General features: G+C 62.7%; 99 protein-coding genes and 3 tRNA genes (1 of these 102 running past the window's edge). 42 read left to right on the forward strand and 60 right to left on the reverse strand.

Annotated elements, in window-relative coordinates:
• Positions 1-129: 129 nt before the first annotated feature.
• The 3 genes from ABH939_RS24455 to lepA all read right to left on the reverse strand — a co-directional run bounded on the left by ABH939_RS24455 (position 130) and on the right by lepA (position 4,019).
• Positions 130-1,110, reverse strand: a complete 981-nt coding sequence (locus ABH939_RS24455) for an ABC transporter substrate-binding protein (RefSeq protein WP_207624322.1) — start codon at positions 1,108-1,110, stop codon at positions 130-132.
• Positions 1,111-1,190: 80 nt separating this feature from the next.
• Complete coding sequence (locus ABH939_RS24460; protein ID WP_030536619.1) at positions 1,191-2,120, reverse strand: nitronate monooxygenase family protein; 930 nt, start codon at positions 2,118-2,120, stop codon at positions 1,191-1,193.
• A gap of 6 nt (positions 2,121-2,126) precedes the next feature.
• Complete coding sequence (lepA, locus tag ABH939_RS24465; protein WP_003944564.1) at positions 2,127-4,019, reverse strand: translation elongation factor 4; 1,893 nt, start codon at positions 4,017-4,019, stop codon at positions 2,127-2,129.
• Positions 4,020-4,091: 72 nt separating this feature from the next.
• On the opposite strand from lepA, the gene ABH939_RS24470 reads away from it, so the two are divergent.
• Entirely contained in the window at positions 4,092-4,625 is a 534-nt protein-coding gene (locus tag ABH939_RS24470) for a type II toxin-antitoxin system PemK/MazF family toxin (RefSeq protein WP_064689233.1), read from the forward strand.
• A 30-nt stretch (positions 4,626-4,655) separates the two neighbouring features.
• Here the strand turns inward: ABH939_RS24470 and ABH939_RS24475 are convergent, their stop codons facing one another.
• Genes ABH939_RS24475 through ABH939_RS24490 form a run of 4 tightly spaced genes read right to left on the reverse strand, consistent with a single transcriptional unit; the run spans position 4,656 to position 8,981 of the window.
• Complete coding sequence (locus tag ABH939_RS24475) at positions 4,656-5,429, reverse strand: aquaporin (RefSeq protein WP_003944482.1); 774 nt, start codon at positions 5,427-5,429, stop codon at positions 4,656-4,658.
• A 59-nt stretch (positions 5,430-5,488) separates the two neighbouring features.
• Positions 5,489-6,319: a transglutaminase family protein gene (locus ABH939_RS24480; protein WP_007731033.1), complete on the reverse strand. Its 831-nt coding sequence runs from the start codon at positions 6,317-6,319 to the stop codon at positions 5,489-5,491.
• Positions 6,320-6,327: 8 nt separating this feature from the next.
• Positions 6,328-7,299, reverse strand: coding sequence for an alpha-E domain-containing protein (locus ABH939_RS24485; protein WP_003944483.1), 972 nt, complete (start codon positions 7,297-7,299; stop codon positions 6,328-6,330).
• A 56-nt stretch (positions 7,300-7,355) separates the two neighbouring features.
• Complete coding sequence (locus ABH939_RS24490; RefSeq protein WP_003944471.1) at positions 7,356-8,981, reverse strand: circularly permuted type 2 ATP-grasp protein; 1,626 nt, start codon at positions 8,979-8,981, stop codon at positions 7,356-7,358.
• A gap of 197 nt (positions 8,982-9,178) precedes the next feature.
• On the opposite strand from ABH939_RS24490, the gene rpsT reads away from it, so the two are divergent.
• Both rpsT and ABH939_RS24500 read left to right on the forward strand, forming a co-directional pair.
• Positions 9,179-9,439, forward strand: a complete 261-nt coding sequence (gene rpsT / locus ABH939_RS24495; RefSeq protein ID WP_003944567.1) for a 30S ribosomal protein S20 — start codon at positions 9,179-9,181, stop codon at positions 9,437-9,439.
• Between the two features lie 158 nt (positions 9,440-9,597).
• Complete coding sequence (locus tag ABH939_RS24500; RefSeq protein WP_341514422.1) at positions 9,598-10,023, forward strand: hypothetical protein; 426 nt, start codon at positions 9,598-9,600, stop codon at positions 10,021-10,023.
• An 87-nt stretch (positions 10,024-10,110) separates the two neighbouring features.
• On the opposite strand, the gene holA is transcribed toward ABH939_RS24500, so the two are convergent.
• The 11 genes from holA to ABH939_RS24555 form a co-directional block, all read right to left on the reverse strand.
• The gene (gene holA, locus ABH939_RS24505; RefSeq protein ID WP_003944476.1) at positions 10,111-11,088 is read right to left on the reverse strand and encodes a DNA polymerase III subunit delta; all 978 of its coding nucleotides are present in this window, start codon (positions 11,086-11,088) and stop codon (positions 10,111-10,113) included.
• Positions 11,085-13,445 (reverse strand): ComEC/Rec2 family competence protein, encoded by a 2,361-nt coding sequence (locus ABH939_RS24510; protein WP_064689235.1) that lies wholly within the window; start codon positions 13,443-13,445, stop codon positions 11,085-11,087. The genes holA and ABH939_RS24510 overlap by 4 nt, the downstream gene beginning before the upstream one ends.
• On the reverse strand, positions 13,442-14,320 hold the full coding sequence (locus tag ABH939_RS24515) for a ComEA family DNA-binding protein (RefSeq protein ID WP_341514423.1): 879 nt from the start codon (positions 14,318-14,320) through the stop codon (positions 13,442-13,444). Before ABH939_RS24515 ends, ABH939_RS24510 begins: the two co-directional genes overlap by 4 nt.
• 81 nt (positions 14,321-14,401) lie before the next feature.
• Positions 14,402-15,244 (reverse strand): DegV family protein, encoded by an 843-nt coding sequence (locus ABH939_RS24520; protein WP_209447729.1) that lies wholly within the window; start codon positions 15,242-15,244, stop codon positions 14,402-14,404.
• Between the two features lie 4 nt (positions 15,245-15,248).
• Complete coding sequence (gene octT / locus ABH939_RS24525; RefSeq protein WP_124569244.1) at positions 15,249-16,046, reverse strand: diglucosylglycerate octanoyltransferase; 798 nt, start codon at positions 16,044-16,046, stop codon at positions 15,249-15,251.
• A complete protein-coding gene (locus ABH939_RS24530; RefSeq protein ID WP_058039398.1) occupies positions 16,033-16,707 on the reverse strand; it encodes a histidine phosphatase family protein in 675 nt (224 codons plus the stop codon). Before ABH939_RS24530 ends, octT begins: the two co-directional genes overlap by 14 nt.
• Positions 16,704-17,150 (reverse strand): ribosome silencing factor, encoded by a 447-nt coding sequence (gene rsfS, locus ABH939_RS24535; protein WP_003944502.1) that lies wholly within the window; start codon positions 17,148-17,150, stop codon positions 16,704-16,706. Before rsfS ends, ABH939_RS24530 begins: the two co-directional genes overlap by 4 nt.
• A gap of 46 nt (positions 17,151-17,196) precedes the next feature.
• Positions 17,197-17,913: a nicotinate-nucleotide adenylyltransferase gene (gene nadD / locus ABH939_RS24540; RefSeq protein WP_003944462.1), complete on the reverse strand. Its 717-nt coding sequence runs from the start codon at positions 17,911-17,913 to the stop codon at positions 17,197-17,199.
• An 18-nt stretch (positions 17,914-17,931) separates the two neighbouring features.
• Positions 17,932-19,395: a VWA domain-containing protein gene (locus ABH939_RS24545; RefSeq protein WP_007731020.1), complete on the reverse strand. Its 1,464-nt coding sequence runs from the start codon at positions 19,393-19,395 to the stop codon at positions 17,932-17,934.
• Positions 19,396-19,403: 8 nt separating this feature from the next.
• Positions 19,404-20,315, reverse strand: a complete 912-nt coding sequence (locus tag ABH939_RS24550) for a MoxR family ATPase (protein ID WP_003944506.1) — start codon at positions 20,313-20,315, stop codon at positions 19,404-19,406.
• Between the two features lie 40 nt (positions 20,316-20,355).
• A complete protein-coding gene (locus ABH939_RS24555) occupies positions 20,356-21,642 on the reverse strand; it encodes a glutamate-5-semialdehyde dehydrogenase (protein WP_054826981.1) in 1,287 nt (428 codons plus the stop codon).
• 218 nt (positions 21,643-21,860) lie between these two features.
• On the opposite strand from ABH939_RS24555, the gene ABH939_RS24560 reads away from it, so the two are divergent.
• The 9 genes from ABH939_RS24560 to ABH939_RS24600 all read left to right on the forward strand — a co-directional run bounded on the left by ABH939_RS24560 (position 21,861) and on the right by ABH939_RS24600 (position 31,885).
• The gene (locus tag ABH939_RS24560; RefSeq protein ID WP_054826982.1) at positions 21,861-22,964 is read left to right on the forward strand and encodes an NADH:flavin oxidoreductase/NADH oxidase; all 1,104 of its coding nucleotides are present in this window, start codon (positions 21,861-21,863) and stop codon (positions 22,962-22,964) included.
• A gap of 243 nt (positions 22,965-23,207) precedes the next feature.
• On the forward strand, positions 23,208-24,650 hold the full coding sequence (locus ABH939_RS24565; RefSeq protein ID WP_003944479.1) for an MFS transporter: 1,443 nt from the start codon (positions 23,208-23,210) through the stop codon (positions 24,648-24,650).
• Positions 24,647-25,528, forward strand: coding sequence for a ribokinase (locus tag ABH939_RS24570; RefSeq protein ID WP_054826983.1), 882 nt, complete (start codon positions 24,647-24,649; stop codon positions 25,526-25,528). Before ABH939_RS24565 ends, ABH939_RS24570 begins: the two co-directional genes overlap by 4 nt.
• 53 nt (positions 25,529-25,581) lie before the next feature.
• Positions 25,582-26,403, forward strand: a complete 822-nt coding sequence (locus tag ABH939_RS24575) for a MerR family transcriptional regulator (RefSeq protein WP_404650274.1) — start codon at positions 25,582-25,584, stop codon at positions 26,401-26,403.
• A gap of 39 nt (positions 26,404-26,442) precedes the next feature.
• Positions 26,443-28,542 (forward strand): RecQ family ATP-dependent DNA helicase, encoded by a 2,100-nt coding sequence (locus tag ABH939_RS24580; protein WP_404650275.1) that lies wholly within the window; start codon positions 26,443-26,445, stop codon positions 28,540-28,542.
• 160 nt (positions 28,543-28,702) lie between these two features.
• Positions 28,703-29,218: a diaminobutyrate acetyltransferase gene (gene ectA, locus ABH939_RS24585; RefSeq protein ID WP_003944572.1), complete on the forward strand. Its 516-nt coding sequence runs from the start codon at positions 28,703-28,705 to the stop codon at positions 29,216-29,218.
• Positions 29,219-29,266: 48 nt separating this feature from the next.
• The gene (ectB, locus tag ABH939_RS24590) at positions 29,267-30,529 is read left to right on the forward strand and encodes a diaminobutyrate--2-oxoglutarate transaminase (RefSeq protein ID WP_007731008.1); all 1,263 of its coding nucleotides are present in this window, start codon (positions 29,267-29,269) and stop codon (positions 30,527-30,529) included.
• Between the two features lie 15 nt (positions 30,530-30,544).
• Positions 30,545-30,943, forward strand: a complete 399-nt coding sequence (locus tag ABH939_RS24595) for an ectoine synthase (RefSeq protein WP_003944463.1) — start codon at positions 30,545-30,547, stop codon at positions 30,941-30,943.
• A 9-nt stretch (positions 30,944-30,952) separates the two neighbouring features.
• Positions 30,953-31,885, forward strand: a complete 933-nt coding sequence (locus tag ABH939_RS24600; protein WP_064113177.1) for a D-isomer specific 2-hydroxyacid dehydrogenase family protein — start codon at positions 30,953-30,955, stop codon at positions 31,883-31,885.
• A 44-nt stretch (positions 31,886-31,929) separates the two neighbouring features.
• Here the strand turns inward: ABH939_RS24600 and ABH939_RS24605 are convergent, their stop codons facing one another.
• Positions 31,930-32,451 (reverse strand): VOC family protein, encoded by a 522-nt coding sequence (locus ABH939_RS24605; RefSeq protein ID WP_082900893.1) that lies wholly within the window; start codon positions 32,449-32,451, stop codon positions 31,930-31,932.
• Positions 32,452-32,501: 50 nt separating this feature from the next.
• On the opposite strand from ABH939_RS24605, the gene ABH939_RS24610 reads away from it, so the two are divergent.
• The gene (locus tag ABH939_RS24610) at positions 32,502-33,359 is read left to right on the forward strand and encodes an NAD-dependent protein deacetylase (protein ID WP_042450219.1); all 858 of its coding nucleotides are present in this window, start codon (positions 32,502-32,504) and stop codon (positions 33,357-33,359) included.
• Here ABH939_RS24610 and proB read toward each other — a convergent pair.
• The 9 genes from proB to ABH939_RS24655 all read right to left on the reverse strand — a co-directional run bounded on the left by proB (position 33,332) and on the right by ABH939_RS24655 (position 45,780).
• Entirely contained in the window at positions 33,332-34,435 is a 1,104-nt protein-coding gene (gene proB / locus ABH939_RS24615; RefSeq protein WP_003944552.1) for a glutamate 5-kinase, read from the reverse strand. The genes ABH939_RS24610 and proB overlap by 28 nt on opposite strands.
• A gap of 44 nt (positions 34,436-34,479) precedes the next feature.
• The gene (gene obgE / locus ABH939_RS24620; RefSeq protein ID WP_003944579.1) at positions 34,480-35,931 is read right to left on the reverse strand and encodes a GTPase ObgE; all 1,452 of its coding nucleotides are present in this window, start codon (positions 35,929-35,931) and stop codon (positions 34,480-34,482) included.
• 231 nt (positions 35,932-36,162) lie between these two features.
• Positions 36,163-36,432 (reverse strand): 50S ribosomal protein L27, encoded by a 270-nt coding sequence (rpmA, locus tag ABH939_RS24625; RefSeq protein WP_003944532.1) that lies wholly within the window; start codon positions 36,430-36,432, stop codon positions 36,163-36,165.
• Positions 36,433-36,474: 42 nt separating this feature from the next.
• Complete coding sequence (gene rplU, locus ABH939_RS24630; protein ID WP_003944533.1) at positions 36,475-36,786, reverse strand: 50S ribosomal protein L21; 312 nt, start codon at positions 36,784-36,786, stop codon at positions 36,475-36,477.
• A 319-nt stretch (positions 36,787-37,105) separates the two neighbouring features.
• Positions 37,106-40,339, reverse strand: a complete 3,234-nt coding sequence (locus tag ABH939_RS24635) for a translation initiation factor IF-2 N-terminal domain-containing protein (protein WP_404650276.1) — start codon at positions 40,337-40,339, stop codon at positions 37,106-37,108.
• A gap of 448 nt (positions 40,340-40,787) precedes the next feature.
• On the reverse strand, positions 40,788-41,207 hold the full coding sequence (ndk, locus tag ABH939_RS24640; RefSeq protein WP_003944527.1) for a nucleoside-diphosphate kinase: 420 nt from the start codon (positions 41,205-41,207) through the stop codon (positions 40,788-40,790).
• Between the two features lie 18 nt (positions 41,208-41,225).
• A complete protein-coding gene (locus tag ABH939_RS24645; RefSeq protein WP_003944448.1) occupies positions 41,226-41,666 on the reverse strand; it encodes a DUF4233 domain-containing protein in 441 nt (146 codons plus the stop codon).
• Positions 41,663-43,102: a folylpolyglutamate synthase/dihydrofolate synthase family protein gene (locus ABH939_RS24650; protein WP_007730993.1), complete on the reverse strand. Its 1,440-nt coding sequence runs from the start codon at positions 43,100-43,102 to the stop codon at positions 41,663-41,665. Before ABH939_RS24650 ends, ABH939_RS24645 begins: the two co-directional genes overlap by 4 nt.
• Positions 43,099-45,780, reverse strand: a complete 2,682-nt coding sequence (locus ABH939_RS24655; protein WP_039973213.1) for a valine--tRNA ligase — start codon at positions 45,778-45,780, stop codon at positions 43,099-43,101. The genes ABH939_RS24650 and ABH939_RS24655 overlap by 4 nt, the downstream gene beginning before the upstream one ends.
• A 172-nt stretch (positions 45,781-45,952) precedes the next feature.
• Between ABH939_RS24655 and ABH939_RS24660 the strand changes: the two genes are divergently transcribed.
• Positions 45,953-46,654, forward strand: a complete 702-nt coding sequence (locus ABH939_RS24660) for a hypothetical protein (RefSeq protein ID WP_019749074.1) — start codon at positions 45,953-45,955, stop codon at positions 46,652-46,654.
• A gap of 71 nt (positions 46,655-46,725) precedes the next feature.
• Here the strand turns inward: ABH939_RS24660 and ABH939_RS24665 are convergent, their stop codons facing one another.
• The 3 genes from ABH939_RS24665 to ABH939_RS24675 form a co-directional block, all read right to left on the reverse strand.
• A complete protein-coding gene (locus tag ABH939_RS24665) occupies positions 46,726-48,759 on the reverse strand; it encodes a prolyl oligopeptidase family serine peptidase (protein WP_404650277.1) in 2,034 nt (677 codons plus the stop codon).
• 12 nt (positions 48,760-48,771) lie between these two features.
• Positions 48,772-49,386, reverse strand: coding sequence for a GNAT family N-acetyltransferase (locus tag ABH939_RS24670; RefSeq protein WP_042450225.1), 615 nt, complete (start codon positions 49,384-49,386; stop codon positions 48,772-48,774).
• Positions 49,387-49,449: 63 nt separating this feature from the next.
• On the reverse strand, positions 49,450-50,457 hold the full coding sequence (locus ABH939_RS24675) for an iron-siderophore ABC transporter substrate-binding protein (RefSeq protein ID WP_030536639.1): 1,008 nt from the start codon (positions 50,455-50,457) through the stop codon (positions 49,450-49,452).
• Between the two features lie 121 nt (positions 50,458-50,578).
• Here ABH939_RS24675 and ABH939_RS24680 point away from each other — a divergent pair, with 121 nt between their 5' ends.
• Both ABH939_RS24680 and fdhD read left to right on the forward strand, forming a co-directional pair.
• A complete protein-coding gene (locus ABH939_RS24680) occupies positions 50,579-52,888 on the forward strand; it encodes an FdhF/YdeP family oxidoreductase (protein WP_404650278.1) in 2,310 nt (769 codons plus the stop codon).
• Between the two features lies 1 nt (position 52,889).
• On the forward strand, positions 52,890-53,759 hold the full coding sequence (fdhD, locus tag ABH939_RS24685; protein WP_064113167.1) for a formate dehydrogenase accessory sulfurtransferase FdhD: 870 nt from the start codon (positions 52,890-52,892) through the stop codon (positions 53,757-53,759).
• On the opposite strand, the gene ABH939_RS24690 is transcribed toward fdhD, so the two are convergent.
• Genes ABH939_RS24690 through aroQ form a run of 3 tightly spaced genes read right to left on the reverse strand, consistent with a single transcriptional unit; the run spans position 53,710 to position 56,947 of the window.
• A complete protein-coding gene (locus tag ABH939_RS24690; protein ID WP_030536642.1) occupies positions 53,710-55,623 on the reverse strand; it encodes a sugar phosphate isomerase/epimerase and 4-hydroxyphenylpyruvate domain-containing protein in 1,914 nt (637 codons plus the stop codon). The genes fdhD and ABH939_RS24690 overlap by 50 nt on opposite strands.
• Positions 55,620-56,498 (reverse strand): shikimate dehydrogenase, encoded by an 879-nt coding sequence (locus ABH939_RS24695; protein ID WP_054187687.1) that lies wholly within the window; start codon positions 56,496-56,498, stop codon positions 55,620-55,622. The genes ABH939_RS24690 and ABH939_RS24695 overlap by 4 nt, the downstream gene beginning before the upstream one ends.
• The gene (gene aroQ, locus ABH939_RS24700; RefSeq protein WP_404650279.1) at positions 56,498-56,947 is read right to left on the reverse strand and encodes a type II 3-dehydroquinate dehydratase; all 450 of its coding nucleotides are present in this window, start codon (positions 56,945-56,947) and stop codon (positions 56,498-56,500) included. Before aroQ ends, ABH939_RS24695 begins: the two co-directional genes overlap by 1 nt.
• Positions 56,948-57,074: 127 nt before the next feature.
• Between aroQ and ABH939_RS24705 the strand changes: the two genes are divergently transcribed.
• The 3 genes from ABH939_RS24705 to ABH939_RS24715 all read left to right on the forward strand — a co-directional run bounded on the left by ABH939_RS24705 (position 57,075) and on the right by ABH939_RS24715 (position 61,571).
• On the forward strand, positions 57,075-57,749 hold the full coding sequence (locus tag ABH939_RS24705) for a TetR family transcriptional regulator (RefSeq protein WP_007730968.1): 675 nt from the start codon (positions 57,075-57,077) through the stop codon (positions 57,747-57,749).
• A gap of 71 nt (positions 57,750-57,820) precedes the next feature.
• Positions 57,821-60,043: a glycoside hydrolase family 3 C-terminal domain-containing protein gene (locus ABH939_RS24710; RefSeq protein ID WP_404650280.1), complete on the forward strand. Its 2,223-nt coding sequence runs from the start codon at positions 57,821-57,823 to the stop codon at positions 60,041-60,043.
• Positions 60,044-60,233: 190 nt separating this feature from the next.
• Positions 60,234-61,571: an MFS transporter gene (locus tag ABH939_RS24715; protein ID WP_042450291.1), complete on the forward strand. Its 1,338-nt coding sequence runs from the start codon at positions 60,234-60,236 to the stop codon at positions 61,569-61,571.
• A 100-nt stretch (positions 61,572-61,671) separates the two neighbouring features.
• Here the strand turns inward: ABH939_RS24715 and clpX are convergent, their stop codons facing one another.
• The 5 genes from clpX to ABH939_RS24740 all read right to left on the reverse strand — a co-directional run bounded on the left by clpX (position 61,672) and on the right by ABH939_RS24740 (position 66,362).
• Positions 61,672-62,952: an ATP-dependent Clp protease ATP-binding subunit ClpX gene (gene clpX / locus ABH939_RS24720; protein WP_003944582.1), complete on the reverse strand. Its 1,281-nt coding sequence runs from the start codon at positions 62,950-62,952 to the stop codon at positions 61,672-61,674.
• A 332-nt stretch (positions 62,953-63,284) separates the two neighbouring features.
• Positions 63,285-63,947, reverse strand: coding sequence for an ATP-dependent Clp protease proteolytic subunit (locus tag ABH939_RS24725; protein WP_003944539.1), 663 nt, complete (start codon positions 63,945-63,947; stop codon positions 63,285-63,287).
• A 48-nt stretch (positions 63,948-63,995) separates the two neighbouring features.
• Entirely contained in the window at positions 63,996-64,583 is a 588-nt protein-coding gene (locus tag ABH939_RS24730) for an ATP-dependent Clp protease proteolytic subunit (RefSeq protein ID WP_007730960.1), read from the reverse strand.
• 216 nt (positions 64,584-64,799) lie between these two features.
• Positions 64,800-66,173, reverse strand: a complete 1,374-nt coding sequence (tig, locus tag ABH939_RS24735; RefSeq protein ID WP_007730958.1) for a trigger factor — start codon at positions 66,171-66,173, stop codon at positions 64,800-64,802.
• 115 nt (positions 66,174-66,288) lie between these two features.
• Positions 66,289-66,362, reverse strand: a tRNA-Pro gene (locus ABH939_RS24740).
• Positions 66,363-66,770: 408 nt separating this feature from the next.
• On the opposite strand from ABH939_RS24740, the gene ABH939_RS24745 reads away from it, so the two are divergent.
• Both ABH939_RS24745 and ABH939_RS24750 read left to right on the forward strand, forming a co-directional pair.
• Positions 66,771-66,844 (forward strand) — tRNA-Gly (locus tag ABH939_RS24745).
• A gap of 194 nt (positions 66,845-67,038) precedes the next feature.
• Positions 67,039-67,815, forward strand: a complete 777-nt coding sequence (locus ABH939_RS24750) for a DUF1542 domain-containing protein (RefSeq protein ID WP_404650314.1) — start codon at positions 67,039-67,041, stop codon at positions 67,813-67,815.
• Here the strand turns inward: ABH939_RS24750 and ABH939_RS24755 are convergent.
• Both ABH939_RS24755 and ABH939_RS24760 read right to left on the reverse strand, forming a co-directional pair.
• Positions 67,812-68,609, reverse strand: a complete 798-nt coding sequence (locus tag ABH939_RS24755; RefSeq protein WP_058039389.1) for an Fpg/Nei family DNA glycosylase — start codon at positions 68,607-68,609, stop codon at positions 67,812-67,814. The two genes, ABH939_RS24750 and ABH939_RS24755, sit on opposite strands and share 4 nt — an antisense overlap.
• 15 nt (positions 68,610-68,624) lie before the next feature.
• Complete coding sequence (locus tag ABH939_RS24760) at positions 68,625-69,098, reverse strand: ribose-5-phosphate isomerase (RefSeq protein ID WP_003944571.1); 474 nt, start codon at positions 69,096-69,098, stop codon at positions 68,625-68,627.
• Positions 69,099-69,240: 142 nt separating this feature from the next.
• Between ABH939_RS24760 and ABH939_RS24765 the strand changes: the two genes are divergently transcribed.
• Entirely contained in the window at positions 69,241-70,077 is an 837-nt protein-coding gene (locus ABH939_RS24765) for a M48 family metallopeptidase (protein WP_404650315.1), read from the forward strand.
• Here ABH939_RS24765 and ABH939_RS24770 read toward each other — a convergent pair.
• Positions 70,065-70,688, reverse strand: coding sequence for a DsbA family protein (locus ABH939_RS24770; RefSeq protein ID WP_003944541.1), 624 nt, complete (start codon positions 70,686-70,688; stop codon positions 70,065-70,067). The genes ABH939_RS24765 and ABH939_RS24770 overlap by 13 nt on opposite strands.
• A gap of 166 nt (positions 70,689-70,854) precedes the next feature.
• On the opposite strand from ABH939_RS24770, the gene ABH939_RS24775 reads away from it, so the two are divergent.
• Together ABH939_RS24775 and pepN are read left to right on the forward strand one after the other, a co-directional pair.
• Positions 70,855-72,090: an NAD(P)/FAD-dependent oxidoreductase gene (locus ABH939_RS24775; protein WP_058039388.1), complete on the forward strand. Its 1,236-nt coding sequence runs from the start codon at positions 70,855-70,857 to the stop codon at positions 72,088-72,090.
• A 65-nt stretch (positions 72,091-72,155) separates the two neighbouring features.
• The gene (gene pepN / locus ABH939_RS24780) at positions 72,156-74,735 is read left to right on the forward strand and encodes an aminopeptidase N (protein ID WP_042450233.1); all 2,580 of its coding nucleotides are present in this window, start codon (positions 72,156-72,158) and stop codon (positions 74,733-74,735) included.
• 71 nt (positions 74,736-74,806) lie between these two features.
• On the opposite strand, the gene ABH939_RS24785 is transcribed toward pepN, so the two are convergent.
• The 3 genes from ABH939_RS24785 to ABH939_RS24795 form a co-directional block, all read right to left on the reverse strand.
• A complete protein-coding gene (locus tag ABH939_RS24785) occupies positions 74,807-75,286 on the reverse strand; it encodes a DUF5130 domain-containing protein (protein ID WP_003944512.1) in 480 nt (159 codons plus the stop codon).
• Positions 75,273-75,536, reverse strand: a complete 264-nt coding sequence (locus ABH939_RS24790; RefSeq protein ID WP_007730943.1) for a hypothetical protein — start codon at positions 75,534-75,536, stop codon at positions 75,273-75,275. The genes ABH939_RS24785 and ABH939_RS24790 overlap by 14 nt, the downstream gene beginning before the upstream one ends.
• 146 nt (positions 75,537-75,682) lie before the next feature.
• Positions 75,683-76,381 (reverse strand): HNH endonuclease, encoded by a 699-nt coding sequence (locus ABH939_RS24795; RefSeq protein ID WP_172403517.1) that lies wholly within the window; start codon positions 76,379-76,381, stop codon positions 75,683-75,685.
• A 182-nt stretch (positions 76,382-76,563) separates the two neighbouring features.
• Between ABH939_RS24795 and ABH939_RS24800 the strand changes: the two genes are divergently transcribed.
• Positions 76,564-76,971 (forward strand): globin, encoded by a 408-nt coding sequence (locus ABH939_RS24800; protein ID WP_003944464.1) that lies wholly within the window; start codon positions 76,564-76,566, stop codon positions 76,969-76,971.
• Positions 76,972-76,975: 4 nt separating this feature from the next.
• Here ABH939_RS24800 and ABH939_RS24805 read toward each other — a convergent pair whose 3' ends face one another.
• Positions 76,976-77,404 (reverse strand): cupin domain-containing protein, encoded by a 429-nt coding sequence (locus tag ABH939_RS24805; protein WP_404650283.1) that lies wholly within the window; start codon positions 77,402-77,404, stop codon positions 76,976-76,978.
• A 170-nt stretch (positions 77,405-77,574) separates the two neighbouring features.
• Between ABH939_RS24805 and ABH939_RS24810 the strand changes: the two genes are divergently transcribed.
• Positions 77,575-79,173 (forward strand): glycoside hydrolase family 13 protein, encoded by a 1,599-nt coding sequence (locus ABH939_RS24810; RefSeq protein WP_404650285.1) that lies wholly within the window; start codon positions 77,575-77,577, stop codon positions 79,171-79,173.
• Positions 79,174-79,201: 28 nt separating this feature from the next.
• Here the strand turns inward: ABH939_RS24810 and ABH939_RS24815 are convergent, their stop codons facing one another.
• The 7 genes from ABH939_RS24815 to ABH939_RS24845 all read right to left on the reverse strand — a co-directional run bounded on the left by ABH939_RS24815 (position 79,202) and on the right by ABH939_RS24845 (position 90,604).
• Positions 79,202-79,888: a hypothetical protein gene (locus tag ABH939_RS24815; protein ID WP_003944553.1), complete on the reverse strand. Its 687-nt coding sequence runs from the start codon at positions 79,886-79,888 to the stop codon at positions 79,202-79,204.
• On the reverse strand, positions 79,881-80,300 hold the full coding sequence (locus tag ABH939_RS24820) for a thioesterase family protein (protein ID WP_003944573.1): 420 nt from the start codon (positions 80,298-80,300) through the stop codon (positions 79,881-79,883). Before ABH939_RS24820 ends, ABH939_RS24815 begins: the two co-directional genes overlap by 8 nt.
• Positions 80,297-85,144, reverse strand: a complete 4,848-nt coding sequence (locus ABH939_RS24825; RefSeq protein ID WP_285183132.1) for an NAD-glutamate dehydrogenase — start codon at positions 85,142-85,144, stop codon at positions 80,297-80,299. Before ABH939_RS24825 ends, ABH939_RS24820 begins: the two co-directional genes overlap by 4 nt.
• A 99-nt stretch (positions 85,145-85,243) precedes the next feature.
• Entirely contained in the window at positions 85,244-85,663 is a 420-nt protein-coding gene (locus tag ABH939_RS24830; protein ID WP_003944475.1) for a thioesterase family protein, read from the reverse strand.
• Positions 85,664-85,667: 4 nt separating this feature from the next.
• On the reverse strand, positions 85,668-87,347 hold the full coding sequence (ettA, locus tag ABH939_RS24835) for an energy-dependent translational throttle protein EttA (RefSeq protein ID WP_007730925.1): 1,680 nt from the start codon (positions 87,345-87,347) through the stop codon (positions 85,668-85,670).
• Positions 87,348-87,513: 166 nt separating this feature from the next.
• On the reverse strand, positions 87,514-88,692 hold the full coding sequence (locus ABH939_RS24840) for an acyl-CoA dehydrogenase family protein (RefSeq protein WP_404650288.1): 1,179 nt from the start codon (positions 88,690-88,692) through the stop codon (positions 87,514-87,516).
• A 94-nt stretch (positions 88,693-88,786) separates the two neighbouring features.
• Positions 88,787-90,604, reverse strand: coding sequence for an ABC transporter ATP-binding protein (locus ABH939_RS24845; RefSeq protein ID WP_054801009.1), 1,818 nt, complete (start codon positions 90,602-90,604; stop codon positions 88,787-88,789).
• 106 nt (positions 90,605-90,710) lie between these two features.
• Between ABH939_RS24845 and ABH939_RS24850 the strand changes: the two genes are divergently transcribed.
• On the forward strand, positions 90,711-91,169 hold the full coding sequence (locus ABH939_RS24850; RefSeq protein WP_054781492.1) for a MarR family winged helix-turn-helix transcriptional regulator: 459 nt from the start codon (positions 90,711-90,713) through the stop codon (positions 91,167-91,169).
• A gap of 4 nt (positions 91,170-91,173) precedes the next feature.
• Here the strand turns inward: ABH939_RS24850 and ssb are convergent, their stop codons facing one another.
• Entirely contained in the window at positions 91,174-91,587 is a 414-nt protein-coding gene (gene ssb, locus ABH939_RS24855; RefSeq protein WP_007733347.1) for a single-stranded DNA-binding protein, read from the reverse strand.
• A gap of 182 nt (positions 91,588-91,769) precedes the next feature.
• Positions 91,770-93,905: a cytochrome c oxidase assembly protein gene (locus tag ABH939_RS24860; RefSeq protein ID WP_404650290.1), complete on the reverse strand. Its 2,136-nt coding sequence runs from the start codon at positions 93,903-93,905 to the stop codon at positions 91,770-91,772.
• 97 nt (positions 93,906-94,002) lie between these two features.
• Here ABH939_RS24860 and ABH939_RS24865 point away from each other — a divergent pair.
• The 7 genes from ABH939_RS24865 to ABH939_RS24895 all read left to right on the forward strand — a co-directional run bounded on the left by ABH939_RS24865 (position 94,003) and on the right by ABH939_RS24895 (position 102,023).
• A tRNA-Arg gene (locus tag ABH939_RS24865) sits at positions 94,003-94,078 on the forward strand.
• Between the two features lie 118 nt (positions 94,079-94,196).
• The gene (locus tag ABH939_RS24870; RefSeq protein WP_003945304.1) at positions 94,197-94,355 is read left to right on the forward strand and encodes a hypothetical protein; all 159 of its coding nucleotides are present in this window, start codon (positions 94,197-94,199) and stop codon (positions 94,353-94,355) included.
• A 458-nt stretch (positions 94,356-94,813) separates the two neighbouring features.
• Positions 94,814-94,957 carry a hypothetical protein gene (locus ABH939_RS24875; RefSeq protein WP_341514429.1) on the forward strand — a complete coding sequence of 48 codons (144 nt, stop codon included), beginning with the start codon at positions 94,814-94,816 and terminating at the stop codon, positions 94,955-94,957.
• 1,131 nt (positions 94,958-96,088) lie between these two features.
• Positions 96,089-100,717: a DUF5979 domain-containing protein gene (locus ABH939_RS24880; protein WP_404650316.1), complete on the forward strand. Its 4,629-nt coding sequence runs from the start codon at positions 96,089-96,091 to the stop codon at positions 100,715-100,717.
• A gap of 127 nt (positions 100,718-100,844) precedes the next feature.
• The gene (locus ABH939_RS24885) at positions 100,845-100,988 is read left to right on the forward strand and encodes a hypothetical protein (RefSeq protein ID WP_007733341.1); all 144 of its coding nucleotides are present in this window, start codon (positions 100,845-100,847) and stop codon (positions 100,986-100,988) included.
• 66 nt (positions 100,989-101,054) lie between these two features.
• A complete protein-coding gene (locus ABH939_RS24890) occupies positions 101,055-101,870 on the forward strand; it encodes a class E sortase (protein ID WP_404650293.1) in 816 nt (271 codons plus the stop codon).
• Positions 101,871-102,023 carry a hypothetical protein gene (locus tag ABH939_RS24895; RefSeq protein WP_234551414.1) on the forward strand — a complete coding sequence of 51 codons (153 nt, stop codon included), beginning with the start codon at positions 101,871-101,873 and terminating at the stop codon, positions 102,021-102,023.
• Between the two features lie 211 nt (positions 102,024-102,234).
• Here the strand turns inward: ABH939_RS24895 and ABH939_RS24900 are convergent, their stop codons facing one another.
• Positions 102,235-102,504 (reverse strand): putative quinol monooxygenase, encoded by a 270-nt coding sequence (locus ABH939_RS24900; protein WP_404650295.1) that lies wholly within the window; start codon positions 102,502-102,504, stop codon positions 102,235-102,237.
• A 225-nt stretch (positions 102,505-102,729) separates the two neighbouring features.
• Between ABH939_RS24900 and ABH939_RS24905 the strand changes: the two genes are divergently transcribed.
• Positions 102,730-104,907 carry a glutamine synthetase III gene (locus ABH939_RS24905; protein WP_003945365.1) on the forward strand — a complete coding sequence of 726 codons (2,178 nt, stop codon included), beginning with the start codon at positions 102,730-102,732 and terminating at the stop codon, positions 104,905-104,907.
• Positions 104,908-104,990: 83 nt separating this feature from the next.
• Here ABH939_RS24905 and ABH939_RS24910 read toward each other — a convergent pair whose 3' ends face one another.
• Positions 104,991-106,325 carry a DUF4185 domain-containing protein gene (locus tag ABH939_RS24910; RefSeq protein ID WP_007733338.1) on the reverse strand — a complete coding sequence of 445 codons (1,335 nt, stop codon included), beginning with the start codon at positions 106,323-106,325 and terminating at the stop codon, positions 104,991-104,993.
• Positions 106,326-106,593: 268 nt separating this feature from the next.
• Here ABH939_RS24910 and gdhA point away from each other — a divergent pair, with 268 nt between their 5' ends.
• The 4 genes from gdhA to ABH939_RS24930 all read left to right on the forward strand — a co-directional run bounded on the left by gdhA (position 106,594) and on the right by ABH939_RS24930 (position 110,600).
• Positions 106,594-107,937 (forward strand): NADP-specific glutamate dehydrogenase, encoded by a 1,344-nt coding sequence (gene gdhA, locus ABH939_RS24915; RefSeq protein ID WP_003945368.1) that lies wholly within the window; start codon positions 106,594-106,596, stop codon positions 107,935-107,937.
• 485 nt (positions 107,938-108,422) lie between these two features.
• Complete coding sequence (locus ABH939_RS24920; RefSeq protein WP_003945374.1) at positions 108,423-109,682, forward strand: CdaR family transcriptional regulator; 1,260 nt, start codon at positions 108,423-108,425, stop codon at positions 109,680-109,682.
• Between the two features lie 363 nt (positions 109,683-110,045).
• Complete coding sequence (locus ABH939_RS24925; protein WP_003945326.1) at positions 110,046-110,189, forward strand: hypothetical protein; 144 nt, start codon at positions 110,046-110,048, stop codon at positions 110,187-110,189.
• A gap of 243 nt (positions 110,190-110,432) precedes the next feature.
• On the forward strand, positions 110,433-110,600 hold the full coding sequence (locus ABH939_RS24930; RefSeq protein WP_003945367.1) for a hypothetical protein: 168 nt from the start codon (positions 110,433-110,435) through the stop codon (positions 110,598-110,600).
• Positions 110,601-110,754: 154 nt separating this feature from the next.
• Here ABH939_RS24930 and ABH939_RS24935 read toward each other — a convergent pair whose 3' ends face one another.
• Genes ABH939_RS24935 through ABH939_RS24945 form a run of 3 tightly spaced genes read right to left on the reverse strand, consistent with a single transcriptional unit; the run spans position 110,755 to position 113,355 of the window.
• Positions 110,755-111,000 carry a hypothetical protein gene (locus ABH939_RS24935; protein ID WP_003945295.1) on the reverse strand — a complete coding sequence of 82 codons (246 nt, stop codon included), beginning with the start codon at positions 110,998-111,000 and terminating at the stop codon, positions 110,755-110,757.
• 13 nt (positions 111,001-111,013) lie between these two features.
• Complete coding sequence (locus ABH939_RS24940; protein ID WP_058227155.1) at positions 111,014-112,186, reverse strand: acyl-CoA desaturase; 1,173 nt, start codon at positions 112,184-112,186, stop codon at positions 111,014-111,016.
• 35 nt (positions 112,187-112,221) lie between these two features.
• Positions 112,222-113,355, reverse strand: coding sequence for a ferredoxin reductase (locus ABH939_RS24945; protein WP_050656813.1), 1,134 nt, complete (start codon positions 113,353-113,355; stop codon positions 112,222-112,224).
• Positions 113,356-113,523: 168 nt separating this feature from the next.
• Between ABH939_RS24945 and ABH939_RS24950 the strand changes: the two genes are divergently transcribed.
• From ABH939_RS24950 to ABH939_RS24960, 3 genes are all read left to right on the forward strand, one after another.
• The gene (locus tag ABH939_RS24950; RefSeq protein WP_003945327.1) at positions 113,524-114,219 is read left to right on the forward strand and encodes a TetR family transcriptional regulator; all 696 of its coding nucleotides are present in this window, start codon (positions 113,524-113,526) and stop codon (positions 114,217-114,219) included.
• Positions 114,220-114,254: 35 nt separating this feature from the next.
• Positions 114,255-115,094, forward strand: a complete 840-nt coding sequence (locus tag ABH939_RS24955; protein WP_404650298.1) for an alpha/beta fold hydrolase — start codon at positions 114,255-114,257, stop codon at positions 115,092-115,094.
• A gap of 75 nt (positions 115,095-115,169) precedes the next feature.
• On the forward strand, positions 115,170-115,343 hold the start of the coding sequence (locus tag ABH939_RS24960; RefSeq protein ID WP_404650300.1) for an acyl-CoA thioesterase. It continues 648 nt past the right edge of the window; only the first 174 of its 822 coding nucleotides appear in the window; its start codon is at positions 115,170-115,172; the stop codon falls past the right edge of the window.

Here is a 115,343-nt window from a genome sequence, read left to right on the forward strand (position 1 = left end):
GGGGCCCACGGCACCCGCGCCGCGTACGCCCCCGCCGCGGCCGCGGCCCACCCCGCCCACCCCGCCACCGCGCCCCCCTGCTGTGCGCCTTTATTAACCGCCCGGGTTTAATAACGGCGCACAGCAGGTCTAGCCGGCCACCGCTTCGAGCTGCGGCGTGATCGATTCGAGCGAGTACTTCAGCGACAGCGACGACGGAGTGTTCAGGCCGGCAACAGTCGGATAGTCGACGATGGCCAATCCGCCACCCTTGACTGCAGGCAGGTCGGCAAACCCCGGCAGCTTCATCATGTCGTCGAGCGACCCGCCGTTGGGCAGCAGCACCACGACGTCGGCGCTGAGAGCGTCGACCCGTTCCGGGCTGAGTATCAGCCGGCCACCGGTCACACCGGCCTCGTCGACCAGCTTGGGCGGCAACGACATTCCCAGACGCGTGAACAGTCCCGAAGCACCGTCCTTGGGATCAGCGACGATCACCAACTGCGACGTCGGGAAGACGTACTGCGACAAAAGAGCGGTCTTACCCTTCAGCCCCGGCAACCGCTGTGCGAGCGCATCGATCTGCCCGTTTGTCGCCTCGACGATCTCGTCGGCTCGCGACTCCTTGTCGAGAACCCGGCCGAGAATCTCCACCTGGTCCTGCCACGGATCGACCTGGACGTCGGACAGACCGGCAATTGTCGGAGCGATCTTGCTCAACTGGTCGAAATCGTCCTGATCGGCGACGGAGAACCCGCCGAGAATCAGATCGGGATCCAAGGCTGCAATTTCTTCAGCTTTGAGCGGGACACCGAACTGCTGGATCGCCGAGCGATCGAGTTCCTTCGCCGACGCGTCCACGCCACTCTCCCACGGGAACAGACCACGCTCGTCGCCCATCGGGCCGGCAGCCAGGTACCCCACCGGCTGGATTCCGAGTTCGAGCAGAGCGTCGAGCCACTGGGTGTCGGCCGCGACGATGCGCGTCGGCGTCCCGGTGATCGTGGTGGCGCCGAACTTGTGGTCGATCGTGGTGACCCGACCGCCCGCGATCTCGTCGGCGTCCGAGGACGAACATCCGCTGATACCTACGACCAGCGCTCCCAAGAGAGCCACCGCCGAAAACTTCATCGCACGCACGAAAATACTCCTCCACTAGTTAGCAGAGGCTTACCTTCTCATATGGGACCCGGTTGTGTCCGACCTTGCTTTCAGGCGAAACGAGAGAGCAGACGCTCCGCATCGGCGCCGATGCGTCGAACCACGTCGCCGGCCGGATGGGTTCCGTGTACGAGTCCGACAGCTTCTCCGGCGTAGACGACTCCGCTGTGGGGATCCGACGGGTCGTACGCCTTCGCCAGCATTTCCTCATCGGCGTCGACTCCGTGCCAGGCGGCAGTGAACTCGTTGGCCACCGCGCGGCCACCCCACCGCTGCGGCCACGGTTGACTGCGCGCTCGGTCGAACACCGAGGTGTAAATCGTGTCGGCACTTCCGGCTTCGACGACGCGGTCGCGGGCATAGTCCGGCCCGACCGTCTCCGGGCTGGCGAGCAGCGCCGTTCCGATCATCACGCCTTCCCCGCCGGCTGCCAGGACTGCGGCCAAACCGCGGCCGGTCCCGATTCCGCCGGCCGCCAGTACTGGAAGTGATGTCGTTTCGAGGATCTCCTGCAGCAGCGGCAAGGTTCCGATTCGGCCCGTGTGACCGCCTGCCTCACCGCCTTGCGCGATCACGCCGTCGACACCCGCGGCCTCGACAATGCGAAGGTCTTCGAGCGTATTGATCTGTGACACAACGGGAATGCCCGCATCGTGGATTCGTCCGACATACGAGGCGGGATCACCGAACGACAAGGTGATCATGGTCGGCTCGACGGCAATCGCGGCGTCGAGCATCAACTCGTTCTCGGGCAGCGACCACGTCATCAGGCCGACGCCGAACTTTCCGCCGATCGAGCGGGCCACTTCGGCTTCGGCCTCGATCCACTCCGGTGTGTTGTACCGAGCCGCGCCGAGCAGCCCCAACCCGCCGGCCGCCGATACAGCTCCGGCGAGCGCGCCGCCCGCGCGACCACCCATGGGCGCCCCGAGAACCGGGATTTCGATTCCGAACTCTCGGGACAACCAGGTGGTGACCATGCGCTCCTACTTCTTGGGCTTCTCGCCGACCGATTCCGACGTCAAGGCCGCCACGAATGCTTCCTGCGGCACCTCGACGCGACCGATGGTCTTCATGCGCTTCTTGCCTTCCTTCTGCTTCTCGAGCAGCTTGCGCTTACGGCTGATGTCGCCGCCGTAGCACTTGGCGAGAACGTCCTTGCGGATTGCGCGAATGTTCTCGCGCGAGATGATCTTCGCGCCGATCGCGGCCTGGATCGGAACCTCGAACTGCTGGCGAGGAATCAGCTCACGCAGCTTCGACGTCATGCGTCCGCCGTAAGCGCCGGCGTTGGAACGGTGCACGATCGAGGAGAACGCGTCGACGGCCTCGCCCTGCAGCAGGATGTCGACCTTCACCAGGTCGGCCTGCTGCTCACCGGCCTCCTCGTAATCGAGGCTGGCATAACCCTTGGTGCGGGACTTGAGGGCGTCGAAGAAGTCGAACATGATCTCGCCCATGGGCAGTTCGTAGCGCAGTTCGACGCGAGTCTCGGAGAGGTAGTCCATGCCGCCGAGCTCACCGCGACGGGACTGGCACAGCTCCATGATGGCGCCGACGTACTCACTCGGGGCGATGACGGTGCATTTGGCGACGGGCTCGTAGACCTCGCGAACCTTGCCTTCCGGCCAGTACGACGGGTTGGTGACGATGACCTCGGCCCCGTCCTCCATCACGACGCGGTAGACGACGTTGGGCGCGGTGGAAATCAGTTCGAGGCCGAACTCACGCTCGAGGCGGTCGCGGGTGATCTCCATGTGGAGCAGGCCGAGGAAGCCGCAGCGGAAGCCGAATCCGAGGGCAACCGACGTCTCGGGTTCATACGCCAGGGCCGCGTCGTTGAGACGGAGCTTGTCGAGGGCATCGCGCAGCACGGGGTAGTCCGAGCCGTCCATCGGGTAGAGGCCCGAGTAGACCATCGGCTTGGGATCGCGGTAGCCGACCAGCGGTTCGGTCGCGCCGTTGCGGGTGGTGGTGACGGTGTCACCGACGCGCGACTGGCGGACATCCTTCACGCCGGTGATGAGGTAGCCCACCTCGCCGACGCCCAGACCGATACTGGCCTTCGGCTCGGGGGAAATGATGCCGACCTCGAGCAGTTCGTGTGTAGTGCCCGTGGACATCATCGTGATCTTCTCGCGGGGACGGATCCGACCGTCGACCACACGCACGTAAGTGACCACGCCACGGTAGGCGTCGTAGACGGAGTCGAAGATCATCGCGCGGGCGGGACCGTCAGCATCGCCGACAGGCGCAGGTACCTGCTTGATCACCTCGTCGAGCAGTTCCTTGACGCCCATACCGGTCTTACCCGAGACGCGCAGGACATCACCGGGCTCGCAGCCCGTGATGTGCGCGATCTCTTCGGCATAGCGGTCGGGATCCGCGGCCGGGAGGTCGATCTTGTTGAGGACGGGAATGATCTTGAGATCCTTCTCCATCGCCAGGTAGAGGTTCGCCAGCGTCTGAGCTTCGATGCCCTGAGCAGCGTCGACCAGCAGAATTGCGCCCTCGCATGCTTCGAGCGCACGGGAGACCTCGTACGTGAAGTCGACGTGGCCGGGAGTGTCGATGAGGTGGAGGACGAACTCTTCGCCGTCGACGGTCCAGGGCAGACGAACGTTCTGAGCCTTGATGGTGATGCCGCGTTCACGCTCGATGTCCATGCGGTCCAGGTACTGCGCACGCATCGCCCGCTCTTCGACCACACCGGTGAGCTGAAGCATGCGATCTGCCAGCGTCGACTTACCGTGGTCGATGTGCGCGATGATGCAGAAGTTCCGGATCTGCGCAGGATCCGTGAACGTCTTGTCGGCGAAGCTGCTGATGGGAGACCCCTTAGTCGGACCGGCACCGGCCCGGATCCGGGCCACTGTCAACCCTCAGGATATCCAAGTCTCGGCGCCGCCGTACCAGGGGTTCCCACGGGTGGGTGATTATGCTCGAACGCTATGGCAAGCATGTGGAAGCAGATCGGCAGAACCCTCGGCGCCCTCGCGGTGGAGAAGGGCCCTGCGTTGCTGCGCCAGCTGCAGTCGTCCACGTCCCAGTCGTCTGCCTCGAAGCCGGGTCCGACCGGCCGCCCGATCGCCGCGCGAACGTCTCCGACCGCACATCGCGCCCGCAAGGTCGAGTACTCCCCCGACCTCGACGGCAAGGCCGATCCGGGCGAGATCGTCTGGACCTGGGTTGCCTACGAGGAGGATCCGACCCAGGGCAAAGACCGCCCGGTGCTGGTTGTCGGCCGCGACGGCGACACGCTGCTCGGCCTGATGTTGTCTTCGCAGAGTAAACGCCAGGGTGAGCGCGATTGGCTCGCAATCGGTTCGGGTCCATGGGACGGCGAGGGAAGGCCCAGCTGGGTCCGGCTCGACCGGGTGCTCGACGTTCCCGAGAGCGGGATCCGGCGCGAGGGCGCCGTCATGGATCACAAGAAGTTCGACGCGGTCGCGGCAAAACTTCGGGCCGACTTCAGCTGGAGCTGAAGCCGACCCGGACGATGGAAACAGTGTCGATCAGCTGTCCATACGGTTGAACCGTCCGAAGAGTGCTCGATAGATGAGTGCACCGAGCGCACCGCCGATGAGCGGGAACACGATGAACAACCACACCTGACCGAGTGCACCGTCCTGGAACGGTGCGACAGCGAGGCTTCGAGCGGGGTTGACGGAGGTGTTGTCGATCGGGATCGAGATCAGGTGAATGACGGCCAGGGTGAAGCCGATGGACACCCCGGCGAGCGGCACGTCGGAGATCTGGTCGGTCGACGCGAGAACGACGAATACCAGCAGTGCTGTCAGCAGGATCTCGATGATCATGGCGGCACCGATGCCGTAGCCGTCGGAAACCACGTTTCCGAGAAGATTCTTCTCGGCAGACGGACTGTGTGCGCCCCAACCGTTTGCACCCAAACCGTCAGCAGCACGGTTGTACGCCGGGAGACTGTTGGCCACCGTGTAGATCACGACGCCTGCGACCAAGCCGCCGATCACTTGCGCGACAACGTAAATCGCCGCATTGACGGCTGAGATTCGCCCGATCACGAATTGGCCGAGAGTCACTGCTGGGTTGACGTGGCAACCGGAAATCGGTCCGATCGCATATACGAGGAACAGCAGGGTCAGGCCGAATGCGAAGGCAACTCCGAGATTGCCGACTTTCGCACCTGCAAAGACGGCAGTTCCGACTGCGGAGAACACGAGCACAAATGTTCCCACCGCTTCGGCCGCATACTTCTTCACATCCGAGATCGGTTCGATCTCAGTCAATTCCTGTGCAGTTGGAGACATATTCCCACCTTCTTCTCATCGAACGGTAGTAATGCTCACGCGCCTAGATTTGCCGGACTTTACGCAAGCCTGGTGATCTCCACAACAACTTCGAGATCTGTGGAGCGTCCACCGGAAAAGATTCCCTTCAAAGGCGGCACATCCGAATAGTCCCTTCCTATTCCGACCGAGACATGCTGTTCATTCACAGCTATCGCATTGGTCGGGTCGTATCCCCACCACGCGCCGGTCCACGCTTCGATCCACGCGTGCGATTCGCCGACCACCGTGTCCCCGACTGCCGCATCACGTTTGGGGTGGAGATAGCCGGAAACGTATCGACACGGTATCCCCATCGTTCGAAGCAATACCAAGGTCAGATGCGCATAGTCCTGGCAGACGCCTTTCCGTGCCGACCACGCCTCGACCGCCGACGTATGCACTCCGGTCGTACCCGGAACATATGACATTTCGCCGTAAACCCATTGCGACGCAGCCACTACTGCATCTTCAGGTGATTTATCTTTGCGCAATTCCTTGGCAATTGTCGCCAGCTTACGATCACGCGGAACATATCTCGTGAAACTCAGTTGTTCGTTGAATCGATCTTTAATCGCGTTTCCCGACAATTCATCCCAGTCGACGGTTTCCTCGGGCTGAACGAACGGTTCCGTCTCCACCACCGACAGTCCGGTCACTTCGAGTTCCGTGTGCGGGGCGTGCAAGTCGAAGGCGGTCACCGCGGTGCCCCAGTAATCGGTGTATCGGTAGGAACGTGTGGCCGGCTGGGTTTCGACGCGCGTGAGTATCACCGTCTGCCTGGTGTCGCCGCGAGGTGTCAATCGCGCTTCGTTGTACGACGACGTCACCGGGGCGTCGTACGCATATCCCGTGGTGTGCACGACCCTCATTCGCCAGCTCACAGCTCTCCCTCCACCGTCGACTCCGCATACGCGGCGCCGGCATCCGTCCACGCGACCCACGGCGCAGCGTGGAAGTACTGCAATGCAATTGCCTCACCCAGTTCGCGGCAGGTCTCCTGCCAACCGAGCAACCGTCCCTGCAGATCCTCGAGCAACACGCCCTGCGGCAGGAACTCGAGTTCGCTGCGTGCGCGGCCCAGAAGCCGCGGCGCCTCCGCCCGGATTCCGACGCGACTGCCCGGCTGCGGGTCGAGCTCCTGCAGGCACTTCTCGGCCTGCCTGATCGAATGGAACACCGAGCGCGGAAAGAGTCTGTCCAACAAGATGAACTCGACGACGCGATTGGCGTCGAGTGCTCCGCGATACGTACGCAGATACGTGTCATGTGCGCCCGCCGAGCGAAGAACGCTGACCCATGCCGGCGACGACGGGCGGTCACCGGCGCGCGCCAGAAGCATCCGCACGATCATGTCGACACGTTCGATCGACCTGCCCAGCAGAAGGAACCGATAGCCGTCGTCGCGACTGAGCGTGGAATCCGCCAGGCCCGCGAACATCGCTGCGCGTTCCTCCACATAGCGGAAGAACTCGTGTGGCCCCAGCCTGCGTGAGGCACGTTCACGCTCGGCCAGTCCGTTGTACGTGGTGTTCAGGCACTCCCACATCTCACTCGACGTGACCTCACGCGCCCCGCGAGCATTCTCACGAGCACTTGCAAGCGAGTCCACGATCGAACCAACCTGGTTGCGGCTGAACGCAACCAGATCGGTGAGCGAGCGCACGTCGAGCTTGCCCTCCGGCGCCTCGATGCCGAGGACACGCAGGAGCAGACGCGACGTGCGGTCCGGGTCGACGGTGGCGTCGTCGAGCAATTGATGGACGGCGACGTCGAGGATCCGAGCAGTGTCGTCGGCGCGCTCGACGTAGCGGCCGATCCAGTAGAGGGACTCTGCGTTGCGAGCAAGCATCGGTCACCACGCTCCGTTCACTGATAGTTCTTGGTAGCTGGGCACTTCCGAGGTGTTCACTGTTGCTGCTGCTGTTGTTGCTGCGAGGTGCTCAGTTCGGGACCCTGCACCGGCTCCGCGGATTCCGGGGGCTCGGACACCAGTTCCTCGCCTGACAACTCTGGGTCTTCGTCAGAGGTGCGACTCGCAAGCACCCACGTGTCCTTGCTTCCGCCGCCCTGGCTGGAGTTGACCACCAGCGAACCTTCCGGAAGTGCCACCCGGGTCAGGCCGCCGGGCAACACCCACACGTCCTCACCGTCGTTGACGGCAAAGGGCCGCAAGTCCACGTGGCGCGGCGAGAGAACATCGTCGATCTTGGTCGGCACCGTGGACAACTGCACGAGTGGCTGCGCAATCCACCCGCGCGGGTCTGCCTTGATCTTGCGGGTTATCGCGGCCAGTTCCTTGGGGCTCGCGTCGGGTCCGAAGACGATTCCGTAGCCGCCGGACCCTTCCACCGGCTTGATGACCAGTTCGGCGACGCGGTCGAGGACTTGCTCGCACTCCTCGTCCAACCAACAGCGGAACGTGTCGACGTTCTGCAAGAGCGGCTTCTCACCGAGGTAGTAGTCGATGATCTGCGGAACGTAGGTATAGACGAGTTTGTCGTCACCGACTCCGTTGCCGACGGCGCTCGAGATCACCACGTTGCCCGCCCGCGCCGCATTCAGTAGGCCTGCGACGCCGAGAATCGAATCCGGACGGAAGTGCATCGGGTCGAGATACTCGTCGTCGATGCGGCGATAGATGACATCGACCTGGCGCTCGCCTTCCGTAGTGCGCATGTACACCATGTTGTCGCGGCAGAACAGGTCGCGACCTTCGACGAGTTCCACACCCATCTGACGAGCGAGCAACGAATGCTCGAAATAGGCGGAATTGGCGATACCCGGTGTGAGAACAACCACTGTCGGGTCCGCTTCGTTGAGTGCAGCACCCGCACGCAGCGCCCTCAGCAGGTGTGTTGCGTAATCACCGACCGCCCGCACCTTGTGGGACATGAACAGATCCGGGAACACCCGAGTCATGGTGCGACGGTTTTCCATCACATAGGAGACACCGGACGGAGATCGCAGATTGTCCTCGAGAACTCGGAACTCTCCCGCCTCGTCTCGGACTAGGTCGATACCCGCGACGTGAATTCGCACACCGTTGGGCGGCACGATGCCTGCCGCTTCACGGTGGAAGTGCTCACACGAGGTGACCAGGCGGCGCGGCAACACGTGATCGCGCAGGATTCGCTGCTCTCCGTAAATGTCCGCGAGAAACAACTCGAGCGCCTTCACCCGCTGTTTGATGCCCTTTTCCAGCCGCGACCACTCCTGGGCGGCGATGACGCGTGGCACCAGATCCAACGGGAAGGGTCGTTCCTGCCCGGACAGCGAAAACGTCACACCTTGGTCGATGAATGCGCGTCCGAGTGCGTCGGCACGCGCGGCGAGGTCGGCGCTGCTCGTCGGCGCCAGGGCTTTGTACACACCCTTGTACGGACCACGCACCGAGCCGTCGGGCTCGAACATCTCGTCGAAAGCCAACTCGTAGCGACCGATGTCTGAATATCCGTCGAACACTGCGGCAGGACGCGCTCGGGTGGTGGTCGAACCTGTTTTACTCGAACTTTTCGAAGGCGGCGGCGTCATAGGGCAACATGCTGCTACAAGTGGGGCTATTCGGCAGCGCGGCGAGAAATCGGGCGCTCGATGTACCCTTCTCGACAGACGCAACGTGCGACGGTTTGGGTTCTTGGGCCCTCGGCTGGTAATCTTGCCAGTCGGTGCATCAGTGCGCCCACAGCTTTCTCGACCGTAACCAGCTAAAGACGACAAGGATTTTACGCGTGGCCAACATCAAGTCCCAGGTGAAGCGAATCCGTACCAACGAGGCGGCCCGACTCCGTAACCAGTCGGTGAAGTCCTCGCTGCGTACCGCGATCCGTTCATTCCGCGAGGCTGCGGCAGCCGGTGACAAGGACAAGGCCAACGAGCTCCTCGTCTCCACCAGCCGCAAGCTCGACAAGGCAGCCAGCAAGGGCGTCATTCACGCCAACCAGGCTGCCAACAAGAAGTCTGCACTCTCGCAGGCTGCCAACAAGCTCTGACGTTTCCAGTGTGACGGTTCGCCGTCACACTGGATCGTCTCGATAGCCGCCAGGTCGAAAGACCAGGCGGCTATTTTGCGTATTCAATCGGGTCAGTGCGAAGACCCGCCATCCATGTCTTGCAGCGAATATGTGGAGCGGGCTGCAACCATCTGATGATGGCGATCAACGGGCACGGGAAGCGCCCTCGCAGCTGGTTGTTCACGACTGTCTTCTGGGCGGTCGTCGCTTTCGGCGTAGTGGCCGCCCTGGGAATCCCTCGTTGGTGGGAATCATTGACGGTTGCAGTCGTCGGAGGTGCCGCAAGCTACGGATGGTGTAAGCGCAGGCAACGTAGCGAATTCCGGATCTTCCTCGGCGTGATGTGTTCACTCGTTGCGATTCTGGCGTTTCTCTCCGTTGGACGAGCGCTACTCACCACCGTGAAGGTGCCGGTGGACAGCATCGGCCAAGAAACCATTGTCTGCGGCAGTGTGGTGAATCCGGTGTCGCACGACTCACTACGGGTGACCGACATCAGAACAGGTGAACCAACGACACGGCCTCAGGCCATTCCGCTACTCAGTTGGAGCAAGCCTGCGTGAAACGCCTCGACTACCGGGCGGGTGAGGCCACGGCCGCCACTGTCGTCGGACTACTTCTGGCCGGACGCGCAGTAGGCCACGTTCTACTCAGTTCTTCCGCAACGCGCACACTTTCCGCACTGCCATCTCCAGGGCGAAGGACGAGTCGACTGCGGCACCCTTCACGTCGGCATTGAGGGCGGCGACGATCTGCATCGCAGCGCCGATCGACGTGGGATCCCAGCCGCCGACCTCCTTGATCGCCTTCTTGACCTTCCACGGCGGCATTCCGAGATCCGACGCCAACCGGAACGGGTCACCGCCCCGTGCAAACGGGCCGACCTTCGCGATGGTGTGGACTGCGTCGGCGAGGGCATCCGCGAGCAGAACATGGGCTGTTCCGATCTGATCTGCCCATCGGAGCGCCTCGAGCGCACCCCGGGTATCGCCGACGATGACTTTGTCGGCCACGTCGAATCCGGAAACCTCGGCCTTGCCCGAGTAATACTTGTGGACTGCATCCACGTCGATCTTGCCGCCCGTATCTGCCGCCAATTGCGAGCAGGCCGACGCGAGTTCGCGGAGGTTGGAGCCGACGCTTTCGATCATCGCGGCGATCGCATCTGGCGCAACCCTCACGTCTGCGGTCCGAAACTCACCCCGGACGAAGTCGACAAGCTGACTCTTGTTCAGTTTTCCGCAGTTGTGAACCGTCGCCCCGAGCTTCTCGAGGGCCGGCGCCAACGCTTTCGCGCGACCGCCGCCCGAGTGCACGACGATCAGAACCACACCTTCTGCCGGCTCGCGTGCAGCCTCCAGGACAAGCGCTACGGCATCTTTGCCTGCTTCTGCAGCCGATTCCAAGACGATCACACGGTCTTCGGCAAAAAGAGAAGGGCTGAGCAACTCGGCCAACTCGGGAGCATTGGTGTCGCCCGCGCGCATCTTGGTCACCGGGAGATCCGAAATACCCTGGCCGCGGTCACCGCGGACAGCTCTGATGAGCTGCGATACCGTGCGGTCGATCAGGAACTCGTCGTCCCCGAGAACAAGATGCAGCGGATCGACTCCAGACGGATTACTCACCCGAAGATGGTCCCACGAGGAACCGACACGATCGACACAGACCCGCCGCCCCCGCCGTACACAGCGACGGTGCCGTCGACGTCGGTCCGAACCACCGCCCCGCCCAATGAATCCAGTTCATCGAGAACCTCCGCATTCGGGTGCCCGAAACTGTTGCCGACGCCGACGCTGATCATCGTCAACCTCGGACGCACCGCTTCCAGAAATGCCGACGACGTGGTCCGAGAACCGTGATGGGGCAGCTTCAACACATCGGCCTTCACGTCCGCTCCCGATCGGAGGATCGCCTCCTCCCCCGCAACTTCGGCGTCGCCCGTCAACAGAATTCGACCCGCGCCCGTGTGCGCCATCACCACCAGCGACTGATCGTTCGCGGCGTCCGCGCCGTCCCCCGCATCGCGGGGAGCCGGAACCAACGGACCGAGAACCTCCACGTTCACCGATCCCAACGTCAACTCCATACCTGCGCGCAACGAGACAACCGGAACGGCCTGCGAGTCGGCGGTATCCTTCACCGCCCGAAAACCTGACTCCGGCAACAACATCGACCCGACTCCGATCGCAGCGACCGAACGCCCACTCAGGACTGCTTCCAATCCACCGATGTGATCGGCATGAAAATGACTGATCATCAGCAACGCGATGTCGTTGACGTCCAACATGTTCAGGCAACGATCCATCGACGTGGGATCAGGACCGACATCGATCACGATCACCCTGCCGTCTCCAGTCGAGAGCACAAGACCGTCCCCCTGACCGACGTCGCACATCACCAGCGCCCACCCCGGAGCAAAACGGCCACCCCCGAACACGTGTTGAAAGATCAGGGCCAGAACAACTCCCAGAACGAGAACGCCGAGCACCCATCTCGAAATCCGATTCCACAGCGTCAGGGCCGCGGCCAGTAGGACTCCCACGACGACGAGGGCACCGATGAGTCCTGACGGCACTACCACCGACGCTCCGGGAAGCGCCGCCGCCCGCTCGGACACGCACAGCAGCCACCCCATCGGCGGCCGCACCAATGGCGCGACGAACACCGCGATCGGTGGACAGATCAGCGCACACAAGGCAATCACCGCACCGAACACCGTGATGATTCCGATCACGGGCGCCACCGCCATGTTCGCGGCAATCGTGACTACGCTGAAGGTTCCCGCCATGGCGCCCACCAACGGTGCAGTCACGACAAACGCAGCACCCGAGACAGCTGTCATCTCCGAAAACCAACGGGGCCAGCCTCTTCGGCGAAGCACGTCCACCCACACCGGCGCAATGATCACCAGCGCGCCCGTGGCAGTAGTCGACAGCGCAAACCCCCAGTCGACGGCCAGCTCGGGCATCACGACTACCAGAACGATGACGGCGGCGGCAAGCGCAGGCAGCGCCTGTTTGCGCCGACCAGTGACCAGACTGAGCAGGCCTACCAAGCCCATCACCGACGCGCGTAGAACACTCGGCGACGGCCTCGCGACGACAACAAAGGCAACGAGGGCTACCACCGCCAAAGCGGCGCCGACCCGTGGACTGAGCGCCGCGGCTCTGACCAACAGCAGAACGGCCCCGAGCAGAATGCTGATGTTGGCGCCGGACACCGCGGTGAGATGGGAAAGTCCGGCAACGGTGAAGTTGTCCTTCACCACCGGCGACAGCGCCGACGTGTCTCCGACGACGAGGCCAGGCAGCAGACCCGCCTGATCCGGCGGGAGTGCAGCCGAGCACGCAGCCGCGAAACGAATGCGCACCACACTTGCCCATCGCTGATACCAGGGCACTTCTCCCACCGCGACGGGAGGCCCTTCGGACGTGATCACGGCGAGCGTGGAATCGCTACGCCATGGCTGACTCGCCCGGCCACGAACCGTGAGGCTCTGCCCTGGAACAACTTCGAGCCACGACGAACTGGGCGCCCGGATGGTGACCAAGCCGCCTCCGGAGTACCTGCGGTTCTGGGCAGTCACCGAATTGACGGTTGCCCTGAAGACGACCTGACCTTGACCCACCGCGCCGGAGACCGCGTGCGGATCCTCCGAGGGTTCCACTTCGACACTCACCCAAGCTCCCTCGAGAGAAGCTCGGGTCAGTGGGTGCCTCTCCGCCTCGGACGCCCGCCACCCGCCGACGGCACTACACCCGGCACCGAACAGCAATGCAACCAACATGATTCGTACCCACCCCGCTGATGTCCGGCGCACAACCACGTAAGTGAGGAGTGCCGCTGGAACCGCACACGCCACCGCCAGTACCCACGCGGCGACCGGGCCGAACAGGATCCCCACCGCACTGCTCCCCCACACCGCGACGGCAGACGGAAGCAGTCGAGCGTCGAGGACCGGCGAGGCTTCCGGTTCGTTCACACCGACACCAGCACTCGCAATTTGGCCAACCTTGCCGGGCCGATCCCGTCGACTTCCCCCAATTGTTCTATGTCCGTGAATTTTCCGTTGGATGTGCGCCAGGAGATGATCGCCGCAGCCGTTACCGGCCCTACCCCGGGAAGCTCGTCCAGTTCGGCCTCGGTGGCGGTATTGAGGTTCACCAGCCCAGCCCCGCCGGATTCCCCCGTAGCTGCGGGGCTGGTCCCTCCTGCAGTGGTACTCGAAGAAACACCACCGGACTGATCGGCCGCACCAACCACGATCTGATCGCCGTCGACAAGTTTCTGAGCCAGATTCAGGCCCACCGTCTCCGCTCCGTCGAGCACGCCACCTGCCGCAGCAAGCGCGTCGGCGATGCGCGAGCCCGAATGAAGATTGACAAGCCCAGGCGTGCGCACGAGCCCGACGACACTGACCACCACAGCCTCGGGCGGCTGCTCTGCCACGACGCCGGTCGGTACAGGACTGGCTGATTCACCATCGCCGGCAGTCACATTCTTCTCCGTGACATTCTGGGGCGAGGGCAACGTTGGGACCGCCTGCATGCTCGGAGAATCCCACCACACGGCGAACAAGCCGATTCCCGTGGCCAGAACTGCAAAGATCGCCAACACCCAGGTCGCCGACCGACTCGGGCGCCAACGTGTACCGCGCCAATGTTCGGGCAATCGGTCGAACCGTGACGAGTCGGGCTGAGCGTCGTAGTCGTCCTCGTCGAAGTCCCGAAGCCACTCGGGGGACCTCTCGAAAGACCCTGAATCCTCGAATTCGTCGACGGCCGGTCGCTGCCGGTAGTTTCCGTCCATCGCCGCGAGGCGATCACGCGCCCGCTCGCGCTCCTCGCTGATCCTCATGACTGGACGCTAACGAGAGACCTCGCCACCGAAGACGATGAATTTCGACCTGTGGAGAACTCGGGGATTGTGGAGAAACGATCAGGTGTTCGCGTCGATCTCCGGCAACGGGCACACCACAACACCGATCGCGCCGACACCGACGTGCGCTCCGATAACCGCGCTGAAGTCGGTAACCACGGATTCCGCTACATCGGGAATGCGCTCGGCCAACTGTTCCGCTATCCCGTCGGCACGCTCTCGTGCTCGCATGTGATGCACGGCTATCGCCACGCGGCCGAGACCGGCGCGCTCGACTGCCGAATCAACCAAGCGTGCAAGCGCTTTGGTGGTGGTGCGCGTTTTTTCGCCGAGCACGAGTTTGCCGTCCACCAGATGCAGGATCGGCTTCATCGCCAATGCAGTACCCAGCAACGCAGCGGCGGTTCCGATTCGTCCGCCCCGACGCAATTGATCAAGTTTGTCGACGACGATGTAGCAGCGCCCACGGCTGGCGACGTCGACCGCCCGGCCGTACGCCTCTTCGAGTGAAGCGCCCTTCTCGGCCAAGCGTGCAGCTTCGAGAGCCGGATAGCCCAAACCCATACCGGCGGACTGTGAATCGACGATCCGGACGGCGCCACCGAATTCCTGGGCTGCGACTCGTCCGGCTTCCCACGTTCCCGACAGTTGACGTGAAATGTGAACGGCGAGAACGCCGTCACCGTCGCTCATGTCCAGGGCGCGTGCATACGCTTCGGACAACTCGGCGGGCGACGCTCCGGCCGTTGTCACTCCCGACAGGTCGCTCGGCATTGCGTCGACGCCCTCTCGCAAGTCGCAACCGTCATGGAGCACGTGGAGCGGAACAACCTGAATGCCACATGCGTCGGCCGACTCCTGCGGGATGCAGGCGGAGGAATCCGTGACGACGACGACCGGCATTCTGCTACCCGACTTCGCTCGGCGGTGATACCAGTTCCGGCGAAACCAGTTCCGGCGAAACCGTTTTCTGCGACTCGACCCCGCGAATCGCAGCGATCATCGCGCGGGCTACACCGACGTGACCGTCCCAACCCCAGTGAATGCCGTCAGGATTGCCGTTCTCGGAAAAGACGTTGTCACGCACTGCATCTGCAAGGTCGACTACGGGAACGTCTTTCTCCGTAGCCCACTCGGTGATCGCGGACACCGCGGCAGGTCGTCCGGCATGCACGCTGGCGTAGGCATCACTGCGGTGCACTGACGGCAAGGTCGCGATCATCGGCAGTTCCGGCCGCATGTACTCCAACGCATTTCGCGAGCTTTCCAGATACTCGACGCTCAGCTTGGGAGGAAGTGCGACCGGGCGGCCCAGAGGTGCAAGCCGCGGCTGCAGCCATTGATAACCCTCGCGCACCACGCGTCGAAGCGCGGGTGGCCGAACGTAGCGGATGGTCTCGCGGAGCGCGGTAGGCAATGGGGACGGCAGCGAGTCCATCCCGCCGACCGCGAACACGACGGCGCCGGCCCGCGGCACCGCCGCCCACACACGAGGATCCTGAGTCAGTGCCCACCACGCGTCGCGACACGTCCATCCGATACGGGCGACCAACTCGACGTCCCAGCCGAGTTCGTCGGCCACGATGTTGGGCCAGATGCGTGGATGATCTGCCGCGAGGCCGCCTTTGGGGCCGAAATACGACAGCGAATCCGCGAGTACGAGGAGGACGGGGCGCTGCCCGTCGGCACTTTCAGAGGACGTCATTTGCGACACTCGCAGAAGCATTCCATACGTCGAGTCGCCACTCGATCGACTTGACGTCACCATGTCCACTGAGTTGCACCCAACTGGTGTTTCCCAATCCGCCGAGGACGGCCCAGCGATCGATGGGTAGGTCGAGCAATGCCGCTGTCAGTGCCGCGATCAAGCCTCCGTGCGCCACCAGAACCACGGGCCGCTCGGCCCAGTCCGGGTGCGTGTCGAGCAATTCGTGAACTACGGGGAGGCTGCGATTCGCGACGTCGATTCGGCTTTCGCCGCCGGGCGGCGCCAACGTGGCATCCGCTCGCCACGCAGATCGCACACCGGGAGTGCGCTCGTCGACGTCATGATGAGTCAGGCCCTGCCATTCCCCCAAGTGTGTCTCACGCAGACGCGTGTCGGTGAGGACCGGAAGTCCGGCGGCATCACCGACAGCGACGGCCGTGAAGTACGCCCGACGCAGATCCGAGGACACGATCGTCAACGGCCTGCGATCGGCGATCACCGGACCTGCACTCTTGGCCTGCGTGCGTCCCAACTCCGACAGGTCGGTGTCGAGTTGCCCCTGCATCCGAGAGTCGGCGTTGTATTCGGTCTGTCCGTGACGCAGCAGGATGAGCCGGCGGACAGGGTTCGACGCCGCACTGGGCGCCGACGAAGTCACAGCGAGGGATCCTGCGCGTCCGGCTCGGAAACCGTGTCGGTCTCGAACACCGTGTTGGCGTCGGCGGGGCCGGGACGGTTCTGTCCGAGGCCTTCGACCTCGACCGTCGGGCAGTCCTTCCACAGACGATCGAGAGCGTAGAAGTTGCGCTCCTCGTCATGCTGGACGTGGACGACGATGTCGGCGTAGTCGAGCAATGCCCAGCGGCCCTCGCGGGTGCCTTCACGGCGGACCGGCTTGTGTCCCGCTTCGCGGAGACGGTCTTCGATGTTCTCGACAATCGAGTTGACCTGACGCTCGTTCGTCGCAGATGCGATGACGAAGCAGTCCGTGATGACCAGCTGTTCGGACACATCGAGCACCACCACTTCGGTGGCCAGCTTCTCGTCGGCTGCCAAGGCCGCGATGCGTGCCATGTCGATGGCTTCGGTGTTTGCGCTCACTCGATGTTCTCCAGTTTCGTCTTCAGAAAGTACTTGTTGTTCTCGGCTAGCTCGATTCGGCGCCCGGGACGGCTTCCGACTTCCCCGGTGCGGGCTCCGACATCGTTGTAGCTCCGTCGCGGCGCTCCGCGTCGACAGGTCGATACAGGTTCCGCTTCGAGATGTACTGCACCACTCCGTCCGGCACCAGGTACCAGACGGGGCGGTCTTCACTTGCCCGACGCCGACATTCGGTCGACGAAATGGCAAGTGCCGGAATCTCTATCAACGTGACCGCGTCGGCGGGCATGGTGTCGAGGTGACCGGCCAGGTGCTCTGCATTGAGATCGAAACCCGGTCGCGATACCCCGACGAACTTCGCCAATGCGAACAACTCTTCCCAATCTTGCCAGGAAAGGATGCTGGCCAGCGCATCGGCACCGGTGATGAAGAAGAGTTCGGCGTCAGGGTGGTAGGCCCGGAGGTCTCGCAGCGTGTCGACGGTGTACGTCACTTTTTCACGGTCGACGTCGACCCGAGAGACGGAAAACCGCGGGTTGGAGGCGGTGGCGATGACCGTCATGAGGTACCGGTCCTCGGCAGGACTGACGCCCTTCCCCTGCTTCTGCCAGGGCCGCCCGGTGGGGACGAAGATCACTTCGTCGAGTCCGAACCGGTCGGCGACCTCACTGGCCGCAACGAGGTGGCCATGGTGAATGGGGTCGAAGGTGCCACCCATCACTCCTAGGCGTCGAGCACGTTCCACCGATAGTCCCTTCTGCACGAGTGTCGAGCTTACGGGTCAGACCGGCAGCAGACGGGACACGACGTCGGCAAGCTGCTGGGCCGAGCGGCACTCGTGCATGCTGATGACCTCGTTGTAGACCTTCGCCGCGGAGTCACCCGTTCCCCATTGCCCCTTCGGCTCGGGGTTGAGCCAGTGCGCGTGCTTGGCTACTGCCACCATCTGCGACAGCGACTGAAGGTTGGGATCGCGGTAGTTGTTGCGACCGTCGCCGAGTACCAGTAGCGACGTGCGACTGGTGATCGACTGCGCGAACTTCTCCTGGAACACTCCGAAGGCGTGTCCGTAGTCTGAGTGGCCGTCGTAGGTGATCAGTTCGGCCTCACGCACCATCCGTGACATCGCTGATCCAAGGTCTGCGTTCGAGTCGAAGAACCGCGTGACCTCGTCGGTCGTGTCGATGAACGCGAACACCCGCACGCGCGAGAACTGCTCACGCAAAGCGTTCACGAGCAGCAGAGTGAAATGGCTGAACCCCGCCACCGAGCCGGATACGTCACACATCACCACAAGTTCGGGCCGCGCCCGCTTCGGCTTGCGCTGCACCAGATCGATCGGCACTCCGCCCGTCGACATGGACTTGCGCAACGTACGACGTAGGTCGATCGAACCCGCGCGAGAGCGGCTGCGACGCACGGCGAGACGACTGGCCAACAAGCGAGCCAGGGGTGCGACGTTCTTCTTCAGCGTGGTGAGTTCGGCATCGGACGCTCGCAAGAAGTCGACTTCCTCGGCGAGTTTCGGAACGCCGTACGTGGCGACCCGCTCCTTGCCCAAATTCTCGGCTGTGCGTCGACGCGTTTCCTTCTCGACCATCTTGCGGAAGTCCGCGATGCGCTGCGCTGCCGTGCGCTTGGCGACCTCGGACTGATAGTCGGAGTTGTCCTTGCCCTCTGACCCGGAACCCTCCTGGTTGCCGAGCAGGCCCTGCAGGATCTTGTTGAGCAACGTCTCCGGGGCGACGTCACGCAGCGCCTGATAGGCGGAGAACGACGGGCCGTTACTCGACTGGTACTGCCCGAGTTCCTCGACCATCGCGGCGGTCAGGAGTTCGGTCATCTCCATCGCCTCGTCACTGCCGTCTGTCAGCAGTTCGGCAATGAGCTCACGCAAGGCCTGCAGGTCGATCGAGCCGTCTGGCTTGCGCGGCAGTGTGACGTCGACGTCGCCGACCGCACGGTCACCGATCGCCTTGGGGAACCACAGGTCGAAGACGGCGTCGAACGTCGCCCGGTGGGTCGGCCTGCGCAGGAGCGAGCATGCCAGCCCTTCACGAAGCGCTTCACGATCGAGCAGGTCGAGAACAGACATGACCTGACCGGCGTCGACTGTCTCGGACGGGCCGACCATGATTCCGCGTCGTCGCAAAGCCTCGACAAAATCGACGAGGTGACCGGGAATCCCGTGCGGCGCTGCCAGGCCGCCAGGTGAGAGCGGCGACGTCGATGCTGCGGGAGCCATGTCAGACCTCAGTTCAGCCGAAGTTCAGCGGCGGCACGCACCTGGTCCGACTGGTGCTTGAGGATCACGCCGAGCGTGGCGCGAACGGCATCGTCGTCGAGAGTGTCCATGCCCAGAGCAAGAAGGGTGCGTCCCCAGTCGATGGTCTCGGATACCGAAGGGACCTTCTTGAGCTGCATTCCGCGAAGAACACGAATGGTGTTGACCAGCTGCTCGGCAATCGCTTCAGGAAGCTCCGGCACACGGCTTGCGAGGATGCGACGCTCGAGGTCGGCGTCCGGGAAGTCGAGATGCAGGAAGAGGCAACGACGCTTCAGAGCCTCCGAGAGTTCGCGAGTGGCATTCGAGGTCAACACCGTGAACGGCTTGCGGGTGGCGGTAATGGTTCCGAGCTCGGGGATCGTGACCGCGAAGTCGCTGAGCACTTCGAGGAGCAGACCTTCGATCTCGACGTCTGCCTTGTCCGTCTCGTCGATCAACAGCACCGTCGGGTCCTCGCGGCGAATGGCCTTGAGCAGTGGACGTGCGAGCAGGAACTCCTCCGAGAAGACATCCGCCTTCGTCGAATCCCAGCTGTGGTCGACCGCGACATCACCCCTCGCTCCGCTCGCCCCGCCCGACTGAATCCGAAGAATCTGCTTCGCGTGGTTCCACTCGTAGAGTGCACGAGCCTCGTCGACGCCCTCGTAGCACTGCAGACGCACCAGTTCTGCGCCCGTGGTCTGGGCGACTGCGCGGGCGAGTTCCGTCTTTCCGACACCGGCCGGGCCCTCGATGAGCAGCGGCTTGCCCAGACGATCGGCCAGGAAGACTGCCGTCGCGGTGGCCTTGTCGGACAGATAGCCGGTTTCGGCCAGCCGTTCGATCACGTCGTCGACGGTCGAGAAGAACGGCGTCGTGTCGGGAAGTGCTCGGTCCACGGTTAACTCCTTGAGAGGTGGGGCAAGTCTGGTGAACTTTTCAGGCGGGTCGGGTGTGCCCGTCGCCCCAGACGATCCACTTGGTGGACGTCAGTTCCGGCAACCCCATGGGGCCACGCGCATGCAGTTTCTGGGTGGAGATGCCGATCTCGGCGCCGAACCCGAACTGCTCACCGTCGGTGAAGGCAGTCGACGCATTGACCATCACTGCCGCGGCGTCGACTCGAGCGGTGAACTCGCGGGCAGCCGAGAGATCGGACGTCACGATGGCTTCGGTGTGGCCGGTTCCGTACTGGTCGATGTGCTCGACGGCAGCGTCCAAGTCCTTGACGACCTTGAGGGCGACGTCGAGGGTGAGGTATTCCTTCGACCAGTCGTCCTCGGTCGCGGGAACCAGTCCCGGCAGATCACCGTGCACGACGACGTCGTGCATCTGAAGCGCTTGGAGCAGCTTCGGCACGGCCGTCTCGGCAATAGCGGCGTCGACCAGCACCGTCTCTGCCGTGTTGCACACACTGGGCCGACGGGTTTTGGAGTTGAGAAGAATCTTCTCGGCCATCAGTAGATCGGCGGCCGAGTGAACATAGACGTGGCAGTTACCGACACCGGTCTCGATGGTGGGCACGGTGGCATCACGCACGACGGCGCTGATCAAGCCGGCACCGCCGCGCGGGATGACGACGTCGACGAGGCCACGGGCCTGAATCAAATGAGTGACCGTGGAGCGATCCGCACTCGGCAGTAGTTGAACGGAATCCTCGGGCAGTCCCTGATCAACCAACGACGCACGCAGAGCCGCCACCAACGCTTCGTTGGACTTGACCGCCGAGGACGAACCACGAAGCAGCGCAGCATTTCCCGACTTGAGGGTGAGCCCGAAGGCATCGACGGTCACGTTGGGGCGAGCCTCGTAGACCATGCCGACGACACCGAGCGGAACGCGCTGCTGGCGTAGCTCCAAACCGTTCGGCAAAGTGGATCCACGAAGCACTTCACCGATCGGATCGGGTAGTCCGGCAACCTGACGCAAACCCGACGCGATGCCCTCGATCCGCTCAGCGGTCAGACGAAGACGGTCGAGCAGCGATTCCTCGGTGCCGCCCGCCTTCGCGGTGTCGATATCGAGAGCGTTGGCCGCGAGAATCCGATCACTTGCCGCGAGTACCGCGTCGGCTGCGGCGTTGAGCGCAGCATCCTTCTGCGCCGTGGTCAGCAGAGCCAGGACGCGCGAAGCCTTACGGGCTCGGCGTGCGGCGTCGTGCACGACGGACTTGGTGTCGGACGCGTTCGAGTCGACGGTTTCTGCGTTGGAAGTCACAGCGGTCATGAATACACATTAACCACCCACCGTGACGGCCTGCTCGGCGGAACGAGGCTGTGACCACCCGGGACCATTCCGGCGGACCGCCTGCGAACATTTAGGCGGACCGCCTGCGAACATTTAGGCGGACCGCCTGCGAACGTTTCGGCGGACCGCCGGGGAACAATTCCGGCGCGCGACACTGTTGCACCCACCGACCTTCTTCTTCGAGTCAGGAGCCATCCGTGAGTGTGTTGTTCGAGCCTTTGACCCTGCGCGGCGTCACCATCCCGAACCGCGTCTGGATGGCACCGATGTGCCAGTACTCCGCTGACGTCATCGGCGACCAGGTCGGAGTGCCCAACGAGTGGCATCGCACGCATCTGGTGAGCCGTGCAATCGGCGGCACCGGCCTGATTCTCACCGAGGCGACGGCCGTCAATCCCGAAGGCCGCATATCGGCAGCTGATCTGGGGATCTGGAACGACACGCAGGCGCAAGCCTTCGCCGAGATCAACGCGCAACTCGCGTACTTCGGCGCAGTGCCCGGAATTCAGCTGGCCCACGCCGGACGCAAAGCGTCGACGCAGGTTCCGTGGCGCGGAGGCAAGAGTCTGCCCGCCGACGACCGACTCTCGTGGCAGACGGTTGCCCCGAGCGCGGTTCCGTTCGGTCACCTTGCCGATCCGGTCGAGCTCACCACGGAAGGCATCGAGAAGGTCGTCGCAGACTTTGCAGCGGCGGCTACCCGCGCACTGAAGGCCGAATTCAAGGTCGTGGAAATTCACGCGGCCCACGGATACCTGATCCATCAGTTCCTCTCCCCCGAGAGCAACAAGCGGACCGACCGCTACGGCGGCAGCTTCGAGAACCGCATCCGGTTGCTCCTCGAAATCCTGAGCGCAGTCCGCGAGGTGTGGCCGGCCGAGCTACCGCTCTTCGTCCGGGTCTCGGCAACCGATTGGCTCACGGAAGAACGTGGGCTCGACGTCGAGAGCTGGACCGCGGATCAGACCGTAGCCCTCGCCAACATCCTCTCCGACTACGGCGTCGATCTCGTCGACGTGTCCACCGGTGGTAATTCACCGGCAGCCAAGATTCCGGTGGAGCCGGGATACCAGGTTCCGTTCGCCCGTCGCCTGCAGAACGAGAGCCTGCTACCGGCCGCCGCCGTCGGCCTCATCACCGAACCCGAACAGGCCGAGAAGATCGTCGAAGACGGAAGCGCAGTGGCGGTGCTCCTCGGCCGCGAACTGTTGCGTGATCCCTACTGGGCGCGCCGGGCGGCCCGTGAACTGAACGCCGAGGTAGGACCGCATATCCCGTCGCAGTACGCCCGCGCCTTCTAGCCCGAAAATCGGCTCCCGCGCACAACTTTGATAGCGTAAGCGTCTTACTTGCCGGTAGTCCGGAGCCCTGAGGGTTCCGGACACTGCCGCGGGCCAGAGCCGTGCGACGGGGGTCGCAACGAGCCACAGGGCACGCGGACGCTCGATTTCCCGACCGGCTCATCGGCGAGTGGGCAACGAAAAGATGCGTGCATCAGGTACGTGCCCCGCTCGGTTCGATGATTGCGCTGGGGAGCGCATGTCATGACTACACCAGAGAACTCGATCAGCGCTCTCGAAGTGGCCGAATCACCCGATGTCTGCGTCACCGACAATGCGTCCGTCAAGCGCGCTGTCAAGGCAACGATGCTCGGAAATGCCATGGAGTGGTTCGATTTCGGCGTTTACGCATATCTAGCTACCACTATAGGAAAAGTGTTCTTCCCGGACGCGAGCGGCAGCGCTCAACTCCTCTCTACCTTTGCAATTTTTGCGGCAGCCTTCATCGTCCGCCCACTCGGCGGATTGTTCTTCGGTCCACTCGGTGACCGCATCGGACGCAAGAAAGTCCTGGCCACCACCATCATTCTGATGGCGGGCAGCACCTTCGCCATCGGCCTCATCCCGAGCTACGAATCCATCGGTATCGCCGCCCCGATCCTGCTGGTACTCCTACGCCTACTGCAGGGCTTTTCCACCGGCGGCGAATACGGCGGAGCCAGTACGTTCGTCGCCGAATACGCACCGGACAAGCGCCGCGGTTTCTTCGCCAGCTTCCTCGAATTCGGTACTCTGGCAGGATATGTGGCGGCAGCGGGCATCGTGACGATCATCCAGACCGTTGTCAGTGCCGAGGACCTACTCCAGTGGGGCTGGCGCATCCCCTTCCTCATTGCCGGACCTCTGGGTCTCATCGGCCTGTACCTCCGTCTGCGTTTGGAGGAAACTCCCGCATTCCAGATGATGGAGCAGGCCGAAGAGCGCTCCCTCGCAGATGAATCCACAGGCAAGAAACTACGCGAAACTCTCGTCGACAACTGGCGTCCGCTTGTTCTGTGCATCGTCCTGGTGGCCACGTACAACATCGCTCACTACGGACTGCTCAGCTACATGCCGACATATCTGACCAACACGTTGGGTTACGACGAATCCCACGGACTCGTTCTGATGATCATCGTCATGATCGTGATGATGATGGGAATCAGCTACGTCGGAAAGTTCTCGGACCGCGTCGGGCGTAAACCCTTGCTGCTCAGCGGTTTCATCGGATTCTTCGTCCTGTCCCTGCCTGCCTACCTTCTGATCGGCGTCGGCAACTACGTGACGGTCTTCCTGGGACTCGCAATTCTCGGCGGCTTGCTCCTGCTGTTCGTCGGTGTGTTCCCGTCCGTGCTTCCCGCACTCTTTCCGACCGGAATCAGGTACGGCGGCTTGGCAATCGGATACAACCTCGCGGTCTCCATCTTCGGCGGGACCACTCCCCTGGTGCTCACCGCCCTCGAAAGTGCAACGGGCAGCAACTTGGTCGCACCGATGTACATGATGATCGCCGCCGTGATCGGCGGTATCGCAGTCCTGATGATCCCCGAGACCGCACGCAAGCCACTCGACGGCTCTCCGCCCTCCGTCGCCACCGACGAGGAAGCACGTCGGATCATCCGCAAGGTTCGTCGAAAGAGAATGAAGGCCGATAACCTCGAGGTATGAGCACGCCTCGAATCGTCGTCGTCGGCAGTATCAACATGGATCTGACCACGTCAGTGTCCAGATTCCCAGCTCCGGGAGAAACGCTGCTCGGCACTGCCTTTGCCACCGCGGCGGGAGGCAAAGGCAGCAACCAGGCCATCGCCGCCGCGAAGGCCGGTGGGGACGTGTCGTTCGTCGGCGCGGTCGGCGACGACGGTTTCGGCACCCAATTGCGCGAGACCCTGCAAGACGCCGGGGTCGACACCGCGTTGCTTCGTAGTGTCGACGGCCCGAGCGGCGTTGCCGCCATCACCGTGAGCGAGGACGCGGAGAACAACATCATCGTCGTCCCGGGCGCCAATTCCTCGGTCACCTCGTTGTCCGAAGTAGACCTCGACGCGATCGCACACGCCGACGTTCTCCTGTGCCAACTCGAAATACCCCTCGACACGGTCACCACAGCGGCCCGGCACGCGCGCGCCAACGGAACAACTGTCATCCTCAATCCTTCACCGGTACAAGACCTTCCGGGCGCCCTGATCGAGTCTGTCGACATCCTGATCGTCAACCAGACCGAGTCGGAGCAGTTGTCCGCGGTCACCGGTCGCGTCCGATACCTCGTCACGACGCTCGGGGCCGGCGGCGCGGATCTCCGGTCGGGCGAGGAGACAATCCACGCCGACTCCCCGGCCGTGACACCCGTGGATACAACTGGCGCAGGCGATGCTTTCACCGGCGCCTTCGCCGTGGAGTGGGTGCAGGGCCAGGACCGCGCCCTGCAGTTCGCTGTCACGGCGGGAAGTCTGGCGACGACGGTCCGCGGCGCGTCGGTGTCGTCACCCACTCGCGCTGCGATCGAAAAAGTCCTGAACCGACAGCTTGACTCTGACACCGTGTGAGGTCGTAAACCTGTAGGTATCGGGTTTGTGAGAGAGAAACGGGGCGAGCAAGGATGTTGAGCATCGGAGACTTCGCGAGAGCAGGTCGTGTGTCGGTGCGCATGCTCCGCCACTACGACGCCATCGGTCTGCTCAGACCCGCGAGGGTCGACGCATCCACCGGGTATCGCTCGTACACCGCGGGCCAGTTGGCGCTGCTCAACCGCATCGTCGCTCTCAAGGAGTTGGGCCTGACTCTGGCCCAGGTCCAGCAAGTGGTGGAGTCGGCGGTCACCGTCGACGAGATCCGCGGGATGCTCACGCTTCGCCGAGCAGAACTCGAAACCCGAATCCAGGAAGACACCGCGCGACTGGCGCATGTACAGGCGCGCCTACGGATCATAGAAAGTGAGGGACAGATGTCCGCATACGAGGTTGTGATCAAGTCAGTTCCGGCGCTGCGGGTCACGGAGTTGACCGGTACCGCCAAGACGATGGATCCGTCGTCGATCGGCCCGGTGGTTCGCGGGTTGTACGAGCGCCTTTGTACCGGTTTGGATCGTGCCGGTATCGCCGCGATCGGACCCGCTGTCGCTTACTACGAGGATGCCGGTGACGACGAGAACGTCGTCGTCCATGCGGCGCTACCGGTAGACGCGAATCCCGATGGCGACTACGAGTTCGCTGTGGTGGACCTGCGGGCCGAAGAGCACGTGGCCTCGCTGCTGCACAAGGGTTCGATGGACAACTGCCTGCCCGCTTATCAGGCGTTGGCCCAATGGATCGACGCAGCGGGATACCTCAATGCCGGCCCCAGCCGTGAGGTGACGCTGGCGTGCCCGGAGGATGTCGACGGCTGGGTCACCGAACTGCAGGAACCTGTTGCCAAGGCCTGAAGCCCGCACGTGTCGGCAGGGTCGTGCACCATGGGGTCCATGACCACCGCCACTGCCCCAGCCATGCGCGACGAAGCCGAGCGGCTGCTCCGCGAACTCGCGGGGCCGGATGCCCGCCTACGCGAGGACCAGTGGACGGCCATCGAGGCGCTGGTGGTGCAGCGCAAACGCGCGCTCGTCGTACAGCGGACCGGCTGGGGCAAATCTGCGGTCTACTTCATCTCGGCGAAGCTGCTCCGGGCAACGGGCCACGGCCCCACCGTCATCGTCTCTCCGTTGTTGGCCCTGATGCGAAACCAGGTCAGTTCTGCCGAACGTGCCGGAGTGCGCGCCGCAACCATCAATTCGGGCAACGTCACCGAATGGGACGACATCCATGCCCGCGTCGCAGCCAATGATCTCGACGTCCTTCTGGTCAGCCCCGAGCGCCTGAACAACCCTGACTTCCGCGATCAGGTGCTCCCGGCCCTGGCAGCTGATGCCGGCCTGGTCGTAGTCGACGAGGCTCACTGCGTTTCCGACTGGGGCCACGACTTCCGTCCCGACTACCGCCGCATCAGGACCTTGATCGCCGAACTCGGCGAGGGCATTCCCGTCCTCGCAACCACGGCGACGGCCAACAACCGCGTCGTCGAGGACGTGTCCGCCCAACTCGGCGTCGGCGGTGAGGAAACCCTCGTCCTTCGCGGCGGGCTCGAACGCGAATCGCTTCACCTCTCTGTAGTCCACATTCCGGAGGCGACGGCGCGCGCTGCCTGGCTTGCCGACATGCTCGAGACGCTGCCGGGTTCGGGCATCATCTACACGCTGACGGTTTCGGCCGCGCGCGACCTCGCAAGCCTGCTCTCCGAGCGCGGCCATACCGTCGCCGCCTACACGGGCCAGACCGATCCCACTGAACGTGAATCTCTCGAGCAGGACTTGTTGGGTAATCGCGTCAAGGCTCTGGTGGCCACCTCGGCACTCGGGATGGGCTTCGACAAGCCTGATCTCGGGTTCGTCGTCCACCTCGGCGCACCGTCGTCGCCGATCTCGTACTACCAGCAGGTGGGCCGCGCCGGTCGTTCCACCGACAGGGCAGACGTGATCCTCCTGCCTGGCGCCGAGGACAAGCAGATCTGGAGTTACTTCGCCTCGGTCGCCTTCCCCCGCGAGCACCTGGTCCGCAGCGTCATCGAACACCTCGACACCGAAAAGGCCACGTCGACACCGGCACTCGAACCTCTGGTGGAGCTCAATCGCACGCGTCTCGAGATGGTCCTCAAAGTCCTCGACGTCGACGGCGCGGTCAAACGCGTCAAGGGCGGGTGGATCAGCACCGGCGAACCCTGGGTGTACGACGCCGAGCGCTACGGCCGACTCGACGACGCTCGCCAGGCCGAGCAGGCCGCAATGGTCGAGTACCAGAGCATCACGACGTGTCGAATGACCTTCCTGCGTGAACAACTCGACGATCCTGGTCTGACCTCGGAGAACTCACAGTGCGGTCGCTGTGACAACTGCACAGGCAATCGCTACGACACCACTGTCGACACCGCCGCCCTCGACGAGACTCGGGCGCGCTTGCAGCGCCCCAAATTCGACCTGGAGCCGCGCAAGATGTGGCCGACCGGCCTGAGCAAGCTGGGCGTCAAGCTGTCCGGGAAGATCACCGAGGGGCCCGAAACCGGGCGCATTCTCGGACGGATGTCGGACCTGGGCTGGGGTCAACGTCTCCGCGCGCTTTTCGACGGTCCCGACGCCGAGGTACCCGATGCGGTGGTCAGCGCGTGTATCAGCGTTCTGGCCGCCTGGAATTGGGCCGAGCGACCCACCGGTGTCATGGCCCTCGAATCCACAACGCATCCTTTGTTGGTGTCGAGCCTGGCTGCCAAGTTGGCCGAGGTCGGGCGATTGACCGACCTGGGCACTCTTCGCTTGCGCCCCGACCACCCTCCGGTGTCGGCAGCAAACTCCGCCTACCGCGTGTCCGGACTGGTCGATGTTTGGGAAGTCCCGGACATGAGCATCCACCAGGGACCGATACTTCTTGTCGACGCAATCGCCGATACCGGTTGGACTTTCACGATGGCCGCGCGCGCACTTCGACAGGCTGGTGCTCACTCTGTACTTCCGTTGGCGCTCGCAAGCCCGAAATAGCGAGTTTTTGCCCGAAATAGTCGCTCCGACAACGGCAAAAGTTACATAATGTGAGCACCATCACATTCATGTCCTCACCTGGGGCGCAACGGGTTCCACACGGCCCGAAACGGACATCTGCATGACTTCGACAGCAATGATTGTTACGTTCAGATGACCGATGAAGCCTGTTGATACGAGAGCTATCCCGACCACCGCGCCGGACGCGGTGTTGTTCAGAAGCCCACAGATCGATGACGGAGTCCGGCTCTGGGAGATCGCACGTGATTCGAAGGTGCTCGACCTCAATTCGAGTTATGCATACCTGTTGTGGTGCAGGGATTTCAGCGCGACGTCCATCGTCGCGGAGGTAGACGGCCGCGTAGTCGGATTCGTTTCCGGTTATACCCGTCCCAGCGCGCAGGAAACCCTGTTCGTGTGGCAAGTTGCGGTCGACGAAGACCAGCGCGGCAAGGCAATTGCTGCCCGCATGCTGTCCGACTTGATGGATCGCACTGCCCCACTGGGTGTTACACATCTGGAGACCACGATCAGCCCCGACAACGAGGCTTCGATCGCACTCTTCACCGCGCTCGCACGTCGGCGCGAAGTACCGATAACCAGGCAGACCTTGTTCTCGCCCAACGATTTTCCCGATGGACACGAAGCCGAAGATCTTTACACGATCGGCGCCTAGCGCACTTCGCGCTCGGCATACAGCATGCCCCGGAGGAACAAAGAAGATATGAATATCAACGAAGCAAGCATTTTTGAAACCCTCGAGTCCGAGGTTCGCAGCTACTGCCGTGACTGGCCCGCAGTGTTCACCAGCGCATCCGGATCCTGGATTCGTGACGAGAACGGGCGCGACTACCTCGATTTCTTCGCCGGTGCCGGCGCCCTCAACTACGGCCACAACAACCCGGTGCTCAAGTCCGCACTGGTCGACTACATCATGAGCGACGGCATCACGCACGGTCTCGACATGTCGACAGTCGCCAAGCGTGAGTTCCTCGAGACCTTTCAGCGCAACATCCTCGAGCCGCGCGGCCTGGACTACAAGGTCCAGTTCCCCGGCCCGACCGGATCGAACACCGTCGAGGCTGCACTGAAGCTGGCCCGCAAGGTCACCGGACGTTCGGCAGTCATCAACTTCACCAACGCATTTCACGGAATGACACTTGGTGCACTCTCCGTGACCGGCAACTCGATGAAGCGCGCGGGCGCCGGTGTCCCCCTCGTGCACACGACACCGATGCCCTTCGACAACTACTTCGACGGCGTCACCGAGGACTTCCAGTGGTTCTCCCGCGTTCTCGATGATTCCGGCAGTGGAATCAACCGCCCCGCGGCAGTGATCGTCGAAACCGTGCAGGGTGAAGGTGGCGTCAATGTCGCTCGCCCCGAATGGCTTCGGGCGCTGGCAACACTGTGCTCGGATCGCGGAATCCTGTTGATCGTCGACGACGTCCAGATGGGTTGCGGCCGTACCGGCCCGTTCTTCTCCTTCGAAGAGGCCGGAATCGTTCCCGACATCGTCACGTTGTCCAAGTCGATCAGCGGCTACGGAATGCCGATGGCGCTCACGCTGTTCAAGCGTGAACTCGACGTCTGGGGACCGGGCGAGCACAACGGCACCTTCCGCGGCAACAACCCGGCGTTCGTCACCTCCAAGGTGGCACTCGACCACTACTGGTCCGACGACGCACTCACCAAGACGACGTTGAAGAAGGGCGCACGCATCAGCGAATGCTTCGCCAACCTCTCCGATCAGTTCCCCGGCGAGGTCTCGCACCGCGGGCGTGGCTTGGTTCAGGGCCTCGTCTTCGAACAGCCCGAGCGCGCCGGCAAGGTCTGCCAGTTGGCATTCGACGAGGGATTGCTCGCCGAGACCTCCGGACCCTCCGACCAGGTTGTGAAACTGCTTCCCGCACTGACGATTACCGACGACGAGCTCGAGCACGGCCTCTCCATCCTGGCCGAGGCGACACTCAAGGTCTGCAGCTAGAGGAAGGACTCTCCCATGATCGTTCGCACCACCACCGAGATCACCGACACCGACCGCGACATCACGAGTGAGGACGGCAACTGGCGCAGCAAGCGCATCGTCCTCGGCGGCGACCGCGTCGGGTTCTCGTTCCACGAGACCACCATCAAGGCGGGTTCGGTCAACGAGTTCCATTACGCCAACCACGTCGAGGCTGTCTGGCTCGTCGAGGGCACCGGCAAGCTGATCGACCTCGACAACAACAAGGAATACGATCTCGCACCGGGGTCGATGTACCTGCTCAACGGCCACGAGCGTCACCGCGTCGAGCCGGACACGCAGATGCGCATGCTGTGCGTGTTCAATCCGCCGGTCACCGGGCGCGAGGTGCACGACGAGAACGGTGTCTACCCACTGGTGGAGGTCCCCGCGTAGCGTCTAGTCATGGCGACTGACACCTCTCCACGCGTAGCGATCGGCCCCGTCCCCGATGCACTGCTCGACAGCGCGGTGCTTCGGGGCGGCGGTCTGATCAGTCCGATCGACACTGCGGACGCCCTGATCTGGGCGGGCTCACCCGAGACCTTTCCGTCGGTGTTACCGGCGTCGGTCAGGTGGGTGCAGCTTCCGTCGGCGGGAATCGAGGATTGGTTCGACTCCGGTGTGATTCCGAGGGACACAGAAATCACGTGGACCTCGGCGGCCGGTGCATTTTCGGCGTCGGTGGCCGAGCATGCACTCATGCTTCTCTTGGCCGGAGTTCGTCACTTGCCTGCACACATCGAGGCTCGAACGTGGCGTCAGTTCGAGTTCTTTCCCAAGATCGGCACCCTCCGTGGCTCGACGGTTGCGATCATCGGCGCAGGCGGTATCGGCCGCGCGCTGATTCCGATGCTGGCCGCGCAGGGGGCGGACAGCATCGCAGTCAATCGTTCCGGTAGCCCGGTCCCCGGGGCGATCTCCACGTACCCCGCATCCAGAATGGATGAAATCTATTCTCGCGCAGATCACTTCGTGATTGCTGCGCCCGCCACCCCGGCCACCCGTCACCTCGTGGGTCGTGCGCAGTTGGCGGCGATGCAACCCCATTCCTGGGTGATCAATGTCGCGCGCGGATCACTGGTCGACACCGACGCACTGGTCGAGGCCATCGAGTCGGAACAGATCGGCGGCGCCGGTCTCGACGTCACCGATCCCGAACCCCTCCCGGACGGTCACCCACTGTGGGATCTGACGAATGCGATCATCACACCCCACGATTCCAATCCGCCAGGCGTTCGCCCCGCCGCCTTCGCGGATCACGTCTCCAAGAACGTGACCCGCTTCGCGAAGGGTGAGGCGCTGGCTGCCCTCGTGGACCCAGTAGCCGGATACTGAGCACGCCGCCGAAGCTCGAATGCTCGGACCACGGTTGCCACAAATTACTGTGGCGACTGCGTCTCCGGAAAGAAAAGCGCCCGCGCCCGGCGAGCGACCTCTTCGGCAGGTACATCCTCGACCTTCGTGCATACTGCCCACCTGTGGCCGAACGGATCGAGAAACACTCCATGCCGGTCGCCCGAAAATGTATCGGCCACAGCCGTGACCAGCGTGCCTCCCTCGGCGACTGCCCGAGCGACAAACTCGTCCGTGTCCTCGGTGTAGACGACGATTGACGAATGCACCCAGCCGCCCTGTGGTGATTTGAGTCCGAAGTCCGGCATCTCCTGCGAGAGCTGCAGCATCGAATCGCCGATCCGGATCTCCGCATGCATGAGGGAGCCGTCAGGTGCGTTCATCGCATCGACTATCTCAGCTCCAAGTGCTCGTTTGTAGTAGTCGAGTGCGGCATGGCCGTCCGGCACCGCAAGGTAGGGAGTGATCGTGCGGTAACCAGCAGGGATCGGGTTCACTGTGTTCATGTGTACGAGTATTGGCGATCGCACACGTGTTCTATTGAACATTTCGGACTTCCTCCGCGCCTCCGTCTCGCACACGCGCCTATCCTGGAACGGTGCCTACCGACAACAGCCGCCTCGACGCCCTCCCCGAGCTCCTGGCCGGCCGTCGCCTGGCAGTTCTGACAGGCGCCGGCATCTCCACCGACTCCGGAATCCCGGACTACCGCGGACCTGATTCACCCCCGCGCAATCCGATGACGTTCCAGCAGTTCATCGGCGATCCGGCGTTTCGGCGGCACTACTGGGCGCGCAACCACATCGGCTGGCGATACATGGACAGCTCCCGCCCCAACCAGGGCCACCGGGCCGTCGCGGCACTGGAACGAACAGGGCGAGCCGTCGGCGTGATCACCCAGAACGTCGACCTCCTGCACACCAAGGCCGGCGCGCGAAACGTCATCGACCTCCACGGCACCTACGCGCAGGTTCGATGCCTGAGCTGCCAGCGGCTGATCTCCCGTACCACTCTCGCGGAGAGACTGGAAGAAGCCAATCCTGGATTCGCCGAAACAGTCGCTGCTGCAACAGGAGTCGAAATCGCACCCGACGCAGATGCCGTGATCGAATCCACCGCACACTTTCGCGTCGTGGATTGCGCCGTGTGCGGTGGCTTACTCAAACCGGACATCGTCTACTTCGGCGAATCCGTCCCCAAGGAACGCGTCGCCCGTGCGTACAGCCTCGTCGACCAATCCGACGCACTGTTGGTAGCCGGGTCGTCGTTGACCGTGATGTCCGGCCTACGTTTCGTCCGGCATGCCGCCAAGACCGGGAAGCCGATCGCCATCGTCAATCGAGGCACGACTCGCGGCGACGAATTCGCCGACCTCAAGCTCGAAGTCGGTTGCGCTGAAGCACTTTCCGCCCTCGTCGAACACGAAAGCTACAGCGCCACCAAGTCGTCCGCGTGAACCACAGGACGCTGCATGTCGGCCGGTAGATCGGTAGTGGAGCGCCCCAGGATCTCCTCGATCTCCGCAGCGTCGAACGCAACGACACCCCGGGCGACGGGCTTCTCCCCCGGCCCCATCAGGGACACGACGTCGCCGGCGTGGAAGTCACCGGATACACCGACGATGCCAGCGGACAGAAGGCTTCGACGCTTGGACACGACCGCGCGGACGGCGCCTTCGTCGAGGTGGAGGTCACCCGATGTGTCAGCGGCGTGACGAACCCAGAATCGGCGGGCCGACAATCGCGTCGGCCGCGGCGCAAATGCCGTTCCGACATCGGCACCACTGAGTGCCTGCGCAGCGTCCGATGCTGCCGCGAGCAGAACCGGCACGCCGGAATCAGCGGCCAGGCGTGCTGCTGAGAGCTTCGACGCCATGCCTCCGGTACCGAGGGCGCCACCCGAACCGGCAACCACACCGTCGAGATCCTCGGGACTGTTGACCTCGGGAATCAGTGTGGCATCGCCCTTTCGGGGATCCCCGTCGTACAGTCCGTCCACATCCGACAACAGGATCAACGCGTCGGCGCCGACCAGATGAGCAACCAGTGCAGCCAGCCGATCGTTGTCACCGAATCGAAGTTCGGTGGTGGCAACGGTGTCGTTCTCGTTCACGATCGCCACCGCGTGCAATGCCCGTAGACGATCGAGTGTCCGTTGGGCGTTGCGGTGCTGCGTCCGTCGAGCGATGTCGTCAGCCGTGAGTAGAACCTGCCCGACGGTACGCCCGTAACGGGCGAACGACGTACCCCAGGCGTGAGCCAGAGCCAACTGACCGACGCTGGCCGCAGCCTGCTTGGTCGCGAGATCCCGCGGTCGCTTGGTCAGTCCCAGCGGCGCCAGTCCGGCGCCGACGGCACCGGACGAGACAACGACGACATCGGAACCCGCACGCATGCGAGCCTCGATGGCATCGGCCAACAGATCGAGTCGGTGAGTATCGAGTCCCGCCACCAGACTGGTGAGCGCAGACGACCCGATCTTCACGACGATACTGTGAGCCGACGCTATCGACTCCCTGGTGGACCCGAGCACAGTCCCGTTCCCTCTCTTCGGTTTTCGTCCTGAAATCGCGTGGGTCAGGCGTCTTCGTCGAGCAAGCCGCGGCGGACACGACGCGCGTGCTTGCGCTCGTCGGCGCCGATGCGCTCCACCTGATCGAGACGCGGGTCGGTTCCACGGCCCGTGCGGGTCAGATCGATACCGGCCGGCGTCATCGGCTCCCACTCGAAGCTGACGTCACCGATGGTGACGGAAGCTCCTGGCTGAGCGCCCTTCTTGACCAATGCGTCCTCGACGCCCAATCGAGCAAGACGGTCGGCGAGGTAACCAACGGCCTCGTCGTTGTCGAAGGCGGTCTGACGAATCCACCGCTCCGGGCGGGTGCCTCGGACGACGAACCCACCGGGAATATCGGGATCCTTCTCGATGGTGAAGCTGGAATCCTTGACCTTGACCGGGCGAATGACCTGGCGCTTCGGCTCGGGCTTCGGATGAGCTTCGCGGTAGTCGCGGACCATCTTCGCCAGCGCGAATGTCAACGGTCGCAATCCTTCTCGGCTCACCGCCGAGATGGTAAAGACCGGCCATCCGCGAGCTTCGATCTCAGGCGTGACCATTTCGGCCAATTCGGCGGCCTCGGGAACGTCGGTCTTGTTGAGGATGACGACGCGCGGGCGCTTGTCGAGGTCACCGAGTCCCGAGTCGCCGGAGAGCGCGGGCGTGTACGCGGCCAGCTCTGCTTCCAGGGCGTCGATGTCGGATATCGGGTCACGTCCCGGATCGAGGGTGGCGCAGTCGATCACGTGCGCCAATACGGCGCAGCGTTCGATGTGGCGCAGGAAGTCCAGGCCCAAACCGCGGCCTTCGCTTGCACCGGGGATCAGCCCGGGCACGTCGGCGACGGTGAAGGTGGTGTCACCGCTCGAGACGACGCCGAGGTTGGGGACCAGAGTGGTGAAGGGGTAGTCGGCGATCTTCGGCTTGGCCGCAGAGAGAACGGACACCAGCGAAGACTTACCGGCGGAGGGGAATCCGAGCAGACCGACGTCGGCTACCGACTTGAGTTCGAGAACCAGGTCACGCTCGACACCGTCCTCACCGAGGAGTGCGAAACCGGGCGCTTTGCGGGCTTTCGAGGCGAGTGCTGCGTTGCCGAGTCCGCCGCGACCGCCCTGAGCGGCGTCGAAGCGTGAACCGACTCCCACGAGGTCGGCAAGCACGTTGCCGTCGGTATCGAGAACCACAGTTCCATCCGGAACCTTGAGGATGAGGTCTTCACCGTTTGCACCCTCGCGGTTACTGCCGGCGCCCTGCTTGCCGTTGGTCGCCTTCGCGTTGGGATGGAAGTGAAAGTCGAGGAGGGTGTGGATGTTCTCGTCGACCACGAGGATGACGTCGCCACCGCGACCTCCGTTGGCACCGTCCGGACCGCCGAGCGGTTTGAACTTCTCGCGGTGTACGGAGGCGCAACCATTGCCGCCTTTTCCAGCGCTGACGTGCAGCACAACACGGTCAATGAATCGGGACATGACTGCCGGATCCTTCCTCAGTCAATTGCGGGTCTCACGCGATGAGCTGAACTTCTGGTGAGCAGGGTTGCTCGGGGCAAAACGGGTACTGCTTAAACAAACGATAGGGGCGGACCGGGTTATTTCAACCCTGGTCCGCCCCTATCGGGAGCTTGGAACGCGTCACTCTCTTACCGAAAGCAGAACCGGCTTACCGAAGTAGAACCGATGACGCACAACTAGCGAGAAAGACTAGACCTCAGCCGCAACGACGGCCGGAACGATGTTCACGGTCTTGCGTCCACGCTTCTGGCCGAACTCGACTGCGCCGGCAGCGAGAGCGAACAGGGTGTCGTCGCCGCCACGGCCGACGTTGACGCCGGGGTGGAAGTGCGTGCCGCGCTGGCGAACCAGGATTTCGCCTGCGCTGACCGACTGGCCGCCGAAGCGCTTCACGCCGAGGCGCTGGGCGTTTGAATCGCGACCGTTACGGGAGCTGGATGCACCCTTCTTATGTGCCATGCTATTGACCCTCCTCGGGTGAAATTAGCTAGAAAGAACTGGTTACTTGATGCCCGTGACCTTGAGCACCGTGATCGGCTGCCTGTGGCCCTGACGCTTGTGGTAACCGGTCTTGTTCTTGAACTTGTGGATGCGGATCTTCGGGCCCTTGGTGTGCTCGACGATCTCACTGGTGACTGCGACCTTGGCCAGCTTGGCCGCGTCGGTGGTCAGGTCGGATCCGTCGACCACGAGAACGGGAGCAAGCGAGACAGCAGTGCCGGGCTCACCCTCGATCTTCTCGACCTTGACGAGGTCACCAACAGCGACCTTGTACTGCTTTCCGCCGGTCTTGACGATCGCGTACGTTGCCATCGGAGGGCTACCCCTTGCTTCTTCGAACTTGCTCGCGCTGCTGCCTGAGGCTTCAAATGCATCGCGACTGGTCTGGTTTATGTCACCTCGGCTCGGCACTGACGTACCGGGACATTCACGCGCACTCTAGGCACACGGAATCTCTACCGCCGGGTGGCGACCCTCCAAGGTTACGGGAAAGCAACCGTCAGGGTCAAACCGCCCCGCCGAGGGGTGGTGCTTACTACTCTGTACTGCTTCTACCAGCTGAAACTTCGGATAACGGTTGGATGTCCTCGCTCATCGCGAAGTCATCCAACCGACCGAAATCCAGTAGTTCTTACTCTCCGTCTACCGGAGGCCCTGCGGGACGTGCTGCTGCACGCCTGCGACGGGGTCGCTTGACGACGACAACTTCTTCCTCAGCCGGAGCTTCGGTGGCCGGAGCCGGAACATTTTCCACGACCGCTTCTGTCACGGGTTCCGGAGTCGGAATCACGAAGACCGTGCCCACCTCGGGAGCTGCCTCGGCAACCGGTGCCGACGCTGCCCGCGACGCCCGGCGACTACGCCGACGACCTCGCGGAGCTGCTTCGGTCGAAGGTGCTGCCGACTCGTTGTCCACTGCGGATACTTCTTCCGCAGCAGAGTCCACAACAGAAACGTCATGGCGCTCAGAAGCAGCAGGAGTATCGATCGGCCGATCCTGTTGCCGATCGGCACTTTTGGATGCATCGTCCCCCGAAGACGTACCGGCGGAATCAGACTCGATCGAGTCGGCCGCGACGGTCTCGTCGTCGTCGTGGTGATGCGAGGCCATCGCCAATGCCACCGGATGAGCCCGCTTGACGGTCGCGTCGACAGCCGGAACCTCCGGCGCCGGAGCTTCCTGTCCGTTGGACTCGGTCGAAGCCGACTTGTCTCCGCGGCCACGCTTGTTCTTGCGCGAGGTACCGGAATCACTGCGCTGCGAGCCCGAACGCGATCCTCCGTCGTCCGAGGACTTCACCTCGACGGGCTCGGAATGGACGATGATGCCGCGGCCGTGGCAGTGCTCACAGGTGGTCGAGAAGGCCTCGACCAATCCGGTGCCCAACTTCTTGCGCGTCATCTGCACGAGCCCGAGTGACGTGACCTCCGACACCTGATGGCGCGTGCGATCGCGACCCAGGCATTCGGTGAGCCGACGCAGGACCAGGTCCCGGTTCGATTCGAGAACCATGTCGATGAAGTCGACGACGATCATTCCGCCGATGTCCCGCAGGCGCATCTGGCGAACGATCTCCTCGGCCGCTTCGAGGTTGTTACGGGTGACGGTCTCTTCGAGGTTTCCGCCGGCTCCGGTGAACTTTCCGGTGTTGACGTCGACGACGGTCATGGCCTCAGTGCGGTCGATCACCAGGGTGCCGCCGGACGGCAGCCACACCTTGCGATCGAGTGCCTTGGCCAACTGCTCGTCGATACGGCGAGCCGCGAAGACGTCGATACCGTTGTTCGGCGTGTACTTCTCGAGCCGCGGAAGCAGGTCGGGCGCAACGGAGTTGATGTAGTTCTCGACCGTCGTGTGCGCCTTCTCGCCCTCGATGACCAGCTTGGAGAAGTCCTCGTTGAACAGATCACGAATGACCTTGACCAGCATGTCAGGCTCTTCGTACAGCGCCTGCGGGTTGCCGGACTTACCGGTGTCCGCAGCCGCAGCCTGCTCCTCGATGCCGGCCCACTGAGCCTGCAGACGAGTCACGTCGCGCGCCAACTCTTCTTCGCTGACGCCCTCGGACGCCGTGCGAATGATCACGCCGGCGTCGGCGGGAACGATGTCGCGCAAGATTTCCTTGAGACGCTTGCGCTCGGTGTCCGGAAGCTTGCGGCTGATACCCGTGGACGTACCACCGGGCACGTAGACGAGGAAACGACCGGCAAGCGAAATCTGTGTGGTCAGTCGAGCACCCTTGTGACCGACCGGATCCTTGCTGACCTGAACGAGCACCTGATCGCCCGGCTTGAGGGCCTGCTCGATCTTGCGCGAGTTGCCACCGAGACCGGCAGCCTCCCAGTTGACCTCACCGGCGTAGAGAACACCGTTGCGGCCACGTCCGATGTCGATGAACGCAGCTTCCATGCTGGGGAGCACGTTCTGGACACGTCCGAGGTACACGTTGCCGACCATCGACGCGGACGCCGAGTTGGTGACGAAGTGCTCGACCAGCACTCCGTCTTCGAGGACTGCTACCTGTGTAGTCGCATGCGGCTGACCGCTGTCTGCCCGATCGCGCACGACCATGACGCGATCGACGGCCTCACGACGCGCGAGGAACTCCGACTCGGTCAGGATCGGTGGGCGACGTCGGCCGGCGTCACGACCGTCGCGGCGACGCTGACGCTTCGCTTCCAGACGTGTCGAACCACTGATGCCCTGGACCTCGTCCTTGACGCGGGTTTTGTTGCGAGGTTCGCGCTCGTGAACGACGGTGTTCGGCGGATCGTCCTCGGACGTCGCAGTCGCGTCGGTGGCGCCGTCGGTGCCGGTCTTGCGACGACGACGACGGCGGCGACGGCGGCTCGATCCGTCGGCATCGAGATCGGAATCGTCGGCATTCTCGGAATCCGCATCAGCGGTGGACTCGGACTTCTCACCGGATTCTTCGCCGGCAGCGTCGTCGGTTTGCTTCTCGACTGCCGCAGGGGCAGATTCCTGCTCCGATTCGGTAGCGGTGTCCGACTCTTCGTCCGAACCCTGCTCGCCACCCTGTTCACCGCGACCACGTCCACGTCCACGGCGTCCACGACGACGGCGACGCGGCTGATCGTCGTCCTCGTCCTCGGACTCGGCGCTCTCGCCCTCGGTTTGCGGTGCGGTCACAGCCGGCTCTTCGACGGCAGGAACTGCAACCGGCGCTGCCTCGGGAACGACGGTCTCGGCTTCCGCGGTTGTCTGCTTCTCTTCGACGACCGCCGGTGCAGCAGGCTCGCGGCGTGCGCGACGGCGACGCGGAGCTACCTCGGCGGCTTCGAGATCCGGCTGCAGGAACAGAGGGACCTGCGGCGCGGCAGGTGCCACCTCGGGCTGATGTGTCTGCGGTGCCTCGAAGGAAGTGAACAGATCGGACTGCTCGGCTTCCTTGCTCTGCAGCGCAGCTGCGGCGTCGAGTCCAGCGCTGATCTCGGCGACAGCCGGATCCACTGTTTCTTCTGCTGCAGGTTCTTCGACGACGACCTTTTTGCGAGTGCGACGAGCCCTGACAGGCTTCTCGGCCGGAGCCTCTGCAACAGGAGCAGCCTCCACGGGAGCTTCTGCAACCGGCGCCTCGACAACCGGGTCGATGAGGGTGTCGAGCTCGGCGACGACGGGCTCGATGGCCTCGGCCGCGGAAGTCAACGAGGCATGAATCCGCTGAGCGACGTCACGGTGGAGACTCGACTGCGCGCTGCGCAATTCGGTACCGAGCGCTGCGGCTTCGGCAAGGACCTGCTTGCTGGTGACGCCGAGCAACTTCGCCAGCGCGTGTACGCGCATCTTGTCGGGAAATTCCGGGGTGGTGCTGGAATCTGATTCGGTTGGGGATTGATCGGCCACGTAAGTCTCCTCAGCCCCCGGGCGCGTCCAACCCAGAAGTCGAGTTGTCACGCGGCCACGCGGGAGCGTGCTGTGTGTACTCGCACTCAGAAGTGAGTACGAGATTGTAAGGTCTCGCTCCGCATGGTCCGCAATGCCCGTTATTCACTGCGAGCACATGAAGTGCCTGGCTGGATGGCCGTTGTCCTGTGCGCGAGCGCCTGATCATCCAGCGTGCAGAGGTCCAGGGATTTCCTGTTGACCTGGAGCAGCGATGAAAGGGCATCGAACCTAGGTGTCATCCGGTTGAACGTGCGTAAAACAAATTGCGGTTCAACTGAAAGCAGTATCCCACACCAACGCGCCTGCAACTGCAAAGGGCGCACCGATGTGGGATACGTGCCGAGAATTCGCTGTGGAGATGTGGGCCGAAGGCCCGTTCATGTGGGCCAGAGGCCCGATCGGAGATTCAGATGGACGACAGCGCGGGGAACCACAGAGCGATTTCACGCTCTGCCGACTCCACGGAGTCGCTGCCGTGAACGAGGTTCTGCTGCGCTTCGAGTCCGAAGTCGCCGCGGATCGTACCCGGAAGAGCCTTGTCGACCGGGTCGGTTCCGCCGGCCAACTGACGGAAAGCAGCGATGGCTCGGGGGCCTTCGAGCACTGCGGCCACCAGCGGACCGGAGGTGATGAACTCCAACAAGCTCGGGTAGAACGGACGCTCGGCGTGTTCTGCGTAATGGCTACCAGCCACCTCTTCGGAAGCTACGCGGAGGTCGAGTGCTGCAATTGTCAGGCCTTTGCGCTCGATACGGCTGAGGATTTCTCCTACGTATCCACGGGCAACGGCGTCGGGCTTGATCAGTACGAGGGTGCGCTCAGTCACAGCGGACAGCCTAAATGGTCAGTCCCGCTGACCGGGAAGCAGGCCCTTGTCCATCCGGCGCTTGATGTCTCTCTGCAGGTAGACGAGGTATCCCCAGACGATCCCGAAGGTGATCGCCACACCGGCGATCGACGGGTGGACGAAGAAACCGAACAGAAGAATCACCTGCAGCGCGACGTTGAACCCCATCGCCCACGGCTTGCCCTGGATGCCCGCACCCAGAATCATCAGTACCGCCAACCCGATGATGAATCCCGCGGAGGCCGCGGTGAGGCCTCCGCCGACGACCGCGACAACCGGCAAAGCCAGCAGCACGACGATCGCCTCGAGGATCAGGGTTCCGGCCATCACTCCGCGGAAGCTTTTCCACGGGTCCTTGGTCGGCGGCCCGAACTCGCCGGCAGTGTCTCCGGGCTCGTGGTCTCCGGACTCGGGATTGGCATCTGACGGGGTACTCACGCGGGGTCCTTTCCGAACAGCGTGCGGGCGGCGCCTGCGGTCACGACGGATCCCGTCACCACCACACCCGCCCCTGATACGGCCTCACCGGGTTCGGCGACCTGCTCGGCGATTTCGATCGCGACTTCCAAGGCGTCGGCAAGCACCGGCGCAACGACGACGCGCTCGTCGCCGAACTTCGCGACGGCGATGTTCGCCAGTTCTTCCACGTCCATCGCCCGGGGTGACCCGTTGTGGGTGACGACGATCTCGTCGAAGACGGATTCGAATGCAGTCAAGATGGCGTCGACGTCCTTGTCCGCCATGACGCTGACCACTCCCACGAGCTTGCGGAAGTCGAACTCGGCGGCCAGTGCGGCCGCGAGAGCGCGAGCACCGTCTGGATTGTGGGCGGCGTCGAGAAAGACCGTCGGCGCACTCCGAACACGTTCGAGGCGACCGGGATTGACGACCGAGGCGAACCCGTTGCGGATTGCATCCTGATCCAGTTGTCGATCCGGACCGGCACCGAAGAACGCTTCTACGGCAGCGAGCGCGAGCGCGGCGTTGCGCGCCTGATGCTCACCGTGAAGGGGGAGGAAGATGTCGGTGTACACACCGCTCAAGCCTTGAAGTTCGAGCTGCTGTCCGCCCACCGCGATCTGGCGAGCAAGCACCTTGAACTCCGAGCCTTCACGAGCGACCGCGGCCTCCACCTCGACAGCACGCCGCAGCAATACCTCCATGACTTCGGGAGTCTGCTCGGCGATGATCGCGACGGTGTCCACCGGAACCAGGTCCTCGCGGCCCTTCTTGATGATCCCGGCCTTCTCCTCCGCGATCCCGGCCAGGTCGGTGCCCAGGTACTCGGCGTGATCGAGGCTGATCGGGGTGATCACCGCAACCTGCCCGTCGATCACGTTGGTGGCGTCCCAGCGTCCGCCGAGGCCGACCTCGACCACGGCGACGTCGACCGGCGCCTCCGCGAAGGCCGCATAGGCCATGGCGGTGAGCACTTCGAACTTGCTCATCGCCGGTCCCCCGGCTTCCTCCGACTGTGCGTCGATCATCTGCACGTACGGCTCGATCTCGCGGAACGTGTCCACGTAGAGCCGCGGCGAGATCGGATGACCGTCGATGCTGATCCGCTCGGTCGCGATCTGCAGATGAGGGCTGGTGGTTCGCCCGGTGCGACGATGCAGAGCCGTCATCAACGAATCGATCATGCGCGTCACCGACGTCTTACCGTTGGTTCCCGTGACGTGCACCGACGGATAGTTGTGCTGAGGCGAGCCCAGGACATCCATGAGCGCCTCGATACGAGTCAGTGACGGCTCGATCTTGGTCTCGGGCCAACGCTTGTCGAGTTCTGCTTCCACCAGCGCCAGTTCGGCGATGTCGACCGGAGTCGGAACCGAACTCTGAGCGTCGAATTGGGACGGTTCGTACGAACTCACTTGTCGGCCAACTCCTTCAGACGTCCCGTGATGCGCTCGATCTCTTCGACGGCGATCTGGCGACGTGTCTTGATCTTGTCGACGACGGCGTCGGGCGCCTTCGCCAGGAAGGCCTCGTTCGCCAGCTTGTTGTCAGCGGTGACGAGCTCCTTCTGCGCTGCCGCGAGGTCCTTTTCGAGCCGCTTCTTCTCCGCGCCGAGGTCGATGGTGCCCGAGGTGTCGATGTCGACAGTGACGGTGCCCTGGCTCAGGCGCACCTCGACGGAGATCGACGCGGTGAATCCCTCTTCGGGTTCGGTCAGCTTGGCCAGCGCCGCCACGTAGGCGAACTGGCCGTCCATGCCGGCCTCCGAGAGCCCGGACGCACGAGCCGGGACCTTCTGGGAAGGCTTGAGTCCCTGATCGTTTCGGAATCGTCGCACCTCGGTGATCAGCTTCTGCGTGTCTTCGATCCTGGTTGCGGCCTGGGCGTCGACTGCCTCACCGGACAACGTGGGCCATTCGGCGACGACGACGGACTCGCCGCCGGTGAGCACCTTCCACAGGGTTTCGGTCACGAACGGAATGACCGGGTGCAGGAGGCGGAGCAGTGCATCGAGAACGTTGCCGAGCACGGCGCGGGTGTTCGCGGCGACGGCCTCGTCGGCGGCGAACTGCACCTTGGCGAGTTCGAGGTACCAGTCACAGACCTCGTCCCACGCGAAGTGGAACAGGCCTTCGCACGCCTTGCTGAACTCGTAGCGATCGAATGCGGCGTCCGCCTCGGCCTGGACCGTGTCGAGACGGTCGAGGATCCAACGATCGGCGTCGGTCAGTTCGCTTCGAGCGGGCAACGGCGCGGGAGCAGCGCCGTTCATCAGAGCGAACTTGGTCGCGTTGAACAACTTGGTCGCGAAGTTGCGCGAGGACTGCGCCGAATCCTCACCGACGGACAGGTCGCTGCCCGGGTTGGCGCCGCGTGCAAGTGTGAATCGCAGGGCGTCGGCGCCGAAACGATCGACCCAGTCGAGTGGGTCGATACCGTTGCCGCGAGACTTCGACATCTTCTTGCCGTACTGATCGCGGACCAGTCCGTGCAGGAACACGTCCTTGAACGGCATCTGCGCGCCGGACTTACCCGGACCGGCGGTGATCGACTCGTCCTCGGACACGTAGGTGCCGAACATCATCATGCGGGCGACCCAGAAGAACAGGATGTCGTAGCCGGTGACGAGAACGCTGGTGGGATAGAACTTTTCGAGTTCGGGCGTATTGTCCGGCCAGCCCATCGTCGAGAAGGGCCACAGTCCGGAGGAGAACCAGGTATCGAGGACGTCGGGATCCTGGACCCAGCCTTCCGGCGCCGTTTCGTCAGGACCGAAGCACGCAACTTCACCCTCGGGGCCGTACCAGACCGGAATGCGGTGACCCCACCAGAGCTGACGGGAAATGCACCAGTCATGCATGTTGTCGACCCAGTCGAACCAGCGTGGCTCCTGGCTCGCCGGGTGAATGACGGTGTCCCCGTTGCGAACCGCGTCACCCGCAGCCTTGGCGAGCGTCTCGACCTTGACCCACCACTGCAACGAGAGACGAGGCTCGATGGCCTCGCCACTGCGCTCGGAGTGCCCGACGCTGTGCAGGTACGGGCGCTTCTCGGCGACGACGCGTCCCTGCTCGGCGAGAGCTTCGCGAACCTTGACGCGAGCCTCGAAGCGGTCCATTCCGTCGAATTCGGTTCCGGTGTCGGCAATCTTGCCGGTCTTGTCCATGATTGTGGGCATCGGCAGGTTGTGCCGCAGGCCCATCTCGAAGTCGTTGGGATCGTGAGCCGGCGTGATCTTCACAGCGCCGGTTCCGAACTCGGGGTCGACGTAGTCGTCGGCGATGATCGGGATCTGACGCCCGGTGAACGGATGATCGAGAGTGGTGCCGATGAGGTGCTTGTAGCGCTCGTCCTCGGGATGGACCGCTACTGCGGTGTCACCGAGCATCGTCTCGACGCGAGTGGTCGCGACGATGACGTGCGGCTCGTTGTCGTCGAGCGAGCCGTAGCGCAGGGAAACCAGCTCACCCTCGACGTCCTCGAACTTCACCTCGATGTCGGAGATCGCGGTCTGCAGCACCGGCGACCAGTTCACGAGACGCTCGGCGCGGTAGATCAGGCCCTCGTCGAACATGCGCTTGAAGACGGTCTGGACGGCGCGGGAGAGGCCCTCGTCCATCGTGAAACGATCACGACTCCAGTCGACGCCGTCACCGATGCGCCGCATCTGGCCACCGATGGTTCCACCGGATTCGCGCTTCCAGTCCCAGACCTTGTCGATGAACAGCTCGCGGCCGAAATCTTCCTTGGTCTTTCCGTCGGCAGCGAGTTGCTTCTCGACGACGGACTGCGTGGCGATACCGGCGTGGTCCATGCCTGGCAGCCACAGCACCTCGTAGCCCTGCATCCGCTTGCGACGGCTGAGCACGTCCATGAGGGTGTGATCCAGGGCATGGCCCATGTGCAGGCTGCCGGTGACGTTCGGGGGCGGCAGCACGATGGAGTAGCCGGGCTTGTCGCTGGTCGCGTCGGCCTGGAAGTACCCGGCGTCTACCCAGCCTTGATACAGATCGGCCTCTACCGCGCTGGGGTCCCAGCTCTTGGGTAGGGCGTCGGCGGGGGTCTGGGGGTTCTCTGGAGCTGCACTGGTCACCACTTGATCCTAATGACTCCCCCGTCGTGAACGAATTCGCCCGTCGGCCGCCGCGGCGCACACGAACGACTGCCCCGCGGTCCGGGGTCAGCCGAACAAACGATATTCACCGATCCGCTCGGCTGACAGGATCGCTCTGAAGGACGACCGACCAACTACCCGTGGAGCAAATATGTTGAACAACTGGAGTTCTCGCCGTCCCGGCGTTCGAACCTTGGCGGCGGCCGCGACGATCGGAGCGGCGGTTGCCCTCGTGCTTCCGGCGACTGCGTCCGCTGCCCCCGGCATCGAAGAAAGTGTGCAAGGAAGCATCGACAGTGGCAGCGCCACGATCAACGGAAGCGTCGGCGATATCGGGAACGACATCGCAAACGGCATCGCCAGCGGCAGCGTGGGTGACATCGTCGGCGGGATCGCCACCGGGAACCTCAACGACGTCCTCGGCGGCCTGAACGCCGGCTCGACCAGCGCGACGGACATCGTCAACGGCCTGGCCAGTGGCAACGTCAGGGACATTCTCAGTGGCCTGGCCAGCGGCAGCGGCGGCGGCGGATCGTTTGCGCCCACGCAGCGCTGCGACGCCTCGACCGTCTCGGGCGGCGCAGGAATCACCAGCACCAAGCACGAACTCGGCCGCGGTGGCCCGACCTCGTTCGTGCTCGGCTACGAGACCGAAAACGTCCCGGACCTGATCGAGGTGTACTACGAAGGTCGGTTGATCCACAGCACCGGATACATCGGCGACAACATCAACGAGGGAACTGGTTCAGCTGTCGTCAACGTGCCCGCCGGTGGGGCTTCGTCCGTTCTGGTTCGCGTCACGGGCCCTGACCACACCGAGTGGTCGTACACCGTTCGTTGCCCCGGCGCCTGATTCCGGTCCGGATCCACGCGAAGACGCTCGTGCCTCGTTCGGTGTTTCATCCGAACGAGGCACGCGCGGGTTCAGCCCAGAATCTCCGGTAGCGCGACATCTTCGCCGAGAACGTGCTCGGAGAGGAACGCGGTGACCACCTCGTACCAGATCTTGGTGTGCTGCGGCTTGAGCACCCAATGATTCTCGTCGGGGAAGTAGAGGAAGCGATGGTCCGTTTTCCCGTCGTCGTCGGCGGGCAGACCTGACTCGGCAAGCAGTTCGTACCAGAGTCGCAAGCCCTCACCGATCGGAACCCGGTAGTCCTTGTCGCCATGGATGACCAGCATCGGAGTCGTGATGTCCGCGACGTACAGATGCGGCGAATTCTCGACGGCCATCTCAGGCGACATCTCGCGCTGCCAGTACCAGGCAGCGTCCGTCGTCGGGCCGAATTGATCGAGTGCCCACAGACTCGCGTGGGTGACGATGGCGTCGAAACGGTTGGTATGTCCGGCAATCCAGTTGGCCATGTAACCACCGAACGAACCACCCATCGCGCCGGTTCGCTTGGGGTCGATCTCGGGCTGGGCGACAGCAGCATCGGTGATCGCCATCAGATCGGTGAAGGGCGCCTTGCCCCACTGACCCCACCCCCGCTGGACGAAGTCCTGGCCGTATCCGGTCGAGAGCGCGGGATCTGGTAGCAGTACTGCATAGCCCTTGGCGACGAGCAGCCACGGATTCCACCGCCAGGACCAGGTGTTCCACGAACCGAGTGGGCCGCCGTGGACCCAGAGAAGCAATGGCACCGGTGCATGCGGCGCGGCGCCCGTCGGCAGCGCCAACCAGCTACGCACCGTCGAACCGTCCTCGGCACGCGCGGTGATCTCGGTCAGTGTTCCCGGCAGCTCCGGCAAAGTGTCGGGCCCACGAAGTGCGGTGATCTCACCTGATCGCAGATCGACCCGCACCACGTGCGGGGGCGCTTCGTACGAGGCTCGCAACGCGTAGATCGACTCACCGTCCGGCGCCACTCGAAGGTCGGTGTACGCCGCGTCGTCGGCTGTCAGGCGTACTGGTTGGCCCCACAGGTCGATGGTGAAGATCGGACCGCGGCCGCCGTCGTCAGCGGTGACGACCAGCCCGGATCCGTCGGGTAGCCAGGCAAGTGAGGTAGGCCAGCGATCCCAGCCGTCGGCGACGCCGGTCACGGCACCGGATCCGAAGTCGTAGAGCTGCAGAGTCATTCGTGGTGCGGACTCCGGTGTGGTGAGTGTCTCCCGGATGAACGCGAGCTTGGTTCCGTCCGGCGAGAGCACCGGGTTGTAGACGTCCGCGTCGGCCTCGTCGACAAGCGTGACTCGGTCACCGGTCACCGTGTCGATCCGAACCAACGTCGATCGGCGGGCGGCACTCGCATCGCCGACAGTCCACGTGGTCACGACGAAGAGACCGTCGTCGGAAATCGTGGTCGACGTCTCCCGCAGCGCTGCGCCTGCCGTCGGTGTGATGTCCCGCAACTCGACGGATTCCTTCGAATCCGTCTCGGCCACAACCAGATGCGGATGATCGGGGCCCAGGTCGTGGCCCCAGTGGCGCACCGGATAACCGGTGTGCAGCATCGCCGTGACTTTCTTGTCCTTGCGCGCCGATCGCACCTGATCGTCCTGGTCGAGGCTGATCGCCGAAGCCATGACCGACGTCTGGGCCACGAACGTCGGCGCCGCCTTCGCCGCTGATACCGACGAGACACCACCGGGACGCGAGATCAGCAGCTGAGCTTCTCCGCCCGCCGCTGGTAGGCGCCAGAGTGCTGGTTGCGGATCACTCTCGCCCGGCACGGCTCGCGTGGCAGTGAAGAGCACGTCGCCGTCGAACGCGAAGGCAGCACCGGACTCGCTGGTCGAACCCCAGGTCAACCGACGCGCAGGACGCCGGCCTTCCGGGTCGATCTCCCACAACGAGGACACGTATTCGGCGCTCTTGTCGTCGAGAACGGCGCGCGCGCAGATCAGCAGCGAGCCGTCAGGTGACAACACCAGGCCGGACAACCTGGCCAGAGCGATGTAGTCGTCGAGTTCGTCGAACGGTGTGCCTGCGTGGAGCTCGGGAATCTGGGTCACCACTAGTTCGTATCACGCGCCCCGCGGTTGACGCATCATTGCGTAGATCGTCGGCCCGCCGCCTGGCATGACGATGTCACGGGTCACTTCGAAACCGAAGCGGTTGTAGTACGGGATGTTCGATTCCTTGCTGCTCTCGAGGTAAGCGTCGACATGTTGACGGTCACAACGCTCCAACCGAGAGTTCAGCAGCGCTTTGCCGTATCCCCCACCGCGCGCCGCGCTGCCGGTCCCGACGGTCGCGAGATACCAGTGCGGCGAATTCGGGTGTGCTCCTTCGAGAACGGAGCTGACCTCGGCCGCGTGTCGTAGGCCCCTGCCGAAGACACGCACCATTGCGGGCAGGCTCACGAGCCCGGAAATCCACGACTGCTTCCACCGCCCCGGCGGATCCCACAGAGTTGCCCCGCCGATCAGGCCGTTGTCGTCGGTGGCCACCTCGACGCCGCCCCCGGCGAGGTGGTGGTAACGAGCTTCTGCGGCAAACAGTTTCGTCAGGCGATCAGCCCTGGTGGCCTCGTCCGGCAACATCCACGCCATCAAGGGATCATCTTCGAACGCCTCGGCCAACACTGCCGACAGTGCCGGAATATCGGATCGGACAGCCGGCCGTACGTGTACACCCATGAGGCGAGAGTACCGCCGACTGTCCGAATCACTGGACTTTGAACAGCGCTGCCCTTGAACCGATCAGACGAGCAAGCCCGCAATCCGCGGCGGAATCTGTTCGAGCGCGTACGGCAAGCTCAGTACGGTGCTCCACGTCATGGCTTCGGCAGCAGCGTCTTCCAGAATGATCGCGCGGCCGTCCTTCACGACGTCGAGTTCCTGGTAGATCGGGGTCTTGTCCAGCTCCGCGCGAAGCTTGTCGCCGTAGCCGCCACCGGCGTACCAGACGAGTACGTCGACGTCCGCGAGCGAGAGTTGCTCGGTGCTGATCTCGGCGAAGTTACCCGTGATCTGATCGGTGACAGGCGGATTCACGAATCCGAGTTCGGTGAAGAACCGCACCTTCGGGTCTTCCGGTCCGTAGACCCCGAACTGCCCCGGCCCCTTCAACGCGCCGACCAGAACGGTCTTGCCGGCAAACGCCGGATTGGCCGTCTTCACGTCGGCGAACTTCTGGTCGACGCCGGCGATCAGCTCGGTGGCCTTACCCTGCTGCCCCAACGCTTCGCCGATGATGGTCGTCTGGTTCTGCCAGGGGATTCCGTAATCCGCGAACTCCTTGGGCTGCGCCACCGTCGGTGCAATGGCACTGAGTTTGTCGTATTGCGCCTGAGTGAGCCCGGAGTAGGTGCCGACAATCAGGTCGGGTGTCGTGGCAGCGACCTTCTCCATCTGAATGGTGGTGCCCGCGGTTCCGATGATCTCGGGAGTCGCCCCGTTCAGCAGCGGCTGCGCCCAGGGCCACACGCCGTAGGGGTAATCGCCGTACCAGTCGAAGGTTCCGACCAAGGTCCCACCGAGCGCCAGGATCGCATCTTGATCGTTGTATCCGACACTGACGATCCGCTGCGGATCCTTGGGCAACTCCGTAGCCCCGAACTTGTGGGTGATCGATTCCGCAGAGTCACCGCTGGGAGGTGTGTCCTCGTCGTTCGAACTGGAGCAGGCCGCGGCGAATGCCAGCAACGCTCCCGACGTGCCGATCAGAAATCCGCGCCGGGTCAGCCGACCTGCGTCCGTTCGATCCATGTTCCTACCCCTTAAAGTCTGCTGGTTCGGTAGGTAAGGCTAGCCGATGAAAGCTTCATTCCGGCTAGTTCGACCGGCCCATTCGATGGCAGTACCGCGCCGTTCGGGCCACTATGGAGACATGACGCGCCAGGGCCCCTCGAAGGACATCGACGAATCGGATCTCGAAGTCACGCACCCCAAGGACTACGCCGCCGGAGTTCCGGCCGTTCTGGTGTCGCTGCAACGAGGAATCGAGCAGATGGGAGCCTTGCGGACCGCCCGAACGCTCACCAGACTCAACCAGCGACACGGCTTCGACTGCCCGGGGTGTGCGTGGCCGGAGACTCCCGGACATCGCAAGCCCGCCGAATTCTGCGAGAACGGAGCGAAGGCTGTTGCCGAGGAAGCAACGCTTCGCACCGTCACACCCGAATTCTTCGCGGAGCACTCGATCGCCGATCTCGAAGGCAAGACCGACTACTGGCTCGGACAGCAGGGGCGACTGACGCACCCGATGGTCCTGACGCCGGGAGCAACCCATTACCGGCCGATCGACTGGGACGGCGCGTACGCACTGATCGCCGAACATCTGAACGGCCTCGCATCGCCGGACGAAGCGGTGTTCTACACCTCCGGTCGCACGTCCAACGAAGCCGCGTTTCTCTACCAGGTGATGATTCGCAGCTACGGCACCAACAACATGCCCGACTGTTCCAACATGTGTCACGAGTCGTCCGGAAGCGCACTGACCGAATCCATCGGCATCGGCAAAGGCTCGGTGACGGTTCCCGACCTCGAGAACGCCGATCTCATTCTCATCGCCGGACAGAACCCCGGCACCAACCACCCTCGAATGCTCTCGACGCTGGAGAAGGCAAAGAGCAACGGCGCCAAGATCATTGCCATCAATCCTCTGCCCGAGGCGGGATTGCGCAGGTTCAAGGATCCACAGAAGGTGTCCGGCGTGATCGGGCACGGAGTCGACATCGCGGACGAGTTCCTGCAGATCCGGCTGGGCGGCGACATGGCGCTGTTCCAAGGCCTGGGGAAGCTGCTGCTCGAGCAGGAAGATCGCGCTCCCGGGACGGTCGTCGACCGCGCTTTCGTCGACCGGTACTGCGCCGGTTGGGACGAATACGAGAAGCACATCCGCGCGGTCGATCTCGACACGGTACTCGAGGCAACGGGTCTGTCGATGGCACAGCTCGAGGAAACGGCTGCCGCACTTGCCCGATCCGAGCGAACCGTCACCTGCTGGGCCATGGGGATCACTCAGCACACACACGGAGTCGCCACCATCGAAGAAGCAGTCAACCTGCTGCTCATGCGTGGAATGATGGGCAAACCCGGTGCCGGCGTTTGTCCGGTGCGAGGACACTCCAATGTCCAGGGTGACCGCACGATGGGCATCTGGGAAAAGATGCCGGAAGAGTTCCTGGCCGCGCTCGATACCGAGTTCTCGATCTCGAGTCCCCGCAAGCACGGATGGGACACCGTCGACGCGATCCGCGCCATGAACGCAGGCAAGGCAAGCTTCTTCATGGCGATGGGCGGCAACTTCATCCAGGCAAGCCCGGACACCGCAGCGACCGAAACAGCGTTGCGTCAATGCGAACTCACCGTGCAGGTGTCCACCAAGCTGAACCGCAGTCACGTGGTCCACGGGCAGACCGCGATCATCCTCCCCACCCTCGGACGCACCGACCTCGACGTCCAAGCCGGCGGAAAGCAGCTTGTCTCCGTGGAGGATTCGATGTCCATGGTGCACCTGTCGCGCGGACGCCTCACACCGGTCAGCCCCTACCTGCGTAGCGAAGTCGCCATCATCTGCCAACTCGCCCGCGAACTACTCGGCAACGATCACTCCGTCCGCTGGTCGGCCTTCGAGGGCAACTACGACCTGATCCGCGATTCCATCTCACGGGTAGTGCCAGGCTGCGAAAACTACAACTCCCGCGTTCGAGAGCCAGACGGATTCCAACTCCCCCACCCGCCGCGTGACTCGCGTGAGTTCCGCACGCACACCGGCAAAGCCAACTTCGGAGTGAACGACCTGCACTGGATACCCACTCCGAGTGGGCGCCTGATTCTGCAGACGATGCGCAGCCACGACCAGTACAACACCACGATCTACGGCCTCGACGACAGATACCGCGGCATCAAGGGCGGACGCAAAGTCATCCTCGTCAACGCCGAAGACATCACCGCGCTCGGATTCCGTGACGGCGATCTCGTCGACATCGTGTCCGAGTGGACAACACCCGACGGCACACTCGAAGAGCGTCGGGTCACGGAATTCCGCATCGTCTCCTACGACACCCCGCGCGGCAATGCTGCGGCGTACTACCCGGAGACGAATCCGCTCGTTCCCCTCGAACACGTTGCGGCCAAGTCGAACACGCCGGTGTCGAAGGCCGTCACCGTTCGACTCGAAGCATCGGGCGCCTGAGATGGGACGAGTCACCGCACGAACACCGGTCGTTCGAATCTCGGGTGATCGGGTCGTCACGCGCCCCGACACGCTGGCCGTCGAGGAACCACTCGAAATGAGAGTTGGCGGTCAGGTGCTGGCAGTGACGATGCGGACCCCCGGCAACGACGTCGATCTCGTGCACGGATTCCTTCTCAGCGAAGGTGTCATCGCCACCCGCGACGACGTGAGCGTCGTCCGCTACTGCGACGGCGTCGACGAATCCGGTGCGAACACGTACAACGTCCTCGACATCGCTCTCGCTCCCGGAGTGCCGTTGCCCGACCACACCACCGATCGGAACACCGTCGTCAGTTCCGCGTGCGGCGTGTGCGGCAAGACCTCGCTCGACGCCGTCCGAACCACGACGCGACATCCGCTGGTCGGTGACACGACTTCCGTCACCTCGACCATCCTGTCGGCCATGCCGGTCACACTGCGGGAGAGCCAACGGATCTTCGAGCGCACCGGTGGCCTGCACGCGGCCGGATTGTTCACCGCCACCGGCGAACTCCTGGCACTGCGCGAGGATGTCGGCCGTCACAACGCCGTCGACAAGGTGATCGGTTGGGCCATCACCGACGGCCGAGTGCCCCTCTACGACACGATCTTGATCGTCAGCGGTCGGGCGTCGTTCGAACTCGTCCAGAAGGCCGTCATGGCCGGCATTCCGATCCTCGGTGCTGTCTCCGCGCCGTCGTCGCTGGCCGTGGAACTAGCGCAGGAGTCCGGGCTGACTCTCGCCGGTTTCATCCGCGGCGATTCGATGAATATCTACTCGCACCCGCACCGAGTCGAGGTCACGTCGAACTCGCGCGCAACTGAGCCGACAGTCGCACAGCGGAGTTGACTTCCCCGTAGCCCTCGTATCCACCCACCCGCTGCACGACCTCGAAGAACAGGTCTCCCCCGACGGTCGGGGTGAACAGGTGGAAGAACTCGCCGTGAGCGTCCGCGTCGTAAAGAATTCCGGTGCTGCGCATCCGGTCGAGCAGTTCCGGATTCAGTCCGAAACGCGCGTCCAGATCGTCGTAGTAGTTCGGGGAAATGGGTAGCGGAGCAAATCCCCAGTCCTGCATGGACGCAGCGGCACCGAAGATGTTCTCACACGCGAAGGCGACGTGGCTGACGCCGCCGCGACGGACCGTCGGCAGCCCACTTCGACTTCCCTCCACCATGTTCAGCGAGATGCGCAGGGTATGTCCGTCACCGCCTTGAACGAGCGTGAGCGCCTGGCTTCGCATGAGGCCGACAGAATCGGTGACGTCCTGCCCCTCGTGTGGTTGCATCTCGAACACGGACCGTAGGAGCAGCATGATGCCGTCCCAGCTCTCGGCCGGAACCGCCAGTGCCACGTGGTCGATCCCGGTGAACACTGCGCCCTGTTCACGATTGCGCTCGGCGGGCAGCGGGTAGATCTCGAATGCCGATTCCCACGCTGCAGCGCTGCCGGGGCCACGAAGGTCGATCGATGTCGCATCGGTGACCTTCAGGCGTACGACGTCCGGTACCTCGGAGTTCTCGTCGCTCGACCCCGGCAACTGCACGCGCGTCGCCGGCACTTCGAGAGCCAGAGCGCGCTCTCCCCACACCTCGGGTTCGGTTGCCCGGATGCCGATCTGAGTGAGAACCGGTAGATCCGCAGGCAGCCCGGGCGCCGTCCACACCGTGCCCGCAGTCGCATCCACGGCAACGGTGAGCGGTCCGTGCCGCCACAACTGCAAATCGTGATCGTGGTGCCGTCCGACCAGATGAAAACCGACGCGGGAGAGCATCGAGTGCACCTGGTCCTGTTTCGCCGGACCCGCCGCGATTCGCAGAGACACGATTCCTTCGAGCGGTGTGCGCTCCGGGGCGGTGAACAGCGTGGGTCCACCGGCGGCAGGGTTCGCGGCGGCGACCTGTTCTTCCAGATGCAGGAGCGACCGATGAGCGTCGATTGCCGTCCGCTGGGTGTCGGCGCGGCGGAATACGTCGTTGAAGATCTCGAGCGACCACGGTCCGTCGTAACCGGTGGCGTAGACATGCTGAGCGAACGCATTGAGATCGAAGCTGCCCTGCCCCGGGAAGTTTCGGTGATGCCGGCTCCACTGGAGGATGTCCATCGCCAAGAACGGAGCGTCCGCCAACTGGAGGAAGAAGATCTTCTCGCCGGGAATCTCGCGAATTCCGGCGGGATCGTCACCGCGCGAGAGGATGTGAAAGCTGTCCAGACAGGTACCGAGCGAAGGATGGTCGACGCCCTCGACGATCTGCCACGCATGGCCGTACGTGTTGACGTGGGCACCCCACGCGAGCGCCTCATAGGCAACCTTCTTGCCGTGCTCGGACGCCAGTTCGGCGAGAGCTCCGAATTGCTCTGTCAACTGACCGTCATCGTGACTTGCGGTCGGCAGGGGCGAGGAGCACACCAGGAGCGTCTCGCACCCCAGTTGATCCATGAGCTCGAATTTGCGTTGCACTCGAACAAGATTCCGAGCAAATTGGGCCTCGTCCACCGTGTCGAAGTCACGGAACGGCTGATACAGATCGAGGGTCAAGCCCAGATCCGCAGCCCTCGTTCGTAATTCCTTCGGGGACCACGGCGAAGCAACAAAATCCGGCTCGAACACCTCGAAGCCGTCGAAGCCGGCAGCAGCGATGGCGTCGAGCTTCTCCTCGAGAGTGCCACTGAGCGATACCGTCGCGATCGACGTCCGGACCGGGGCACTCACAGCGCTGCCGCAGTCTGTTCGCCGTGTACAAGTTCCGTCATGTGCGCGAGCATGCGCTTACTGTCGGGCTCGATGCCCGTGAAGATCCGGAACGCGTCGACGGCCTGGAAGACAGTCATTCCGCCTCCGCTGAGCGTCGGGGCTCCGATCAACCTTGCCTGACGCAACAGTTCGGTTTCGAGTGGACGGTAGACGATTTCGGCCACCCACAGATCAGGGCGAAGCAGATCTGGCGAGAACGCCATTCCGGGATGAGCCGCCATTCCCATCGGCGTCGCGTGGATCAATCCGTTTGCCTTGCCGAGCACTTCGGCGAGGTCGCTCGTATGCCGCGCCTCGACAACCTGCGCCGGAAACTGCTGCGCGAAGGTTTGTGCAAGTTCCTGCGCGCGAGGCAGGCTCGAATCGACCAACGTCAGTGTCCCGACGCCACGGGTGAGCGCGGCATAGGCAACCGCCGCACCGGCTCCGCCGGCACCGAGCTGCACGACACGATCGAGCTGTGCTCCGGGAAGTCCGTCGTCGAAATTTCGGCCGAAGCCCGACCAATCGGTGTTGTGTCCGATCGCCTTGCCGGAGTCGAAGAGGACCGTGTTCACCGCGCCGAGCCGGCTCGCATCGGGCGAGAGCTCGTCGAGGTGCTCGATCACCAACTGCTTGCACGGGTGAGTGATGTTGAGGCCGCGGAACCCGAAACGTCGTGCATAGGTGAGAAGTTCACCGATGTCCGACGGCGCCATGCCCATCACGTCGAGATCGAGGATGCGGTAGACGTACGGAAGACCCTGTCTGCGCCCTTCTTCCTCGTGCATGATCGGAGTCAAAGAGGCTCCGATTCCGGTGCCGATCAGACCGCAGAGCATCGAATCGCTCATCAGTTCTTCCCTTCTCGGATGCAGACGAATTCGACTGCGGCGCTGTATCCGTCGATTCCCAATCCACAGATGACGGCGTCGGCGATGCCGGAGACATACGAGTGGTGACGGAATTCTTCGCGACTGTGGATGTTGCTGATGTGCACCTCCACGACGGGGGCATCGAGTGTGACCAGAGCGTCACGCAACGCAACGGAGGTATGCGAGTACCCACCGGGATTGATGACGATGCCCGCGACTCTTCCCCTGGCCTCGTGGATCCAATCGATCAGTTGGCCCTCGTGGTTCGACTGCCTTGCCTCGATCACCGCTCCGAACTTCGCGGCCGCCGCTTCACAGCGGGAAACGACGTCGTCCAGCGTGTCTCTCCCGTAGAACTCCGGTTGGCGCTGGCCCAACAAATTCAAGTTGGGCCCGTTGAGGACCAGGACCGGTAGAGATGAAGTCATCAGGGGCACCTCGGGGTTGACGCTCGAAACTAATGTACGAACTAGTGAGTTAGTTCACTGGACGTTACTCCCCCGACGCGGACTCGACAAGCAAAGTCGACAAACTGCTGACAGATAGAGTGAGCACATGGTTTCCGAGCAGTCAGTGAACTCCGTGGTGTCGAAGCCGGAGAAACGACGCCGAAACAGCGATCTGACCAGGGTGAACATCATCGCCGTCGCCACCGAGGAGTTTGCCGACAAAGGCTTTGCCGGCGCCCGAGTGGACGAGATCGCAACCAAGACTCACACCACCAAGCGCATGATCTACTACTACTTCACCGACAAGGAAGGGCTGTACAAGTCCGTCCTCGAACACGCGTACAGCGTCATTCGTGCGCAGGAACGTGAACTCGACCTCGAGGGATTGAAACCCACGGCAGCAGTCCGCGCCTTGGCCGAACTCACCTTCGACCACCACGAACAACACCCGAACTTCATTCGGCTGGTAGCCAACGAGAACATGCTCCGCGGTGAGCACATCGAGAAATCCGAGCTACTCAGCGGTCTCGGCGCCCCCGCCGCCGACCTGGTCTCGCAGATCCTCCACGACGGACAGCAGTCGGGAGCATTCCGCTCCGACGTAGATGCTCTCGATATTCACATGTTGATCAGCAGTTACTGCGTCTTTCGTATCGCCAATCGTTACACCTTCAAAGCGCTCTTCGACCGCGATCTGACCGACTCGACGCATCGTGAGCATCTTCGAACAATGCTCGGCGACATGGTTGTTGCGTTCTTGACCTCGAAGGCGCCGTCCTGACCCACCCCGAAGTCCGAAAAATCCCCCTACGGTGGTGAGTGGAACTCACAGCTGCCACCGGGAGGAATGACGTGACCGAGAATTACGTAGACGGGCTTTCACTCGAGGAGAAGGCGTCGTTGACGTCCGGCTCGGATTTCTGGCACAGCCAGTCCGTTGCCGGAATCGAATCGATACTCCTGACCGACGGTCCGCACGGAGTCCGGAAACAACCCGAGGGCGGCGACGCACTCGGACTCGGCCACAGCATTCCAGCGACATGTTTCCCACCGGCGGTCGGGTTGGGCTCGTCGTGGAACCTCGACCTCATCCGCCAGATCGGTGAGGCTCTGGGCGACGAGGCCAAAGCCGAACAGGTCTCGGTCCTCCTCGGCCCAGGCATCAACATCAAACGATCACCCTTGTGTGGCAGGAATTTCGAATACGTCTCCGAGGACCCATTCCTCTCCGGCCGCGTCGCGGCAGCGCTGATCACCGGCATCCAGTCTCGCGGCGTCGGAACCTCGCTCAAGCACTTCGCTGCCAACAACCAAGAACACGACCGGATGAGAGTCAGTGCCGACGTCGACGAACGGACGCTGCGCGAGATCTATCTGGCCGGCTTCGAATACGCCGTCAAGACCGCGGCCCCGACGACGGTCATGTGCTCGTACAACAAGATCAACGGTGTGTACTCGAGCCAGAACCATTGGCTGCTCACCGAGGTACTCCGCGAACAGTGGGGCTTCGACGGCCTCGTCGTTTCGGACTGGGGAGCGGTCAACGACCGCGTGGCGGCACTCGCCGCGGGCCTCGACCTGGAAATGCCGCCGACCGGAACCGATACCCAGATCGTCGACGCCGTGCGCGGCGGCGACCTGGACGAATCAGTGCTCACCACTGCCGCCGAGCGCCTGGCGACGCTGGTGGCACGCACCGCCGCCGCGCGCACCGAAGGCCACACGTACGACGTCGAGCGTCACCACGAACTGGCACGGACCGCTGCAGCGGAGTCCGCTGTCTTGCTGGCCAACGACGGAGAACTACTGCCGCTGACCCCCGGCGGGCAAACCGTCGCGGTGATCGGCGAATTCGCGTGCAGCCCGCGGTACCAGGGAGCCGGCAGTTCACAGGTGGTCCCGACCAAGCTCGACAATGCCTTGGACGCGATCCTCGACCTCGAAGGCGCCGACCGCGTCACTTTCGCACCGGGCTTCACCTTCGACGGCACTCCGGACGACGACATGGTCACCGAGGCTGTCGACGCCGCACGCCGCGCCGACGTCGCGGTGCTGTTCCTCGGACTACCGTCCGCCACGGAATCCGAAGGATTCGACCGAACCGACATCGAACTGCCGGCTGACCAGATCGCCCTGCTGGAAGCGGTCCACGGCGCGAACCCGAACACGGTCGTCGTGCTCGCCAACGGCGGTGTGGTTTCGATCGAGCCTTGGAAGGATCATGCCGCCGCAATCCTCGAGGGCTGGCTACTCGGCCAGGCGGGCGGCTCGGCGATTGCCGATCTTCTGTTCGGCATCACGAATCCGTCCGGCCGCCTGACGGAGACCATTCCGCTTCGCCTCCAAGACAATCCGTCGTATCTGCATTTCCCGGGATCACAGCAGCACGTACGCTACGGCGAAGGCCTGTACGTGGGATACCGCTACTACGACTCCGCGCTGCGCGAAGTGGCGTACCCGTTCGGGTTCGGGCTGAGCTACACCACCTTCGACATCACCGATACCTCCGTCGAGGCCGGTGAGAACTCCGCCGAAGTGACCGTCACCGTGCGCAACAGCGGCGACCGATCGGGCAGCAGCGTCGTTCAGGTCTACGTCCACGACGCCTCGGCAAGCATCGATCGACCCGCGCAGGAATTGAAAGGCTTTGCCAAGGTCCACCTCGACCCCGACGAATCCGCGACTGTGACCATCACGCTCGACAGCAGGGCATTTGCCTATTGGTCCGTCGCGGCGCAGGACTGGGCGATCGAACCTGGCGACTACGAGATCCGCGTCGGCTTCTCGTCTCGGGACATCGCAACCACCGACACGATCACCCTGGCCGGGAACGTCGGCGTCGGCACGCTCGACGCCATGTCGACCATCGGCGAATGGCTCGCCCATCCCGTCGGCAGCGCAGTTCTCGGCGCCGCCATGGCTGCCGCAGCGGGCGACGGTGCACAGGCGGTCAGCCCCGAGATGATGGCACTCGCAGGCTCGATGCCGCTCGGAAAACTCGCCACCTTCGGCCTCGGGATCACCGAGGAACAGGTGGAGCAGTTGGTGGCGGCCGCAGCACAGCCGGCCTCCTAACTCTCTGAACTGCGGTTTCGACGAGCAGCGTGACCGCCAGTAGATTTTTATGAACTATTTGGTTAATAATCTTGTGTAGTTGCTGTGGCGTCGGTTACATTCCTTGTATCGCTCTCCGCACAGACGTTCTTGATACGAACACAATCGGCGGATGTAGAGCCTCCACGACGCTTCCACCCAGGAGATGAGCATGTCAGCTAGCACGGTTACACCGTCCGGGCCCGAGGCGGGATCCTTGGCAAGGCCGGATACGACCAAGGTCAAGCGCGCCGCAACGTCGTCGTTTCTCGGCAGCATGCTCGAGTACTACGACTTCTACATCTACGCCTCCGCCGCTGCGCTCATCTTCCCCACGGTGTTCTTCCCGGACAGCGGGCATGCGGCTCTACTTTCGCTGGCCACCTTCGGTGTCGCGTACGTCGCGCGTCCCCTCGGCGCTGTAGTCCTCGGCCATTTCGGTGACCGCGTCGGCCGCAAGAAGATCATGCTGCTCACGCTCATTCTGATGGGCGCAGCCACCTTCCTCATCGGATGTATTCCCAGCGCCGATTCGATCGGAGTTCTTGCACCGATCCTTCTCGTCCTGATGAGAATCGCCCAGGGCATCTCCGCTGCCGGTGAACAGAGCGGTGCCAGCTCACTGACGCTCGAACACGCCCCCGAAGGCCGACGCGCGTTCTTCTGCAGTTGGACCCTCAACGGCACCCAGGCCGGCTTCATCCTCGCCAGCCTCGTATTCCTGCCCATCGCCGCGCTCCCCGACGACATCCTCTACACGTGGGGCTGGCGAATCCCGTTCTGGGGCAGCCTGATCGTTCTGGTCGCGGCATACATCATGCGTCTCAAGCTCGAAGAGCCCGAAGAGTTCACCGAGCAGCAGGAATCCAAGACCGTCGCCAAATTGCCTGTTGCCGATCTTCTTCGCACCCACAGCGCAAATCTGATTCGCGTGATCTGCTGCGCTTTCATCGCCGTCGTCTCGACCATCTTCTCCGTCTTCGGTCTCGCTTTCGCCACCACCGAAGAAGTGGGGATTCCGAAGTCGACCATGCTCTGGGTTGCCATCGCAGCCAACGCCGTAGCCCTGCTCAGTCAGCCCGCCTGGGCGATGCTCTCCGACCGGATCGGCCGCAGGCCGCTGTTCATCGGTGGCGCCCTCGGTAGCGCGGTGTTCATCTACGTGTACTTCGGCGCAATCGCCAGCGGCAACGTTCCCCTGATCTTCCTCGCCGCAATCGGATTGATGTCCGTCTTCTACGCTGCCCCGAATGCCATCTGGCCGTCGTTCTACTCCGAGATGTTCAACACCAAGGTCCGCTACTCGGGCATTGCGATCGGCACCCAGGTCGGCTTCGCCCTCGCAGGCTTTGCCCCCGCCATCGGCAACGCCCTCATGGGCGGCGACAAGACCCACTGGATGCCCGTTGCCATTCTGACTTCGGTGGCCTGCGTCATCTGCGCGCTCTCGGCGTTCACCGCCAAGGAGACGTTCCGCACTCCCCTCAAGGAACTCGGCAACCCGATCTAGCCGAATACCCGACAGACATCCTGCACGAACCACTGTGTTGCACGAACCACTGTGGCCCGGCATCTCGCGAGAGATACCGGGCCACAGTCGTTTTGAAGTTCTACGCCGTCTTGTCGCGACGCTCGCCACGTTCCGGCTTACGCGGAACGATGGTCGGAAGTACGTTGTCGTTGACGGTCTCCGCGGTGACGACCACCTTTTCGACGTCGTCACGGCTGGGGATGTCGTACATCACCGGAAGAAGAACCTCTTCCATGATGGCGCGCAGGCCACGAGCGCCGGTTCCACGCAAGATCGCCTGATCGGCGATAGCGTCGAGCGCTTCTTCGGTGAACTCGAGTTCGACGCCGTCCATGTCGAACAGGCGACGATACTGCTTGACGAGAGCGTTCTTGGGCTCCGACAGGATCTGAACGAGCGATTCCTTGTCGAGGTTGGTCACCGACGCGATCATCGGCAGTCGGCCGATGAACTCCGGAATCAGACCGAACTTGATCAAATCCTCCGGCATGACCTCGGCGAAACGATCGACCGTATCCAGTTCGGCCTTCGACCGAACCTCGGCACCGAATCCGATACCGCGCTTGCCGACACGATCGGAGACGATCCGCTCGAGACCTGCGAAAGCGCCCGCGACGATGAACAGCACGTTCGTGGTGTCGATCTGAATGAATTCCTGGTGCGGATGCTTACGGCCACCCTGCGGCGGGACGCTTGCCTGCGTACCTTCGAGGATCTTCAGCAACGCCTGCTGAACACCTTCGCCGGACACGTCACGCGTGATCGACGGGTTCTCGCTCTTACGGGCGATCTTGTCGACCTCGTCGATGTAGATGATTCCGGTCTCGGCGCGCTTGACGTCGTAGTCGGCAGCCTGAATCAGCTTGAGCAGAATGTTCTCGACGTCCTCACCGACGTAACCGGCCTCGGTCAACGCCGTCGCGTCAGCGATGGCGAACGGGACGTTGAGCATCTTCGCGAGAGTCTGAGCGAGATACGTCTTGCCACAGCCGGTGGGGCCGAGCATCAAGATGTTGGATTTCGCGAGCTCAACCGTCTCACCCCGCGCGTCACGGCCCTTGTCGCCGGCCTGAATGCGCTTGTAGTGGTTGTAGACGGCCACGGCCAACGTCCGCTTGGCGGAGTCCTGACCGATGACGTAGTTCTCGAGGAATTCTCGGATCTCCGCAGGCTTGGGAAGCTCGTCGAGCTTGACCTCGCTCGATTCGGCCAATTCCTCTTCGATGATCTCGTTGCAGAGGTCGATGCACTCGTCGCAGATGTACACCCCGGGTCCTGCAATGAGCTTTTTGACCTGCTTCTGACTCTTACCGCAGAAAGAGCACTTGAGCAGATCCCCGCCGTCGCCGATGCGTGCCATCTCGTGAGGTCCCTACTTTCCATCATGTACGTGCACTCGCCGCCACTCGATCGGTCGAGACGCTCCGCAGTACTTCGGTAGTTGTCAGATCAGACAAACTGATCGAACAAATCTGGTCGAACAATCGCAGAACGCCGGTCGAGAACCAGCCCGTGAAGTGACGGTACCCGCAGATCCCAAACGGGGTCGACCTGTTCTCGGCGTTTCGTCTGCGGATAAAAAAGAAAAGAGTCGAGATTTCAGCCTGGCAAGCGCTCCACCAGGCACTTCTCGACGTGTCCGCCTCGTGTCGGGAATCGGGTAACAGATCCTCGACACGAGGCGGAAATCGACTACTTCTGTGCGCTGAGCTTCCGGTAAGCCAGCACGTCGTCGATGATGCCGTACTCCTTGGCCTGCTCGGCCGTGAGGATCTTGTCGCGATCGGTGTCGACGCGGATGGTCTCCGGATCCTTACCCGTGTGCAGCGACAGCGTGCTCTCCATGAGCCGACGCATACGCTCGATCTCCGCAGCCTGGATCTCCAGATCGGAAACCTGACCCTGGATGCCGCCCGTAGCCGGCTGGTGGATCAGAATGCGCGAGTTGGGGAGCGCGAAGCGCTTGCCCGGCGTACCGCCGGCCAGAAGCACGGCAGCTGCCGAAGCGGCCTGACCGAGGCAGACGGTGGAAATGTCGGCACGGACGTACTGCATCGTGTCGTAGATCGCCATCAGCGCGGTGAAAGAACCACCGGGCGAGTTGATGTACATCGTGATGTCGCGGTCCGGATCCTGCGATTCGAGAACCAGCAACTGCGCCATGAGGTCGTTGGCGGACACGTCGTCGACCTGCGAGCCGAGGAAGATGATGCGCTCCTCGAACAGCTTGTTGTACGGGTCGGACGTCTTGACGCCGTAGCTGGTCTGCTCCGTGAACTGGGGCAGGATGTAACGCGATTGGGGGCCCGACGGCGCCTGGCCGCCCAGCGAGTTAGCTCCGAAAAGATTGGTCATCAGTTCTCCAAAGTATGAATTGGGCAGCGAAAGGACGGGCGAACCGGCTCAGTTGCCGGTGCCGCCGGCCTGATTCGCACGGGAGACGACGTGGTCGACGAAGCCGTACTCGAGAGCTTCCTTCGCCGTGAACCAACGGTCACGATCGGAGTCCGCGGTGATCTGCTCGACCGTCTGGCCGGTGTGCTGAGCAATCAGCTCGGCCATTTCGCGCTTGGTGTGCTTGAACTGCTCGGCCATGATCGCGATGTCACTGGCGGAACCACCGATGCCGGCGGACGGCTGGTGCATCATGATGCGGGCGTGAGGCAGTGCGTAGCGCTTGCCCTTGGTGCCTGCCGAGAGCAGGAACTGACCCATCGACGCCGCAAGGCCCATGCCGAAGGTGGCGATGTCGCACTCGGCGAACTGCATCGTGTCGAAGATCGCCATACCTGCGGTCACGGATCCACCGGGCGAGTTGATGTAGAGCGAGATGTCTCGCGTCGGGTCCTCGGCCGAGAGCAGCAGGATCTGTGCGCACAGCTTGTTGGCGATGTCGTCGTCGACCTGGGTACCGAGGAAAATGATGCGCTCTCGCAGCAAGCGCTCGTACACCGAGTCGCTGAGGTTCAACCCAGCGGTCGCTGAAGTCATGGCGGGACTCTGCAAAGTCTCCAGGTGATTGGAAGTCACGGTACCTGCCTTCTATGTGGATCTACTTGTGCGGTGGATCGTCTATGCGAAACACTTCTACTGACACAGACAGTAACGAAGTAGGGCGGCACCGGAGTCCCGGTGCCGCCCTACTTCGCTCAAAGCGGAAAACTCAGTGCAGTCGATCGTGGTGAAAACACCCGTCCGCCTGCGTTTTTACTTGTCTTCGCTCTCGGCGGAATCAGACTCGTCCGCTTCGGTTTCGGCCTCACTGCTGCCGAACAGCTCTGCGGTGTCGACAACTGCGCCGGAGGTGTCCTTGACACCGGCCGACTCGACGACGGACGCGAGAGCCTTGCCACGACGGACGTCTGCGAAGACGGCGCCGAGCTGGTTGGCCTGCTGGATCTGCTGGATGAACTGCTCAGGAGCCATGCCGTAACGCTGCGCCTGGAACAGGATGCGCTCGGTGAGCTCGTCCTGACCGACGGTGACGTTGCCCGCATCGGCAATCGAGTCGAGCAAGAGCTGCGTCTTGACGGAGCGCTCAGCGGCTTCCTGTGCATCCTTGTCGAACTCTTCGCGGCTGCTGCCCTGCTCTTCGAGGAGCTTGTTCAGTGCCTCTTCGTCGTGATCGAGACCGTGAACGGCGTCGTGCAGTGCAGCGTCGACCTCAGCCTTGACGACAGCCTCCGGCAACGGAACCTCGACGGTCTCGAGCAGCTGCTCGAGAACCTTGTCGCGGATCTGACCGGCCTGCTCGACCTTGCGGACGCGTGCGACGCGCTCACGGAGGTCAGCCTTCAGTTCTTCCAGGGTGTCGAACTCGCTGGCGAGCTGAGCGAACTCGTCGTCCTCAGCCGGAAGCTCGCGCTCCTTGACCGTCTGCACGGTCACGGTGACAACAGCTTCCTTGCCTGCGTACTCGCCGGCGACCAGCGTCGACGTGAAGTCCTTGGACTCCCCCGCCTTGAGGCCGATGATGGCTTCGTCGAGGCCCTCGATGAGCTGGCCCGAACCGACCTCGTGCGACAGTCCGCTCGCGGTTGCCTCGGCAACGTTCTCGCCGTCGACGGTGGCCGACAGATCGATGGAGACGAAGTCGCCGTCCTCGACTGCGCGGTCGACGCCGGTGAGGGTGCCGAAACGCTGACGCAGCGAAAGCAGCTGCTCTTCGATGGCTTCGTCGGTGATCTCGATCGGATCGACCTCGACGTTGATGGAGCTGAAGTCAGGGAGCTCGATCTCGGGGCGCACGTCGACCTCGGCGGTGAACTCGAGGAGCTCGCCGTCTTCGATCTTGGTGACCTCGATCTCGGGCTGGCCGATGGCCTTCACGCCGGCGCTGGTGACAGCCTCGGAGTAACGCGACGGCAGAGCGTCGTTGACGACCTGCTCGAGCACAGCGCCGCGACCGACACGCGCTTCGAGGAGGCGGGCCGGAGCCTTGCCGGGACGGAAGCCGGGGAGACGAATCTGCTGCGCGAGGGCCTTGTAGGCCTTGTCGAAATCAGACTTGAGTTCCGCGAAGGGCACCTCAACGTTGATACGGACTCGCGTCGGGCTGAGCTGCTCGACGGTGCTCTTCACGAAACTTCGCTCCTTCGTCTGGTCTTGCTCACAACTTGTGTTGAATCGGTACTGCTGTCTGGCGCGGCACTTCACTCCCGGACTTACTGGAGGTGAAGTGCCATGTACGTACTTGTCGGGATGACAGGATTTGAACCTGCGACCCTCCGCTCCCAAAGCGGATGCGCTACCAAGCTGCGCTACATCCCGTTTCCGATCACATGAAACACACGATACGGCCATCCGAGGCCACAAAGACAGCGGGCCACAAAGGCAGCCACCATCGGTGACCGCGCACAACCCTATCGCGCTCACTACTCTCTCACGAACCCGACCGCCATTTGTACACGGCCCGGCTGTCGACCCCGTCAGTATGTCATCCGACGGCAGCCACATACGGCAGCCACATACAGCGTTGCCTCAACTGCCATTCAGAGCCGGAATCAGAAGTCGCGCCTGCGGCCGAGACACCCCGACTCGCCGAGCCATTCGCCAATTCCCCAGGTGAACGACGGTCTCGAACTTCTCCGACCCCCCGATTATGAAATCCGGTGGGGCATTGGGTACAGTTTCGTATCGCAGACGACGAACACGGCGATCCCGAGTTGTCGTATGCACGGGGATGTAGCTCAATGGTAGAGCCTCAGTCTTCCAAACTGATCACGCGGGTTCGATTCCCGTCATCCCCTCCATCAGGAGGGAAACTCCACAAAAGATCCGCATCGGCCCAGCCGGTGCGGATTTTTTGTATTCCGACTTTGTCCACTCAGACCACTCCCCTGCGGTCCGTATCCTGGAGTTGTCCGGATCGATTCTGCTCGGGAGGCCACTCGTGACCACGATTCTTCTCATACTCGTCGTTCTGGCCGTAGTCGTATTTCTGGTCATGAAAAGCCAGCAACGCGGTTCCGGCCACAGCGCAACACAACTCGACGATGCGAAAGCCGATGCCCGGCAGGCGATCGAACGCCTCGGCGGTCAGGTCTACAACCTGACCGGCAGTGACGACGCGTCGCGCCAAGCCCTCGCCGACGCGGCCGAACGGTACAACGCCGCAGGCTCGCAGATCGATCAGGCCGCAACGCCGGTCCAAGCACGTCTCGCGAAACAGACTGCACTGGAAGGGCTTTACTACATCCGCGCGGCACGGGTGGCGATGGGCATGGATCCGGGACCGGAAGTTCCTTCCATCGACGGACAGAAGGCTGCCGGTTCGGTCACCGAAGACCGTGAGGTCGAATTCGAGGGCCGCAAGGTCGCCGCATCACCCAATCCGTCGTCGCACACACCCAACTACTACCCCGGTGGCCGAGTCGCCGGACGCCCGGTCCCGGCCGGCTGGTACTCCGAACCCTGGTGGAAGCCTGCACTCGTCGCCGGCGCCTGGGGTCTGGGTTCGATGATGCTGTTCTCGACCATGTTCTCCGGCATGGCCGGGGTTCCTTACGGCGCAGAGGCTTTCGCCCAGGGTGGCGATCCCGGCGCCGACACAGGCTCCGGTGACTCAGAGGATAAGGGTATGGACGCCGGTGATCCCGGCGCCGACCAAGGAAGTATCGACAACACGGACTACACCGCTGACGGCGGAAGCGACTGGTCTGGTGGCGACGGAGGCGGAATGGATTTCGGGGGCGGCGGGGACTTCGGCGGCTTCGACTTCTAAGCCGACTGACACACCGGGCACCAGAACAGGTTTCGTGCCTTCATGACGGAATGCAGGATCGGTGTGCCGCACACGCGGCACGGCGATCCTGCTCTTCTGTAGACATAGGTACGCGGACGATCCTTCGCGTACGCCGGATCTCCGTTGTCGTGCTCGGCGCGAACGACGTGCATCTTCCCCCGTCTGACGCCGACTTTCATCAATTCGACTAGGTCTGCCCACATGGCGGTCCACTCGCCGTGAGAGACGAGATTCCCCGGTCGTTCAGGGTTGATTCCGTGACGAAAGAGAAGTTCGGCGCGATAGACGTTGCCGACACCCGCCAGGACCGCCTGGTCCATCAGCAGGGCGCCGATTGCCGTCTTGGACTTGGAGATTCGCAACCAGGCCTTCTCTGGATCCGCGTCGCGGCGCAGTGGGTCCGGCCCGAGTCTGGCCTCGATCGCGGCGACCTGAGGAGGTAGCAGGACTTCGCAGGCGGTGGGACCACGAAGGTCGGTGCCGAAGTCGGCACCGACCATTCGCATCCGGACCTGGCCTACCGGTTCTTCCATCGGCAGGGTGACGTCGGTGAACTTTCCGTACAACCCGAGGTGTACGTGAACTGTCAGACCGTTGTCGTACGTGTGCCAGAGGTGCTTTCCCCAGGCATCCGAGGACGTGAGTACGTGTCCGTCCACCAGGCGCGCGTCCTCGGCGAATCTGCCTTGCGGACTGAGGACGCGGACCGGTGAACCGACGAACTTGCGGGCATGCAACCGTGCCAGCCGGTGCAGGGTATGACCTTCAGGCACGGAACAACTTTCGGATCAGGCTTGCGGCAGAGCCGGTGCGACGCCGGTCTTCTCGTACTCGGACAGGATGTCGATACGACGCTGGTGGCGCTCTTCACCCGACCATGCGGTGGCGAGGAAAGCGTCGACGATGGCAAGCGATTCCTCGAGGGAATGCATACGTCCGCCGATGCCGATCAGCTGAGCGTTGTTGTGCTCACGTGCCAGCTTCGCCGTTTCGACGCTCCAAGCGAGGGCGCACCGTGCGCCGGGAACCTTGTTCGCTGCGATCTGCTCGCCGTTGCCACTGCCACCCAGGACGATTCCCAGGCTGCCCTCGTCGGCGACGACGCGCTTTGCGGCTTCGATGCAGAAAGCCGGGTAGTCGTCCACGGCGTCGTACTCGTGAGCACCACAGTCGATGGCCTCGTGGCCGTTCGCTTTCAGGTGTTCGATGATCTCGTTCTTACGTTCGAATCCGGCATGGTCGGCACCCAGGTATACGCGCATGGCGACAATTCTCTCAGGCCCGACCAGCCGGGCGCACCCGGGTCGACGTCACACTTTCAGGAACACGCATCGCCGCGCGAGCACACCTATCGTGGTGCCCATGTACCCCGTCAACGGCCAGGCCGCTGCACCCGCCCTTCGTATGTCACCGGGCAGTGACGCCGTTCGCCACCCGTGGGAAATCCCGCTACTCGTGCTCGCGGTGCTGACGACGGTCGTCACTTATGTGGTGGCGATCGTTCTGATCGCTGCGGGTGATCTGTCGACGTGGATCCTCGTGGTGCTCGCGGCTCCGATCCTGCTGTTCCTTGCGCGAGGTCAGCTGTACGGATCGCAACAGGTCAACGGAATCAAGATGACGCCTTCACAGTTTCCGGAGGGGTATCAGCTCGTTGCCGAGGCTGCGGCACGGTTCGGCATGAAAACTCCGCCGGATGCCTACGTCGTGCTGGGGAACGGACGGATCAACGCGTTCGCGTCGGGGCACGGATTTCGCCGTTTCGTCGTCGTCTACAGCGACCTGTTCGAAGTCGGTGGGCAGGCACGCGAGCCCGATGCGCTCGCATTCATCATCGGCCACGAGGTCGGCCACATCGCTGCCGGGCATGCGTCGTACTGGCGCCAGTGGGGACAGTTCGCGTCGAACTACATTCCGGTGATCGGATCTTCGCTGTCGCGTTCCATGGAGTACACGGCGGACAACTTCGGCTTTCACATGCGTCCGCAGGGTGCACCGGGCGCGATGGGCGTCCTCGGCGCGGGAAAGTATCTGGTGGGTCTGGTCGGGTTCGACGAACTGGCCGATCGGGCGACACTCGAACCCGGGTTCTTCCCGTGGTTCGTCAACATCTTGTCGTCGCATCCGGTGCTGACCTGGCGTGCGGCTGCGCTTCGCAACCGCACGCACTCAGGGCATCTGTTCTTCCGGCCGGGCCAGCTCTACCGAAATCCGGCGCTCACTGCTGCTCAGTCGAACTGAGGATCCTCGTTGCGGGTCCGCTTGAGCTCGAAGAAGTGGGGGTAGCCGGCCAGCGCTACTGCGCCGTCCCACACCTTGCCTGCGTCCTCGCCGCGCGGGATGCGTGAGAGCACGGGGCCGAAGAACGCCACGCCGTTGACATGGATCGTCGGGGTTCCGACGTCGGGTCCGACGGCGTCCATGCCCTTGTGGTGGCTCTCGCGCAGAGCCTCGTCGTACTTGTCGGTGTCGGCGGCCTCGGCCAGTTCAGGTGGCAGGCCGACCTCGGCGAGGGACGACTTGATGACGTCGGCGAAGTCCTTGTTGCCCTCGTTGTGAATCTTCGTCCCCATAGCCGTGTACAGCGGCAGCAGGATCTCGTCACCCTTCAGCTGCGCTGCAGCGATGGCGACACGGACCGGGCCCCAGGCCTTGGTCATCATCTCCCGGTACTCGTCGGGAAGGTCACGGCCCTCGTTGAGAACCGCAAGGCTCATCACGTGGAACTTGGCCTCGATGTCGCGTACCTGCTGGGCCTCGAGAATCCAGCGTGAGGTGATCCAGCACCACGGGCAGAGCGGATCGAACCAGAAGTCAGCAGTGTCCGTGGTCTTGCTCGAGGTTGCGCTCACGAAGAAACTCCCTATCAGTTCATGTCGGTCAGGTCATATCAGTTCGGGGACATACTCCCGTTCTGCCAACAATCATGAACCCGCAATCCTTCCCGCGCTTTCCCCCGAACCACCTCCCGATCGCAGTAGTGTCGAAAAGAAACGAGTACGAAGGAGTGGTTCAGTAATGAGCACCAACCGGAGATTCGTGATCGTCGGCGGCGGGCTCGCGGGCGCAAAGATCGCAGAAGCCCTGCGTGACAGAGATTTCGACGGTGAGATCACCGTATTGAGTGAAGAAGACCACCTCCCGTACGAGCGTCCGCCGCTGTCGAAAGAGTTCTTCGCAGGCAAGAAGACACTCCCCGAATTCACCGTCCACGACGGCGAGTGGTTTCGCGACCATCGCGTCGATCTTCGCCCGGGAACGACGGCAACGGCCATCGACCCCGCTGCGCACACCGTGTCACTTCCGGACGGTTCCACGATCAGGTACGACAAGCTCGCCTTGGCCACCGGTTCGCGGTCGCGGCGCCTCGACATCCCGGGGTCCGACGCCGAGGGTGTTCACTACGTGCGAACAGTCGATCAGGCCGCCGCGCTGCTGCGCACCCTGGCCGCCGACAAGAAGCTCGTCGTGGTCGGTGCCGGCTGGATCGGCCTCGAAATTGCCGCGTCGGCTCGCGGTTTCGACGTCGAGGTCACCGTGCTCGAACATGCCGGCCTTCCGCTCGAATCGACCCTCGGCCCGGAAATGGGTGAGGTCTTCGCCGCGCTGCACCGCCAGAACGGGGTGGACTTACGCACCGGCACGGACGTCACCGCAATCTCTGTCGACGGCGGTCACGCCTCGGGTGTCACTTTGAGTGATGGAACCGTGATTCCGGCCGACGCCGTGTTGATCGCTGTCGGCGCATTGCCGAACACCGAGTTGGCATCGGAGGCGGGTATCGACGTCGAGAACGGGGTTCTCGTCGACGCCGGTCTGCAGAGCAGCGACCCCGACGTGGTCGCAGTGGGTGACATCGCGGCCGCACAGCATCCGATTCTGAATGCACGAATTCGGGTGGAGCACTGGGCAAACGCACTCAACCAACCCGAGACGGCCGCAGAGACCATGTTGGGACGGCCCGCCGAGTACGTCCGCATGCCGTATTTCTTCACCGATCAGTACGACCTCGGAATGGAATACGTAGGTCACGCACCGCACGGCGGCTACTCCCGTGTCGTCACTCGCGGCGACGTCGACAAGCGCGAGTTCCTGGCATTCTGGCTCGATTCCGCGAACAAGGTGCTCGCCGGCATGAACGTGAACATCTGGGATGCCGGTGACGCCATCAAGGAATTGGTCGCGTCTTCGCGTCCCGTCGATCCGGAGCGGTTGGCCGATCCGGAGATTCCGCTGGCAGAAGTGTCCGCTTGAGTGAAGTCGTTCTCTTCGTGATGGGATGGACGTAATAGATCCGCACCATCTACGAGGAGATCTTTGTGGTCGCACCGAACCTGACACGCGAAACCGCAGCGCAACGGTCAGCAATCCTGACCGTCGAGAACTACCTGATCGAACTCGATCTCACCGACGGCAAAGACGCACCCGGCGAGGAGACGTTCTCCTCGAAGACCACCGTCACGTTCACCGCCACGGCCGGAGCAAGCAGCTTCATCGACATCGTCGCGGCCAGAGTCCATTCCGCGGTCCTCAACGGCACCGCGCTCGACGTCTCCGGCTACGACGAGTCGACGGGCATCAGCCTGCCTGATCTCGCTACCGACAACGAGTTGGTCATCGAGGCCGATTGCATCTACTCCCACACCGGCGAGGGACTGCACCGATTCGTCGACCCGACCGATGACTCCGTCTACCTCTATTCACAGTTCGAGACGGCCGACGCCAAGCGCATGTTCGCGTGCTTCGATCAGCCTGATCTCAAGGCCACGTTCGACGTCCGCGTCACCGCTCCCACGTCGTGGAAGGTCATCTCCAACTCCGCGGTCGTCGAGACCCTTGCCGCCGATCCCGGCAAGCACGTTTTCCGGACCACCCCGAAGATGAGCACGTACCTGGTGGCACTCATCGCCGGTCCCTACGCGCAGTGGACCGACAACTACTCCGACGAGCACGGCGACATCCCGCTCGGAATCTTCTGCCGCGCTTCGCTGGCCGAGTTCATGGACGAGGAGCGACTGTTCACCGAGACCAAGCAGGGATTCGACTTCTACCACCGCAACTTCGGTGTTCCCTATGCTTTCGGCAAGTACGACCAGCTCTTCGTCCCCGAATTCAATGCGGGCGCGATGGAGAATGCCGGCGCCGTGACATTCCTCGAGGACTACGTCTTCCGTTCCAAGGTGACCCGCTACTCGTACGAACGTCGTGCCGAAACGGTCCTGCACGAAATGGCGCACATGTGGTTCGGCGACCTCGTCACGATGGCGTGGTGGGACGACCTGTGGCTCAACGAGTCGTTCGCGACCTTCGCTTCGGTCCTGTGCCAGACCGAGGCCACGGAGTACACGAACGCCTGGACGACGTTCGCCAACGTCGAGAAGTCGTGGGCGTACCGCCAGGACCAGTTGCCGTCGACGCACCCGATTGCCGCGGACATTCCGGACCTGGCCGCCGTCGAGGTGAACTTCGACGGCATCACGTACGCGAAGGGCGCCAGCGTCCTCAAGCAGTTGGTGGCATACGTCGGACTCGAGCCGTTCCTCGCCGGACTGCGTGAGTACTTCCGTGAGCACGCATTCGGAAACGCAACCTTCGACGATCTGCTGGGCTCACTCGAAAAGTCCTCGGGCCGTGACCTTTCCGACTGGGGTCGGCAGTGGCTCAAGACCACCGGTTTGAACATCCTGCGCCCCGACTTCGATGTCGACGCAGACGGAAAGTTCACCCGCTTCGCCGTCCTGCAGGACGGTGCTGCACCAGGCGCCGGCGAGCGGCGAATCCACCGGATCGCCATCGGCATCTACGACGACGTCGACGGCAAGTTGGTACGAAGCCATCGCGTCGAACTCGACCTCGATGCCGTGGAAAGCACGGATGTCCCCGAACTTGTCGGCGTCGCCCGCGGTGCACTCGTGTTGGTCAACGACGACGATCTCACCTACGGCTCCGTGCGACTCGATCCCGAATCGTTGGCGACGGCGATCGAGCGGGTCGGCGACATCACCGACTCACTCCCCCGCACCCTGGTCTGGTCGGCAGCGTGGGAAATGACCCGTCAAGCCGAACTGAAGGCACGCGACTTCGTCGCGCTGGTCGAGCGCGGCATCAGTTCGGAGACCGAAGTCGGTGTGGTGCAACGTCTCTTGCTCCAAGCCCAAACCGCCATCGGCTCCTACGCAGATCCGGCCTGGGCCGAGGCCGAAGGCGCGGCGAGCTTCGCCAATCGGTTGCTCGAACTCGCGCGTGAGGCAGAGGCCGGGTCCGACCACCAGCTGGCATTCGTCAACGCACTCACCGGCGCAGCACTCTCCCCGTGGCACACCGAGGTACTGCGCGAATTGCTCGACGCCGATCCCTCCACCGTTGGGCTCGACGGCCTGATCGTCGACACGGACCTGCGCTGGCGCATCGTCGGGGCACTCGCGGCCGCCGGTGAGATCGACGCCGAAGGAACCGCAACTCCATTCATCGACGCCGAAGCTCAGCGTGACCCGACCGCTGCGGGCGCTCGTCAAGCCGCGGCGGCCGCGGCCGGACGTCCGCAGGTCGCTGTCAAGGAAGAGGTCTGGGCAAAGGTCGTCGGCGACGACTCCGTGCCCAACATCACCGCGCGATCGATCATCGGCGGGTTCGCTCGCGAAGGCCAGGACGAATTGCTCGAGCCCTTCGTCTCCCGCTACTTCGCCGATATCGCGGCGGTGTGGGAACGACGCTCGAGCGAAGTGGCACAGACGGTCGTCATCGGGCTGTACCCGTCGTGGTCGATCTCGGACGAATCCGTAGCGGCAGCAGACCGGTTCCTCGAAGGCGACATCCCTCCCGCGTTGCGTCGCCTGGTCGTCGAAGGCCAGGCCGGCGTGGTTCGTTCACTCGCAGCACGAAAGTTCGACGCGAGCTGACATGCGAAAGGCCGGTGCCCGCGTCGATTCTCACGAATCGAAGCGGGCACCGGCCTGTGTCTGACAAACAGTTACGGCGCTGAAATTGCGGCTGCCATAACGCGGATGGCACTGATCAGTCCGTCGATCAGGTTGCCTTCACTGAAGGATGCAACAGCTGCCGTTGCTCCGAGCTGGGTAACACGATCGGTGACCCGATCGGCGATTGCCCGACCGCTGCGAACCTCGACGGTGCGCTGGTTGGGCGAAACGGCGATCAGGACGGAACGCTCGGCTTCGGGCGTGGTCGGGAACAATGCGTCGGCACCCGCTGCCGGATCAGAACCGAGATCACCGACGTACGCGTTGAACCGCACCTTGGTGGCCCGCGTCGCTTCGGTCATCGCGACGTCGAGCGCGACCAGATCCATGGTCTCGAACGGAAGATCGTCGGTGAACGGCTCGCCGATGCGATGCACACCGGATACGCGTCCACTGGACGTGACGACGCTGCCGACGGGCAGGTCCTCGGGCGCTACTGCGAGCGCGGTCGAATGATCACCACTTGCCACTTGCGGACCCTCCGATCAGATCAGCCGAACCGGCTTCGATTGCGTGTGCACTGCCGTGATGGCCACCGCGAACGGTGACCTCGTCGACAGCACTCCACAGCACGGGAGCGTGATCCCACGACTCACCGAGATGGAACGCCGGCGGAACCGGTCCCGGCGTCTTCTTCCCGAGGAAGGACGCAGCCGCGAAGAACGCGGTGATCAAGGCCGGAATCCCAACGTATATCAGTACTACCTCGAGAATGCTCACACCAGATAACGTAGCCCAGAACGCCAGGAAGGAAAGCGTCAGGGCCACAAATTCTCGGGCAATTTCGTTTCGGTGACGCTAGAACTCAATTCAGGCTGCGCCCACGCCGACACATTGCTCAGGCTGCGCCCACGCCGACACATAGCTCAGGCTGCGCCCACGCCGAGATATGGCATCCACGCCGGATGCAATTCCTTGGTCGCCGCGAGCAGACGCCAGTGCGGTCCGGACGGCGGGACCAATTCCGCACGGAGGGTCCATCCGAGTTCGCTGAGCATCTTGTCTGCCTTGCGGTGATTGCAGGGGGCACAGCACGCGACGCAGTTCTCCCACGAATGCCCGCCACCTCTGCTGCGAGGAACGACGTGGTCGATGGTTTCGGCTTTGGCTCCGCAGTACGCACATCGGAAGTGGTCACGATGCATCAGCGCGGCACGAGTCATGGGGATGCGGGCGCGATATGGAACGCGCACGTAGGTGCGCAATCGAATGACCGAGGGAACCTGCACCGACCAGTCCGCGGAATGGACTACCGGGCCCTGTTCGTCCTCGTGGACGGTATCGGCCTTGCCGCAGGCCATCAGTACGACCGCGCGCCTGGCAGGAAGGGCGGTCAGCGGTTCGTACGTGACGTTGAGCAGTAGCACCCGACGTTTCACCCACTCGGGGACGACGCGATCGGGAGGGAACATCTCGAGGTGAGAATGCTCGTCGGAAAAGAGTGGGTCGGTAGTGTGCGCGAACCCGTCAGGAACAACTTCCAGAACAGCCCCTAACGCGTGGTCGTTCCGCGCGCTAGTGGGCTGGAGTTGTCGGTGATTGCGTGCAGCATGTCGGTTCTTCATACGACCTCCGGGAGACTGCCCCCAAGTTGACCACGGATGATCGCGTTACGCACTCCCATTTCGAACAAAATTGCCAGGACGGCCGGTGAATTTCCGGTGAATGGGTACGCACTCCGACTCAATACAACCGTCGTCGACCCGGAAACCGACCACTACGGCCGTCAGGCACAATGGAACTTGCCATGAATGACGTACAGCACGACGTGCAGCAGACCTTCTACGACGCCGTCGGCGGAGCCGAGACGTTTCACAAGCTCACCGCGCGATTTTACGAAGAGGTCGCGAAGGACGAGGTTGTGCGCCCGCTCTACCCCGAGGCCGATCTCGGCCCGGCCGAGCGGCGGATGCGGATGTTCCTCGAGCAGTACTGGGGCGGACCGCACACGTACTCGGAGGAGCGTGGACACCCGCGTCTGCGGATGCGCCACAATCCATTCGTGATCGGCCCGATCGAGCGTGATGCGTGGCTGCGGTGCATGCACGTCGCCATCGCGTCCATCGACGAGAAGACTCTGAGCCCGGTGCACCGCAAGCAGTTGATCGACTACATGGAGATGGCTGCCGCGTCCATGGTGAACTCCGCTATCTGACCGTCTACCTAGCCTTCGGCCTGAACACGCGCGCGACCCGGCGGACTGCTCGTACCCCGAACGACACCGTGGGATGCAGGGGCGAACTCAAGATTGCATGCTTGCGCACGTACTCTTCGACCTCCCACTCCGACCAACTGCCCGCACGGAAGAGTGCGGCATCGCCGACACTCAGGGTTCGCTCGGCGATTCCGTAGGCCTGAACGGTGACCGACCCTTCGATGATGTGCACGATTTCGTCCGCGTGGAAGTACCAGCGGAAGCGCCCCTTCGTGCAATCCCAGACGTGTGTAGTCGTGGTCCCGTCTTTACTCGCCGACCATTGCGCCGACCGTGCAACCGGTGTGCCGAAGATTATCCAGTCGCGGTTGATGGGATCATCTTCGAGCAGTACATGATCCAAACTGACCGCTTCGATTGCCGACAAAGTCAAGGCCAAGCCCCCTTGGTTGAATTCCCGAATACTTCTCCCCCGGCAGTAACACCAAAGTTGCCACATGGTGTCACCGCGTGAATGCAAAGTACACCAAGGCTAGGTAAAGAGTCACGCTTTTGCCGTGTCCAAGTCGTGAGAGTGCCAGACGTTTGGCACTATGAACTGCTGTGAGCACCCCCGCGGATTCGTCCTCTGTAAGCCGGCCCGAAGACCCGTGGTGGAACGAGGCGGTCTTCTATCAGATCTATCCGCGTTCTTTTGCCGATTCGGGCAGCGACGGTATCGGCGACCTCGGCGGAGTCGAGGAGAAACTCGGCTACCTCGAACTGCTCGGCATCGATGCAATCTGGTTGAGCCCGGTGATGAAGTCACCGATGGCAGACCACGGCTACGACGTCTCGGATCCTCGCGACATCGATCCCTTGTTCGGCGATCTGGCGACGATGGATTCACTGATCACGTCAGCCCACGAACGCGGAATCAAGGTCACGATGGACCTGGTCCCGAACCACACGAGTGATCAGCACGAGTGGTTCAAGGCAGCCCTGGCGTCGGCGCCCGGTTCTGCGGAGCGATCCCGTTACATCTTCCGGGACGGCAAAGGTGAGAACGGCAACGAACCGCCGAACAACTGGCCGAGCATCTTCGGCGGCCCGGCGTGGACCCGCGTCACCGAAGCCGACGGAACACCCGGCCAGTGGTACCTGCACATCTTCGCCAAGGAACAGCCCGACCTGAACTGGGACAACCCCGAGGTCTTCGACGACCTCGCCAAGACTCTGCGGTTCTGGCTCGAGCGCGGAATCGACGGATTCCGCATCGACGTGGCCCACGGAATGGCCAAGCCCGACGGTTTGCCGGACCACGACTGGGAGCTCAACGAGCTCATGCGCAATTCCGACGACGACCCGCGGTTCAACAACCCGGCAGTTCACGAAATCCACCGCGGCATCCGCAAGGTCATGGACGAGTTCCCGGAGGCGATGACCGTCGGCGAGATCTGGGTGAAGGACAACCAGAAGTTCGGCGAATACATCCGGCCAGACGAACTGCATCTCGGATTCAACTTCCGACTTGCAGAAACCGAATTCTCCGCCGAGTCCGTCCGGGAGGCCGTGGAGAACTCTCTTGCGGCCGTCGCCGAGGTCGGGGGTGTGCCCACGTGGACGCTGTCGAATCACGACGTCGAACGTGAAGTCACGCGCTACGGCGGGGGTGAGATCGGAACCCAACGCGCACGGGCGATGATCCTCGTCGAACTGGCGCTTCCGGGCGCGAGCTTCATCTACAACGGAGCCGAACTCGGCCTGCCGAACGTCGACCTGCCCGACGAGGCACTACAGGACCCGGTCTGGGAACGATCCGGACATGCCGAGCGAGGACGCGACGGCTGCCGAGTGCCCCTTCCGTGGGAAGGAAGCGAACCCCCGTTCGGATTCACCACCGGTGCGAGCACCTGGTTGCCGATGCCACGCGAGTGGTCGACACTCACGGTGGAGGCGCAGATCGAGGACGTCGACTCGATGCTCTCGCTTTATCGCGCCGCCCTCGAACTTCGTAGCGCCAGGCCGGAGTTCTCCGGCGCCGACATCGATTGGTACGGCAGTCCCCCCGGCTGCCTCGCTTTCCGTCGACGCGGTGGTCTGATCTGTGCTCTCAACACCACGGAGGTGCCGATCGCACTGCCGAACGGGCAGCTGCTGTTGAGCAGCGCGCCACTCGTCGACGGTCAACTACCCGTCAACGCTGCGGCGTGGCTGATCTGAGAGAACACCGCACCCGCCACCTGAACTCCTATCGTGCGACCATCAGCGGTATCGAACCACCGCGGTGACGGTAGATCGAACCGAACCGTGCATCGAGCCGCACCCAGGATTTGCTCGCCCGCACCCGAACCAGTTCCGAGGCGTCGATCTGCTCGAGGTCGATGTCGGCGGTCATCGCCTCGGACCCGGCGTGCGGAACGAATCCCATTGCGGTCAAGGCAAAAATAACCCGCATCGAGATCCCGACCGTGCCGGACGGACCACTGACCTCGAGCACGTCCTGATCGAGCAACGACGCCGGCGGACCGTGACTACTTCCATGCTCCAGTGCCAAGGCGTTGCCCCGCTGCGCCAGTTCGATCAGCACCCGGGCGGGTACGTCGTCCAGGTGCTCGAAGCCGTCCATCGGCGGCAACGCCCCACGCCACGCCGAATCCATGGCGAACCCCGGATCGATCAGCTCACTTGTCGCCTGCTCCACCGCCGAGAGCAACTGATCGCCGGCAGCCGAGGTGTCGTCAGGGTTGATGGTGCCCGCCACGGTTCGCGTAGCGAGAGCGTCGAAACCCGTTGACGCCCAAACGCTCAGGTGAGCATCTCCGCGTCGACGCATCCGGATGACCGCGGACTCGTCCAAACGCAAGGCGTGACCGATGAAGCCGGCCAAGTTCTTTCGCTCGGCCTCCTCGGGCACGGTCAGGACACGTTCATGCACGTTGCCAGCTCTCCAAGTACTCCCGCTCGGGCCCGCTGAGGCGGCGCAGACGTTGAGTGTCGATATCGAAGGCCGCGATCTGAGTCGATGCCACGATGGACGGCGGAACGCTGAGATCGGCGCCACGCGGCCGAACCTCGTACGCGATGGTGAAGTCCACCGCGCGAACCTTTTCCACCCACATGAAGACGTCGAGCGGCGAATCGTCGTGCCGCAGTTGGCCGCGGTACCGCACATGGAGATCGGCAATCACGGCCCCGTCACGCAGGGTGACCGTCGGGCGCGAGTCTTCGAACAACCAAGGAATCCGCGCCTCTTCGAGCAACGTCACCATCCGTGCGTGGTTGATGTGCTGGAAGGCATCCATGTCGGACCACCGAACCACAACTTCGGCGTGGAATCCTTCGCTCAACGTCCTACCTCCGATCGGGTGCCCATGCTGCGCACCATGCTACGAACCTGACGCGCCGCCACCGAGAGCGTCGCGAGGTCAAGCGTCCCAGACTCGAAGATCTCGACGAGAGCTGCCCTCGCCCGGCTCAGACGCGAGGCGTTGGTCGACTCCCATTCGTCGATCTTCTCCTGCGGCGACTCCCCCGGCTCGCCGCCGGCCAGAACCTCCATCGTCAGCTGCCGAAGCGAACTGTAGAGGTCGTCTCGCAACGCGAGCCTCGCGAGCGAGTGCCATCGATCGCCGCGCTCGAGTCCCGAGACCGCGCTCAGCAACCAGTCGATTCCCAGATGCGCGTCCAAGGCGTAGTACAGCTCCGCGACTTCGGTGATGTCGTGATCTGCGATGTCGGCGATATCCGCGATGTCGAGCAGGCAGTAGACATCCAGCAGTCGGAACACGTCCAGCGCCAACGCTTCCGGAGCCCCGCGATCGATCACCGATTGAGCCCGCACCAGCAGATCGTCGAGTTGATGGCCCGCAAGCAGCCCCGGGACCAGAGGTGCCGTAGCCCGATACGCCGCCGAGTAACGCGCAACCTCGGCGCCGACGGCGATCGGCTGGGGCCGATTGGCCAGGAACCACCGCGACGCGCGGTCGAGCAAGCGGCACGACTCAACGATCAACTCGTTTTCGATCTCTGCACTGACGCCCGCCGAGCGGATTCGCGACCACACCTCGTCGAGCGCAAACACCTCTCGCACAGCGGCGTAGGCACGGATCGAGTCCGTACTGCTCGCTCCGGTCTCCTCGGCCAAGCGGTAGGCGTACGTGATTCCGCCGTTGTCGATCACTTCGTTCACGAGCATCGTCGCGACGATCTGCCGCCGCAACGGGTGTGCCTTGATCTCCGTTTCGAACCGATCGCGAACAGCGGTCGGGAAGTACTGCGGGATCTGCTGGGCGAAGAAATCGTTGTCCGGCAACTCGGTTGCGAGCAGATCGTCCTTGAGTGAAAGCTTCACGTGCGCCGTCAGCGTCGCCAATTCCGGCGACGTCAGACCCACACCGGCCTCGAGTCGACGCTCGATCTCCTTGTCGGTCGGCAACGCCTCGAGTTTGCGGTCAAGGCCACGTGCCTTGGTCAGATCCGTCAACTGACGGCGGTGAACACCGAGCATCTGAGAAGCGGTCACGCGGGAGATTCCGAGCAGCGCGTTCTGAGCAATGTTGTCCGCCAACACCAGCGCCGCCACGTCGTCGGTCATCGACGCCAGCAACGGATTCCGTTCCTGCGTGGGCAGTAACTGCGAACGCACGAGCGAATCGAGAAGAATCTTGATGTTCACTTCGTGATCGGAGCAGTCGACGCCGGCCGAGTTGTCGATGGCGTCGGTGTTGATGTGACCGCCGCTGGCGCTGAACTCGATTCTTCCCAGAGCAGTGACGCCGAGGTTGCCGCCCTCCCCGATCACCTTGACCCGCAGATCTTGACCGTCGACACGCACGGCGTCGTTGCTCTTGTCGCCAACCTGCGCATTGGTCTCGGTCGACGCTTTGACGTATGTACCGATTCCGCCGTTCCACAGCAGATCCACCGGTGCCGACAGAATCGCCTGCATCAATTCCGGCGGCGAGAGCTTCGTGACCCCCTCGGCCAGACCCAGTGCGATCCGGACGCTTTCGGCGATCGGAACCGACTTGACCGTGCGGTCCCATACGCCGCCACCTTCACTGATCAGGCTCTTGTCGTAGTCGGCCCATGACGACCGTGGCAACTCGAAAAGTCGTTGACGTTCGACGAACGAGCTCGCTGCATCCGGGTTCGGATCGAGGAAGATGTGTCGATGATCGAACGCGCCCACCAGACGGATGTGCCGACTGAGGAGCATTCCGTTGCCGAACACGTCTCCGCTCATGTCGCCGACGCCTACCGTCGTGAAATCCTGCGTCTGCGTGTCGACCCCGAGTTCGCGGAAGTGCCGCTTGACGCTTTCCCAGGCGCCGCGAGCGGTGATACCCATGCCCTTGTGGTCGTATCCCACGGAGCCACCGGAGGCAAACGCGTCGCCGAGCCAGAAGTCGTACTTGGCGGCAACCGAATTGGCGAGATCCGAGAACGTCGCCGTGCCCTTGTCCGCGGCGACCACCAGGTAGCGATCCTGATCGTCCTTGCACACCACTCGATCCGGCGTCACAACTTCGCCGGTAGCCGCGTGCACGTTGTCGGTGATGTCGAGCAATCCGGAGATGAACGTGGTGTAGCAGGCCTTGCCGGTTTCCAGCGTCGCCATTCGATCAACGGCCGGATCGCCCGTCGGCAGAGGCGGATTCTTCACGACGAAGCCGCCCTTGGCGCCGACCGGCACGATCACCGCGTTCTTGACGGCCTGAGCCTTCACCAAGCCGAGCACCTCGGTGCGGAAATCCTCGCGCCGGTCGGACCAGCGGAGCCCGCCGCGCGCGACTGCGCCGAATCGCAGGTGGACGCCTTCGACCTCGGGTGAGTACACGTAGATCTCGAAAGCCGGCCGCGGCTTGGGCAACTCGCTGATCCGTGAGGGATCGAGCTTGACCGACAGGTAGTCGCGAGAGCGGCCATCGGCGTCGACGACGTAGAAATTGGTACGCAAGGTCGCCTTCACCAAGGAGAACATTCCACGCAGAATGCGATCGGCATCCAAGCTGAGTACCTCGTCGATGGACGCACGCAACTGCTCGTCCAATTCGGCGACGCGAATGTCGTCCTGCTTCTCGGGGTCGAACATCGCCTCGAACAACTGCACCAATGCAAACGCGGTCTGCGGGTGTGTAAGCGCGATTCCTTCGATGTGGAACTGACTGTATGGAAATGTGGCCTGGCGCAGATACTTTGTGTAAGCACGCAGCACCACGGCTTGCCGCCAGGACATTCCGGCCCGCAGCACCAACTCGTTGAATCGGTCAGCTTCGGCCCGGCCGAACCAGACTGCACCGAATGCAGCCGTGAATCGCTTCTGGACCTCGGTCAGCGGGGCGGTACTGGTCTCGAGCGGCACCTGCGCATCGAGGTCGATCTCGACCGACGCCCGAAGATCCGCCGGTACCGACAATCCGAAATCGTAGATCCAGCACTGAACGCCGTCGAGTCGCTGCACGACGTGCGGCCGCTCGTCGAGAACTTCGACGCCGAGTGACTGCAGCACCGGTAGCACCTGGCTCAACGAGATACCGTCGCCGCCGACGAAGAGCGTGAAGCGCCAGGCACCGGGCGCGGAGTCCACAGCACGATAGAGCAGTACGTCGATCGCGCCTGGCGCCAACGCCTCGAGTCTGGCGATATCGGCCAACGCGCGTGACGGTTCGAAGTCCTCCTTGTATCCATCGGGAAGCACCCGCGAATACCGCTGCACCAGTTCCGGATCCACACCCGGACTTTCACGAACAAGGTCGTTGATGCGGTCGTCCCAGCTACGACTGACTTCGGTCAACAGAGCCTGAACTCGCTCGCGGTTGGCCTCGGAGACATCCAGATGAACCGGCTCACTGTCCGGATCGCGCCGGATCGTCACGTGCAACAGCGCAAGATCGTTCTCGGTAACCCGGGCGGTGTAATCGACTGTGCCTGGTCCGAATTCGCGCCACAACAGGTTTTGCATCGCCAGTCGCACCCGCGTCGTGTACCGGTCGCGGGGTAGATACACCAAGCAGGATACGAACCGTCCGAACGTGTCCTCGCGGACAAAGAGTCGCACCTGTCGACGCAGCCCGATGCTGTGCACGGCGTGGACGGTCTCGAACAAGGTCTCGGCGTCGCTCGAGAACAACTCGGTGCGTGGGAACGACTGGATGACCTCGAGCATCGCCTGACCGGAGTACGAATGCAGGTCGACACCGGCACGCGCGATGACTTCGCGAACGCGGCGCTCGATCAGAGGAATCGCGAGGACGTTCTCGTGGAGTGCGACCACGGTGAACACACCCAGGAATCTGTGCTCCCCCACGATGTTTCCCTCGTCGTCGAGGATCGAGACACCCACGAAGTACGGGTAGACGGCGCGGTGCACCGTGGCGGGGAACGATCCCTGCGTCAGGACCAGAAGCGGTCGATCCGGGAGATCTGCGACGGGAGGCAAACTCATCGGGCCTTCGGTGACCGCGTCGGAGCGCAGCACGCCGAGCCCGCTGCCGGCGACCGTGCGTGAACCGTCCTTCGTACCCTCGAATCGCCGGTATCCGAGCACGGCATAGTTTCCGTCCGCCATCCACCGCAGCAGCCGAGCGGTATCGGAGAATTCTTCGGGGGTGATCCTCCCGGAGGCAGTTTCTGCAGCACTCTCCAACTCGTCGGCAACGCGCAGTTGCAATGCCTTCATGTCCGGGGTGTCACCAACCACCTGGCGGACGTCTGCGAGCACCTTGCCGAGGTGTGCTTCGATCGCGTCGAGAGCGGAATCCTCGACTTCAGAGTCCAACTGGACGTGCATCCAGGATTCTTGGATACCGCTGTCGCCCAAGGACATCAGATTGCCCGAGTCATCGCGTTCAACCGTCAGGATCGGATGGGCGAATTGACTGATTCCCACACCTTGTCGGTTGAGCATCGCGGTAACGGACTCGACGAGCAACGACATGTCGTCGGTGACGATCTGGACGGCAGCGCCGAGACCCTCGGATCCTGACGGGCGGTACACACGCCATACGGCCGTGCCCGGGGTCCGCTGCCTCCCGAGCGCAAGATGCGCGAGCAGGACTCGATCCGATCGACCGTTGATGACGTCGTCGCTGTCACCCTCGTCGATATGCGTGAAAAAGGCCTCGCGAAGACGCGTCAACAACGTCGCTTCGTCGAGGCCTGTGCCCTGCTGCCGTACACGGTCTGTCATTCCTGGCTCACATCCTTGTGGGTTCTGATCGCCGCGACCAATCTCTGACTCGAGACTAGCCGCGGCAACCAGTACCTAGGGTGAACTGAGAAACGAAATCTACGATGTCGTCATCTGAACAAGCGATGCTTCGAGCACCGCGCGTTCGCTGTCCGCCAGCGGTCTGGACTTTTCGGACACCGTGTCGAATCCGACCATCAACGCGTCGCCGAAAGCGCATTCGACACCCGCGTTGTCACGGATGACGTGCCGAACCGTGAACGAGGAAGTCCCGACGTGAGTCGTGAAGATCTCCACATTCAAGGGACCGGACCGATCGGTGACCGGCTTGAGGAACTCGACGGTCATCTTTCGAACCACGAGGTATCCCGGCCGGCCGCCGAGCGGCGCCAGTTTCGCTTCCAGGAACTGGATGCGCGCTTCCTGCATGTACTCGACGTAACGCGTGTTGTTGACGTGACCCAACCGGTCGGAATCGCCCCACCGGACCTGGATTTGCGCCGTGTATACGTCGGACACCGGATCAGTCCCTGGTGAGCTTGCGGTGAGTCACGCGGTGCGGGCGTGCGGCGTCGGGGCCGAGTCGCTCGACCTTGTTCGCCTCGTAGCCCTCGAAGTTGCCCTCGTACCAGTACCAAGCTGCCTCGTTGTCGCCGAAGCCACCTTCCCACGCGAGGATGTGGGTACAGGTCCGGTCCAGGAACCAGCGATCGTGCGAGATCACGACGGCGCAGCCGGGGAACTCTTCGAGAGCGTTCTCCAGCGAGCCGAGGGTTTCGACGTCGAGGTCGTTGGTGGGCTCATCGAGCAGGATCAGGTTGCCGCCCTGCTTGAGCGTCATCGCCAGGTTCAGGCGGTTGCGCTCACCACCGGAGAGGACGCCGGCCGGCTTCTGCTGATCGTGGCCCTTGAAACCGAACGAGCTGATGTACGCGCGCGAGGGGAACTCGGTCTGGCCGACGACGATGAAATCGAGCCCGTCGGACACGGTCTCCCAGACCGTCTTCTTGGGGTCGATTCCGGAACGGTTCTGGTCGACGTAGCTCAGCTTGACCGTCTGACCGATCTTGACCTCACCGGCGTCAGGCTCCTCGAGACCGACGATGGTCTTGAACAGCGTCGTCTTACCGACGCCGTTGGGGCCGATGACGCCGACAATTCCGTTGCGCGGCAACGTGAACGAGAGATCCTTGATCAGCACGCGACCGTCGAAGCCCTTGTCGAGGTTCGAGACCTCCACGACCACGTCACCCAGGCGCGGCGGTGCCGGGATCTGGATCTCGTCGAAGTCGAGCTTGCGCGTCTTCTCTGCTTCGTTCGCCATTTCCTCGTAGCGATCGAGACGAGCCTTGTTCTTGGCCTGGCGGGCCTTGGCGCCGGAACGAACCCATGCGAGCTCGTCCTTGAGGCGCTTCTGCAGCTTCTGATCCTTCTTGCCGGCAACTTCGAGGCGTGCAGCCTTCTGCTCCAGGTAGGTGGAGTAGTTGCCCTCGTACGGGTACAGGCGTCCGCGGTCGACTTCACAGATCCACTGCGCGACGTGATCGAGGAAGTAGCGATCGTGAGTCACGGCGAGGATTGCGCCGGGGTAAGCAGCGAGATGCTGCTCGAGCCACAGGACAGATTCGGCGTCGAGGTGGTTGGTGGGCTCATCGAGGAGCAGGAGGTCGGGCTTGCTCAGCAGCAGCTTGCAGAGCGCAACGCGTCGCTTCTCACCACCGGAGAGGTGGGTGACCATCTCTTCCGGCGGGGGGCAGCGCAGGGCGTCCATAGCCTGCTCGAGCTGCGAGTCGATCTCCCACGCATCTGCGTGATCGAGCTTCTCCTGCAGCTCGCCCATCTCTTCCATGAGCTCGTCGGAGTAATCCGTAGCCATCAGCTCGGCGATCTCGTTGTACCGCTTGAGCTGGACCATCGTCTCTCCGAGACCGTCCTCGACGTTCTCGCGAACGGTCTTGGTCTCGTCGAGCTCCGGCTCCTGCATGAGGATGCCGACGGTCGCGCCCGGAGCCAGGAATGCCTCGCCGTTGCCCGGCTGGTCCAGTCCGGCCATGATCTTGAGGATGCTGGATTTACCAGCGCCGTTCGGTCCGACGACACCGATCTTCGCGCCGGGGTAAAAGCTCATCGTGACGTCATCGAGGATGACCTTGTCACCGTGCGCCTTGCGCACCTTCTTCATCGTGTAAATGAACTCAGCCATGACCGCCAGCCTATCGGTGTTTGTCCTATAACCCACATTGCGCGTTGGCGCTCACACCGATGCGGGTTCTGCGGACAGTCCGAGGTCATCGACCAGATTCGTCGACATGCTCATCGACCCCCACGAAAACCGCGATGGGGACACCTCCGGGTGTCCCCAGGACGGCTCAGATCATTGCCCTGTGGATGCCCTTCGGCTCGCCACCGAGCTGCGAGAGCGTCGACGCATGGAAGATGGAACCGGGTACATGGATCGCGTGCGCCAAACCGGCATGAGCGTCACGCCAGAACCGCTGCATCGGCGTGTTCAACTGCAAAGCCCCACCACCGGAACGAGCAAAGATCTCGTCCACCGCACTCACCGCACGCCACGCCGCAGCAGTCTGCGTACGGCGACCGATCGCACGAAGCTCGAACGAAACTTCCTGCCCCTTCTCCGTCATGTCCCAGAAACGATCCACCGTCTCCAAGATCGCAGCCCGAGAAGCAGCGATCTCGGCCGCCGCCTCACCGATCGCGAACAGCACGTACGGATCTTCCTTTATCGGAACACCACTGACCGTCACACGCTCACGCTGCGCCGCCATGTTGCACGCCAACGCACCCTCAGCGATACCGATCAACGACGAAGTGATCCCCAACGGGAAAATGCACGAGAACGGGAACTTGTACAACGTCTCCGTACGGCCCGCTTCCTTCCACGCCGTCCCGTCGAAAACCTTTCCCGCATCAAGAGTCCGATACGTCGGCAAGAACGCATCCTTGACGATCAGATCCTTCGACCCCGTACCGCGCAGACCCACGACATTCCAGCTGTCCTGGTCGATGTCGTAATCCGAACGCGGCAACAACACGTGCAGAATCTTCGGCGGCATCAACGGCTTACCGGACTCGTCACCGACCATCGCACCGATCATGATCCAGTCACAATGATCGGTACCCGAGGAGAACGACCAACGACCGTTGAGGATGTACCCACCCTCGACCGGCCTCGCCACACCCATCGGCGCATACGGCGACGCCATCCACGTATCAGGATCGGTTCCCCACACCTCTTCCTGAGCCTTGCGGTCGAAGAACGCAAGCTCCCACGGATGCACACCGACGATGCCGCTGACCCAGCCCGTGGCACCATCCATCGCACCGATAGCCATTGCCGTCTCGGCGAATTCACGCGGATGCGCCTCGAGGCCTCCGAACTCCTTCGGCTGCAACATCCGGATGACGCCGGCGTCGCGCAAACGCTTCGCGCTGCCGTCCGTCAAGCGCATCAGCTTGTCGCCCTCGACCCCGTCGGCGCGGATCTCGTCGGCGAACTGTGAGATGTTGTCCAGAACCTGACCCATGATCTTCCGCCTCCATTGATAGTCGACCAACGACCATTAAAGTAGAACACGTTCTAGAAACTTGCGGAAGTGAAATGGCCGACATTTCTTACACTCACACGGTCTGCAGTTCCGACGGGAGTTCGACGGCGTCGCTACCCGAGGCCGCAAGCAACTGTGCGTATCGCCCACCTTGTTGCACAAGTTCGTCGTGGGTGCCCTTTTCCACAACCACGCCCTGGTCGAGGACCGCAATGAGATCCGCATCTCGAACCGTGGAAAGCCTGTGCGCCACAACAAGAGTGGTGCGTCCGACCATCAGCTCGTCGAGCGCGTCCTGCAACGCACGTTCAGTGCGATTGTCCAAGGCGCTCGTCGCCTCGTCGAGGACAAGGATCGGCGGATTCCGCAGGACTGTGCGCGCGATCGCTATGCGCTGTTTCTCACCGCCGGAGAATCGGTAGCCGCGCTCGCCGACCATGGTGTCGTACCCGTCGTCGAGACCGGAAATGAACTCGTGGATCTGCGCGATGCGCGCTGCCTGCTCGATCTCGGCGTCCGTGGCGTCGGGTTTCGCGAACCGAAGGTTCTCACGAATCGTCGTGTGGAAGAGATACGTCTCCTGCGACACCACACCTACCAGGTCGGAGACCGTCGCCAGATCGAGGTCCCGCAGATCGACGTCGTCGATTCTCACCGATCCCGCAGTCGGGTCGTACAGACGTGCGGCCAAGTATCCGAGAGTGGTCTTGCCCGAACCCGTGGAGCCGACAAGCGCCAAGGTTCCGCCGGCCGGGACCGTGAGGTCGATGTTGTCGAGGGTCTTGCTGTCGGTTCCTGGATACGAGAAGTCGACGTGGTCGAACCGAAGTTCGCCGGACATCTTGGTGCGGTCGAAGCTCTTCGACTCTTCCGGATCCGCGATGTCGATCGGCAGATCCAGGTACTCGAACACGCGACTGAACAGTGCCATCGAGCTCTGCACCTCGACGCCCGTGTTGAGCAGCATCATGGTGGGGCGGAACAATTGTGTTTGCAGCGTGGTGAATGCGACGAGGGTGCCGACGGTGATGGTGTTGCCGTGATCGAGAGTGAAACCGGCAAACCAGTAGACCAGTGCAGGCATGGCTGCGAAGGTGATCGACATGGTCGCCATGCGCCACTTGCCGGCCATCATGGCTCGGAGTTCGACGTCTGCGACTTCCGCTGAACGCTCGGTGAATCGATCCGTCAGAGCCGACTTCGCGCCGGTCGTCTTGCCGAGGAGAATGCCACTGACGGAGAGAGATTCCTCCACCTGGACCGACAGATCACTGAGTAGCTTCTGCCGCTTACCAGAGATCTTGCGGCGCTCGTCACCGATCTTGCGTGCGATACGGATGAACACCGGCAAGATCGCCAGCGAGAAGATGGCAAGCCGCCAATCCAGAAGGAACAGAGCAACAATGGTGGCTGCCACGGTCGTTGCATTCTGCGCGATGGACGTTGCCGTGTTGGTGACCACCGACTGCATACCGCCGATGTCGTTGGCAATACGCGACTGAACTTCTCCGGTTCGGGTTCGAGCGAAGAATCCGAGCGACTGATTCTGCAGATGCGAGTAGACCCGCACGCGCAGTTGGTGCATCAGTTTCTGGCCGATGCTGTTGGACATCCAGGTCTGGGCCACGCCGAGACAGCTCGTGATCACGGCAATGGCGATCATGCCGATGGCCAGAACGCTGACGAGTCCGAGGTTCTTGTCCGGGATCGCCTTGTCGAGCATTTCGCGTAGGAGCAGCGGGCTGCCCAGCGCCACGATCGCGCTGAGTGTGATGACCGCGGTGACGATGGCGATCTGAGTTCGATACGGCGCGAACAGTCCGAGTACGCGCTTTGCCGGTACGGATTCCGCCGGAGTGATCTCGACAGCGGATCGTTCGATGTTTCGCATGTGATCTGGTTTCACGTTCTACCTCCTGGAGGCTTTCTCACCCTAGTTTCATATTGATGAGGTTACCTCACTATGAGGCTGACACCAACAACGCTAGACTGGCGCCATGCATTCCCGAGAGCGCGAACTCACCGACGTCGTGATGTCGGTGGCACGGCTCATCCGCCGACGCCAAGTGGCAGCGCTGGAACCATTCGGCCTCTCGCCGTCGCAAAGCCGAGCGCTGCGAGTGCTGACCCGAGTGGGCGAACCGGTTCGACTCGGGTTTCTTGCCGAGCGCTTGCGCATAGTTCCGCGGTCGGCGACCGACGTCGTGGATTCCCTCGAAGACGCCGGATGGGTGCGCCGCACTCCCGACCCGAACGATCGGCGAGCAGTGCTGCTCGAGTTGACCGACGCCGGCGCTACCCTCGCTGCCGACGTCGCGAAAGCTCAACGACGCGAATCCTCGGATGTGTTCGACGACCTCGACGAATCGGAGCGAGCAACTCTCACCGAACTTCTTGAGCGAGTGGACGCGGGGCACGACTCGCGGCCCCGCGACTGCCCGAAACCTTCGGTCTGAGTCCTCACGCAGCGACGGTGTCGACTGCGTCCTCGACATTCTCCGCCGACGTCGGCTTGCTCTGACGCTCGATCTTCGAGATGCAACGAGCAAGGTCCGCGCCTACCGCAGTCGCCCGTAGCTCGAGATCGGAACGAGGCACACCCTCTTTGGTCGTGTACTCGTTGGTGCGCAACTCCCCCGCCACCATGACCGGATCACCCTTCATGATGGATGCGCCGACGCCGGTGACCAACCGCCGCCAGCAGCTGACCGTGAGATAGAGGGTCGCTCCGTCCGTCCACTCTCCGGTCACCGCGTCTTTGCGACGCGTGTTGCTCGCCATCCGAAAGCTCAGCACCTCTTCGCCATTGGTGGTCTGCCGCTTCACCGGATTGGTGATGACGGTTCCGACAACCGTTGCATGCGTTTCGTACATGTCCGATCCCCCTTCGAACTCCAGAACCCGCCAACTGCCGCGGGGCCGATCATTGCGTCGGCAGTTTCGATTGTGGAACGACAAACGCGTGGCTCGGGATCTTCGATTTCCACCTGTGCATCGGTGGAACAGCTGTGGAGAAACAGCACTGCCCGAGCCAAACGGCCCGGGCAGTGTCGGAGCTAAGTGCTAGTCGAGGATTCGTCGGATTTCTTCTCGCTGGGTGTCTCGTCCGCAGAGTCCTCGCTTGTAGTCTCCGCGTCAGCAGCCTCACGGGGTTTCCACCCTTCGCGGTCCCGCCTGGCCAATTCGGCGAACATGGCGTTGTGAGCAGCGAGGTCGGCGTCGTGGTCACGCTCGGCCGCACGGTCCGTTCGGCGCGCGGTCCTTCCGTCACTGCGCGACCACTGAACCAGCAGCGCGAGCATGACCACCATGAGTGGGATCTCGCCGGTCGCCCACGCGATGCTGCCGCCCAGCTGCTGATCGCCGATCAGATCGTTGTTCCAGCCGAGGCCGAGCGAACGGAAGTACGCGCCGCCCATGACGGCGGTAGTGCTCATCAATGCCACGCCGAAGAAGGCGTGGAACGGAAGTGAGCCGAAGACCATTGCCAGCTTGGTCACCGGCTGCAATTGGCGCGGTGACGGGTCGATTCCGATCGCCACCCAATAGAAGAGATAGCCACTGAGGATGAAGTGCAGATTCATCAGCAGGTGAGCACTGTGCGAGTCGACGGTAGCGCCGTAGATTCCGCCGAGGTAGAGCGCGTAGAAGCCGCCGACAAAGAGAACTGCCGCCACGATCGGGTGGGTGATGAATCGCGAGAACGGGCTGTGCAGCGCGGTCAGAATCCACTCGCGAATGCCGGGCACGCCGTCCTTGCCTGCCGGATCCAGGGCCCGCAGAGCCAAAGTGATCGGCGCACCCAGAACCAGCAGGACTGGGCCCAACATCGACAGCGCCATGTGCGCACCCATGTGAACGCTGAAGACTGCCGGTGCGTATTTGCCGACGCCCGACGACGTGGCGATCAGGAGCACCGCACAACCGCTCATCCAGGCGATGGTTCGGCCGACAGGCCAGGAATCCCCACGCTTGGCCAGCTTGCGCAGACCGATTCCGTACAGAATCGCCGCAGCAACGGCGGCGGTGCCGAACATGAGGTCGAATCGCCAGTCCGTCACGAAGGCCATGAACGACGGCGGGTCCGGAAGGTTGTAACCGAGTTCGACCTCGGGAATCGAAGGAATCGACAAAGGCGGGGGCGGCGGGGTACGACCAATGCCGATCGCGAGACCGATGGTCGCCGCCATCACGATGCCTTCAGCGCCGGCAAATCGAATCAGGGCAGAGCGACTCTTCGGATTCTCCGCCAGCGCCGGTAGCGCCCGACTCCGCTGAGCCCAACCGAAGAACCCGAGGATGATCAGTGCAACTGTTTTCGCGACGATCAATCGTCCATACGTCGTGGTGAATACGTCGTCGAGAGGCAGACGGACAATCGCGTTGATGACGCCGCTGAATCCCATGACGACGAAGCAGATGGATGCGACCGTCGAAAAGCGTCGGGCTGCTACGTCGGTGTAATCGCCGCCGCGCCGCGCGTGTGCCAGTAGCGCGAACAAGCCGCCGGCCCAGAGCGAAGCCGCCACGAGGTGCAGGATCAGGCTGTTGGTAGCGATGTCATGCGACCCGCCCGAAGACGAGTGACCGGTGAGAGCGAGCGGCATCAGTCCGAGAAGACCGACCAGCAGCAGTAGCGGGGTCCACCACCAGCGCAGTGTCAGTCGGGCCAGGATCGCCAGAACAACCGCGATGATCGCAGTCCAACGCCAAGCGCCGGCGATCTCGACCTGATCGAGTCCCGACCACAGGTTCGCCGGTTTGATCGCTTCGGCAAACGGCTGACCCGACGTGTCAGAGAGCGTCAGAGGCACCATCATGAACGAACAGATCGCCCACACGATCGCGGCGTGCGATGCAGTTCGGACTGCCCGATAGCCGTCGACGTCGAGGACGCCCGACTTCTGCGGCGGCACGAAGAACGCGGCCAGCAGCAGTGACCCGATCGCGATGACCGCGGCGATCTCCCCCAGTGCCCGCATCGCGGGCAGGCCGTACGTGGTGATCGGGCCTGGATCCGGGATGCCCAGAAGAGTCAGTGCCTGCGACGCGGAGAATCCCACCACGATGGCTGCGGTGAGCCCTGCGATGAGTCCACTGACCACGAATATCGCGGTCGAAGAAGCGGGTGCACCGCTGTGCGGAGTGGACTCCGGTGGGGAATCTGTCGGCGCGAGGTCGGGTGTAGCCATACCTCAAGGGTAGGACCTTCGCGAACCGACTACGACAACGCGTCGGAGTTGGGCGGCGCGCGTCACATCCCGAACCCTCGAGTATGATGTTCCACGCGCCTCCGTAGCTCAGGGGATAGAGCAAGAGCCTTCTAATCTCTTGGTCGCAGGTTCGAATCCTGCCGGGGGCACCACAAGATTTAATTCACAGATAGTCACGCTGCGTGGACGAGCGGCCACTGGGCAGAGCAGTCCGATACGGACCGAAACCTAGCCCACAAATTACGTGCCGTCCGCAGTAATCTGCCACGCATGAAGAAGGCACTTCCGAAGACCCTGAAGTCACTCGCCCGGACCGTTGGAATCCTGGCACTCGCGATCGTCGTGGTATCCGTCGTCGAGAGGTTCACCGGCGCACACCAACCGACTACCGGTCCCGCCTCGTTGACCGGGCCAGACCAATCGTTGTAGCCCTTCCCTGCGACTGCGACAAGGTCGTCTCACGAAGTTCTACGACAACGAGCCGGTAGCCAAGAATGCACCAATGCCAGCCGAGTCGCATGCAACACGCTCAGCAGAGCCGCCGCACAGTGTCACAGAATCTCTGGGCTCCGGATCCCAGGGCGTATAACAGCAGCCGGAGTAGTCGGACCTTGCTGGCGGCCGTGGGCGTAGCACCAATGACACAAGCTGCGTCAGAATGGTTGAGCGAGAACTCGATTCGAAGTTCTAATTTCGCGAAGTTTCCAGGGAGCCGTGAGAGGCGCCGGCTCTGGGACCTCGCAGCTACTCGGTGCGGTTGCTCGGATGTGGCGACTGCGCACCGATCGAACCCGCCGCATCCGCCGTCAGCGACTACGCAACGACCGTCACCATTTGACTCCGGGCATCGAAAGCGCTTGAAAAGTAAGCCATTTCATCGTGCCGAGATGCGCGAGAACGACCTGAACTTGCGAGGTCTCGAGATCTTCGAAGAAGCCTCCGACGTGGCATTTTCCGAGATCCACACACATCCCAGGCAGTGCCTCATCCGTGCGCACAAGAGCGTCGCCAATAGTCGCTGCGACGCGTGATCAGCTGGACTGACGTAACCGTACCGAAGGCTTTCTACGAAAAGCTGGGCGAACCTTTGTCTAGAATGGCCATGTCGGCCCCAGAAGCATTATCGACGGTTAACTCAGGCCGGAATCCAATCTGCTAAGAAAACGAATCTAATGTGACCCCTATCTCTGAATCCTTTCAGAACAGGGGTTTCGATGACCAGCGACTGAATTCACCCCCAAATTCACCCTCCTCCTATACGCAGAAACATGATTTGCATTTATGCCGAGCGTGTGCGCACAGATAATTCGCTCCACGCCTTGTCGTTCCGACAGCAAATAAGGGGCGGTGAACTGCATAAAGGCCCATTCGGTACAGCAGCGCCGACTCGGCTCGGCCGCTCACCGATTGTCGACAGGGGCCAAGGCAGGTATATAACTGATGGTCGAGATCGAATTGTGATGAACCAGCCAGTTAACTCGAAATAAATCAACGGAAGATAGATATAGCCAGGTAAGCGCAGTTTTTCTTGCATGGACGCACGTCCATGGCGTGTCCAGCTATGCGATTTGCTCGTGTTAGATTCCTGATTGCGCATCGCCCGGTTTGCGCCTTCTGCGTTGTTTGCGCGGAATTTGCATCTTCTCGCGAACGGCCCCGCGCACATTTCTTTACGTTGTGCCAAAGAAAGGAATTTCATGAAAACCGTCACGGCAGCGAAGCACGCAGCACGAAGACTCCCCCTCGGAGCCATCGCACTGTTGCTATTGCTATCCGGGATGGTGCTCATGCCCGAACTGCAATGAATCGCGCAGGAAAGATCCTCGGCCGCAGCCTTTAGTACCTCGTAGGTCGTCGCGTTAGCTAATACCGGCGGTCGATCTTTCTTGGAATTTCCTGGCCTACCCAGAGCCGGCCGTCGGTCTGCGCTGGCGCCAACCAGGTCCGATTATCAACTGTTCGGCTCCGCAATAGGACGCCTGAGAATCACCAACGCTCGCATCCAGGCTCCAGAGCTGCTCAAAGGTCCCGTTTCGCTATTCGCCGGCCCCGGAAACGGGGCCCAAATCATGTGTTCTGAACGAAAGGTGTTCGTCATGCGTAACCGTGTCTTCCCACGCCGCGCCGGGGAGGGGGTGGTGTCTCGGTGGGCAGCTTTGGGGATGATTGTTGCGGTCCTGGCGCTGGTCGTATCGTCGTTCTCTTTCGTCCAGGTTGCCTCGGCAGATGACGTCGGGACCTCGACCGCCACAGTTCCGACCTCAACAGTTCCGACCACAACGAAGCCGCCCGTAACTACGACGGAGGCGCCACTGAAAACGACGGCGCCGCCTACTTCCACGTCGGAGTCACCCACTTCTGCGAAACCGGCGATCACAACCACAGCGCCCCCGTCTACGACTTCTGTGGCGGCGCAGCGACTGGCCGCACGCGGAGTCAATCCCGGCATCGATGTGAAAATCACCGACGTCCAGGTCGAGGGAAAGAACGACCAGCAGATCACGGTCGGGGACTCCGTCACGGTGAAGGGCACCTGGGACGCGTCAAGCGCGAGCCCGCAACCGGGCGACCAGTTCACCATCGGATTCCCTGACGAGTTGAAGCTCCAGTCCAACCCGACGATCGCGCTCGAGGGCGACGACGGGACGGTTTGGGGCACATGCGATCTGGTTGCTTCCACCAATCTGATGACGTGTGTTCTCTCCGATGCCGTGGCGGATCGCCCGGACGAGGTGAAGGGCGATTTCTTCGTTTACACCAAGGCGGTCGCGTACACCACCGAAGAGAAAGTTGATTTCACGATCAACGGCAGTTTCGACGTTACGCACGAGCTACCCGGCGGTGGCGGCATCAGCGACGGCAGCGTGATCAGCGAGGCCAAGAAGTCCGGCCAACTCCAGGGCAACAAGCAGTCTGTGCGTTGGACGATCGACATTCCCGGTGCCGATCTGGCCGCACTGGACGCGGGCGGCACCGGTTCGGTGACCCTGAGCGACGCGCTCTCAGAGAACATGAAGCTGTGTACGGGCAGCCTGATCGACGCGAAGCTGTTGTCCGGTCGCCCGAACGATCTCAAGCCGGTCGCAGGCGGCGTCACCGTCACCCAGAGTGCCGCTGGTGATCCAGTCAGCATCGCGCTCGACAACGGCGGCCCCTTCGAAAGAAACAAGCTCTACCGCATCGAGTACACCTCGTGCACAACCAGCGGCGAAGTGGACATCACCGGCACTGTCTACGACAACTCCGTGACCATCGGCGGGAACACCGTAGGCGCGGCAGGCGTCGGCCAGGATTGGGCTCCAGAGACCGGGCCGTCGAAGTCCGGCGGTTGGGCCGGGGGCACCCGGTACAGCGAGATCGACTGGAGCATCACGGTTCCGGGCACTTTCATCGAGAGCCTCCCCGACCAGAAAGTCATCATCAAGGAGACTCTCGGCGCCAATCACGAGGTCTGCGAGGGCGGCCTCGTCCCGACGGTCTGGCGCGCGAACCGTCTACCCGGGCTGAACGGTGAAACAACCAACCACGTCAACGTCACCTCCGAGTTCGACATCGACGCTTCCGGTGCCACGGCGAGTGCCCAATCCTTCAGCATGACCATCACGCCGAAGGAAAAGATCAAGCAAGACTCGACGCAGTACTACTACTACTACTACGTGAAGTTCCGGTCCTGTGTGATCGAGAAGGAGGTGCCGGACTCCTCTGATGTGTTCACCAATACGGCGGTCGTCAACGGCATCTCCAAAGACGCTTCGGTGACGGGGCCCAAGTTCGAGGGCGGCAAGACCGGCACGCTCAACACCGAACCGAAGGACGTCGCGGGCGAGAAGCAGCCTGCCGGCACGACCATCGACTGGAAGGTACAGGTCTCCGGACACACCCTCGAGGGCCTCGACGCACCGGCGGTCATCACCGACACGTTCTCCGACAGCTTGGCGGTATGTGATGTCAGCGGCGATCTGAAGAAGGACCTCAATTTCAAGGTCACCGCGCGCGACTTCCTCGCAAAAGAGGGCGGCACGGACATCACCGCAGGCACCACGGTCACACGCAGCGGCGACAACGGGATTGCTGTCACCCTCCCGAAGGACGCGGGTGACTACAACCGTGAGACACGCTATTTCATCGATTACACCCTCTGCACCAGCAGCGGTGGGCTGGATCAGCGCGGTACGGTTTACGGGAACTCGGTCTTCTACAACGGCAAGACTCAGTCGACGCAGAGTGTCAAGCAGGAATGGGGCGGCGGCGGCACAGGTCAAGGCGTGTCGCGGGGCTCGTTCTCGCTGCTGAAGGAGATCGCTCCCTTCTCCGAGAAATTCCCGGAGGACACCGAGTTCACTGTGAAAGTCGAGGAGTTCGCCCCCGGTCAAAACCCCGCGACCGACGCCCCGGTGAGCTCCTACGAGATCAAGGTGAAGGCTGACGGGACACCGGTCAGTGGGATCAACCCCCGCGGAACCGGCTGGCAGATCCGACTGTCCGAGATCAACCTCCCCACCGTTGACGGCGTGTACTTCGAGCGAGGAACGTTCCGCCCCTCAGAGGGTGTGACGCTCAACGGGGACCGCACCGAGGCACTGGTGACCATCACGCCGAAAAGCAATGTCGGTGTCACACTGCTCAACAAAGCGAGTCTGGGATCGGCGCGGATCACCAAGTCCGTCATCGGTGACGGAGCGCGCACGGGACTCGAGGCTTTCGTTGTCAACGCAGAGATCGCCTTCGGTGACGACGCCGCCGGCAACGAGTTGCGTCAATTCACTCTGAAGGACGGCCAGCACTACGACCTGGGCAAATTGCCCATCGGAGCGAAAGTCACCTTCACCGAGGTCCAACCGACGAACACCGACCTCGTGACGTGGTCGCTGCCGGTGATCAGCCCGAAGACGCTCACCATCGGCACCGACGCGTCGGCGAACACGGTCTCCGTCACCAACGAGGCCACGATCACGCAAGGCACCTTCGAAGTGAGCAAGAAGCTCACGGGCCCGAAGGCGTTCGACAAGGCCGTACCGGCCAGCTTCGACGTGATTGCCACCTGGCTCGATACGGACGGCAACCCGCAGAGCAAGACGCTGTCTCTTCCGTCCGACGGCACCCCGGTTTCGTTCGGCGAGAACCTTCCGGGCGGCACCGAAGTCACACTGACAGAGCTGGTTCCGGCAAACGGTGACGGTCTCGCCTATGGCGTGCCCGCATACTCCGGGAATGTCAGGATCAGTCCGGACAACGCGGCGGTGGTGACCATCGGCAAGGATCTGCGCAAGATCGAGGTGTCGAACTTCGTCGACGTCAACGACGGCACTCTACGCATCGCAAAGCAGGTCGGCGGTGAGGCCGCCGAGGCCGTCGGCGACGACGTGGAGTTCACGGTCGAGGCGCGTTGGCGCGACGGTGTGGGGTACCGCACCCAGGTGCTGAGCGTCAAGCAGGGACAGACCACACCGCTCGGCGTCGACCTCCCTGTCGGCACCGAGGTGACCTTCACCGAGACCGGCCGTCCCGATGTCGACGGAGTCGAGTGGGGCGCGATCTCCTGGGGCACCAGCCCGGAAGGCGAATCGTGGCTGCACTCGAACCTCGACGGCACCGCGACGGGCATAGTCTCCGACGACCCGACCGACGGTCGGCTGATCACGCTGTCGAACGAGGCGCTGTGGAAATTCGGATCGGTCGAATTCACGAAGTTCATCCTCGACGCTGACGGCAACCCCGTCCGCGCACCCGAGGCCGACCTGCCTGACAGCGCGACGTTCGAGGTCCGTATCGACGGGATCGATCCGGCACTCCCCGCTGGAACTGATTTCCCGGCAGTGGGCCAGACCATCACCCTCGATGCCGCAAACGACTGGAGCTGGACGTCCGACGAGGTTGTGCCGCGGAACACCGTGATCACCTTCTCCGAGGTCGACCCCAAGCCACTGGCCGGTATCGACTGGGCGCGGCCGTACTACTACGTCTCCGCGGATGCCGGTGACGCCGATTACCGCGACACCGTCAAGGCGGTGGCCGGTGAGAAGGCTGTGGTGGAGATCCACAACCGCCCGATCCCGACCACCGAGGTGGATATCGACAAGATCGTGACCGGCCCCAAGGGCAGCCAGGTGGCCAAGGACGGATCCACGATCTTCCAGGTCACGGCTACGTGGACGGACATCGACAATGAGGCGCGGTCTTGTGTTCTCGATGTCAAGCCGGGCGCTTCGGTCACTCCGACCGCCCAGTGCGACGCAGCCGTCATCGACGGCCGGGTCCAGTTCCCGCTGAACACCGACATCACTTTCACAGAAACCGGTGCTCACACCGACGTCACCAACGTCAAGTGGGGTGAAGTGATCTGGGGCGTCAAGGAAGGCAAGGCGGATGTCTCGACGATCGACGGCGAACCGACCGCAACTTCCGTCAAGCTCACCGGCGAAGCAAACAAGTCGGTGGTCCTGGGACTCGAGAACAAAACCAGCAGCAATGGGCTGATCATCATCCCGATCCCGATCCCGCTGCCGCCGTGGGAAATCCCGACATGGCCGGGCTCTGAAGTACCCGGAGGACCAGGCACTGACGTTTCGACTCCCGGCAACAACACTCCCGGCAACAACGGTGGTGGACACAACGGTGCTCCGGGCACACCTGCTCCGGGAAATCCTGCTCAGGCCAAACCGGACCAGTCCTCGTCCCTGCCGGTAACAGGCGCGAACGTCATCTGGCTCGCCGGTCTGGCGCTGGCACTGATCGGCGGTGGCGCATGGCTCACCCTGCGTAACCGCAAGCGTGGACCCGGCCAGGAGTAACTCCCAACCAGAAATACCGAAACAGGGCGGGTGCGACATACACCTGGTCGCACCCGCCCTGTTTCACCGTCACGACGCATCTATCTCGCGGCCGCCGCCGCGGCCCACCCCTCGAAGGAGAAACACCATGTCATTCCTCCCGTTCCCGATCGTCATCGAAGGCATCGAGACCACTGGTTCTGCCGCGATCGACGGCCTCGGTCGCCTGTCCGTACTCCTTTACGATCTCCTCGGCGGTACCGGGAGCGCCACGATCGACGCGGGCAGCTAGTTCGATACGGCACCAATGCGACACATCAGCTAGCTCGGTAGATCTGTGAAGAGGAGACCCCGGTTCGTGAGCGATACCAAAGTTCCAGGGCGTCGGCGGCCGGGCGCAGGCCAGGTAATCGGCGAACTGCTCCTCACGGCCGGGGTCGTCATCTTGCTGTTCGTCATCTATGAGGCGTTCTGGACCAATATCGTCTCAGGGCGGCTGCAGGACGAGCTCAACAACAGTCTGGAGGAATCCTGGGCCGAAGTCCCCGAAGCCTCAGGAGCGATCGATGGTCAGCCGGTGTCCCCGCTGATCCCTGTGCTCGGCGAGGGATTCGCGCGCGTGCATTTCCCCACACTCGGCGCCGCGTACGCAATCGTCGAGGGCACACGCAACGAGGACCTGCGGGCCGGCCCCGGCCACTACCCGGACTCGCAGATGCCCGGCGAAGCCGGCAACTTCGCGCTCGCCGGGCACCGCAATGGTTCCGGCGCAGTCTTCCAACACCTGGATCGACTCGATGCATGCGATGCCGTCGTCGTGGAGACCGAGTTCCAATGGATGACGTACCGGTTGCTCCCACTCGACCAGGCCTCGCCCGAACGTCGCGCTGCGGCGAATGCCTGCTTGAATCCCGAGCAAGCCGATCGTGTTTCCGAAGGCGACTACGTCCATCTCCTCGGGCGGCACATCACCGTGCCCGGGGATGTCGCGGTCGTCAACCCGTTGCCCGGAAACCCTTGGGCCGCGCCCGACGCCACGCTGGAAAGTATGTTGACACTGACCACGTGCCATCCGCTCTACTCGAACAGCGAACGCTTGATCGTCCACGCGGTTCTCGTCGAAACAATCTCGAAGACTTCGGGCACCATTCCCGCGGCATTCCAGGAGCAATGAATGTACGGATACCTCTGGGGAGCGCTCCCCGGCCCCCGACCAGTGAAGGCCCTGCTGGCGATCGTTCTCGTGGTCGCGCTGGTGCTGCTACTCATGGAATTCGTATTTCCTTGGGTGTCAGAGCATATGCCCTACTCCGACGTGACCGTATAGAGCGCCCGTGCAGGTCGGCCGACACCTGCACAACGCCCGGCTGGGGCCCGAAGGTGCTGTCCTACATCGGACTCGACGGATCTACGATGATTCTGGCGTGTCGATGCAAACCAGTTTCCGCGTGTGTCGGAACGGGTCGCCTAGTTGACGCTCGGGGCTCTCCGGAATGTTTGTTCGACGCCTGAGCGAGCACTGAAACCTGACTCCGCCGCTACAGAACCTTCGTGAAGATCTGCGCCGGCGCTGCCGTCTCGAGCTTGTCCAGCGCCTCAACCAACCTGACGAAGTGCTCGGTATGAGTGTGGGCGTCGAGGTGCTCCTGCGATTCCCATTCCTCCGCCAACACGAGCTCGCAGGGATTGTCGGTGCGCTGCAGTAACTCGTAATTGATGCAGCCGACCTCTTTTCGGGTCTCGATGACAAGTTCGTCGTACAACCGAAGCACTTCCGCGAGATCGCCCTGCTCCACCGTTGTTGGCACCAACACCCTGATCACAAAGACTCTCCGATTCGACTGTCCTGCAATAGCCCGTCGGCTCGAAGTCTGCCGTAGACCTCCGACAGATCGACATTTCCGTTGTGACTCGAAGTTTGCGGACAGGCGCAATATCTACGAAACACCCCCGATACCGGAGGTTCGTAGGGTTTGCCGAAGTCGGGCTCGCAATCAGCAGCGCAGCCCTGGGCCCGGGCGAGGGGTAAGCACATGAGTGGAAATGCAGTTCGCTTGCAAGCGATCAAGGACGTCGAGGCCTACACACCTCCGGTGGTCAGTTTCACGACCGACGAGACACCCGGAGAGGTGTTCGGAGCCAACGTCTTCAACAAGGTGGTCATGCAGAAGCGACTGCCCAAGCTTGTCTACAAATCGGTGATGGCGACGATCGAGCAAGGCAAACCGCTCGATCCCATGGTCGCCGACGCGGTCGCATCCGCGATGAAGGACTGGGCGTTGGAGAAAGGCGCAACCCACTACGCCCACGTCTTCTATCCGCTTACCGGGTTGACCGCCGAGAAGCACGACAGCTTCCTCGAGCCGGTCGGCGACGGCAGTGCACTGGCGGAGTTCGCCGGCAAGACCTTGATCCAAGGTGAACCCGACGCTTCGAGTTTCCCGAACGGCGGGCTGCGCAACACGTTCGAGGCTCGCGGATACACCGGCTGGGATGTCACGAGCCCGGCCTACGTTCTCGAAAACCCCAACGGCAACACACTGTGTATCCCGACCGTGTTCGTTTCGATGACCGGCGAAGCGCTCGACCACAAGACTCCCCTGCTGCGTTCACAACAGGCAATGGGTTTCCACGCCGAACGAATCCTTAAGTTGTTCGGTCATACCGATCCCGAGCACATCGTGTCGTTCTGCGGACCCGAGCAGGAGTACTTCCTGATCGATCGACACTTCTTCCTCGCCCGCCCCGACCTCCTCAACGCCGGCCGAACACTCTTCGGCGCAAAGCCGCCCAAGGGCCAGGAGTTCGACGACCACTACTTCGGGGCGATCCCGGAGCGTGTGCTCGGATTCATGATGGACACCGAGCGGGAACTTTTCAAACTCGGTATCCCCGCCAAGACGCGGCACAACGAGGTTGCGCCCGGCCAGTTCGAAATCGCCCCGATGTTCGAGCGAGGCAACATCGCCGCGGACCACCAGCAGTTGCTGATGACCACTTTCAAGACAATCGCCAAGAAGCACGGCATGGAATGTCTGTTCCACGAGAAGCCGTTCGACGGTGTCAACGGCTCCGGCAAGCACGTCAACTTCTCGCTGGGCAACTCCGAACTCGGCAGTTTGCTTGTCCCCGGCGACAATCCGCATGACAATGCCCAGTTCCTCGTATTCTGCGCCGCAGTCATCCGGGCCGTCCACAAATACGCGGGCCTCCTGCGCGCGTCGGTCGCATCGGCAACCAACGATCACCGCCTCGGTGCCAACGAGGCTCCCCCGGCCATCATTTCGATCTTCCTCGGCGATCAACTGGCCGACGTCTTCGAGCAGATCGCCAAGGGCGCCGCGACATCGTCGAAGGACAAGGGCACCATGATGATCGGCGCCGATACCCTTCCCGTCCTACCGACCGACCCGGGCGATCGCAACCGTACGAGCCCATTTGCCTTCACCGGCAACCGTTTCGAGTTCCGCGCGCCAGGATCGCTGCAAACAGTCAACGGCCCGATGGTCACCATCAACACGATCATGGCCGAGGCCTTGGACTACATGGCCACCGAACTTGAGGCCGCGGTCGCCGACGGCGCCGATTTCGACACCGCCGTCCAGAATCTGCTCACCGAGATCATCACCAACCACGGTGCGGTTGTCTTCAACGGCGACGGTTACTCGGAGAACTGGCAGATCGAGGCCGAGTCTCGCGGCCTGCCGAACCTTCGCACCACGCTGGACGCCCTTCCTGAACTGATCACCGAATCCTCGATGGAACTCTTCGAGAAGTACAAGGTCTTCAACCACCGGGAGATGCACAGCCGCTACGAGGTCGGACTCGAACAGTACGCACTGAGCATCGGCGTCGAGGCACGCCTGGCCGCCGAAATCGGTACGACGCTGATTCTTCCGGCCGCAGTGCGCCACCAGACGGAAGTTGCGCAGAACTTCGTCGCACTGAAGTCTGCCGGCCTCGAACCGGATTCAGCACCGCTCGAAGAAGTGTCGGCGCCCGTTGCGGCTCTGCGCACAGCGCTCGCGGCCCTGCGCGCAGCAATCGACACCGACGCAGGCGAGTCGCCATTCGATCAGGCCAAGCACGCACAGGACGCACTCCTGCCCGCCATGGCAGAGGTACGTGCAGCGGCCGACTTCCTCGAAACCATCGTCGCCGACGATCACTGGCCACTCCCGACGTATCAGGAAATGCTCTTCATTCTCTGAGTATCACCCGAATATCACTACCCACAGAACTATGGCCTGCAACTCGATCGAGTTGCAGGCCATAGTTGTCGAATCTTGCTCGGCTAGCGGTCTTCCGGCATCGTGACTTCGAGTACGCGAGCCTCACCGGTGGTCGCGGGGTCAGGACGATCGCGCGAATCCGACGACGCCATCTGGAGTCCGTTCAAATCGGTCCGCATGTAGATGACGTTGTAACGGTCCCACGTGGTGGCGACGAATTCGAGGAACTGTCCGCTCGCCCACGGGTGCATGAATCCGCCGTACAACGCGGGCAACGTGATTCCACTCAACAGGGTCTGCGTACCACTCCACGGGCCTTGCGGTTGGTCGGCCTGACGGATCACCAGGTTGCCCTCGGCACTGGTGTACATGGCAACGTACTTGTTCAGGTAGTCGTTCCACTGCACTGCGAGTTCACTGACCGGTGCCTTGATGACCTGAACGGCATCGGTATCTCGCGGACTCCAACCGGAGCCGTCCCAGTATTCGTAGGCGCCGAGATTTCTGATGTCGGCGCCGGCCACTCGCGCCAGGATCGCCTTACCGAAACGACCTGAGGGAGTTCCGTATTCGTAAATGTAGCCGTCCCGACCGTCGAGGAAGGCGCTCTGCTGGAAGTTGGAATTGATCGGCGATACTGCCGGAATCCCCGGAATGCCAAGTCCTTCGGTATTGGCGCGAACTGTCGCCGGATCGAGTTCCCAGTTCTCACCGTTGTCCGTGGAGAAGGCCAGAGCCGAGTAGTTGGTGGTCCAGGCTCCAGGTTCGTCCCACGACCGAACGGACATGAATCTGATGTACTGCACACCACCGTAAGAGATTCCAGCGGTCGGGATGGTGGTGAACTCACCCGGAATGCCGAATCCCGGAATGATCTCCTTGGAATGATTGGGGCCGTCCAAAGGAGAACTGTCGATCTTCATCCCGTCGGCAATGGCGGTGTCGTTGCTGCGGAACAATACGTTGCTGCGCCAGTCGTCACCCGGGGTGTCGCAGTCACCCACCGTGTCGCCGAATGCCATCAGCACGTCGTGATCCGGCCCCGAAAGACCGTTGTCCCACATGATTCCGAGGTCGGTACCCGACACGTTGAACCGCTCGATGGTGTTGTTGGGACTGCCTGGGCCAGTGACCATTTCGATCGCCTTGGTCCGGCCGGTCAGCACCGGCAGCGCACCGTTGGGGGCGCCGGTGATCCAAGGCAGCGCGTTGGCGAGGGAGCCGGTACCGGCGGATCCACTGCCGAGCGATCCGGTCAGCGAGCCGAGCGAACCCGTCATCGATCCGGCGGAACCACTTCCTCCCGAACCGCACGGTCCACCGATCGCCGACGCAGACGGTGCTGCGGCAATCGTCGCGGCAATCGTGACGACGCCTATCGACAACATCGCCGACATGGAGTGTTTATTACGCACGTGCAGCCCCTCTGATCATTTCGACTCGTTCGGACCACAGGCACAGTGATCCCCGACCGCAGAAGCAAACCATTTGGACTGTGTTAAGAGAGTGAAAGCTGAGCAAATTGTTATAAATCGCCCGTTCAACTGACACAAGTGACAGCTGTGTCCGATTTCACCTTCACAGGACAGTTGTCCGATACAGCAATAAAGGCGCCTAGTATGTAACGGAAATGTAAAAGAGTTCTCACAACGAGGTAGGTGAGCGGTGTCCGTACGTGACCGCGTAGCGCAGATTTACGATCAGGTTTTGGTTCGCAATGCAGGAGAGCCCGAGTTCCATCAGGCCGCCGCAGAGGTCTTCGAGTCTCTTCACGTAGTGCTCGAACGCCACCCCCGCTACGCCGACGCCGGACTCATCGAGCGGCTCTGCGAGCCGGAACGCCAGATCATCTTCCGCGTGCCGTGGACCGACGACCAGGGCAACGTTCACGTCAACCGTGGCTTCCGCGTGCAGTACAACAGTGCACTCGGCCCCTACAAGGGCGGCCTGCGCTTCCACCCCAGCGTCAACCTGGGCATCGTGAAGTTCCTCGGCTTCGAGCAGATCTTCAAGAACTCACTGACCGGCCTGCCCATCGGCGGCGGCAAGGGTGGCTCGGACTTCGATCCCAAGGGCCGCTCCGACGCAGAGGTCATGCGCTTCTGTCAGTCCTTCATGACCGAACTGCAGCGTCACATCGGTGAATACACCGACGTTCCGGCCGGCGACATCGGCGTCGGCGGTCGCGAGATCGGCTACCTGTTCGGTCAGTACAAGCGGCTGACCAACACGTACGAGTCGGGCGTCCTCACCGGCAAGGGCATCACCTGGGGCGGATCGCAGGTTCGCACCGAGGCCACCGGCTACGGCGTCGCGTACTTCGTCGCCGAAATGCTCAAGGCAAAGGGTGAAGGCCTCGAAGGCAAGAACGTCGTGATCTCCGGATCCGGCAATGTCGCCATCTACGCAATCCAGAAGATCCACCAGCTCGGCGGCGTCGCGATCGCCTGCTCGGATTCCTCGGGATACATCGTGGACAAGAAGGGCATCGATCTCGACCTCCTCAAGGAGATCAAGGAAGTTCGCCGCGGCCGCATCAGCGAGTACGCCGACGCAGTTCCGCATGCCGAGTTCATCGCCGACGGTTCCATCTGGGACGTGCCGTGCGACGTCGCACTCCCCTGCGCGACTCAGAACGAGCTCGACGAAGATGCCGCAAAGACCTTGATCGCCAACGGCGTTCAGGCCGTTGCCGAAGGCGCGAACATGCCCACCACCCCCGGTGGCATCCAGCTCTTCCGTGACGCGAACGTAGCCTTCGCACCCGGCAAGGCGGCCAACGCCGGTGGCGTTGCAACCTCCGCTCTCGAAATGCAGCAGAATGCTTCGCGTGATTCCTGGAGCTTCGAGTACACCGACGAGCGTCTCGCCGGAATCATGCGCGGCATCCACAAGCGCACCATCAACACCGCTGCCGAGTACGGAAAGCCCGGCGACTACGTGCACGGCGCGAACATTGCCGGCTTCGTGAAGGTAGCCGACGCCATGATTTCACTGGGCGTCATCTAGAGATTTCCGCACCACAGACAGCAGTACAAAAAGGGGTGATTTCACCCTGAACCGGTTCCCGTACATCGGACTGGTCGAATCAATACCTAGGCCTCGAGGGCCCTGGGTCCGCGAGGACCCAGGGCCCTCGAGCTTGCTCCGAGCAAATCGCCCGCGACGAGAACCGTAGGCGCGGCAATGATCCCAGACGGAACTCGTGGTATCCTCCGAAACCGTTTTCCGCTCTGACGTCGAAAAACACCGTAAGTGGACGATTGTTTAGGTCCGCAGCACGTGGGGCATATGGACTTATCTTCACATTTGTCCATTTCACAGTTGGACGATCGTTCATGTGGTAGAAATCACAACGCCTGGCGCAATTCGAACCGCAAATTTCAGCGGCGAGTATGCCCCCGAACAAGGCCTCAGCGTGTACCCCGCTTCGTAACGCGCCGAGCCTCCGGGTGCCTGTGCCAGGCGACGCACCTGTCTAGAGGAGGCCACCCATGTCCCCAGCGCTGCTGAACAACCCGGGACCGCTCATGTTGGGAGGCAAGCCCGCCTCCACAGCGGTCAACGACGTCATCCCACTGGCAAGCGATCTCGTAGATCACCTGTCCCGTGCCAACCCGACGTTGACTTCCCTCCAAACGGAGGCCGTACGTCGGGAACTGATTGCGGTGATCGTGCAGGGGCTCCAAGTGGGGATCCAGCTATTGGATCACCGCAAACTTCCCACCGACCAAGAGTTGGACGGCATTCACACGATGACCGTCCAACAAGCATTGAAAGGCGTGCCACTCAGCGCGATCCTCAACTTGACCAACGAGGGCATCAGCACTTTTCGCACCCTCATCCTCAGCCGGGCCGACGCCGAGGACTCCGCCAATCTCGGGGATCTCAACGAGTTCTTGTTCGCACTCGCGCAGCGGCTTCACTCGTTCATCTCGATCAGCTATCTTTCGGCTCTTCCAGCCGGTTCCCAACTCGGGGAATACTCGGCCGGCGCTCTCGTGAAAGCCATGCTGGACGGCGACGATCCCACCCAGCTTGCGTTGCAGATGGGCGTCGAACTCGCACCCCGCTATCTCGTCCTGCGGCTCCTGGTGAACCTGCCGCCCATCCGCCCGGGAGCACGCAACGGCAACCACCAGCGCATACAGGCCTACCGTGACCTCTCCGTCGCTCAATCGAAAATCGCGGCCCACTTCGGATCGGCGCTGCTCGAAGCTCCTGCACCGCAACGTGGTCTGGTCCTGATCGAGGGCACACCCGACTGGGGAACAGTGTGCGAGGTCATCCAACGTGCACGCGCAACGGTCGGGGTGGAGATCACAGCAATCGCCGAGAACGCCGCGGTACGAGATATCGCCGCCGCCCAAGCAACCACTCACGAATTGGCGCAACTCGTGCGGCGCCTGAGACTGCCGGCGCGGTCCTACCGAATGGAAGACCTCGCGCTCGAGTATCAACTCACTCGGGGTGGCGCAGGCCGCGACAGCTTGATCAATCTTCTCAAGCCACTCGACGGCAATCCGGAACTGCTGCAGACATTGTCCATACATCTCGCCAACGGCCAGCATCGTCAGCGCACCGCGTCGGCGCTCGGCCTGCACACCAACACCGTCGACAATCGAATCAAGCGCATCGCAACCCTGACCGGATTGGATCCGGCCCTGCCCTCTGAACTGCTCAAACTGCGCGCTGCCATGATCTCGCTGACCTTCGCAAGCACTGATGTGGACAATCGTCCAGCGAAAATGTGAACACTCACATCCTCGCTATTAGCTGTCCACGTGTGGCGCCTGGACCCCACTTTTCCGCTCCGAACCGGGCTATAAAAGTGTGGTGCGAATCACCGCGCAAACCAGTAACAATTAAGGGGAAACACATGATCAACGGCCAGGATAACGCTCTCCTCGGTGCCTTCTTCGACACCATCCTGCAGCTCTTCAACGCGGGCAGCACCGGCACGGGCTCGACGGATGGCGGCGGCGTCTCCTAGGACGAATCTCGGGCCCTGTGCGAGAGAATCTCTCGCACAGGGCCCGCTCCAAGCCGCCTGACACTGTGATGGCGGTGACCACGGTGACCACCACGTCGCCACCGCTGAAACCAGGAGCAAGCACATGATCGCCGCACCAACCACAGGCGCTTTGGCCGTCGTTTTGAACACCGTCCTACAGATGTTCAACGCCGGCAGCAGTTTCCTCTACACCGACAACTCTCCGATTGGCGGCGGCGGCGAAACTCCCACGACGCCTGCTCCCTGATCGACTTACCCGCTCGCATCACACAGTCGCGGCACAGACAGGAACCACCGTGATAAACCAGCACACCCTGGGCAGCCTGGTCATCGACTTCGGCTCACTCTCCCGAGCACTCGGCTTCGGCAACGGCTCCATCGTGTCGCTCGGCAGCACCGGAAGTGGCTGAAACAGCCCGCCTGACCACGTCGACGATCCCGTCGCCGCTCACCTTCTCACCACATCTCGAAACAGAAAGCAGGTCCCCCTGTGCCTACAATTCCGCTCACCGGCGACCCCATCGTCATCAACATCATCGTCCAGCTACTGAGCGCGGGCAGCAGCAATGCACTCGCACTGGGCGGAGTCGGTAGCAGCGGTCTCGGTAGCACCGGGCTCGGCAGCTTCGACTCGGCGAGCCTCGGTAGCGCTGCTTAGGACCTCACTTGTGATCGGCGTTCGATCCGCGTCTTCGGCCGCCGAGGCAGTCCACGAAACCCGCGTTGCCCTCCGTCATCTGTGACGGAGGGCAACGCGGTCGTTCAGGCGAGACGGCTCGCGGTTGCGCGATCAGGCCGTCCGCCGCGGTGAATCAACGCCAGTCTTCAGGTGGATCGCTGTCGTCGTGCTCGATGGTCACGGACTCCGAACGATCGTCAGCCGCAGCCTTTTTCGCTGCTTCACGCATCTCGATTCCGTCGGACACCCAGTCGCCGATCTCGCGCGTCACGTCTCGAACAGCCCCGGCGATGATCATCGCGATGGAGCCCACGTGGTTGGCTGCACTTTCGGTCAGTTCCTGGACCGTGTCCTTGCGGCGTTCGAATTTCCCGACCATCAGTGTGTGCCTCTCAGGCTGCAGTTCGCTGGCGCTCGACGATAACACCGGGAGGGGTCTTCGACTTGACCAAACCGGGCGGAAGAGCGAGCTTGAAGATCTTGCCCCATACCGAACCGATCTGCTTGAAGAACCCACCGGTGTTGTACGGCAAACCGTACTTCCCACACAATTCTTTCACCTGGGGAGCGAGTTCCGGATAACGATGCGCAGGCAGGTCCGGGAACAGATGGTGCTCGATCTGGTGCGAGAGGTTGCCGGACATGATGTGGAAGAGCGGGCTTCCCTCGATGTTGGCGCTGCCGAGCATCTGACGCACGTACCACTGCCCGCGAGTCTCGTCGGCCGTCTCGTCCTCGGTGAAACTCTGGACACCGGTGGGGAAATGGCCACAGAAGATGATCGAGTACGTCCACACGTTCCGGACCAGGTTGGCGGTGACATTCCCCGCGAGAGTGGTCACGAACAGCGGCCCCGTGAGAACCGGGAAGATGACGTAGTCCTTGAGGACCTGCTTGCCCGCCTTGTTCCACCAGCCCTTCAGGAGCGGCTTGACGTCGTGCCACTTGCGTTTGCCCTGGATGACGTTCTCGATCTCGAGATCGTGCATCATCACGCCCCACTCGAAGAGCACCATCAAGGCGAAGGCCCAGACCGGATTACCGAGGTAATAGGGGTTCCACTTCTGCGCGTCGTCGATACGCAGGATGCCGTATCCGATGTCGCGGTCTTTGCCGAGAATATTGGTGTACGTGTGATGCATGTAGTTGTGCGAGTGACGCCACTGGTCGGCCGGGCACACCGTATCCCATTCGAAGACTTCGGAATTGAGCCCTGGTTCACGCATCCAGTCGTACTGACCGTGCATGACGTTGTGGCCGATCTCCATGTTGTCGAGGATCTTGGACACGCTCAATGCACCGACTGCCGCGAGCCACACCGGAGGCAGGAAGCCGAGGTACATCAAGCCGCGACCTGCGACCTCGAACCCGCGCTGAGCCTTGATGATCTTGTAGATGTACTCCCGATCCTCCGCCCCGAGCGAGGCGACGGTGCGATCGCGCAAGGCGTCCAACTCGCGGCCGATCTCCTCGACCTGCTCGTACGTCAGGACGACGGGAGCGTCGTCCTTCGCATCGGAACCGTTGCCGAGGAACGGGAGGGTGGGAAGTGAAAGTCCAAACATGTCGGTCTCCAGACAGTCGTGTGGAAAATGGGACTTCAGATGTCGACGGTGACGTCGCCGACGGGAGCACTGACGCACAGCTGGATCTTCTTGTCCGGCTCGTCGTCTGTCTCACCGGTGCGCACGTTTCGGGTACGGCCCGCCTTCTTGACGGAGGTGCAGGAGAAGCAGATTCCCATCCGGCATCCGTACTCGGGATTGAGGCCCGCAGCTTCTGCTTGTTCGAGAAGTGTTTCGCCGGAGTTCTCGGCCGCCACCCCACTTTTGGTGAATGACACCTCGCCGCCGGCCTCCCCCGGCTCGGCCACCGCCGGCGCGAACTCCTCGGTGTTGAGCAAGTGCTCGACGTCGACCTCACGGAACACCTCACGCACTCCCCGCATCAGTCCGGGAGGTCCGCAGAGATAAGCCTGGGCGTCGATCGTGTCCGGATCGGCGATCCACGGAGCCACCGCGTCGAGGTGCCCGCGATCGAAGAAACCTTCGAGGTCACCTCCACCGCTTTCGGTGTACACGAGTACCAGTTTCACGTTCGGGTTCTGCTCGGCGATGGTCTTCAGCGCGCGCGTGTACGCCACGTCGGCATCGGTGTTCGCGTAATGCACGAACACGATCTCGCCCGAGTGCTGCTCCTCCACCAGCGTCCGAAGCATCGACATGACCGGGGTGATTCCACTGCCGCCACTGATCAACAACACCCGACGCGGGCGGTCGACGGGAAGGGAGAACACCCCGTCTGCCTGCGAGAGGCTGACAACGAGCCCGGGCGCTGCGTTGGCGTACAGATACTGCGACACCAGGCCACCCGGATGCGCTTTGACGGTGAGCTCGATCAGCCCGCTGCGCGTAGACGCGCCCCCGGCCGGCGAGTAGCAGCGAGTGTGACGAACACCGTCGATCACCACGCCCAACTGCACGAACTGGCCCGCCTGAAAACCGCGCCACTGGCGAGTCGGGCGCAGCGTGAGAGTGACGGAGTCAGCCGTCGGATGGTCGACGGCGACAACCTGCGCGCGAATGTCACGAACGGTCGCCATCGGGTTGACCAACTCGAGGTATCGGTCGATCTGATGTGGAGCAGCCATGGCTTCGATCAGTCCCACCAAGGACAGTCCGCGTCGAGGTGTGGACTTCGGTGTCGTGTTCTCAGGAGCAGATGCGATTGTCATGACCCTCCTCGTACTTCGATTGCCGGGTATTTCGATTGCTGGGCTAGCTTCCCCCGACTGCGTGAATTCAGTGTACAAATGTTCACCGAAGATAGTGTGACAGGTGCACACAAGTACATGTCAACAAGAATGTGATCCGAGTTACACGAGTTGCCGAAAGGAGCCGGAATGCCTGTACCTACACTCGACGTCGTGACGAAGGCCGGACCGGTGAACCCCGAGCGCAGGGAACCCGACAACAGGGAGCCGGAAAGTCGTGCCGCCAAGAAGGAACGCACACGCCAAGCGCTCCTGGACACTGCCATGGACCTCTCGGCCGATCGGGGCTTCGCCGGAATCAGCTTGCGAGAGGTAGCCAGGGAAGCCGGGATCGTTCCGACGGCGTTCTACCGCCACTTCGCTTCACTGGAGGACGTCGGTGTCGTCCTCGTCGAAGAGAGCATGCGCATGTTGCGCCAGATGCTGCGCGACGCAAGGCGTAATCCCAGCACCAAGGACGCCGCTACGTCACTGGGCATCCTTGTGCGACAAGTGCATACACACGAGCGACAGTTTCGGTTCCTCTGCCGCGAACGCTACAGCGGCGTCAGTGAGGTACGACGTGCGATAGCCACTGAAATGCGGTTGTTCGTCAGCGAACTGACCATCGACCTCTCCAGAATTGCCGGACTGGAAAGCTGGTCGTCGGACGATCTGGAAATGGCTGCCGACCTGATCGTCTCGACGATGTTCAGCGCTGTCGTCGAACTGCTGGACGCCGGGACGGCCGGGTATCGCGACGAAGCCGCCGTCATCACACGAGCCGAGAAGCAACTGCGAGTCATCATGCTCGGAATGGCCACCTGGAATCCACCTCGAAACTGACCTCGGGTTCACCTTTTCGACGTACGGTGAGAGTCATGTCTTCCACGAGTACATACGAAATCCCCGTTGGCGACCTCACCTTCGACGTACTGATCTCGGGCCCGGACGACGGCATTCCTCTGGTAGCGCTGCATGGCTTCCCGGAGAGCGCCGCATCCTGGGGCAGGCTCACACCACTGCTCACCGCAGCGGGCTACCGCGTTATCGCACCGAATCAGCGCGGTTACTCCGCCGGCGCACGCCCCGAAGGGGTGGATGCCTACAAGATCGAGCACCTGGTAGCCGACGTCGTCGGATTGCTCGACGCACTCGGCCTGTCCGACGCGCATCTGGTCGGCCACGACTGGGGTTCGGCGGTCGCCTGGCAGGTCGCCGGTCGCCATCCGAACCGGATCCGCAGTCTGACCGCGATCTCGGTCCCCCACCCCACCGCCTTCGGCTGGGCACTCCGCGAGGACGAGGACCAAAAACAACGCTCGTCGTACATCGGACTTCTCCGACAGGAGGGCAAAGCCGAGGAAGTGTTGTCGGAGGACAACTTTCGCCGGCTGCGCGCCATGTTCGACGGCCAGATCGATCCTGAATTCGCCGACGAGCACATTCGTGTCCTGAGCGGGGAGGGCGCGCTGACCGGCGCCTTGAACTGGTACCGCGCGATGACCCGCGACTTCGGCGACATCGATCGCACCACCGTGCCGACCACGTATGTCTGGAGCACCGGCGACACAGCGCTCGGCCGCGCAGGCGCAGAACGCTGTGGTGAATTCGTGGACGCTCCCTACGAGTTCGTCGTGCTCGACGGCGGAAGTCACTGGATTCCGGAAGAGCGAGCCGAAGAGTTGGCCGAGGCGATCCTCGCACGTGCAGGATCCTGATCGCCGCGACGAATTCGGCTCTATGTATGTTGTCATACATAGAGCCGAATTGATTCCATCACCAGGAGTTCTGCGATGACCGAGACCGTTGCACCACCCCATCCTTTCGACGCTGCTGTCGGATTGACGCCACTCACCGCCGGTTTGTCGACCGGCGAGACCAATCCGGCGTACAACAACATGGTCGGGCCGTTCGGCGGCGTCACCGCTGCCACGATGCTCGAATCCGTACTGAAGCACCCCGAACGC

Source organism: Rhodococcus sp. 27YEA6 (assembly GCF_044908235.1).
GTDB classification, from domain to species: domain Bacteria; phylum Actinomycetota; class Actinomycetes; order Mycobacteriales; family Mycobacteriaceae; genus Rhodococcus_F; species Rhodococcus_F qingshengii.

Coding starts and splice junctions, on each gene's coding strand:
- fdhD (WP_064113167.1), top strand. CDS start 52,890: ATGGGACGAGTCACCGCACGAACACCGGTCGTTCGAATCTCGGGTGAT.
- ABH939_RS24950 (WP_003945327.1), top strand. CDS start 113,524: ATGCCTGTACCTACACTCGACGTCGTGACGAAGGCCGGACCGGTGAAC.
- ABH939_RS24595 (WP_003944463.1), top strand. CDS start 30,545: ATGATCGTTCGCACCACCACCGAGATCACCGACACCGACCGCGACATC.
- ABH939_RS24675 (WP_030536639.1), bottom strand. CDS start 50,457: ATGGATCGAACGGACGCAGGTCGGCTGACCCGGCGCGGATTTCTGATC.
- ABH939_RS24580 (WP_404650275.1), top strand. CDS start 26,443: ATGACCACCGCCACTGCCCCAGCCATGCGCGACGAAGCCGAGCGGCTG.
- ABH939_RS24800 (WP_003944464.1), top strand. CDS start 76,564: ATGAATGACGTACAGCACGACGTGCAGCAGACCTTCTACGACGCCGTC.
- rpmA (WP_003944532.1), bottom strand. CDS start 36,432: ATGGCACATAAGAAGGGTGCATCCAGCTCCCGTAACGGTCGCGATTCA.
- ABH939_RS24920 (WP_003945374.1), top strand. CDS start 108,423: ATGTCCCCAGCGCTGCTGAACAACCCGGGACCGCTCATGTTGGGAGGC.
- ABH939_RS24455 (WP_207624322.1), bottom strand. CDS start 1,110: ATGAAGTTTTCGGCGGTGGCTCTCTTGGGAGCGCTGGTCGTAGGTATC.
- clpX (WP_003944582.1), bottom strand. CDS start 62,952: ATGGCACGCATCGGCGACGGCGGGGATCTGCTCAAGTGCTCTTTCTGC.
- rplU (WP_003944533.1), bottom strand. CDS start 36,786: ATGGCAACGTACGCGATCGTCAAGACCGGCGGAAAGCAGTACAAGGTC.
- ectA (WP_003944572.1), top strand. CDS start 28,703: ATGAAGCCTGTTGATACGAGAGCTATCCCGACCACCGCGCCGGACGCG.
- ABH939_RS24470 (WP_064689233.1), top strand. CDS start 4,092: ATGGCAAGCATGTGGAAGCAGATCGGCAGAACCCTCGGCGCCCTCGCG.
- ABH939_RS24605 (WP_082900893.1), bottom strand. CDS start 32,451: ATGTTCAATAGAACACGTGTGCGATCGCCAATACTCGTACACATGAAC.
- ABH939_RS24460 (WP_030536619.1), bottom strand. CDS start 2,120: ATGGTCACCACCTGGTTGTCCCGAGAGTTCGGAATCGAAATCCCGGTT.
- ABH939_RS24565 (WP_003944479.1), top strand. CDS start 23,208: ATGACTACACCAGAGAACTCGATCAGCGCTCTCGAAGTGGCCGAATCA.
- ABH939_RS24880 (WP_404650316.1), top strand. CDS start 96,089: ATGATTGTTGCGGTCCTGGCGCTGGTCGTATCGTCGTTCTCTTTCGTC.
- ectB (WP_007731008.1), top strand. CDS start 29,267: ATGAATATCAACGAAGCAAGCATTTTTGAAACCCTCGAGTCCGAGGTT.
- ABH939_RS24750 (WP_404650314.1), top strand. CDS start 67,039: ATGAAAAGCCAGCAACGCGGTTCCGGCCACAGCGCAACACAACTCGAC.
- ABH939_RS24895 (WP_234551414.1), top strand. CDS start 101,871: ATGTACGGATACCTCTGGGGAGCGCTCCCCGGCCCCCGACCAGTGAAG.
- ABH939_RS24840 (WP_404650288.1), bottom strand. CDS start 88,692: ATGGGTCAGGTTCTGGACAACATCTCACAGTTCGCCGACGAGATCCGC.
- ABH939_RS24600 (WP_064113177.1), top strand. CDS start 30,953: ATGGCGACTGACACCTCTCCACGCGTAGCGATCGGCCCCGTCCCCGAT.
- ABH939_RS24475 (WP_003944482.1), bottom strand. CDS start 5,429: ATGTCTCCAACTGCACAGGAATTGACTGAGATCGAACCGATCTCGGAT.
- ABH939_RS24940 (WP_058227155.1), bottom strand. CDS start 112,186: ATGTTTGGACTTTCACTTCCCACCCTCCCGTTCCTCGGCAACGGTTCC.
- ABH939_RS24955 (WP_404650298.1), top strand. CDS start 114,255: ATGTCTTCCACGAGTACATACGAAATCCCCGTTGGCGACCTCACCTTC.
- ABH939_RS24545 (WP_007731020.1), bottom strand. CDS start 19,395: ATGGCTCCCGCAGCATCGACGTCGCCGCTCTCACCTGGCGGCCTGGCA.
- ABH939_RS24515 (WP_341514423.1), bottom strand. CDS start 14,320: ATGAGGATCAGCGAGGAGCGCGAGCGGGCGCGTGATCGCCTCGCGGCG.
- ettA (WP_007730925.1), bottom strand. CDS start 87,347: ATGGCTGAGTTCATTTACACGATGAAGAAGGTGCGCAAGGCGCACGGT.
- ABH939_RS24570 (WP_054826983.1), top strand. CDS start 24,647: ATGAGCACGCCTCGAATCGTCGTCGTCGGCAGTATCAACATGGATCTG.
- ABH939_RS24695 (WP_054187687.1), bottom strand. CDS start 56,498: ATGAGCGATTCGATGCTCTGCGGTCTGATCGGCACCGGAATCGGAGCC.
- ABH939_RS24845 (WP_054801009.1), bottom strand. CDS start 90,604: ATGCGAAACATCGAACGATCCGCTGTCGAGATCACTCCGGCGGAATCC.
- ABH939_RS24885 (WP_007733341.1), top strand. CDS start 100,845: ATGTCATTCCTCCCGTTCCCGATCGTCATCGAAGGCATCGAGACCACT.
- ABH939_RS24555 (WP_054826981.1), bottom strand. CDS start 21,642: ATGACCGCTGTGACTTCCAACGCAGAAACCGTCGACTCGAACGCGTCC.
- ABH939_RS24730 (WP_007730960.1), bottom strand. CDS start 64,583: ATGACTTCAGCGACCGCTGGGTTGAACCTCAGCGACTCGGTGTACGAG.
- ABH939_RS24905 (WP_003945365.1), top strand. CDS start 102,730: ATGAGTGGAAATGCAGTTCGCTTGCAAGCGATCAAGGACGTCGAGGCC.
- ABH939_RS24680 (WP_404650278.1), top strand. CDS start 50,579: ATGACGCGCCAGGGCCCCTCGAAGGACATCGACGAATCGGATCTCGAA.
- ABH939_RS24945 (WP_050656813.1), bottom strand. CDS start 113,355: ATGACAATCGCATCTGCTCCTGAGAACACGACACCGAAGTCCACACCT.
- ABH939_RS24490 (WP_003944471.1), bottom strand. CDS start 8,981: ATGACGCCGCCGCCTTCGAAAAGTTCGAGTAAAACAGGTTCGACCACC.
- ABH939_RS24825 (WP_285183132.1), bottom strand. CDS start 85,144: ATGACAGACCGTGTACGGCAGCAGGGCACAGGCCTCGACGAAGCGACG.
- ABH939_RS24660 (WP_019749074.1), top strand. CDS start 45,953: ATGTTGAACAACTGGAGTTCTCGCCGTCCCGGCGTTCGAACCTTGGCG.
- ABH939_RS24715 (WP_042450291.1), top strand. CDS start 60,234: ATGTCAGCTAGCACGGTTACACCGTCCGGGCCCGAGGCGGGATCCTTG.
- ABH939_RS24935 (WP_003945295.1), bottom strand. CDS start 111,000: ATGGTCGGGAAATTCGAACGCCGCAAGGACACGGTCCAGGAACTGACC.
- ABH939_RS24500 (WP_341514422.1), top strand. CDS start 9,598: ATGGCGATCAACGGGCACGGGAAGCGCCCTCGCAGCTGGTTGTTCACG.
- ABH939_RS24485 (WP_003944483.1), bottom strand. CDS start 7,299: ATGCTTGCTCGCAACGCAGAGTCCCTCTACTGGATCGGCCGCTACGTC.
- octT (WP_124569244.1), bottom strand. CDS start 16,046: ATGACGTCCTCTGAAAGTGCCGACGGGCAGCGCCCCGTCCTCCTCGTA.
- ABH939_RS24860 (WP_404650290.1), bottom strand. CDS start 93,905: ATGGCTACACCCGACCTCGCGCCGACAGATTCCCCACCGGAGTCCACT.
- ABH939_RS24670 (WP_042450225.1), bottom strand. CDS start 49,386: ATGGGTGTACACGTACGGCCGGCTGTCCGATCCGATATTCCGGCACTG.
- ABH939_RS24925 (WP_003945326.1), top strand. CDS start 110,046: ATGATCGCCGCACCAACCACAGGCGCTTTGGCCGTCGTTTTGAACACC.
- ABH939_RS24725 (WP_003944539.1), bottom strand. CDS start 63,947: ATGACCAATCTTTTCGGAGCTAACTCGCTGGGCGGCCAGGCGCCGTCG.
- ABH939_RS24765 (WP_404650315.1), top strand. CDS start 69,241: ATGTCACCGGGCAGTGACGCCGTTCGCCACCCGTGGGAAATCCCGCTA.
- aroQ (WP_404650279.1), bottom strand. CDS start 56,947: ATGACTTCATCTCTACCGGTCCTGGTCCTCAACGGGCCCAACTTGAAT.
- ABH939_RS24520 (WP_209447729.1), bottom strand. CDS start 15,244: ATGCCGGTCGTCGTCGTCACGGATTCCTCCGCCTGCATCCCGCAGGAG.
- ABH939_RS24775 (WP_058039388.1), top strand. CDS start 70,855: ATGAGCACCAACCGGAGATTCGTGATCGTCGGCGGCGGGCTCGCGGGC.
- ABH939_RS24870 (WP_003945304.1), top strand. CDS start 94,197: ATGAAGAAGGCACTTCCGAAGACCCTGAAGTCACTCGCCCGGACCGTT.
- ABH939_RS24575 (WP_404650274.1), top strand. CDS start 25,582: ATGTTGAGCATCGGAGACTTCGCGAGAGCAGGTCGTGTGTCGGTGCGC.
- ssb (WP_007733347.1), bottom strand. CDS start 91,587: ATGTACGAAACGCATGCAACGGTTGTCGGAACCGTCATCACCAATCCG.
- ABH939_RS24795 (WP_172403517.1), bottom strand. CDS start 76,381: ATGAAGAACCGACATGCTGCACGCAATCACCGACAACTCCAGCCCACT.
- ABH939_RS24875 (WP_341514429.1), top strand. CDS start 94,814: ATGCGCGAGAACGACCTGAACTTGCGAGGTCTCGAGATCTTCGAAGAA.
- ABH939_RS24705 (WP_007730968.1), top strand. CDS start 57,075: ATGGTTTCCGAGCAGTCAGTGAACTCCGTGGTGTCGAAGCCGGAGAAA.
- ABH939_RS24760 (WP_003944571.1), bottom strand. CDS start 69,098: ATGCGCGTATACCTGGGTGCCGACCATGCCGGATTCGAACGTAAGAAC.
- obgE (WP_003944579.1), bottom strand. CDS start 35,931: ATGTCCCGATTCATTGACCGTGTTGTGCTGCACGTCAGCGCTGGAAAA.
- ABH939_RS24910 (WP_007733338.1), bottom strand. CDS start 106,325: ATGTCGGCGATGTTGTCGATAGGCGTCGTCACGATTGCCGCGACGATT.
- ABH939_RS24850 (WP_054781492.1), top strand. CDS start 90,711: ATGCATTCCCGAGAGCGCGAACTCACCGACGTCGTGATGTCGGTGGCA.
- ABH939_RS24480 (WP_007731033.1), bottom strand. CDS start 6,319: ATGAGGGTCGTGCACACCACGGGATATGCGTACGACGCCCCGGTGACG.